This window comes from Granulicella rosea, assembly GCF_900188085.1.
Classification (GTDB): Bacteria; Acidobacteriota; Terriglobia; order Terriglobales; family Acidobacteriaceae; genus Edaphobacter; species Edaphobacter rosea.
Genome location: NZ_FZOU01000001.1, coordinates 1,140,090 through 1,255,432, shown reverse-complemented (window position 1 = coordinate 1,255,432; position 115,343 = coordinate 1,140,090). Strand labels below are relative to the sequence as shown.

Annotated in this window: 95 protein-coding genes (2 of these 95 cut by a window edge); 30 read left to right on the top strand and 65 right to left on the bottom strand. The window is 63.2% G+C overall.

What is annotated here, in order from left to right; genetic code table 11:
• The 3 genes in view from CHB87_RS05295 to CHB87_RS05285 are tightly spaced (at most 31 nt apart) and all read left to right on the top strand, a layout consistent with a single transcriptional unit that may run on beyond the window.
• Nucleotides 1-274: the 3' portion of a BlaI/MecI/CopY family transcriptional regulator gene (locus CHB87_RS05295; RefSeq protein ID WP_089407301.1), read on the top strand. 128 nt of this gene lie to the left of the window's left edge; 274 of the gene's 402 nt are visible here — the last part of the coding sequence; its start codon lies off the left edge, out of view; it ends in the stop codon at nucleotides 272-274.
• Nucleotides 271-1,569, top strand: coding sequence for a M56 family metallopeptidase (locus tag CHB87_RS05290; protein WP_089407300.1), 1,299 nt, complete (start codon nucleotides 271-273; stop codon nucleotides 1,567-1,569). Before CHB87_RS05295 ends, CHB87_RS05290 begins: the two co-directional genes overlap by 4 nt.
• 31 nt (nucleotides 1,570-1,600) lie before the next feature.
• Nucleotides 1,601-3,121: a Do family serine endopeptidase gene (locus tag CHB87_RS05285; protein WP_089407299.1), complete on the top strand. Its 1,521-nt coding sequence runs from the start codon at nucleotides 1,601-1,603 to the stop codon at nucleotides 3,119-3,121.
• Nucleotides 3,122-3,209: 88 nt separating this feature from the next.
• On the opposite strand, the gene CHB87_RS05280 is transcribed toward CHB87_RS05285, so the two are convergent.
• The gene (locus CHB87_RS05280) at nucleotides 3,210-6,332 is read right to left on the bottom strand and encodes an Ig-like domain repeat protein (protein WP_176441600.1); all 3,123 of its coding nucleotides are present in this window, start codon (nucleotides 6,330-6,332) and stop codon (nucleotides 3,210-3,212) included.
• Nucleotides 6,333-6,725: 393 nt separating this feature from the next.
• On the opposite strand from CHB87_RS05280, the gene CHB87_RS05275 reads away from it, so the two are divergent.
• From CHB87_RS05275 to metG, 3 genes are all read left to right on the top strand, one after another.
• Nucleotides 6,726-8,075, top strand: coding sequence for an MFS transporter (locus tag CHB87_RS05275; RefSeq protein WP_089407297.1), 1,350 nt, complete (start codon nucleotides 6,726-6,728; stop codon nucleotides 8,073-8,075).
• Between the two features lie 211 nt (nucleotides 8,076-8,286).
• The gene (locus tag CHB87_RS05270) at nucleotides 8,287-9,117 is read left to right on the top strand and encodes a FadR/GntR family transcriptional regulator (RefSeq protein ID WP_245817825.1); all 831 of its coding nucleotides are present in this window, start codon (nucleotides 8,287-8,289) and stop codon (nucleotides 9,115-9,117) included.
• A gap of 157 nt (nucleotides 9,118-9,274) precedes the next feature.
• Nucleotides 9,275-11,443, top strand: coding sequence for a methionine--tRNA ligase (gene metG, locus CHB87_RS05265; protein ID WP_089407295.1), 2,169 nt, complete (start codon nucleotides 9,275-9,277; stop codon nucleotides 11,441-11,443).
• Between the two features lie 55 nt (nucleotides 11,444-11,498).
• Here metG and CHB87_RS05260 read toward each other — a convergent pair whose 3' ends face one another.
• Nucleotides 11,499-11,945: a cupin domain-containing protein gene (locus tag CHB87_RS05260; RefSeq protein WP_089407294.1), complete on the bottom strand. Its 447-nt coding sequence runs from the start codon at nucleotides 11,943-11,945 to the stop codon at nucleotides 11,499-11,501.
• A gap of 8 nt (nucleotides 11,946-11,953) precedes the next feature.
• Nucleotides 11,954-12,310: a cupin domain-containing protein gene (locus tag CHB87_RS05255; protein ID WP_245817824.1), complete on the bottom strand. Its 357-nt coding sequence runs from the start codon at nucleotides 12,308-12,310 to the stop codon at nucleotides 11,954-11,956.
• A gap of 67 nt (nucleotides 12,311-12,377) precedes the next feature.
• Here CHB87_RS05255 and CHB87_RS05250 point away from each other — a divergent pair, with 67 nt between their 5' ends.
• The 3 genes from CHB87_RS05250 to CHB87_RS05235 all read left to right on the top strand — a co-directional run bounded on the left by CHB87_RS05250 (nucleotide 12,378) and on the right by CHB87_RS05235 (nucleotide 14,919).
• A complete protein-coding gene (locus CHB87_RS05250) occupies nucleotides 12,378-13,220 on the top strand; it encodes a TatD family hydrolase (protein ID WP_089407293.1) in 843 nt (280 codons plus the stop codon).
• A gap of 31 nt (nucleotides 13,221-13,251) precedes the next feature.
• Nucleotides 13,252-13,752, top strand: coding sequence for a YajQ family cyclic di-GMP-binding protein (locus CHB87_RS05245; protein ID WP_089407292.1), 501 nt, complete (start codon nucleotides 13,252-13,254; stop codon nucleotides 13,750-13,752).
• 162 nt (nucleotides 13,753-13,914) lie between these two features.
• Nucleotides 13,915-14,919 (top strand): polyprenyl synthetase family protein, encoded by a 1,005-nt coding sequence (locus CHB87_RS05235; protein ID WP_089407290.1) that lies wholly within the window; start codon nucleotides 13,915-13,917, stop codon nucleotides 14,917-14,919.
• Nucleotides 14,920-14,947: 28 nt separating this feature from the next.
• Here the strand turns inward: CHB87_RS05235 and CHB87_RS05230 are convergent, their stop codons facing one another.
• The gene (locus tag CHB87_RS05230; protein WP_089407289.1) at nucleotides 14,948-16,351 is read right to left on the bottom strand and encodes an ArnT family glycosyltransferase; all 1,404 of its coding nucleotides are present in this window, start codon (nucleotides 16,349-16,351) and stop codon (nucleotides 14,948-14,950) included.
• 197 nt (nucleotides 16,352-16,548) lie between these two features.
• On the opposite strand from CHB87_RS05230, the gene CHB87_RS05225 reads away from it, so the two are divergent.
• Nucleotides 16,549-20,118, top strand: a complete 3,570-nt coding sequence (locus tag CHB87_RS05225; protein WP_089407288.1) for a trifunctional glycoside hydrolase family 18/polysaccharide deacetylase/glycosyltransferase family 2 protein — start codon at nucleotides 16,549-16,551, stop codon at nucleotides 20,116-20,118.
• A 141-nt stretch (nucleotides 20,119-20,259) separates the two neighbouring features.
• Here CHB87_RS05225 and CHB87_RS05220 read toward each other — a convergent pair whose 3' ends face one another.
• Nucleotides 20,260-20,916 carry a response regulator transcription factor gene (locus CHB87_RS05220; RefSeq protein ID WP_089407287.1) on the bottom strand — a complete coding sequence of 219 codons (657 nt, stop codon included), beginning with the start codon at nucleotides 20,914-20,916 and terminating at the stop codon, nucleotides 20,260-20,262.
• A gap of 220 nt (nucleotides 20,917-21,136) precedes the next feature.
• Between CHB87_RS05220 and CHB87_RS05215 the strand changes: the two genes are divergently transcribed.
• The 3 genes from CHB87_RS05215 to CHB87_RS05205 are packed head-to-tail and all read left to right on the top strand — an operon-like array spanning nucleotide 21,137 to nucleotide 24,732.
• On the top strand, nucleotides 21,137-22,783 hold the full coding sequence (locus CHB87_RS05215; protein ID WP_089407286.1) for a response regulator: 1,647 nt from the start codon (nucleotides 21,137-21,139) through the stop codon (nucleotides 22,781-22,783).
• A 20-nt stretch (nucleotides 22,784-22,803) separates the two neighbouring features.
• Entirely contained in the window at nucleotides 22,804-24,279 is a 1,476-nt protein-coding gene (locus CHB87_RS05210; RefSeq protein WP_089407285.1) for an ATP-binding protein, read from the top strand.
• Nucleotides 24,280-24,300: 21 nt separating this feature from the next.
• Nucleotides 24,301-24,732: a VOC family protein gene (locus tag CHB87_RS05205; protein ID WP_089407284.1), complete on the top strand. Its 432-nt coding sequence runs from the start codon at nucleotides 24,301-24,303 to the stop codon at nucleotides 24,730-24,732.
• 5 nt (nucleotides 24,733-24,737) lie between these two features.
• Here CHB87_RS05205 and CHB87_RS05200 read toward each other — a convergent pair whose 3' ends face one another.
• Nucleotides 24,738-26,093 carry a glycoside hydrolase family 28 protein gene (locus tag CHB87_RS05200; protein ID WP_245817823.1) on the bottom strand — a complete coding sequence of 452 codons (1,356 nt, stop codon included), beginning with the start codon at nucleotides 26,091-26,093 and terminating at the stop codon, nucleotides 24,738-24,740.
• 91 nt (nucleotides 26,094-26,184) lie between these two features.
• Nucleotides 26,185-29,886, bottom strand: a complete 3,702-nt coding sequence (locus CHB87_RS05195; protein ID WP_176441599.1) for a TonB-dependent receptor — start codon at nucleotides 29,884-29,886, stop codon at nucleotides 26,185-26,187.
• A 645-nt stretch (nucleotides 29,887-30,531) separates the two neighbouring features.
• Between CHB87_RS05195 and CHB87_RS05185 the strand changes: the two genes are divergently transcribed.
• Nucleotides 30,532-34,851 (top strand): NHL domain-containing protein, encoded by a 4,320-nt coding sequence (locus CHB87_RS05185; protein ID WP_089407280.1) that lies wholly within the window; start codon nucleotides 30,532-30,534, stop codon nucleotides 34,849-34,851.
• A gap of 78 nt (nucleotides 34,852-34,929) precedes the next feature.
• On the opposite strand, the gene CHB87_RS05180 is transcribed toward CHB87_RS05185, so the two are convergent.
• From CHB87_RS05180 to CHB87_RS05160, 5 genes are all read right to left on the bottom strand, one after another.
• Nucleotides 34,930-36,168, bottom strand: a complete 1,239-nt coding sequence (locus tag CHB87_RS05180) for a nitrate/nitrite transporter (protein ID WP_089407279.1) — start codon at nucleotides 36,166-36,168, stop codon at nucleotides 34,930-34,932.
• Between the two features lie 124 nt (nucleotides 36,169-36,292).
• Complete coding sequence (locus CHB87_RS05175) at nucleotides 36,293-38,473, bottom strand: molybdopterin oxidoreductase family protein (RefSeq protein WP_089407278.1); 2,181 nt, start codon at nucleotides 38,471-38,473, stop codon at nucleotides 36,293-36,295.
• Nucleotides 38,470-40,107: a DmsC/YnfH family molybdoenzyme membrane anchor subunit gene (locus tag CHB87_RS05170; RefSeq protein ID WP_089407277.1), complete on the bottom strand. Its 1,638-nt coding sequence runs from the start codon at nucleotides 40,105-40,107 to the stop codon at nucleotides 38,470-38,472. Before CHB87_RS05170 ends, CHB87_RS05175 begins: the two co-directional genes overlap by 4 nt.
• 26 nt (nucleotides 40,108-40,133) lie before the next feature.
• Nucleotides 40,134-41,918: a sulfite reductase subunit alpha gene (locus CHB87_RS05165; RefSeq protein WP_089407276.1), complete on the bottom strand. Its 1,785-nt coding sequence runs from the start codon at nucleotides 41,916-41,918 to the stop codon at nucleotides 40,134-40,136.
• 2 nt (nucleotides 41,919-41,920) lie between these two features.
• Nucleotides 41,921-43,687, bottom strand: a complete 1,767-nt coding sequence (locus tag CHB87_RS05160; RefSeq protein WP_089407275.1) for a NirA family protein — start codon at nucleotides 43,685-43,687, stop codon at nucleotides 41,921-41,923.
• A 587-nt stretch (nucleotides 43,688-44,274) separates the two neighbouring features.
• Here CHB87_RS05160 and CHB87_RS05155 point away from each other — a divergent pair.
• Complete coding sequence (locus CHB87_RS05155) at nucleotides 44,275-45,123, top strand: hypothetical protein (RefSeq protein WP_089407274.1); 849 nt, start codon at nucleotides 44,275-44,277, stop codon at nucleotides 45,121-45,123.
• 236 nt (nucleotides 45,124-45,359) lie between these two features.
• On the top strand, nucleotides 45,360-46,967 hold the full coding sequence (locus CHB87_RS05150; protein ID WP_245817822.1) for a uroporphyrinogen-III synthase: 1,608 nt from the start codon (nucleotides 45,360-45,362) through the stop codon (nucleotides 46,965-46,967).
• A gap of 4 nt (nucleotides 46,968-46,971) precedes the next feature.
• Here the strand turns inward: CHB87_RS05150 and CHB87_RS05145 are convergent, their stop codons facing one another.
• The 26 genes from CHB87_RS05145 to CHB87_RS05025 form a co-directional block, all read right to left on the bottom strand.
• The gene (locus CHB87_RS05145) at nucleotides 46,972-48,552 is read right to left on the bottom strand and encodes an AsmA family protein (protein ID WP_245817821.1); all 1,581 of its coding nucleotides are present in this window, start codon (nucleotides 48,550-48,552) and stop codon (nucleotides 46,972-46,974) included.
• 217 nt (nucleotides 48,553-48,769) lie between these two features.
• Nucleotides 48,770-49,783 carry a hypothetical protein gene (locus CHB87_RS05140; protein WP_142988226.1) on the bottom strand — a complete coding sequence of 338 codons (1,014 nt, stop codon included), beginning with the start codon at nucleotides 49,781-49,783 and terminating at the stop codon, nucleotides 48,770-48,772.
• Nucleotides 49,771-50,130 (bottom strand): FliM/FliN family flagellar motor switch protein, encoded by a 360-nt coding sequence (locus CHB87_RS05135; RefSeq protein WP_245817820.1) that lies wholly within the window; start codon nucleotides 50,128-50,130, stop codon nucleotides 49,771-49,773. Before CHB87_RS05135 ends, CHB87_RS05140 begins: the two co-directional genes overlap by 13 nt.
• A gap of 41 nt (nucleotides 50,131-50,171) precedes the next feature.
• Entirely contained in the window at nucleotides 50,172-51,101 is a 930-nt protein-coding gene (locus CHB87_RS05130; RefSeq protein WP_245817819.1) for a sigma-70 family RNA polymerase sigma factor, read from the bottom strand.
• A 63-nt stretch (nucleotides 51,102-51,164) separates the two neighbouring features.
• The gene (flhA, locus tag CHB87_RS05125) at nucleotides 51,165-53,261 is read right to left on the bottom strand and encodes a flagellar biosynthesis protein FlhA (protein WP_089407270.1); all 2,097 of its coding nucleotides are present in this window, start codon (nucleotides 53,259-53,261) and stop codon (nucleotides 51,165-51,167) included.
• Nucleotides 53,262-53,272: 11 nt separating this feature from the next.
• On the bottom strand, nucleotides 53,273-54,421 hold the full coding sequence (locus CHB87_RS05120) for an EscU/YscU/HrcU family type III secretion system export apparatus switch protein (RefSeq protein ID WP_089407269.1): 1,149 nt from the start codon (nucleotides 54,419-54,421) through the stop codon (nucleotides 53,273-53,275).
• Nucleotides 54,418-55,197: a flagellar biosynthetic protein FliR gene (locus tag CHB87_RS05115; RefSeq protein ID WP_089407268.1), complete on the bottom strand. Its 780-nt coding sequence runs from the start codon at nucleotides 55,195-55,197 to the stop codon at nucleotides 54,418-54,420. Before CHB87_RS05115 ends, CHB87_RS05120 begins: the two co-directional genes overlap by 4 nt.
• Nucleotides 55,194-55,463, bottom strand: a complete 270-nt coding sequence (locus CHB87_RS05110) for a flagellar biosynthetic protein FliQ (protein WP_089407267.1) — start codon at nucleotides 55,461-55,463, stop codon at nucleotides 55,194-55,196. The genes CHB87_RS05115 and CHB87_RS05110 overlap by 4 nt, the downstream gene beginning before the upstream one ends.
• An 83-nt stretch (nucleotides 55,464-55,546) precedes the next feature.
• Complete coding sequence (gene fliP / locus CHB87_RS05105) at nucleotides 55,547-56,410, bottom strand: flagellar type III secretion system pore protein FliP (RefSeq protein WP_245817817.1); 864 nt, start codon at nucleotides 56,408-56,410, stop codon at nucleotides 55,547-55,549.
• On the bottom strand, nucleotides 56,401-56,730 hold the full coding sequence (locus CHB87_RS05100) for a flagellar biosynthetic protein FliO (protein WP_176441598.1): 330 nt from the start codon (nucleotides 56,728-56,730) through the stop codon (nucleotides 56,401-56,403). Before CHB87_RS05100 ends, fliP begins: the two co-directional genes overlap by 10 nt.
• A gap of 25 nt (nucleotides 56,731-56,755) precedes the next feature.
• A complete protein-coding gene (locus tag CHB87_RS22170; RefSeq protein WP_176441597.1) occupies nucleotides 56,756-56,926 on the bottom strand; it encodes a hypothetical protein in 171 nt (56 codons plus the stop codon).
• A gap of 17 nt (nucleotides 56,927-56,943) precedes the next feature.
• Nucleotides 56,944-57,453: a flagellar basal body-associated FliL family protein gene (locus CHB87_RS05095; protein WP_176441596.1), complete on the bottom strand. Its 510-nt coding sequence runs from the start codon at nucleotides 57,451-57,453 to the stop codon at nucleotides 56,944-56,946.
• A gap of 195 nt (nucleotides 57,454-57,648) precedes the next feature.
• The gene (locus CHB87_RS05090) at nucleotides 57,649-58,878 is read right to left on the bottom strand and encodes a flagellar hook protein FlgE (protein ID WP_089407264.1); all 1,230 of its coding nucleotides are present in this window, start codon (nucleotides 58,876-58,878) and stop codon (nucleotides 57,649-57,651) included.
• Nucleotides 58,879-58,932: 54 nt separating this feature from the next.
• Nucleotides 58,933-59,280: a flagellar hook assembly protein FlgD gene (locus CHB87_RS05085; RefSeq protein ID WP_245817816.1), complete on the bottom strand. Its 348-nt coding sequence runs from the start codon at nucleotides 59,278-59,280 to the stop codon at nucleotides 58,933-58,935.
• 117 nt (nucleotides 59,281-59,397) lie between these two features.
• Nucleotides 59,398-60,873: a hypothetical protein gene (locus CHB87_RS05080; RefSeq protein WP_142988225.1), complete on the bottom strand. Its 1,476-nt coding sequence runs from the start codon at nucleotides 60,871-60,873 to the stop codon at nucleotides 59,398-59,400.
• 142 nt (nucleotides 60,874-61,015) lie between these two features.
• Nucleotides 61,016-61,468 (bottom strand): hypothetical protein, encoded by a 453-nt coding sequence (locus CHB87_RS05075; protein ID WP_089407262.1) that lies wholly within the window; start codon nucleotides 61,466-61,468, stop codon nucleotides 61,016-61,018.
• A 2-nt stretch (nucleotides 61,469-61,470) separates the two neighbouring features.
• Nucleotides 61,471-62,796, bottom strand: coding sequence for a FliI/YscN family ATPase (locus CHB87_RS05070; protein ID WP_245817815.1), 1,326 nt, complete (start codon nucleotides 62,794-62,796; stop codon nucleotides 61,471-61,473).
• Between the two features lie 63 nt (nucleotides 62,797-62,859).
• Entirely contained in the window at nucleotides 62,860-63,591 is a 732-nt protein-coding gene (locus CHB87_RS05065; protein WP_089407260.1) for a FliH/SctL family protein, read from the bottom strand.
• Complete coding sequence (gene fliG, locus CHB87_RS05060; protein ID WP_245817814.1) at nucleotides 63,575-64,651, bottom strand: flagellar motor switch protein FliG; 1,077 nt, start codon at nucleotides 64,649-64,651, stop codon at nucleotides 63,575-63,577. The genes CHB87_RS05065 and fliG overlap by 17 nt, the downstream gene beginning before the upstream one ends.
• Nucleotides 64,652-64,653: 2 nt before the next feature.
• Nucleotides 64,654-66,513, bottom strand: coding sequence for a flagellar basal-body MS-ring/collar protein FliF (gene fliF, locus CHB87_RS05055; protein WP_089407259.1), 1,860 nt, complete (start codon nucleotides 66,511-66,513; stop codon nucleotides 64,654-64,656).
• Between the two features lie 41 nt (nucleotides 66,514-66,554).
• Nucleotides 66,555-66,866, bottom strand: coding sequence for a flagellar hook-basal body complex protein FliE (gene fliE, locus CHB87_RS05050; protein ID WP_089407258.1), 312 nt, complete (start codon nucleotides 66,864-66,866; stop codon nucleotides 66,555-66,557).
• A gap of 72 nt (nucleotides 66,867-66,938) precedes the next feature.
• Nucleotides 66,939-67,388 (bottom strand): flagellar basal body rod protein FlgC, encoded by a 450-nt coding sequence (flgC, locus tag CHB87_RS05045; protein WP_089407257.1) that lies wholly within the window; start codon nucleotides 67,386-67,388, stop codon nucleotides 66,939-66,941.
• 15 nt (nucleotides 67,389-67,403) lie between these two features.
• Nucleotides 67,404-67,760, bottom strand: a complete 357-nt coding sequence (locus CHB87_RS05040; RefSeq protein WP_089407256.1) for a flagellar basal body rod protein FlgB — start codon at nucleotides 67,758-67,760, stop codon at nucleotides 67,404-67,406.
• Between the two features lie 143 nt (nucleotides 67,761-67,903).
• Nucleotides 67,904-69,112 carry a sigma-54 dependent transcriptional regulator gene (locus tag CHB87_RS05035; protein ID WP_245817813.1) on the bottom strand — a complete coding sequence of 403 codons (1,209 nt, stop codon included), beginning with the start codon at nucleotides 69,110-69,112 and terminating at the stop codon, nucleotides 67,904-67,906.
• Nucleotides 69,109-69,348: a HAMP domain-containing histidine kinase gene (locus CHB87_RS05030; RefSeq protein WP_142988224.1), complete on the bottom strand. Its 240-nt coding sequence runs from the start codon at nucleotides 69,346-69,348 to the stop codon at nucleotides 69,109-69,111. The genes CHB87_RS05035 and CHB87_RS05030 overlap by 4 nt, the downstream gene beginning before the upstream one ends.
• 10 nt (nucleotides 69,349-69,358) lie before the next feature.
• On the bottom strand, nucleotides 69,359-70,102 hold the full coding sequence (locus CHB87_RS05025; RefSeq protein ID WP_089407254.1) for a response regulator transcription factor: 744 nt from the start codon (nucleotides 70,100-70,102) through the stop codon (nucleotides 69,359-69,361).
• A 278-nt stretch (nucleotides 70,103-70,380) separates the two neighbouring features.
• Here CHB87_RS05025 and lexA point away from each other — a divergent pair, with 278 nt between their 5' ends.
• Nucleotides 70,381-70,992, top strand: coding sequence for a transcriptional repressor LexA (lexA, locus tag CHB87_RS05020; RefSeq protein ID WP_089407253.1), 612 nt, complete (start codon nucleotides 70,381-70,383; stop codon nucleotides 70,990-70,992).
• Between the two features lie 86 nt (nucleotides 70,993-71,078).
• Here lexA and CHB87_RS05015 read toward each other — a convergent pair whose 3' ends face one another.
• The 7 genes from CHB87_RS05015 to CHB87_RS04985 form a co-directional block, all read right to left on the bottom strand.
• Nucleotides 71,079-71,861, bottom strand: coding sequence for an ABC transporter ATP-binding protein (locus tag CHB87_RS05015; RefSeq protein ID WP_089407252.1), 783 nt, complete (start codon nucleotides 71,859-71,861; stop codon nucleotides 71,079-71,081).
• Between the two features lie 2 nt (nucleotides 71,862-71,863).
• Entirely contained in the window at nucleotides 71,864-72,784 is a 921-nt protein-coding gene (gene ftcD, locus CHB87_RS05010; RefSeq protein ID WP_089407251.1) for a glutamate formimidoyltransferase, read from the bottom strand.
• A gap of 15 nt (nucleotides 72,785-72,799) precedes the next feature.
• Nucleotides 72,800-73,507, bottom strand: a complete 708-nt coding sequence (locus tag CHB87_RS05005) for an acyloxyacyl hydrolase (RefSeq protein ID WP_245817812.1) — start codon at nucleotides 73,505-73,507, stop codon at nucleotides 72,800-72,802.
• A 108-nt stretch (nucleotides 73,508-73,615) separates the two neighbouring features.
• Nucleotides 73,616-74,353 (bottom strand): YebC/PmpR family DNA-binding transcriptional regulator, encoded by a 738-nt coding sequence (locus tag CHB87_RS05000; RefSeq protein ID WP_089407250.1) that lies wholly within the window; start codon nucleotides 74,351-74,353, stop codon nucleotides 73,616-73,618.
• A 221-nt stretch (nucleotides 74,354-74,574) separates the two neighbouring features.
• The gene (gene lysA / locus CHB87_RS04995) at nucleotides 74,575-75,855 is read right to left on the bottom strand and encodes a diaminopimelate decarboxylase (RefSeq protein WP_089407520.1); all 1,281 of its coding nucleotides are present in this window, start codon (nucleotides 75,853-75,855) and stop codon (nucleotides 74,575-74,577) included.
• 14 nt (nucleotides 75,856-75,869) lie between these two features.
• Nucleotides 75,870-76,184 (bottom strand): PspC domain-containing protein, encoded by a 315-nt coding sequence (locus tag CHB87_RS04990; protein ID WP_089407249.1) that lies wholly within the window; start codon nucleotides 76,182-76,184, stop codon nucleotides 75,870-75,872.
• A 99-nt stretch (nucleotides 76,185-76,283) separates the two neighbouring features.
• Entirely contained in the window at nucleotides 76,284-77,504 is a 1,221-nt protein-coding gene (locus tag CHB87_RS04985) for a tetratricopeptide repeat protein (protein ID WP_245817811.1), read from the bottom strand.
• 108 nt (nucleotides 77,505-77,612) lie between these two features.
• Here CHB87_RS04985 and CHB87_RS04980 point away from each other — a divergent pair, with 108 nt between their 5' ends.
• Nucleotides 77,613-78,029 carry a hypothetical protein gene (locus CHB87_RS04980; RefSeq protein ID WP_089407248.1) on the top strand — a complete coding sequence of 139 codons (417 nt, stop codon included), beginning with the start codon at nucleotides 77,613-77,615 and terminating at the stop codon, nucleotides 78,027-78,029.
• Nucleotides 78,030-78,154: 125 nt separating this feature from the next.
• Here the strand turns inward: CHB87_RS04980 and CHB87_RS04975 are convergent, their stop codons facing one another.
• Entirely contained in the window at nucleotides 78,155-79,000 is an 846-nt protein-coding gene (locus CHB87_RS04975; protein ID WP_089407247.1) for an outer membrane protein assembly factor BamD, read from the bottom strand.
• Nucleotides 79,001-79,128: 128 nt separating this feature from the next.
• On the opposite strand from CHB87_RS04975, the gene CHB87_RS04970 reads away from it, so the two are divergent.
• The 7 genes from CHB87_RS04970 to CHB87_RS04940 all read left to right on the top strand — a co-directional run bounded on the left by CHB87_RS04970 (nucleotide 79,129) and on the right by CHB87_RS04940 (nucleotide 85,203).
• The gene (locus CHB87_RS04970) at nucleotides 79,129-79,593 is read left to right on the top strand and encodes an SET domain-containing protein (protein WP_089407246.1); all 465 of its coding nucleotides are present in this window, start codon (nucleotides 79,129-79,131) and stop codon (nucleotides 79,591-79,593) included.
• The gene (locus CHB87_RS04965) at nucleotides 79,590-80,147 is read left to right on the top strand and encodes a YcxB family protein (RefSeq protein ID WP_089407245.1); all 558 of its coding nucleotides are present in this window, start codon (nucleotides 79,590-79,592) and stop codon (nucleotides 80,145-80,147) included. Before CHB87_RS04970 ends, CHB87_RS04965 begins: the two co-directional genes overlap by 4 nt.
• Nucleotides 80,148-80,209: 62 nt before the next feature.
• The gene (dnaX, locus tag CHB87_RS04960) at nucleotides 80,210-82,318 is read left to right on the top strand and encodes a DNA polymerase III subunit gamma/tau (protein WP_089407244.1); all 2,109 of its coding nucleotides are present in this window, start codon (nucleotides 80,210-80,212) and stop codon (nucleotides 82,316-82,318) included.
• Between the two features lies 1 nt (nucleotide 82,319).
• Nucleotides 82,320-82,643 (top strand): YbaB/EbfC family nucleoid-associated protein, encoded by a 324-nt coding sequence (locus CHB87_RS04955; protein ID WP_089407243.1) that lies wholly within the window; start codon nucleotides 82,320-82,322, stop codon nucleotides 82,641-82,643.
• 2 nt (nucleotides 82,644-82,645) lie between these two features.
• Nucleotides 82,646-83,248: a recombination mediator RecR gene (gene recR / locus CHB87_RS04950; RefSeq protein ID WP_089407242.1), complete on the top strand. Its 603-nt coding sequence runs from the start codon at nucleotides 82,646-82,648 to the stop codon at nucleotides 83,246-83,248.
• Between the two features lie 16 nt (nucleotides 83,249-83,264).
• Nucleotides 83,265-84,266, top strand: a complete 1,002-nt coding sequence (locus CHB87_RS04945) for a metallophosphoesterase (protein ID WP_089407241.1) — start codon at nucleotides 83,265-83,267, stop codon at nucleotides 84,264-84,266.
• A gap of 112 nt (nucleotides 84,267-84,378) precedes the next feature.
• Entirely contained in the window at nucleotides 84,379-85,203 is an 825-nt protein-coding gene (locus CHB87_RS04940) for an enoyl-CoA hydratase/isomerase family protein (RefSeq protein ID WP_089407240.1), read from the top strand.
• Nucleotides 85,204-85,218: 15 nt separating this feature from the next.
• Here the strand turns inward: CHB87_RS04940 and gpmI are convergent, their stop codons facing one another.
• From gpmI to eno, 3 genes are all read right to left on the bottom strand, one after another.
• On the bottom strand, nucleotides 85,219-86,829 hold the full coding sequence (gene gpmI, locus CHB87_RS04935) for a 2,3-bisphosphoglycerate-independent phosphoglycerate mutase (RefSeq protein ID WP_089407239.1): 1,611 nt from the start codon (nucleotides 86,827-86,829) through the stop codon (nucleotides 85,219-85,221).
• Nucleotides 86,830-86,861: 32 nt separating this feature from the next.
• Entirely contained in the window at nucleotides 86,862-87,938 is a 1,077-nt protein-coding gene (locus CHB87_RS04930) for a hypothetical protein (RefSeq protein WP_142988223.1), read from the bottom strand.
• 217 nt (nucleotides 87,939-88,155) lie between these two features.
• On the bottom strand, nucleotides 88,156-89,448 hold the full coding sequence (eno, locus tag CHB87_RS04925) for a phosphopyruvate hydratase (protein ID WP_089407237.1): 1,293 nt from the start codon (nucleotides 89,446-89,448) through the stop codon (nucleotides 88,156-88,158).
• 391 nt (nucleotides 89,449-89,839) lie between these two features.
• Here eno and CHB87_RS04920 point away from each other — a divergent pair, with 391 nt between their 5' ends.
• Nucleotides 89,840-90,742 carry a hypothetical protein gene (locus CHB87_RS04920; RefSeq protein WP_089407236.1) on the top strand — a complete coding sequence of 301 codons (903 nt, stop codon included), beginning with the start codon at nucleotides 89,840-89,842 and terminating at the stop codon, nucleotides 90,740-90,742.
• A gap of 170 nt (nucleotides 90,743-90,912) precedes the next feature.
• On the opposite strand, the gene CHB87_RS04915 is transcribed toward CHB87_RS04920, so the two are convergent.
• The 4 genes from CHB87_RS04915 to CHB87_RS04900 all read right to left on the bottom strand — a co-directional run bounded on the left by CHB87_RS04915 (nucleotide 90,913) and on the right by CHB87_RS04900 (nucleotide 96,805).
• The gene (locus tag CHB87_RS04915; RefSeq protein ID WP_089407235.1) at nucleotides 90,913-91,944 is read right to left on the bottom strand and encodes a threonine aldolase family protein; all 1,032 of its coding nucleotides are present in this window, start codon (nucleotides 91,942-91,944) and stop codon (nucleotides 90,913-90,915) included.
• A 120-nt stretch (nucleotides 91,945-92,064) separates the two neighbouring features.
• Nucleotides 92,065-94,545, bottom strand: a complete 2,481-nt coding sequence (locus CHB87_RS04910; protein WP_089407234.1) for a serine/threonine-protein kinase — start codon at nucleotides 94,543-94,545, stop codon at nucleotides 92,065-92,067.
• 80 nt (nucleotides 94,546-94,625) lie between these two features.
• The gene (locus CHB87_RS04905) at nucleotides 94,626-94,874 is read right to left on the bottom strand and encodes a hypothetical protein (protein ID WP_089407233.1); all 249 of its coding nucleotides are present in this window, start codon (nucleotides 94,872-94,874) and stop codon (nucleotides 94,626-94,628) included.
• Nucleotides 94,875-95,005: 131 nt separating this feature from the next.
• Nucleotides 95,006-96,805 carry a sodium:solute symporter family protein gene (locus CHB87_RS04900; protein ID WP_176441595.1) on the bottom strand — a complete coding sequence of 600 codons (1,800 nt, stop codon included), beginning with the start codon at nucleotides 96,803-96,805 and terminating at the stop codon, nucleotides 95,006-95,008.
• 240 nt (nucleotides 96,806-97,045) lie between these two features.
• Here CHB87_RS04900 and CHB87_RS04895 point away from each other — a divergent pair, with 240 nt between their 5' ends.
• From CHB87_RS04895 to CHB87_RS04880, 4 genes are all read left to right on the top strand, one after another.
• Nucleotides 97,046-97,447 (top strand): response regulator, encoded by a 402-nt coding sequence (locus CHB87_RS04895; protein WP_089407232.1) that lies wholly within the window; start codon nucleotides 97,046-97,048, stop codon nucleotides 97,445-97,447.
• Nucleotides 97,448-97,617: 170 nt separating this feature from the next.
• Nucleotides 97,618-99,711, top strand: coding sequence for a heme lyase CcmF/NrfE family subunit (locus tag CHB87_RS04890; RefSeq protein WP_245817810.1), 2,094 nt, complete (start codon nucleotides 97,618-97,620; stop codon nucleotides 99,709-99,711).
• Between the two features lie 19 nt (nucleotides 99,712-99,730).
• A complete protein-coding gene (locus tag CHB87_RS04885; RefSeq protein WP_089407231.1) occupies nucleotides 99,731-100,279 on the top strand; it encodes a cytochrome c-type biogenesis protein in 549 nt (182 codons plus the stop codon).
• The gene (locus tag CHB87_RS04880) at nucleotides 100,276-100,569 is read left to right on the top strand and encodes a hypothetical protein (RefSeq protein ID WP_089407230.1); all 294 of its coding nucleotides are present in this window, start codon (nucleotides 100,276-100,278) and stop codon (nucleotides 100,567-100,569) included. Before CHB87_RS04885 ends, CHB87_RS04880 begins: the two co-directional genes overlap by 4 nt.
• 128 nt (nucleotides 100,570-100,697) lie before the next feature.
• Here the strand turns inward: CHB87_RS04880 and priA are convergent, their stop codons facing one another.
• The 12 genes from priA to CHB87_RS04820 form a co-directional block, all read right to left on the bottom strand.
• Nucleotides 100,698-103,199, bottom strand: coding sequence for a replication restart helicase PriA (gene priA, locus CHB87_RS04875; RefSeq protein ID WP_089407229.1), 2,502 nt, complete (start codon nucleotides 103,197-103,199; stop codon nucleotides 100,698-100,700).
• Nucleotides 103,200-103,348: 149 nt separating this feature from the next.
• Nucleotides 103,349-104,257 carry a uracil-DNA glycosylase gene (locus CHB87_RS04870; protein WP_245817809.1) on the bottom strand — a complete coding sequence of 303 codons (909 nt, stop codon included), beginning with the start codon at nucleotides 104,255-104,257 and terminating at the stop codon, nucleotides 103,349-103,351.
• Nucleotides 104,258-104,290: 33 nt separating this feature from the next.
• The gene (gene rpoZ, locus CHB87_RS04865; protein ID WP_089407228.1) at nucleotides 104,291-104,488 is read right to left on the bottom strand and encodes a DNA-directed RNA polymerase subunit omega; all 198 of its coding nucleotides are present in this window, start codon (nucleotides 104,486-104,488) and stop codon (nucleotides 104,291-104,293) included.
• A 140-nt stretch (nucleotides 104,489-104,628) separates the two neighbouring features.
• Nucleotides 104,629-105,282 (bottom strand): guanylate kinase, encoded by a 654-nt coding sequence (gmk, locus tag CHB87_RS04860; protein WP_089407227.1) that lies wholly within the window; start codon nucleotides 105,280-105,282, stop codon nucleotides 104,629-104,631.
• A 140-nt stretch (nucleotides 105,283-105,422) separates the two neighbouring features.
• A complete protein-coding gene (locus CHB87_RS04855; RefSeq protein WP_245817808.1) occupies nucleotides 105,423-106,355 on the bottom strand; it encodes a YicC/YloC family endoribonuclease in 933 nt (310 codons plus the stop codon).
• Entirely contained in the window at nucleotides 106,352-108,214 is a 1,863-nt protein-coding gene (locus CHB87_RS04850) for an ABC transporter ATP-binding protein (protein WP_089407225.1), read from the bottom strand. The genes CHB87_RS04855 and CHB87_RS04850 overlap by 4 nt, the downstream gene beginning before the upstream one ends.
• 104 nt (nucleotides 108,215-108,318) lie before the next feature.
• Nucleotides 108,319-110,013 (bottom strand): M20/M25/M40 family metallo-hydrolase, encoded by a 1,695-nt coding sequence (locus tag CHB87_RS04845; RefSeq protein WP_089407224.1) that lies wholly within the window; start codon nucleotides 110,011-110,013, stop codon nucleotides 108,319-108,321.
• Nucleotides 110,014-110,057: 44 nt separating this feature from the next.
• Nucleotides 110,058-111,833, bottom strand: a complete 1,776-nt coding sequence (locus tag CHB87_RS04840; protein WP_089407223.1) for a M20/M25/M40 family metallo-hydrolase — start codon at nucleotides 111,831-111,833, stop codon at nucleotides 110,058-110,060.
• 242 nt (nucleotides 111,834-112,075) lie between these two features.
• Nucleotides 112,076-113,041: an RNase adapter RapZ gene (gene rapZ, locus CHB87_RS04835; protein ID WP_089407515.1), complete on the bottom strand. Its 966-nt coding sequence runs from the start codon at nucleotides 113,039-113,041 to the stop codon at nucleotides 112,076-112,078.
• Between the two features lie 55 nt (nucleotides 113,042-113,096).
• Complete coding sequence (locus CHB87_RS04830; protein ID WP_089407222.1) at nucleotides 113,097-114,413, bottom strand: sensor domain-containing diguanylate cyclase; 1,317 nt, start codon at nucleotides 114,411-114,413, stop codon at nucleotides 113,097-113,099.
• A 114-nt stretch (nucleotides 114,414-114,527) separates the two neighbouring features.
• Nucleotides 114,528-115,157, bottom strand: coding sequence for a ribosome hibernation-promoting factor, HPF/YfiA family (hpf, locus tag CHB87_RS04825; protein ID WP_089407221.1), 630 nt, complete (start codon nucleotides 115,155-115,157; stop codon nucleotides 114,528-114,530).
• A gap of 119 nt (nucleotides 115,158-115,276) precedes the next feature.
• A protein-coding gene (locus CHB87_RS04820) for an RNA polymerase factor sigma-54 (RefSeq protein WP_089407220.1) crosses the window boundary here: on the bottom strand, nucleotides 115,277-115,343 show its 3' portion. 1,604 nt of this gene lie beyond the right edge of the window; 67 of the gene's 1,671 nt are visible here — the last part of the coding sequence; its start codon lies beyond the right edge, outside the window; it ends in the stop codon at nucleotides 115,277-115,279.

Genomic DNA, 115,343 nt, shown 5'->3' with positions numbered 1-115,343 from the left:
TACCTCGGTCTTGACGACCATCCGCATCCTTGAAAAGAAAGGCTATGTGCAGCACCGGCAGGTTGGCCGCGCGTTCCTCTACCTGCCCACGGTCGCCGAGCATGAGGCTAGCCGCTCGGAGGTGCGCCATGTGCTGCAGCGTTTCTTCGGCAACTCGCGCGAACGCCTGCTCCTGACTCTGATCGGCGACGAAGAGATCACCGCCGAGGAATTGGAACGCCTGCGTCAGGCCATCGCCAAGGCGCCGGCCGACCCTGCGGAGGCTGCCGAATGAACCTCTTCAGCCATACTCTCGCCAACGCCTTCGTCGCCTCGACCTGGCAGACCGCGCTGCTGACTGTCGCGCTCGGACTCGCCCTGCGGTTGACCCCTCGCGCCAGCGCCGCCACCCGCTACGCGCTATGGACCGCCGCCCTCGCAATCTTCGCGCTTTTGCCGTTCTTGCCCGCGACGCAACACGCAACGGCGAGCGCGCACAGCCCGGCTCTGCACCTCGCGCCGTGGTGGAGCACGGCCATCGCCAGCCTCTGGATCGCTCTCTCCGCATTGCGGCTCGTCCAGTTTGCGGTCGGCGCGGCGCACCTGCGCAGGATCGCCCGCAGCGCCACACCGGTTGCGGATTGGCCCGCCTGCACCGCAGCCGGAACCGCGCGCACGGCTGTTCTTTGCACCTCCAGCGACGTCGCGCGCCCCAGCGTTCTGGGATTCTTCTCGCCGCGCATCCTTATCCCAACCTCGCTCTTCGCCCGCATCAGCCGCGACGAGCTGGACCAGATCGTCCTGCACGAGATGCAGCATCTGCGCCGCCGCGACGACTGGGTGAACCTGCTGCAGAAGCTCGGACTGGTCTTCTTCCCTTTGAATCCGGCCCTGCTTTGGGTGGAGCGGCGCCTCTGCCTCGAGCGCGAACTGGCCTGCGACGACGGCGTTCTGCGCGTCACGAACGCGCCCCGCGCTTACGCCTCCACGCTGGTCAATCTCGCCGAACAGGGACTTGTCCGGAGCCGGTTCTCACTCGCGCTCGGCGCATGGGAGCGGCGGTCCGAGCTTGCCACCCGCGTCCACGCCATTCTGCGCGCGACGACTGCCGGCGGACGCCGCCCGTCGGCCGCACTGGCGACCGGTCTATTCGCCGTCCTGATCGGCGGAGCCGGCGTTCTGTCGCGCGCGCCCCAGCTCGTCAGCTTCGCCGAGCCTGTCGCAGCGACCACCGCAGCGGTGGAACTGCCCTCGGCCGGATACCAGCCGGTGCGCTTCGACACCGCCGCCGAACCCCACGCAACCGTGCTGAAGGCTGTGATGCCGGAGCCGCTCGCAGCTAGAAAAATAACTGCGCGCATCCGCAAAAACGATTTTCAGCCTGCCGGGCACGCAGTTCACCGCATCGCCGCGAGACGGTCGATCCCGCAGCCGCGCCTGACGCTCACCTCGCTCGACCAGACGCCGGACGAGCAGCTTCCGAGCGCCCAGCCCGAGCCGCGCGTGGTCTTCACCGTCATCCAGACGACAAGTTTTCGCTCCTATGCAGCCGTGCCTACTCCGGGCGGCTGGCTGATCATCCAACTTTAGTCCCACAAACCAACACCAATGAGGTCTCACCATGTCTCGTGAAACTAATTCATTAGTATCTAACGCAACCAAGACCATTGCCTCCACCGGCATCTTCGCCACCCTCGTCCTCGGCGGCGCCATCCTCTTCCACGGTAACTCGGTCCACGCGGCCAGCGGCGCGCTCGACGACCAGAGCATCTCTTCCCTCACCGCGCTCGACCAGGCGGTTGAGAACGTCGCCGCCCGCGTCACGCCGGCCGTCGTCAACGTCGCCGTCACCTCGCGCGGGTCGGACGAAGAGGCCCAGCAGCAGATGCCGCAGCTCCCGCCCGGCTTCTCGCAGTTCTTCGGCCCGATGATGCCCCAGGGCGGCCAGCGTCAGCAGCCGAAGGTCGAGCACGGCATCGGCTCCGGCATCATCATCTCGCCCGACGGCTACATCGTGACCAATAACCACGTGATCGAGGGCGCGACACAGATCAAGGTCACCCTGAACGACCGCCGCATTCTCACCGGTAAGCTGATCGGCGCGGACAAGCTCACCGACCTCGCCGTCATCAAGGTCGACGCGAAGAACCTGCCCAGCATTCCGTGGGGCGACTCCACGCAGTTGAAGCCCGGCCAGACCGTGCTCGCCTTCGGCAGCCCGTTCGGCTACTTCCAGTTCTCGGTTACGCGCGGCATCGTCAGCGCCGTCAACCGTCCGAATCCGTACTCCGACGACGCACGCAAGCCCGGCGGATTCATCCAGACCGACGCGGCCATCAACCCCGGCAACTCTGGCGGCGCGCTGGTCAACGCGCACGGCGAACTGATCGGCATCAACACCTTCATCATCTCGAACAGCGGCTCGTTCGCCGGCGCGGGCTTCGCCATTCCGGCGCAGGTCGCCAAGGCGACGACCGACCAGATCATCAAGACCGGCGCGGTCCATCACGGCTACCTCGGCGTCAGCCTGAACGATGTGACGCCGGACAATGCGCAGTTCTTCAACCTGTCGGACGCCACCGGCGCGATCGCCGCGCAGGTCACGCCGGACGCACCCGCGGCTCGCGCCGGCCTGAAGAGCGGCGACGTCATTCGCACCCTCAACGGCCGCACGATGGTCAACGGCAGCGCGCTGCAGCTCGCCGTCAGCCAGACGATTCCGGGCTCGAAGCTGACGCTCGGCATTCTGCGCGACGGCAAGCCCGAGACGCTGAACGTCACCGTCGGCGAGTATAAAAAGGACGCCGATGAGGTCGCCGGCAACGACGCCAGCCCCGAGCAGAAGCCCGGCAAACTCGGCCTCGCCGTCGCCAACCTGACGCCGGATGTGCGTCAGCAGCTCCAACTGCCGGAGAAGGTGCAGGGCGTGGCCATCGAGAACGTCCGTCCCGAGAGCCCGGCCGAGGACGCCGGTCTGGCCCAGGGCGACGTCATTCTGGAGGTCAACCGCAAGCCGACAGGCTCCGCACAGGACTTCGTCAGCCAGGTCCGCTCCGTTCCCGCCGGTAAGGACCTGCTGCTGCTGGTCTGGTCGCGCGGTAACGCCAGCTACCGCCTGGTCCACCCCAGCCAGAACGGCTGATGCTCGCCTCCAAACAACGCCGCCCTCCATCGATCGGAGGGCGGCTTTGTCTTGCCTGTCATTCCCGAAGGGAATCCGCTGTCGTCGTTCAGTTCGTCACCGTCACCGCAACGGAAGCGGTGGTGGAAGACCCAGCCGCCACCGCCGTCAACGTAACATTCTGCGTGCCGGCGGGAGGCAGATTGACCGTCGACCCTGAGGAGCTCGACGCGCCGCCGCAGCCACTCAGCCCGCCGGCCAATCCTCCAAGCACGAGCAGCAACGCAAGCAGACGCAGCCCGCGCCGGCGTCCAGCCAACGCCAGCAGTCCCAGAGGCGCAAGCAGGGCGTACCACGCGCGGGTGGGCTGCGAAACAGCGGCGACGGAGGAGGCGATCTGGATCGTGGCGACGGTCTGAACCGAGGCCGTGCCGCTCACCGTCTGCGTGGACGATCCGAGGACGCAGGTCACATAGCTGACCGGCGAAGCACAGGTAAAGGACACCGCACCGGTGAATCCACCGGCAGGGGACGCGGTGAAGGTCACCGTCGTGGACCCGCCCGCCGCGAGCGAGGTCGTGGCCGGGCTGGCCGACAGGACGATCGGCGCGACCACGGTCAGGGTTCCGGAGGCGCTCGCCGATGCCAGATACGCGCCATTGGCGGCGTAGGACGCAGTGACCTGCTGGGCGCCGGCGGCTGTCTCGGTCAAGGTCAGCGTCGCCACGCCGCTGGCGTTCAGCGTCCCCATGCCGAGCGTGCCTGCGGCGTTCGCGAAGGTGACCGTACCCGCCGGCACGCCGCTCGCCGCAGCGACCGTTGCGGTCAAGACCGCGGGCCCGCCGACGTAGGTTGTCGCAGGCGCGATCGTAAGCGCGGTGGTGGTCGCCGCCGTCACCGAGACCGTGACTGCAGTGCTCGTGGCGGTGGCGTAGTTTGCATCGCCACCGTAGTTGGCGGTGTAACTATGACTGCCAACGGTCGCCGGTTTAATGGTGAGGGTCGCCAGTCCGCTCGTGCTCACCGTGCCTGTCCCGGCGTTCGTGCTTCCGTCATAAAACGTGACGGTTCCGGTCGGCGTCGAACCCGACGAGACCCCGGTCAACTGCGCGCTCAGCACGGTGGACGATCCATAGCTGACCGACGTAGGCGCGGCAGTCAGGGCGACGCCAGCCGTCGCGGTCGTGACGGTGAAGCTCTTCGCTGTGCTGGTGGAGACCAGGTCGTTCGTATCGCCCAGGTAGCTGGCCGTGATGCTGTGGCTGCCGCCGCCGAAGACCTGTGTCGTGCTGGCCGAACCGGAGGCCAGCGTCGCGGTCGCCACGACGGTCGAGCCGTCGAGAAACTGCACCTGCCCGGTCGGAACGTTCGTGCCCGATACCGGTGCGACGTTCGCCGTCAGGATGGTGCTGCCGCCGTATACGCCACCGGCGCCGGTCGCCGTCAGCGTGGTGGTTGTAGCGACGGCCGGGGCCGGACTGACCGTAACGACGACGGAGCCGAAGCTCAGCGCGGCGTAGTTCGTATCGCCCGGATACTGAGCCGTGTAGGTGTGGGTTCCGGCGGTGACCCCCGTCAGGGTCAGGCTGGCGAGTGTTCCATTCGCGCCGAGCGTTCCCGTTCCCACGATGTTCGAACCTTCGAGGAAGTTGACCGGCTGGCTCAGCGCCGCGGCGCCGGTGTAGTTGCCCACCGTTCCGTTGAAGGTCGTCTGCGACATGGAGGGTTGCACCATGGCGTTCAGCGTGACCGTTGCGGGAGCCGTGGCCGACACGGTCTGCAGGCTCGTCGCCGTCGCGGTCGAAAGATACAGCTCGCCGACCACGTACGGAAAGACGGTCGTCGGGCAGGAGAACGCGCCACCGGTCGCGGTCGAGGTCGCCGTTCCCGTGTAGGTCACGCCCGTTCCCGGCAGCGACTGCAGAAACGCCGGATAGACATTCCCCGCGAGCGTGATGTTCACGTACTCGGACGTGGGGGTCACATTCGTCGCCAGCAGCGAGTCGAAGACTACATTGTTCATCGTCAGCGTCATCGGGTAGTTTGCGTCATGTCCTTGAATCTGCACCAGATACGCATACGATCCGGACGTGGGCGTCAGGAAGTGGACATTCTGCATGACGATATTCTTGAACTGCGGAATGAGCGTGCCGGCGTTGGTGTTGTAGAACGGCGTGAACTGCAGGATGTGCCGCATGTCCTTGAGGCACATATTTTGATAGGTCACGTTCTGCACCAGGCCGCCGCGGTCCTGCGACGACTTCAGACGGATGCCGGTGGCGTTACCGTCCGCGCCGGTGCCGGCCATGTTCACGTGGTCGACCAGCATGTTCGTCAGCCCGCCCTGCGTGTAGCTGCCCACCGACACGCCGTGCCCGCTATAGGTCGTCACATTCTGGATCGTGATGCCCGAGGCCGCGGAGCTGGCGCCGACGGCGATATTGTCGTCGCCATCCGAGATCGAGCTGTTGGTGATCGTGATGTTCGCGCCATCCGGATCGATGCCGTCCGTATTGTGCGCGGTGAACGGCGCCTGAATCTTGACGCCCCATGCGGTGAAACCCGTCCCGGACCAGCCGACGTGGAACATCGGCGAGTTGCGCAGCGTGATCTTGTATAGAACCATGCTGTTCGCGTTCGACGGCTTCATGAGGATGAAGTTGTCCTGCGACTGCCCCGCCGTATTCGCCTGATCGGCGTTCGTCCACCAGCTCACGCCGGAGTCGACGCCATTCTTGAGCATCGTCGAGCCGCCGCGTCCGTCGATCACGCCATACCCGTAGATGCCTGAGCCGGTCTCATTCTTGACGAAGTTCAGCAGGTTGTTGCAGCCGTTGCCGGAGGCGCCGTAGCTTCCACACAGCTCGGTCGAGGTCGTCTGGTAGTCCGCCGGGTTGCGCGAGGCAAAGACCGTCACGCCGCCGTCGACGATCAGCGAGACGCCGCTCGGAATCGTCAGCGGCTGGATCAGAAACGCGTAGTTCGTGCCCGAGGACGCCAGCTCCACGGCCTTGCCCGAGCCGCAGGCCGTCAGCGCCGCCTGAATCCGCGACGTGTCGAAGGCCGTCTCCGACGCCGGCTGTCCGGCCACGATGGCCATCTGCGAGCTCAGCACCGTACACACCGCCGGCAGCACCGGTTCGGTCACCGTACGCGTATCCTGCGCCAACCCGTACGCCGAACCCATCACCGTCATCGCCGCCAGCCATATCCGAACCCAACCTGCCCGCATTGCCCACATCTCCCTGTATCTGCAAAACCACTTCAAATGGATGGACCAGTCGTTCCCCAAGATTCGGTCCTGCGGACCGCCCCGTTAGAGCTCTGTCGCCGAATCACCCGACAATTTCACGGCTTCTCAGGAGCGATCATCTGGAACCCGGCCATTGTTCGCGGTCCATTTCACACCTGTCAAGCAAAACCGGCGACGAATCTCAGAATTGGTCCGATCACTCCCCTTCCTGCCCTCGCCTGCAACCTTCGTTCTCGGGTCGCGCTTGACAGTTCATGGCTGCGAACAGCTATCCTCTCTAGCAGTAGCTACTTCTTGAAAAAATTTCTGAACCAGAACCATCCAACGCGCACAATGGTCAGACCATCGTTGCAGCGGGAGCCCGTTACCTTTATGTCGACCAACACCGCCAGCGCCCCTGGCTCCGGTTTCACCACCGATAGCTCTGCCTCGAACGTGCGCTGGATCGTCTGCGGTCTGCTCTTCCTCGCCACGACCATCAACTACATGGACCGCAACGTCTTCGGCTATGTCGAGCCGCTGCTGCACGACGTGGCGTTCATGGGCTGGAATCACGCCGCCGACAAGTTCCACCAGCCGGTCTTCGACGATAACTTCGGCACCGTGATCATGTTCTTCCAGATCGCGTACGGCGTGGGCTTCATCGTCGCCGGCCGCGTTATCGACAAGCTCGGGACCAAGGTCGGCTACGCGCTCGCGATCCTCATCTGGGGTCTCGCGTCGATGAGCCACTCGGTAGTGACCTCCGTGGCGGGCTTCTGTGTCGCGCGCATCTTCCTCGGACTGGGCGAATCCGGCAACTTCCCGGCCGCGCTCAAAGCTGTCAGCGAGTGGTTCCCCACCCGCGAGCGCGCCAAGGCTGTCGGCTTGTTCAACTCCGGCTCGAACGCCTCCGCGCTGGTCGCGCCGCCGCTGGTCGCCTTCGTCTCGGCAAAGTGGGGCTGGCAGGCGGCGTTCATCGCCACCGGCTCGATGGGCATGGCGTGGCTCGTCCTATGGACGCTGTTCCCGTACAACCGCCTGCGCGGCGCCTCCACCCAGACCCAGGCCAACCTCGCGGCAGACTTTGCCGAGGCGGCAGAGAGCGGCGGCGCAATCCCGCTTTCGGCTCTCCTGCAACGGCCCGGCCTCTATGCCTTTGCCCTCGGTAAGGCTCTGACGGATGGCGTGTGGTGGTTCTATCTCTTCTATCTGCCTCAGTTCCTCAACCGGAACTATAACCTCACGCTCAAACAGGCCTACCCCTACCTGCTGACCGTCTACGTCATCTCGTCGGTCGGCTCCATCGCCGGCGGCTCGCTTTCTGGCAGCCTGATGGCTAACGGGCGGTCGGTGAACGCGGGACGCAAGATCGCCATGCTGGTGATGGCGCTCTGCGTGATGCCGGTCATCTTCGTACCGCACATGAGCACCATCTTCGCGACGAACGCATGGCCCGCGACGTTGCTGATCGCGCTCGCCGCAGCCGCGCACCAGGGCTGGTCGGCGAACCTCTTTTCGACGCCGGGCGACATGTTCCCCTCGACCGCGGTCTCGACCGTGGTCGGCGTCGGCGGAGCGGCCGGCGCGGTGGGCGGAGCGGCCTTTACCTGGATCGTCAAGCGCAACCTCTCGCTGCATCAGTTGCTGGTCTTCTCGATGGCCGCCGGCGCATACGTGGTGGCGCTGGCGGTCTTCCAACTGCTGGTTCCACACATCGGCGTCTCGCGCAAGGCGGCGTAGAGAATCGGCGGATCGCTTCGAAGACGCTCACGATTGGCTGTACCAAATGCCGGTCGTGAGCGTTTTTTCGGTTGTCCACTTATCGGCTCCATGGCGCAGCGGCGAAAACGCGGCAAATAGACAACGCTGTAACGGCGTTCCAGGCGGCTTCGCCAACCATTGCGCCTACGTGGTAATCTTCCTCAAATCCCATCGGAGCAGCCGACCCCACGTGAAGATCGAGAACACTGAAACATCCGCCGGACATAGCCAGTTGACGATGCAGGTGGTCGACCACGTGCGTGGTCTCGTCGCCAGCGGAGAGCTGCGTCCCGGCGACCGGCTTCCGCCCGAGCGCGAGCTCGCCAAGAAGTTGAAGATCAGCCGCTCCTCGCTCCGGGCTGGCATCGGATTTCTCGCCGCCATGGGCGTGCTGAAGAGCCGCCACGGCGCGGGCACCTTCGTCGCCAACGGACCGCCGGCGCTCGATTCGAGCTCTCTGTCGGTGCTCGGCGCGCTGCACGGCTTCATGCCCTGGCAGATGTTCGAGGCGCGCCTGGTGCTCGAGGCCAACATCGCGTCGCTCGCCGCCGAACGCGCCACGGGCGAGCACATCGCCGAGCTGGCCGAAGAGGTTGCCGAGATGTACGCCTCGCTGACCGACCCGCAGGAGTACCTCATCCACGACGTGCGCTTCCACCGCACGATCGCCCGCGCGGCCGGCAACCCCATCCTCGGCGCGCTGATGGAGACCATCACGGCGAACCTCTACGACACCCGGCGCATGACGGTCGACCATTCGGTCGATCTGAAGGAGTCGGCCGAGATGCACCGCGAGATCTACCGCGCGATTCGGTCGAAGAACCCCGCCGGAGCGCGACAGGCGATGGAGCGTCACCTGAACCTCGCCCGCATGGCGCAGGCCAGCGAAGACGACACCCCGGAGATCGTCGAGGCCGCAACCGCCGCCGCCGGAGTCGTACCGCTGCCGCACTCGGCCGCTGCGGCAGCTCAGGCCGCGCATCCGGATAGCTCTGTCGGCACGGCGGTCGACGAATCCTAGCTTTGCAGGGATACAGCTCGCTCAGGATGGATCGGGCCACCCAAAATGCCCGTCATCCTGAGCGAAGCGAAGGACCCCCGTATTTCGCTTTTGCTTGTTTTGGCCTATTGCGACAAGGCGGCGCGCCCTCCCGCCCTGCTAAACTGGGCTAGCCAGCATGTCGAAACCCAAGTTCTACCTCACCACTCCGATCTACTACGTCAACGCGCGTCCGCACATCGGCCACGCCTACACGACCATCGTCGCCGACGTCATCGCGCGCCGCCACCGCCTGGTGGGTGACGACACGTACTTCCTGACCGGCACGGACGAGCACGGCCAGAAGATCGAACGTTCCGCGCTTGCGGCAGGAGTACCGCCGCAGCAGTTTACGGACCAGGTCTCCGAGCAGTTCCGCTCGCTCTGGCAGCGGATGGGCCTGACCTACGACCAGTACATCCGCACGACCGACGAAAAACACAAACGCGGCGCGCAGAAGCTCTTCGCCACGCTGTACGAGCGCGGCCACATCTACCTCGACAGCTACACCGGCGCCTACTGCGTCTCGGACGAGGCCTTCGTCGACCTGCCCGTAGGCACGCCCTGCCCCGACTGCGGGCGGCTGCTCGAACAGGTGACGGAGGAGAACTTCTTCTTCAAGCTCTCCGCCTTCCAGCAGCCGGTCATTGACCTGATCGAATCGAACCAGCTCGTCATCACGCCGGACGCCGCGCGCAACGAGGTTCTCAGCTTCCTGCGCGGCGGCCTGAAGGACCTGAGCGTCTCGCGCAGCAGCTTCTCCTGGGGTATTCCGGTGCCCGAGCCCGCGGCCAGCGCCAGCAAGGAAAAGCACGTCATCTACGTCTGGCTGGACGCGCTGACGAACTACATGAGCGCCGTAGGCTACGGCTCGGACACGCCCGAAGATGTCGCGATGTTCGAACGCTATTGGCCCGCCGACCTCCACCTCGTCGGCAAGGAGATCACGCGCTTCCACTGCGTTTATTGGCCTGCGTTCCTGATGGCCGCAGGGTTACCCACGCCGAAGCAGATTACTGCCAACGGCTGGCTGCTCTTCGACAACAGCAAGATGTCCAAGAGCAAGGGCAATGTCGTCCGCACCGAGACGATCCTCGACGCCTTCGGCAGTCTTAAACCTGATCTACCCAAGGCCGAGCAGGACCTCTTTGCATCGGACGTGCTGCGCTATCACCTGCTCCGCGAGATTCCGTACGGGCAGGATGGCAGCTTCAGCTTTGAGGCGATGATTACGCGATACAACGCTGATCTGGCGAATGGGTATGGGAATCTGGTCAGCCGCACGCTCGCGATGATTCAAAAATATCTCGATAGCACCATCCCAGATGTGCCGGAGAGAGATAATTCGGAATCGATAAATCTTGCCCATGCAGATTTACACCAACTCGTACAAAACGCACTTATTACTACTGTGAGTATTGATGGGCTTCACGAGGCAATCGAGTTCGAGAGGTTGACGGCATACATTTTCAGATTCATCGGGTCAGCCGATGGGTTTATTACTAAGCGCGCTCCTTGGAAAATGGCCTCTGACGGAAATTCTACGGACTTGGAGAGCACTCTCTACGCAGCTGCTGAATCTATCCGCATCATTACCGCTCTCCTCTACCCCGTTCTTCCTTACGCCACCGCCACAGTCTGGGCCCAGCTAGGCCTGGGCGACATCGAAGCCGCCGCCAAATCTGGCGAACTCAAGAACCTGCAATGGGGAGGCCTAAAGCCCGGCACCAAGCTAGGCCCGCTCTCCCCCATCTTCCCCCGAGCCGACAAAGGACTCATCCAGATCATGACCGACGTTGAATACCAGCACGCACCCAAGTCCTTGAACGAGACCCCCATGGGCGACGGCCCTGCGCCCGACGCTGCTCCGCGCACCGCATCGCTCGCCGAGCCGAACCCCGGAGCCCTCGTCGCCGGATCGGCAGCCGTTACCACCGAGCGCGAGGCCGTGCCGTCGACGGTTGCCGAGAACACCAGCCCGCAGATCACCATCGACGACTTCGCCAAGATCGACCTGCGCGTCGCGCAGATCCTCGTCGCCGAGCGCATCCCCAAGGCCGACAAGCTGCTGCGCCTGGAGGTCGATCTGGGCTACGAGAAGCGGCAGATCCTCTCCGGCATCGCCGAGTACTACACGCCGGAGGAGCTGGTCGGGCGGCGCATCGTCGTCATCACCAACCTGGCCCCGCGCAAGATGCGTGGGCTCGAGTCGCACGGGATGCTGCTTGCCGCGAGCGAAGGCGATCACGGGAAACCGGCGCTCGCAACCTGTGGGGATGAGATCGCGCTGGGTTCACGGCTCAAATAGTACGTGCCCCACGATCGGCGTCGCGCGCGTTCCGCCGATCGTGGGGGGCCGGGCTTTATTTCTCCTGCACCCCAATGGCGACGACGAAGTAGTTTGCGGGGGTCTGGCCCACGTTCTTCAGGCCATGCATGTGGTTCGACCCGGCGAAGGCCACGCCGCCCGGCCCCAGCGGTAGCACCTTGTCCTCGGCGTAAAACTCAAGCTGCCCCTCGCGGATGAGCATCATCTCGGAGTGGCGATGTTTGTGCGCGGGGTGCGGCATCTGTCCGGGCGGCAGCATGGTCTCATGGACCTCCAGAAACTCGCCCGTCGGCAGCGTTCCAGAGAGCACCGCGCGGCTCGCTCCGCCCGTTGCGTTGGTCTTCACGGGCAGCTTGCCGAAGTCGAAGACCGTGGTCTGCGACAGCTTGCCATCCGGCCCCACCTGCGCCTCGGCCAACCCGCCCAGCGCCGCAAACGCCGCGGCCATCGCCAGCATATCCCGCCTGTTCATCTCCTGCATTTGCCCTCCTAAGGCTTTACATCCCCGCCGATCGCCAGCACGAAGTATCGTGCCGGCGTCGGTCCTGTGTTGCGCATCTGGTGCAGCGTCCCCAGCGCGACGAAGAGCACGCCGCCCGGTCCGGCCATCTCGGTGACGCCGTCGTGCGTCAGCTCGACCGTCCCCTGCTGGATCATGATGACCTCGGAGTGCGCGATGCGGTGCGCCGGGTTCGGCGGCGCGCCCGGCGGCAGCATGGATTCGTGCAGCGCGATCGCCTCGCCCGTCGCCGTGACGCCGTGTAGCACATCGCGTCCCTCGCCGCCGGTGGCCGTCCGCTTCACCGGCAAGCTCTCGAACGGGTAGACCTTCGTAGCATCCAACACGAGCTTATCGTCGAGACTCACGCCCGGAATTGTACCCCGCGCCGCCAACCGCTGTAATCTGGAGCAGATGCTCCTTACCGATTCTCACGCTCACCTCGACTTCTACGAAGACATTCCCACGGTAGTGGCGAACGCGAAGGCGGCGGGCGTCGGGACGATCCTCGCCATCGGCATCGGCGACGGGCCAGAGACGATGCACCGCGCGCTCGAGATCGCCGACGCGACCGAAGGCGTCTTCGCGAGCGTGGGCGTTCATCCGCAGGAGGCCCATCAGGCCACGCCCGAGCATCTGGCGAAGCTGGCCGAACTCGCGAGCCAGCCGAAGTGCATCGCCATCGGCGAGATCGGGCTGGACTACTACCACTTCGACAATCCGGACATTCCGACCCAGCAGGCAGCCTTCGTCGCGCAGATGAAGATCGCGGCGGCGGCGGGCAAGCCGATCCTGATCCACTGCCGAACGAGCGAGTTGGCGAAGCCCGAGGCGAAAGAGAAATACGGCTCGGCCGACGCATGGGAGGATTTGCTGGCGCTGATCGCCGAGCACTGGACGCCGGCCGGGCTGCCAGGCGTGATGCACTGCTTCTCCGGCAATGCCGAACAGGCGGAGCGATCGCTCGCGGCGAACTTCTACCTGTCCTTTGCCGGAAACCTGACCTATCCGAAGTCGACGGTCATTCAACAGGTCGCGGCGACGGCCCCGGCGGACCGCATCCTGGTCGAGACGGACGCGCCCTTCCTGACGCCGATCCCGCTGCGCGGCCAGCAGAATGAGCCGGCCAACGTCGCGCATACCGCGGCCTTCCTCGCGGGTCTGCGCGGCATCTCACCGGCAGAGATTGCCATACGGACGACAAAGAACTTCCAGCGGCTTTTCCCCAGCACCGCGGGCGCTCCAACCCTGTCATAATGGACTTCGACGCAACACAAAGGAAACGAACATGGCAGCCGATAACAGCTTCGACGTAGTGAGCAAGGTAGAGATTCAAGAGGTAAAGAACGCCCTCGACCAGGCCGGCAAAGAGGTCAACGCACGCTTCGACCTGAAGAACACCAAGTCCAAGATGGAGCTTGAGGGCGACGAGACGATCCAACTGGCAAGCCAGGACGAGTACACCCTGAAGGCGGTGATCGAGATTCTTTCGCAGAAGCTGGTCAAGCGCGGCGTCTCGCTGAAGAACCTGGAGTACGAGAAGATCGAGCCGGCCTCGAACTCCTCCGTCCGCCAGAAGATCAAGCTGAAGCAGGGCATCGCGTCCGAGGCGGCGAAGAAGATCGTGGCGGTCGTCAAAGACTCCAAGCTGAAGGCCAACGCCAGCATTCAGGGCGATACGGTGCGCATCGTCTCGAAGGATCGCGACATTCTGCAGCAGGTGATGGCCAAGCTGCGCGGCGGCGACTTCGGGGTGGAGATTCAGTTCACCAACTTCCGCTCGAACTAGCTCCTCTTTGGTTTGTCCTTCCTTTTGGTTGTCATTCCCGAAGGAAATTCGATTTTGCTCCTGTTTTTCGCCCCACTTCCGTAAGCCTGCTTTTTTTCGGTGGCACGGTTTTCGACAGCCTCCTGCTGCACCCAAGTTGCAACACTGGTACTCTCAATAAGAGTGAGCACGATCTCCATCGCGACCGCAAAAGAGGTCTTCGACCTGTTACGCGACGACCTCGCCGCCATCGAGCGCGAGTTTACCCGCCAGTCGGCCTCGCCGGTTGAGGTGATCACCGATATTGCGAGCTACCTGATCGCGGGCGGCGGCAAGCGCATCCGTCCGTTGCTGCTGCTGCTATCGGCCAAGGCGCTGGGGTGCGAGAGTCACTCGCGCATCCGGCTGGGCGCGGTGGTCGAGATGCTGCACACCGCGACGCTGGTCCACGACGACATCATCGACGAGGCGGACAGCCGCCGCGGACGGCCTTCCTCGAACACGAAGTGGGGCAACTCGAAGTGCGTGCTCGCGGGCGACTGGCTCTACATGCAGTCGTTTCAGACAGCGCTTGAAGAGCGGAACTTCCGCGTGCTCGACCTGCTCATCTCGTTGACGCAGCAGATGGTCGAGGGTGAACTGCTTCAGATTCAGAAGCTCGGTCACCTCATCAACGAGGAGGAGTACTTCGACCTGATCTACCGGAAGACCGCATGCCTGTTTCAGGTGTCTATGCAGCTTGGCGCGGTCGTCTCCTCGCAAGCGGGTGAGAACGGCGAGTATGCCTTCGACTCGCAGCTTGGCGAGTACGGTCGCAACCTCGGGCTGGCGTTCCAGATCGTCGACGACGTGCTGGATCTGACCGCGACCGAAGAGGTGCTGGGCAAGCCGGTTGCGAGCGATCTGCGCGAAGGCAAGGCGACGCTCGCCGTCATCCACGCGCTCGAACGCGGCACGGGGGCTGAACGCGAACAGATTCGCACGGTGCTGGCCGATCGCAGCTTCCAGCGCGTCTCGCATCCGCAGATCCTCGAGATTCTGCACAGGCACGGCTCGATCGACTACGCCATGGATACGGCCTGCGCCTACGCCGAGGCGGCGCGCCAGTCGATCGCGGAGCTTCCGGCCTCGGACGCTCGCCGCGCCCTGATGTGGGTTCCCGGCTTCGTCACCAGTCGCGACCGCTAAGGCGACTTCCCTTTTCAGCCGCAAAGACCTACTTCTCTTCCGCCGTCCGGTCGCGCCACAGCGCCGCCGCGAATACCAGCAGCACGGGGTAGAACTCCAGCGTGTAGCGCGGCTCGGAGTTGTCGAGCGTCAGCAGCAGTGCGCAGCGGAGCAGGATGGTCGCGAGCATCGACCAGGCTAACGCCTGCATGCCATCCCAGCGGCGTCTCCAGCGGTAGAAACCGGCGCCGGCCAGCGCGAGGTAGACGAGGTTGATAAAGCCCCAGCCTGCGGCGAGCGCGGTCTTGCGCGGCCAACTCCGGTACTTCCACCACTCCAGCGGAATCTCGAGCAGCTCCGTGCGTGGGCGCACCACCATGTTCAGCACGCGCGCGACCGGCAAGGCCAGGTAATAACGGAGTGGGTCCACGTGGATGCGGTCGGTGGCGATGGCGTCGAAGCGGGCGTCGAAGGCCTTGCTCTGGGTCGAGGTGCGGTTGTAGTCCTCGAGCAGCGCGGCGGTCTGTTCGTACTGCTCGTTCGAGTCGAAGGCTCGGTCGGGCAGGTCGGCGATGTTGATCGGACCGCCGTCGTAGTTCCAGTAGACCTGCTCGGTGGAGGCGAAGTCGACCGCCCACGTGCGATACCAGCGCTGGAAGCCCAGCGGCACCGCCTCGCCGGGATCGGTCGCGAACCGCGGCGCCAGCGGTTGAAAGAGGTGGAAGGTGCGTTCGTTACGGATCGCCCAGGGCGCGAGCGGCAGCAGCGTCAGAAACGAGGCCGCCAGCACCGGCAGGCCGCGCCGCACTGAGAAACCTGGCGCGAAGGCGATCCAGAGCATCGCCGGGACGACCGCCGCCGCGAGCATTCCCTGCTCCGGCCGCAGCAGGATCGCGTAGGCCAGCGCGGCCGCAATGGCAACCATCCAGCGGTTCAATCCGGCGCCGGCAGCCTGCCAGCGTTCGAGCGCGTAGAAGGCGGCCGCGATGCAGGCGAGCGAGAGCGTCTCCGTAAGCGGCACGGCGACGTACACGGCGGTGAACGGGCAGATGCAGGCGAGCCAGAGCGCGGCCAGACCGGCGCGTTCGCCAAAGAGCCGGCGTGCCAAGGCGGCGACGATCAGGCATGTCCCAAGGTCGATAAAGACCTGAACCAGCATCACCGCGACGTAGCGGTCGATACCGAAGAGTTTGAAGCAGAGAGCCATGAAGAGCGGGTAGCCAGGCAGCCGGATGAGCGTCGGACGCGGCGCGGCGGCCACGCCATTCACCATCCGGGTGAAGCCATAGACGCCATGTTGCAGTAGATTCTTGGCGATGTCGCCGTAGATGAGTGCGTCGCCCGCCACACGCGCGGCGTGGAAGACGAACCATATCCGCAGCAGCAATCCCACCGCCAGCGGCAGCGCGATCACCCACCACACACGCGCGCGTCGGGAAGCAGTTTCGGTCATCTCTCTTGAGATGATACTTGGTCCGGCGGCGCAATCCAGCCCCAGCCGCTTTTCAACGACCGGCGGCGCCCCGCAACGTCATCAGCCTATGTGAGGCGATTGGGACCGGTTATCCGCGTTGACTCCAGCCGGACGACTCCATACGATGCCTGTTAGGACTACTTGGCATCTCACCTGTCAGGCGGCCGACCCTTCGAATGAACAAACAAGTCTTTTACGATCCGCAACGCAAACGCTGGAAGCGGCTTCGTCGCATCTTCGATGTACTCGCCATGGCCGGGCTGATCGTGGGCACGGTGTTCATTATCGGCCTGCTGCGCATGAAGCCGCTGCCGGACCTGCCGCTGGTCGGCCAGAAGCGCAACTATCATGCGCTCGCGACCCCGCTGACCATTAAACCGGTACTGAAGCCGGGTCAGAAGCCCGCGCTCTCAGCGCATCGCAAGACACAGTTGAAGCCCTCGCAGGTGACGCTCAACTCGGGCGAAGGTCTGCGCGCGGCTTACTACGTGGAGTGGGACCCGGCGAGCTACTCCTCGCTGAAGCAGCACATCAAGCAGATCGACCTGCTCTTTCCCGAGTGGCTGCATGTCACGAAGGCCGACGGCAGCCTGACCTCTTATACGATCGATAATCGCGCGTTTCAGGTGGTCGACAACACCGTTCATCCCGTCGATGTCGAGAATAAGGTGGCGCGCGCCATCGCCGCGGCGCATGTGGACACGGAAATCTTTCCTCTGGTCAATAACTACGACCCGATCAAGGCGACCTACACGGACACCATCGGCGCGTTCCTGCAGGATGACGAGGCCCGCGCGCGTTTCGTGCAGCAGGTTGCCCGGTTCCTGGGCGCAAACCCGTCCTATCGCGGCCTGACGCTCGACCTGGAGGAGATTCCGGTCGAGGCGCAGCCCGGCTACCAGGCGCTGATCGGCGCGCTTTACAGCTACTTCCAGGCGCACAAGCTCAAGCTCTACATCAACACTCCGGTCGCCGACCCGGATTACAACCTCGCCTACATGGCGCAAAACTCCGACGGCCTCGTCATCATGAACTACGACGAGCACCAGAGCCTGAGCGCACCCGGCCCCATCGCAAGCCAGGACTGGTTCATCGACAACCTGCAGGCCGTGCTAAAGGTCGTCCCCAAGGAAAAGATCATCTGCTCCATCGGCAGCTATGGCTACGACTGGACGATGAGCATTCCGGCGCTGCCGAAGGCAATCACCACGACGCATCGCGGCGGCAAGCCGGCGCCAGTCCCGGCGCCCGAGCCGAGCACGGTCATCACCGCGCAGAACGTCACCACGCAGGACGCCTGGCAGGCCGCGTCGGACGCCGGCGCCGAGATTCAGCTCGATCCCGACTCGATGAACGCGCACTTCGCCTATGACGACGACAACCAGCACGTTCGGCACCAGGTCTGGTTTCTGGACGCCGTCACGGCGGTTAACGAGATGCGCGCGGCGCGCTCGCTTGGTCTGCAGACCATCGCGATGTGGCGTCTCGGCTCTGAGGACGATTCCCTGTGGAAGATCTGGGACTCGCCTACACACTCCGATCCAGCGAAGGTGCTGGCCGAGGTCGAACCGGGCTACGACGTCGATACCGAAGGCGACGGCGATGTGCTGCGCGTCATCCAGAAGCCGCAGTCCGGCAAGCGTACGCTGACCATGGACGACGACGACGCCGTCCCGATCTACTACAAGATGGTGACCAGCGAGAAGATGGTCACCTACCCGCGCGTCTACACGGTGCAGCAGTACGGCTATAGCCCGAAGAAGGTCGCCATCACCTTCGACGACGGGCCGGACGCCGTTTGGACACCGAAGATCCTCGACATTCTGAAGAAATACAATGTCAAGGGCACCTTCTTCATGATCGGCGAAGAGGCGCAGGACAACGTCGGCGTGATGCAGCGGGTCTATCGTGAAGGCCACGAGATCGGCAACCATACCTTCACCCACCCGGACATCAGCGAAATCTCGAACACTCAGGTGGACCTGCAACTGAACCTCACCGAGCGGCTCTTCGCGTCGAAGCTAGGCGTGCAGCCGCTGTATTTCCGGCCGCCCTACTCGATCGACCAGGAGCCGGACACGAACGACCAGGCCGCGCCGGTGGACCGCATCCAGGGACTCGGCTACGTCATCATCGGCAACAAGATCGACACCAACGACTGGGACGAGCACCCGAAGAAGTCGCCGAAGGAGATTACCGACGCGGTCTTCCAGCAGATCGCCGACATGGAGGCGCATCCGGATCGCCGCGGCTCCATCATCCTGATGCACGACGGCGGCGGCGACCGCCAGCCCACGCTGAACGCTCTGCCCGTGCTCATCAATGCGCTGCGGGCAAAGGGATACGAGATCGTGCCGGTGTCGGAGCTCGTCGGCAAGACGCGCGACGAGGTGATGCCGCCGCTGACGGTGCGTCAGCGCTGGCTCGCGATCGCGGACTCCATCGCGTTCTTCTTCTTCGGCTTCTTCAACCACGCCGTCATTTACATCTTCTACATCGGCGACATCCTGATGAGCGGACGCCTGATCATCATTGGGCTCTTCGCCACCATCGACCGCATCCGCAAGCGCAAGAACTTCGCGGGGCCGGACTACAACCCGCGCGTCGCCGTGCTGGTGCCGGCGTACAACGAGGAGCTCGTCATCGCGCGGACGATCCGTTCGGTGATGATGTCGAACTACAAGAATATCCGCGTGATCGTGATCGACGACGGCTCGTCCGACAAGACGTACCAGACGGCCATCGACGCGTACCCGGCGGAGATCGCCTCCGGCCGCCTGACCGTGCTGACCAAGCCAAACGGCGGCAAGGCCGACGCGCTCAACTTCGCCCTCGAACACATGGACGAGGAGATATACGTCGGCATCGACGCCGACGGCGTGATCGCGCACGACGCCATCACGCGGCTGGTTCCCCACTTCGCGAACCCGCAGATCGGCGCCGTTGCGGGTAACGCCAAGGTCGGCAACCGCGTGAACCTGTGGACGCGCTGGCAGGCGCTCGAGTACATCACGAGCCAGAACTTCGAACGGCGCGCGCTGGATCTCTTCGACGTTGTGATGGTCGTGCCGGGCGCTATCGGCGCATGGCGGACCAAGCCCGTGCGCGAGGGCGGCGGCTACCACTCGAATACCGTCGCCGAGGACGCCGACCTGACGATGAACCTGCTCGAACAGGGCTACTCGGTCATCTACGAGGACCAGGCGCTTGCCTTCACCGAGGCGCCGGTCAACGCCGATGGCCTGATGCGCCAGCGCTTCCGCTGGTCGTTCGGCATTCTGCAGGCGATCTTCAAACATCGCGGCGCGATCGCAAAACACCGCGCCATGGGCCTCTTCGCGCTGCCGAATATCCTGATCTTCCAGATCATGCTGCCGCTGGTCTCGCCGTTCATCGACCTGATGTTCGTCTTCGGCGTGATCCACTACTTCATCGACAAACACTTCCACCCGGAGGCGGCGTCGGCGGACAGCCTGTACAAGCTGCTCAGCTTCTTCTTCGCGTTTCTTGCCATCGACTTCGCCGCCTCGGCGCTTGCATTCGCGCTCGAACGCAAGCACCCGGCGAGCAAGGGCGACTACTGGCTGCTCTTCCACATCTGGATTCAGCGCTTCACCTACCGCCAGGTGTTTTCGGTGGTGCTCTTCAAGACGCTGAAGCGCGCCATCGACGGCAAGCCCTTCAACTGGGACAAGCTGGAGCGGACGGCGCAGATGTCGAAGGCTACGGAGAAGATGATCGGGTAACTGAACCGCCGAAAAGTAAAGGGCAAAGACTGTGGTTGCAGTCTTTGCCCTTTTGCCTTTGCAGCCGCTTTCCGTGTCTGTCATCCTCGCAGAGGAGTTGCTTCCACGTCTGGGCTTTCCATTCCCTTCTGCTTCAAGTAGTTACGCCGTCTTCATCTGGATCAGCGTGCCGGCCTTGGCGGCGGCCTCGGCGAGGATGCGGTGATGGAGCGTGAAGAGCGCCAGCTCCAGGCGGTCGGAGACGCCGGTCTTGTCGTAGATGCTGCGCAGGTAGTTCTTGATCACCTGCTCCTTCGTGCTGAGCTGATTGGCGATGTCCTTGTTCTTGCAACCCTGGACGATCAGTGCGACGATCTGCATCTCCTTCGGCGTCAGGCGGTCGCGGACGCGGGCGCCGACATGATCCTGCGCGGCCATCTCGTTCACGTTCGACCGCTGCAGCGAACGCTGGCCGCGGGCGACCTTGCGCACGCAGTCGACCAGATCCTGGCCGCTGACGGCGCGTGTGACCAGACCGTGCAGACCGGCGGCCATGGCCGGCGAGATCTCTTCCTTGTTCTCTGCGATCATGATGGCGCGGCTGCCGGCGGATGCGATGGTCTTCAGCAGGGCGTCTTTGTCGCCGGTCAGGCCGGAGCCGAAGAGGACGAGGGAGCCGCGGAAGGTTTCGACCGTCGACGGCAGGCGGCCGCCATCCTCACACTGGGCGATGATGCGCATGTCGTCTTCAAGGGCGAGCACGCGGGCTGCGCCTGCGCGAAAGATGGCCTGGTCGTCTGCGAGAATGATTCGGTTCATAGTAGTCGGTCTCCTGCGTCATGGGCTTGTTTCGCCGCCGCAATCCGTTCATCGGCGACCTTGCCCCGGTACGCAAGGGTGTCTGCAATCCGTACATCACGTTTGGAGCGTAGCACCTTCGTGGTAGAGGATTTTGTTGCACCTTTCGCACAGCGTTTGAATCAAAAATGCCGGGCCGCTGTGTAAACACAGACCTGCTCGAAGGGCTTATTCTGGAGTCATGGCGAAACCAATTCTACTGGCGGTCGACGACGACATCAGCGTGCTTGAGGCCGTTGTTCAGGATCTGCGCCGCAAATACGGCCAAACCTACCGCATCGTACGCGCAGCCTCCGGCGCCGCCGCGCTGGATATCTGCCGGCAACTGAAGGAGCGCAACGAGACGGTTGCCCTCTTCCTGTCGGACCAGCGCATGCCCGGAATGACGGGCGTCGACTTTCTGCAGCAGGCGATCGCGCTCTATCCCGACGCGAAGCGCGTCCTGCTGACCGCCTACGCCGACACCGAGGCGGCTATCCGCGCCATCAACTCGGCGAAGATCCACTACTACCTGAACAAGCCCTGGGATCCGCCCGAGGAGAAACTCTACCCTGTCCTCGACGACCTGCTGCAGGCCTGGAACTCCGGCTACAAGGCGCCGTACGACGGTATCCAGGTCGTCAGCGTACGCTGGGCCGCGGGCGATCACGACGTGCGTAACTTCCTGTCGCGCAACCGGATACCGTTCAAATGGCTGAACCCGGAGCAGACGCCCGAAGCGCTCGAGGTGCTGAAGACCAAGGGCGTCGACGACGCCAAACTGCCGGTCGTGCTCTTCGGCGACGGCACCGCGCTCGTTCAGCCGACCACCAGCGAGCTGGCCGATAAGGTCGGTCTGCGCACGCAGGCCATGCAGGAGTACTACGACGTGGTCGTGGTCGGCGCGGGCCCCGCGGGCCTCGCCGCCGGGGTCTACGGCGCCTCCGAGGGCCTGAAGACGCTGCTGGTGGACGCCTTCGCGCCCGGCGGACAGGCCGGCTCCAGCTCGCGCATCGAAAACTACCTCGGCTTCCCCGAAGGCCTCAGCGGCGACGAGCTCGCCAAGCGCTCCGTTTTGCAGGCGCAGCGGCTGGGCGTCGAGTTTCTGATGCAGCGTGTGGAGTCCATCCGCTCCGAAAACGGTTACCACATCGTCCGCATGTCCGACGGCCGCGAGGTCACAAGCAAGGTCTGCCTGCTCTCGACCGGCGTCGACTACTGCAAGCTCTGCATTCCGGGCGAGGAGGAGTTCACTGGCAAGGGCCTGTTCTATGGCGCGGCCCTGACCGAGGCGAACTCCTGCGCGAATGAGGATATCTACGTCGTCGGCGGCGCGAACTCCGCCGGACAGGCTGCGATGCACTTCGCGAAGCATGCGCGCAGCGTCCACATGCTGGTGCGCGGCGAATCGCTCGAGCGCAGCATGTCGAAATACCTGATCGACCAGATTGCCGGCACGCCGAACATCGTCGTCGAGACCTTCACCGAGGTCACCAAGCTGGACGGCCGCGAACACCTGGAGTGCATCACCCTGTCGACGCCGCGCGGCGTCGAGGTGCGGCAGTCGTCCTCCATCTTCATCTTTATCGGCGCGGCGCCGAAGACAGAATGGATGCCTGCGGGCGTCGTGCGTGACGGCAAGGGGTTCATCCTGGCCGGAGCGGACCTGAAGGCCAAGGCTCCGGGCGTGTGGAAGCTCGAACGCGAGCCGTACCTGCTGGAGACAAGCGTGCCCGGCATCTTCGTCGCGGGCGATGTGCGCTTCGGTTCGGTCAAACGCTGCGCCTCGGCGGTCGGCGAAGGTTCCATCGCAATTCAGTTCGTGCATCAGTATTTAGCCACGCTATGAGGCAGTCGGATGAAGATTTTATGAGCGTACTCAATCCCAGCAACGTCGCCGTCGAAACGGCGCCTCACCACACCCTGAGCGCAGAGGTCGTCAACCAGTTGCGCAAGGTGCCCATCCTCTCCGCGCTCAGGGACGATGAGCTGCACTGCCTCGACGAGACCGAGGAGCTGCGCATCGAGGCTGGCGAACTGCTCGCAAAACAGGGCGAGACCGCGCGCTTTTTCTGGATTCTCCTGAGCGGCTCGCTGCGTATCTCGCAACTGATGCCGGACGGTCGAGAGATTCCCATGGCCGTGGTGACCGAGGGCAATGCCTTTGGCGAACTCCCGCTGCTTTCCAACATCCCCAACATCTCGAATGTGCGCGCGCTTGAACCCTGCCACCTGATGCAATTGAACGAGGAGCAGTTCTGGGGTCTGATGACGTTCTGCCCGCAGGTCCGGCGCGCCATCCTGGGCAACATGACGCTGCGCATGCAGAAGATGCAGAACGTGACGCTGCAGCAGGAGAAGATGGCCGCGCTCGGCATCATGGCCGCGGGACTGATGCACGAGCTGAACAATCCCGGCGCCGCCGCACGTCGCGCCGCGCAGCAGTTGCGGGAGAACCTGAATCGTATGCACGAGCTTGCCGCCCGTTTTACCAAGGCGGATATGTCGCGCGAGCAGAAGGAATGCATGATGGGGCTGCAGACGGCCGCGCTTGCCGTGAAGCAGCCCATCCGGATGAACTCACTCGAACAAAGCGACGCGGAAGAGCGGCTCGCCGAGTGGATGGAAGCAGCGCAGGTGGAAGATGCGTGGAAGCTGGCGCCGACGTTGATCGCCGTCGGCATGAACGAGCACGAGCTGGACTGCGCCCGGCAGAGCTTTCCCGGCGAGATCTTCTCCGACGCCTTGAGCTGGCTCGAAGCGCTGGTTTCAAGCCAGCAGCTCGTCGGCACCATCGAGGAGAGCATCGGCCGTGTCACCGATCTCGTAAAGGCAGTCAAATCATACGCCTACGAGGGCAAGGGGCAGCGCCAGACGATCGATATCAACGACAGCATTCACGCCACGATGGTCATTCTGGCGCACAAGATGCGCGAGAAGGAGATCGTACTTGAAAAGGACTTTGGCGCGGGACTGCCCCCGCTCCAGAGCGAGTGCTCGGGCCTGAACCAGATCTGGACAAACCTGCTCGACAACGCCATCGACGCTGTGGGGGCGCATGGCCACATCGCCGTTCGAACCTGGTCCGAGGTCTTCAACGACTCGACCGGCAAGCCGAGCCTGGACCTTTGCATCAGCGTGAAGGATAACGGCAGCGGCATTCCACTGGAGAGCCAGCCGCACATCTTCGACCCGTTCTACACGACCAAGGCCGTTGGCGTGGGCACGGGTCTGGGGCTTGGAATCGTCTACCGCATCGTAGAGCAGTATGGCGGCGTCATCCGCTTCACCTCGGAGCCAGGCAACACGGAGTTTGTGGTGCGTCTGCCCAGCGATCGCGCATAGTTCGATTCGGTATGATGGGGTATGTCCGCCACCCCGCAGATCACGCCGTTCCACCTTGCCTTCCCGGTCGACGACCTGGCAGCCGCGCGCCATTTTTACGGTGAGGTGCTGGGCTGTCCGGAGGGCCGCAGCTCCGCCCAGTGGATCGACTTCGATCTATTCGGACACCAGATCGTCACGCACCTGCGTCCGCGGGCCGCGGCGATCGTACACCACAATCCTGTCGATGGGCATGACGTGCCGATCCCGCACTTCGGGGTCGTTTTGACGATGGAGCAGTGGCAATCGCTGGCCGATCGCCTGCAAGCCGCAAATACAGCCTTCGTGATCGAGCCCTATATCCGCTTCAAGGGTGAGGTCGGCGAACAGGCGACGATGTTCTTCCTCGACCCAGCCGGCAATGCGCTCGAGTTCAAGGCGTTCGCCGACATGAGCCTCATCTTCGCCAAGTAGCCCCGCTAGTCCGTTGGAAACGGCACGAACTTGTCCGCGCAGGAAGGCAGACTGCCGCCGCCGGGTTTTCCGCCCGAGCGTGAATCCTCGCCTGTCATCTGGAAGTTCACCGGCCCCGGCCCGAGGATAATATCGGCATGCCTGGCGCCGAACTTATAGCTCGTTGGATTGTCCAAGATCAACACGCCGTCGAAGGTAATCGTAATCCGGTGCGTGTGGTCGTAGCCCAGCAGCGAGATGGTGCGACCGCCCGTGATGCGGACGTTGTGCAGGAGAATATTCTGGTAGACGGGCAGCGCATTCTGCTCCTTGCCGGGCAGAAAGTAACTTGTATCCAGTTGAATTGGATTCTTCGAGTTACGGATGCAGATATCGTCGTAGCGAATATCCTCGACTAACCCGCCGCGGGTAGGATTCGACTTGATGCGAATCCCGGCGGTCGTGCCGTCGAGCGATAAGTCCTTTACAAGGATCTTACTAACTCCAGCATTGGTCTCGCTGCCGATCGACATGCCGTGACCGTAATAAAAGTGGTTATGCACGATCGTCATATTCGTCGCGGGACCGTTGCCGCCTTTGATGGCGATGTTGTCGTCGCCGTCTCGGATGTAGGTCTGAGTGATCGTAATATTCTTCGAGCCGCCGGGGTCGATGCCGTCTGTGTTCGACGCATTCTCGGGCGTGTCGATCTTGACGCCCCACACGGTGAAGCCGTCACCGTGCGAGTACGACACGTGGAAGTTCGGCGAGTTCTTCAGCGTGATGCGGTAGAGCGTAAAGTCGTCGGACTTTTCAGTCTGGATCATACGCGGAACCTGCTGATTGCCGCCCTCGTCCTTCTTGTCGTGACCGAGTCCCCACCAACTCTCGCTCTTGCCCAGCATCTTCGCGCCGCCGCGACCATCGATGACGCCATCGCCCATGATGCCCGACCCCGACGCCTGATTCGCCGTAATCAGCGGCTTGCAGCCCTTCTTCGAATCGCTGGTAATGATGCCGCAACTCCCGCTCTCCAGCTCGTAGACTTTCGGGTCGCGCGAGCCGAAGAGCGTCGCACCTTTGTCGATGAGCAGGGTGACGCCGGGACGCAGTTCCAGCGGGCCGGTCAAAAACGCGTTCTTGCCATCACCGGATGCAAGCTCCACGGCCTCGTGCGGCTTACACCCATCCATCGCCTTCTGGATGCGGTCCGTATCGAGCTTCGACTCGTCCGCGTCTTCGAGCGGCGCCTTCAGCCGCGCGTCCAACTTCACGCATACGTTGGGGATCCTGGGTTCGGAGACCGTGCGGGTATCCTGCGCCGGCAAGGCGCCGCCCGAACAAAGGAGTAACACAGCCGACACTTGAAGCGCGGTCTTCATATCTGTCCTCACCGATAACTTCCAATATAAAAGAAAGAGCGCAGAGCATGAACCCATGCTTTGCGCTCTTCCATTTCAGCTTACCTTCAACTTAGTAAAAGACCGTAAGTGCGAACTGCATCTTGCGTCCGTTGGTGGAGGTATTCGCATTGTTTCCGTAAGTCGACCGCACCACTCCGAAGGGAGAGGTCGTGCTGTACGATCCTCCCGCCGCAGGACAAGACTCGAGCACACGTCCGCCACCCGTGGGCGTTGTGTAAGTCGTCGTCGTGGTGCAGGAGAACTGCGAGGATGGGTTGGCCAGGTTCGGCGTATTGAAGACATTGAAGGCCTCGGCGCGGAAGTTCAGCCGCATGCCCTCGCGAATCCGAGCCAGCGGAAAGTCCCGGCCCAGCGTCATGTTGGTCATGATGTAGCCCGGCCCGACGAAGGAGTTGCGGCCCTGGTTGCTGAATGTGCCGATGCTGGGATAGGTGAAGGCGTCGCGATTGAAGTACTGGGCCACCTTGGCGGAGCGATGCCGGTTGGAGGGCAGGTTCGGATTGACGCCCGGAAGAATTTGCGCGCGCTGATTCGACTCGCCATCGAGCGCCGAATCGTTGTTGATGGTCACACTGTAGGGCTTGCCGGTGTGGGCGAGATACTGTCCGCTGTAGATCCAGTTATTCAGCAGAGCGCGCACCGGCGCGTATCCCTGGGTGATCTTGGGGAAGCGCTGCACCCAGCCCAGCGTGAAGTTGTGCGTTGCATTGCTGTCCGAAGGCCCCTTGTCGGACGCGAGGTTGAAGACGTTTGGAACAGAGTTCGAGGTGGTCTGCGCGTTGGTCTGGATGTCGATCGAACGCGAGTAGGTGTAGGAACTGAGGATGGTCAGCAGCTTGCCGCCACGCTGCGTGTACTGCACCTGCAGCGCGTTGTAGTTGGCCGTTCCGACGCTCAGGATATCGACGATTCCCTGCCCGCCATAGTTGAACGGAGCGTAGCGAACGCGTGCCTGCGTGGAGCTGGCGCTCGAGGAGGCGGTGCCGTTGGGGTTGACCGGCTGACCATTCGCGCCGAGATACAGCGGCGAGCAATAAAGGTTCGGGTTGGACTGATAGTATCCGCCACTGCAATCCGAGATCGAGGGATTGAGGTCGAGCGGCACCGTCAGCTTGCGCGCGAACTTGCCGACGTAGTTGGCTTCGAAGACGCCGCCGCGCGGGACGTGATACTGAAAGCCGAAGTTCGCAGCCAGCACATACGGAGTACGGAAGTTCGGATCCGGGAAGAAGATCGAGTAGGGAGCGACGAAGACGGGGTTCTTGGGATCGAAGGCTGCGGGCAGCGTGAGCACTCCGCCGTTGGCGCCATAGGTCGCCAGCGGAACCGAAGCTCCACCTGGAGGCAGAATCTTGTGCAGCTTGAAGTTGTACGGCTCGCCGACGCCGATGACGTTGGCGTTGACCGCGTCGAAGAAGATGCCGAAGCCGCCGCGAACCAGCAGCTTGCCGGAGCCGGTCGTGTCATACGCGAAACCCACGCGCGGGGCGAAGCCGTTGAAGTCGGTCGGGACGAGCGATGGCAGAACGCCCTTGTCGCCGGGGAAGCCAAGGCCGCCGGGCGCCTGCGGGAAGACGGTCGACTGCAGGCCGGGTTTGAAGGTTGCGGACTGGCCGTGCGGTTCGAACCACTGGAACGGCAGCTCATACCGGATGCCGAGGTTCAACGTCATCTTGGAGGTGAGGCGCCAGTCGTCCTGGAGGTAGAAGAAGTCGTTGTGCTGAATTCCGCCCTGGATGAGCCGGTTCTGCGCATCGACCGTGTTGACGAGGCCGATCAGACCGTCGGCCACGCTGAGTCCGGTAAAGGTCGAGCTGAAGCCGAGCAGACCGGGGTAGTCCTGCCGGTTCAGATACTGCAAGCGGAGGAAGTTATAGCCAAGTTTGAAGGTGTGCGCGCCCCGCGAATAGGTCAGGCTCTCCGACATTTCCACGTTTTCGTTGATCGCATCCTGATAGCCCTGGTTCGAGGCGCCGAGCGCGAAGCCGTTCGAAAAGTTGAAGGCCGGCAGCGTCGGCTGACCGGTCTCGACGAAGTTTCCGCAGAACATCGAACCGGGCACGCAGGTGTTGAGTGTGCGCGTGTCCTGCGGATACTGCGTGCTTTCGAACCGCTTGTAGCCGACCCGCAGTTCGTTCACTATCGTTGGCGAAACGACCCATACCCAGCCGACGTTGCCGAAGTTGCTATACGCCTGCTTATTCAGAATCGCGTATCCGGCGACGCCCTGCGAGGCACTGCTCACGCCCTGCGGCCCCAGAGCGTTCGAGTGGATGAAGTTGTAGCGGATGTCGAATCGGTGCTGGGGGGCGGGGTTGTAATCCAGGCGCGCGAGGATGTTCTTATCGCCGGTGGGCGCGGGTGAGGTCGTCACAGCCGAGCCGTTGGAGCCCGGAACCGGAACGAAGGTCTTGAAGATCGCCGACATGACCGGGTTCAGACACTCGTTCGGCACTTCGGCCAGCGGCAGGTATGTGGGTTGCACCTTGCCCGTACCGGCGTACGGATTGTTGGAGGCGAAATTCGCCGCCTGCGTCAGAAGGTTGAGGCACGGGGATGAGCCGGTTCCGCCTGCCTGCGCATAGGCCGCATTGATCATATTGATCGCGTCGGATGGCTGTGCCTGAGAACCGCTGGTGCCGGCCACTTCAAGCGGGTTGATGAACTTGCCGCCCACGAGCACGCCATTGCTCACGACAGCCGTATCCGTAAAGAAGCTGGCGCAGCCCGCCGCGTGTCCGGGGAAGGCGCCGGCCGAGCTGCAAGGGCGCGGTGTGACGCCATCCGACAGCAGACCGCGTTCGGCATAACCGGGCGTGAGTGCGGATGCGGTGGTCTGCAGTCTGCCGACCAGGTCCTGGAACGCGCCGAAGAAGTACAGCTTGTCCTTGAGGATCGGGCCACCTACCGTGAATCCCCACTGGTGGATGTTGTCCTTGGGATTGATATCCGTGATGTAGTCCGACGCGTTGAACATCTGGTTCTGCATGTAGTCCCACACCGCGCCATGGAACGTGTTCGTGCCGCTCTTGGTGATGACGTTGAAGACCGAACCGGCGTTGCGTCCATACTGCGCCTTGTAGTTGTTGAGCTGGACGCTGACCTCTTGCAGGGCGTTCGGCGAGGGGTAGTTGATACCCGTGTTGTAGAACAGGTTGTTCCACATCAGACCGTCGAAGAGCATGAGGTTCTGCGTGTTGCGCGAGCCGGATGCGCTGTAGGTCGGCCCCTTGGTGTCGCCGGTGAAGGTCGAAGGCGCATTCACGTCGACGACGCCGGGGAGCAGCGCGGAGAGCGCCACCACGTTGTGTCCGTCGATCGGCAGATCCTCAATCATCTTCTGGTCGATCAGGGTGCCGAGGGTCGCCGACTTGGCGTCGATGGCCGAGCCCGACTCGTCGACCACCGTGACCGTGTCAGTCGCCGCGCCGGACGACATCTTCACAAGTTCCTTGATGTTCTGGTCGGCGTCGAGCTTCAGGTCCGTGATGACCTCAGTCTGGAAGGTCGGCGCGGAGACGGTCAGGATGTAGTCGCCGATGGGCAGCGACGGAAGCTGGAACTCGCCCGAGGCGCTGGTGGTCGTCGTGCGGGTGACGCCGTGCACGCTGTCGGTGATCGTGATGGTGGCGTTGCGGACGATCGCGCCGGACTTGTCCTGCACCGATCCGAAGACGCTGCCGGTGTTTTGAGCATGGGCCGTGCCAGCCAGGGTCATAGCCCCGGCGAGCAGCGCGAGTGAGACGCGCATGTTGCAGCGAAGATTGCTTTTAGACGCGGATACAGCGCGCTGCTTCGCGAGAAGCCTGTTGCTTTTCATGCCCTACTCCACTCATGTTGAGGAATCAATGGTCAGACCACATCCAACCGCGAAAAAGTATGCTGACTTGGACATACGGCTGTCAAGTCGGGATCCTGAATGGTTGCACCTCATAGCGCCGATTTCGGGATTGTCATGCCAATTCCCGCACTGGCAGTTAGCGGTACCTGACATTTTCCGATTTCACCGGCAGGTTCTGAGGCGATTGGTCGACCACTTTGCGGCCGCGACTGAGCATATCACCAGACAACCTGGTCAGCCCGGATTTCTTCGACTGAAAATAGTACACCGAGACGATCATTGACAGCCGTATAGCGAGAACGATACATTTTTCGGCGGTCAGGTATTTCTCCACAACATGTCGCAAGTGGTCTTACCACGGTAGCCGCGGATGCGTTCCGGAGCCGATGCGTTTCAAAATCGACGCGCTTCAGAGTCTGTCATGCAGCACCCGGTTTCGGCCGGACCGGCGAAGTCCCCGCCCCTGTGGGCAAAACGAGTTCGAACTTCCCTTGGAGTAGAGCCATGAAGGTAGCAGGAAACACCCTTAGCAGAGCAACGAAGTTCGCGTGTGCCATGGTCGTATCAGCATGCTTTGCCCCACTGGGCGCCCAGACGACCGCGCCCTATCTGCTGCCCTATACGATCAACACCATCGCCGGTGGCGGCACTGCGCCGGCGGCAAAGGCTTCCTGCCCAGCCGGCAACGGCACGACGGCGCTTGCCGTGGACACCTTTGGCGACGGCTGCCTCGCCAGTTCGAGCTCGGTTGTCGACAACACCGACCTGCATGACGTCGGCGTCGACGGCCAGGGCAACATCTACTACATCGACAACGGCAGCACCGGCGTCATCCGCAGAATCGACGCCCGCACCGGACTCGTCACGGTCTACGCCGGAAGCTACGGCTCCAGCACCACCTCCTGCACCACGCAGGTGGATAAGTACGGCGACGGTTGCCTTGCGAACGACAACAACACTGTCCCGGCCACAAGCGGCAACCTGCCCGGCGGCAACGCCAACGGCGGCTACACGCTGGGCCTGGTGAAGGGACGCGGCATCAGCGTCACCAAGAATGGCGACGTTTATTTTGCGGACTACTCCGGCAACCTGATCCACAAGATCAGCGCCAGCACCGGCATCATGTCCATCCTCGTCGGCGTCGTCTCCGGCACCTCGGCTAAGTCCGCCTCGGCCACCTCCGGCTATGCAGGCGACGGCGGCCCAAGCACCGCGGCCAAGGAGTTCGCGGCGCGCGGCGTCGCGGCCGACGCCAGCGGCAACGTCTACATCGCGGACTCCAGCAACAATGTTGTCCGCATGGTCTCGGGGTCGACCGGCATCATCACCACCTACGCGGGCATCAACCCCGGCACCGGCAGCGCCGCCGCTTCGGGCTTCTCGGGCGACGGCGGCCCGGCCACCTCGGCCGTCTTCGCCACGCCCGAGGACGTCGAGGTCGACGCCAACGGCAATGTCTTCGTCGGCGACTTCGGCAACAATCGCGTCCGCGTGATCTACCAGGGCGGCGCAACTGTCGCCAAGCTGATCGCGCTTACGAATGGCGGCGCGGTCGCGCAGGCGGGCTACATCTATACCGTCGTCGGCAGCTCGTCGACCACGGCCTACGTCGCCGGGACGCAGGTGCTCGCAACCTCCAGCGCCATTGGCAACCCGCGCAAACTGACGCTCGATGCACGCGGCAACATCTACGTCGCCGACAATAGCTATAACGTCATCTGGTTCGTCGACGCGACGACGGGCTACATGCGTCCGATCGCCGGTCTGTACAACGTGCCCAGCAGCGCGACCGCCGTCGGCGTCTGCTCGACCAAGTCCAACACGATCGGCGACGGCTGCCCGGCCACGCAGGCCACGCTGCTCTCGAACTCTGCCATGGGCGTCGCGGTCGATGGTCTGGGCAACGTGCTCATCAGCGACTCCGGCGACGCGCGTCTGCGCAAGGTCTTCACCAACCAGAGCTTCGGTTCTGTAGCGGCCGGCGCTTCGCTCGCCCAGACGCTGCAGGTCCACTTTGGCGCGGGCGATAACGCCGCCGCAGCCAACGCCTTCACCATCACAGGCAATACCGACTTCACGGTGACGAGCAGCACCTGCACCACCAACACGGATACGACGACCGACTGCCTCGTCGTCGTCACCTACAAGCCGACCGCTCCGGGAGCGGAGAAGGCTCTGCTGACCGCGACTTCCCTGCTCGGTCAGTCCGCGGCCTTCGGCGTCAGCGGCGTCGGCACGGTCGCAGCGCTTGCGATCGATCCCGGCACGACCGCGAGCCTCTCCACCACATTGAAGACCCCGTTCGCCATCGCGCAAGACTCCGCCGGCAACACCTACATCGCCGATACAGGCAACAACCGCGTCGTACGCTACAGCATCTCCGGCACGGCGACCGTCATCGCGGGCACGGGCACGGCGGGCTACGGCGGCGACGGCGCGGTCGCAACCCTGGCAACACTCTCCGCTCCGAAGGGCGTAGCGGTCGCACGCAGCGGCGCGATCTTCATCGCCGACACCGGCAACAACGTCATCCGCCGCATCGATCCGGTCACCGGCTTCATCTCGACTTATGGCGGCACGACCGGCGCGGTCTGCACCGCGGCGACAGACACCTTCGGCGACGGCTGCCTGGGCACGGCGGCGAAGTTCTCCTCGCCCACCGGCGTCGCCGCCGATAACGACGGCAACATCTACATCGCCGACACCGGCGACAACCTCATCCGCGAGCTGAGCGTCAGCGGTTATGCCTCGCTGATCGCCGGCGGCGGCACGGTCTGCACGGCCAACCTGCTCGGCACGACCAAGACGCCGGACTCGCTCGGCAACAACTGCTTCGGCCCAGCCTCGACCTTCAACGGACCGACCGGCATCGCGGTTGATGCGGGCAAGAACCTCTACATCGCCGACACCGGCAACAACGAGATCCGCGAGATCGTGGCCGCCACCGGTTACGTGACGCTGATCGGCGGTAACGGCCAGGCCGGCTTCAGCGGCGACGGCGGCACGGCGACCGGCGCCAAGGTCAACGGTCCAACCGGTATCACCGTCGACGCCGCGGGCGACGTCTACATCGCGGATGCGGGCAACAGCGCCATTCGCTTCATCAACGCCTCCGGCAACATGAGCACCGTCGTCGGCACGCTGAACAACGCAGGCACGGGCACGCTGCCGGGCCTTGCCACGGCTGTGCTGCTGTCGTCGCCTGCCGGCGTCGTCTCGAACGGCGCGGGCACGCTGACGGTGCTCGACTCCGGCAACAACCGCGCCTTCAACGTCGCGCGCGGCTCGCTGGCCTACACCTTCGCACGCACCGTGCCGGGGACCACCAGCGCAACGCTCGCCATTCAGGAGACCTCCACCGGCGCGGCTTCGGTGCTCCTGAGCCCAACCACCACGACCTCAATCTTCACCTCCACCGGCTCCACGGGTTCGTTCACGCTGGGCGGATCGACGTCGGGCACTTGCTCGGCCGATCAAACGCTCGCCCCGGCCAGCACCTGCACGCTCACAGCGCAGTTTGCACCGACCGCACTCGGAGCCGTCTCCGCGACTTACACCGAATCGGCGACTACCCCTGCCCTGAGCCCGGCGCCGACCTTCTCGCTCTCCGGCACTGGCGCAACCCTGACCAAGACCACCTCCACCACGACGGTCACCGTACCCGCAACCGGCAACCCGCAGTACGCGGTCTCCTTCACGCTGCAGACGACCGTCGTGCCTGCATCCTGCAATACCGCTGCGCCGTCCTGCATCCCGACGGGTACGGTCGCGTACTACGTCAACGGCACCCAGGTCGGCGTGGCTTCGACCGTCTCTGCAACGGGCGTCGCAACGGCAGTCATCGGTGGCCAGAGCGTCGGCACGATCTCGGTCGTCGCGGTGTATAGCGGCGACGGATACTATGCCGCAAGCACCGCCGCGACCCTGCCCGTCATCATCTCGCAGGGCACGAGCGTCACGACCGTGACCGCAACCCCGAGCCCTGTTTACCAGTTCGCATCGCTGGTCCTCAAGGCCACGGTGAAGTCCGCATCGACGAGCGACATCCCGACGGGCAAGGTTGGCTTCTATGCCGGCACGACCCTTCTCGGCACCGCAACCCTCGCCAACGGAGTCGCGTCGATCAGCGACGCCACCAACAGCTTCGGTCTCGCCGCAGGCACCTACCAGTTGCAGGCGCAGTACCAGGGCGACCAGAACTATGCGACCTCCACCTCCACCATCACGCTGGTCATCACGGCCGACGTGGCGAGCTTCAGCCTGGCGTATAACGGCGTCGGCGGAGTGGGCAGCTCCTCGGCGCAGGCCGGCGCTGCGGCTGTGGGTACGGCACAGGGCTCGACCTCGGTCGAAGAGCTGGTCGTCACTCCAACCAACACCCTGAGCGGCGCCATGACCTTCGCCTGCAGCGGCATGCCGGTGAACTCGGTCTGCACGTTCAGCCCGACCAGCCTCACCTTTACCCCGACCGCCCTGACCCCTGCTTACCAGTTGGTTCAGGTCACCCTCTGGACGGACATCGCGCCCGGCACCAACCCCGCACAGACCACCGGCATGAACGTTCGTCCCGCGCGGAGCAGCAAGGCTGCCCTGGCCACCGTGCTTGGCTGGCCCATGCTGATGCTGAGCCTGGCCGGCATGTTCGGCTTCCGCAAGCGCATGCGTCATAGCAACCTGTTCACTGCAGTCGCGTTGTTCGGTCTGTTGGCCGGCAGCTCGGTGGTGATGACCGGCTGCTTCAACGCGAAGGCTGGCGCGAACCTCACACCCACCGGCGTCTACAACGTCACGATCACGGCGACCGGGCCGCAGAGCACATCGGCCAACATCCCCGTGACCTTCACCGTTTCGAAGGGCATCGCGGGACAGGAGTAAGCTCAACCGAACGACAAAAGGGGCAGCCTTCGGGCTGCCCCTTTGTTTTTCTTTCTTACGTTCCATACACTCATGGAGTCAGGCGGCAAGCTCCAGAGTCTCCTCCTCCGCCGGAGCCAGAGCGCGCCCGCCCTTGCCCACCCACGTCTTCGTCCACGACCGAGACACGACGCGCAGCACCAGCAGCACCGCGATGGCCAATGCGGCATACGCGATCCAACCCGCGCGATAGCTGCCCGTATGCTGCTTCGAATAGCCCAGCACATTCGGCAGAATCGAGCCGCCCAGCGCGCCAATCTCGCCGATCATGCCGCCCGCAATCGCGGTCGTCAACGGCCAGCGCAACGGCACCAGTTGAAACGTCGCCCCGTTACCCGCGCCCAGCGCCGCGAAGCATAGCATGAAGAGCAACGTTGTTACAAGCAGCGAAGGCGTCGCCATGAGGCCGAAGAGTCCGGCAATCGCGACAAGAAAAACTACCGAAAGCGTCGTGATGCCGCCCACGCGATCCGCAAAGTATCCGCCGATCACACGCGTCGCGCTGCCGGTCAACGTCGCCAGCACCGTGTAGCTTCCGGCCTGCACCTTGGACATGTGAAACTGGCTGAAGTAGAACGACGGCAGGAACGTGGAGAGTCCAATGAAGCCGCCAAACGTAATGACGTAGATCAGGTTGAAGTACCAGCCATCCGCCTCCACCAGGCAGCGCAGATGATCCTTCAGGCTCTGGTGCTCGATATCCGGCGGCTCCTTGGCGAAGACGATCATGACGCCGAGCGGAAGCAGCATCATCGCCGCGGCAAAGCCATACACATGCTGCCAGCCAAAGTGCATCGCCAGCCGCGGAGCGAAGAGCGCAGCCAGCGCCGTACCGCTGTTCCCCGCCCCCGCGATGCCCATCGCAAGCCCTTTGTACTGCTTTGGAAACCAACCCGATCCAAGCGACAACGCCACGCCGAAGCTCGCGCCCGCGATACCCAGCAAGACTCCCATCGCCAGTACGTTATTGAATGTGTGGACGAAGAAAAAACCATACATGAGCGCGATGACGATAGCCGACATCTCGACGATCGCCGCGCTCCTGCGTCCGATGTACTGCGAGAGCACACCCAGCGGAAAGCGCATCAGCGCGCCCGCGAAGGTGGGCACCGAGACCATGAGCCCAATCTGCTGTGGCGACAAGTGAAACTGCTCGCTGATGAACGGCCCCATCGCGCCGTTGAGCACCCAGATCGCGAAGCTGAAATCGAAATAAAGAAACGCCGCCAGCAGCGTCGGCGGATGACCGGATTTCATAAACATCTTATAGTTCGCCATGGTCTTCTCCTGTGCAGAAAAAATTTGTAATCGATTGAGTTACATCATTGCGCCGCCCAGGTTGAACGTCACGGTTCAACAAATCGACTGATCTTGCAACTCCGGCGGCGTGGACGGAGCTGGCTCAGATCAGCGTCTGGGAAAATTTTTCAACGCGCACCGCGCATTGTTTGAAATTCGGCTCGCGCGAGATCGGATCGAAGGCGCCGAGCGTGACCAGATTTGAGTTGGTCTCGGAGAAATGGAAGGGCATGAAGACCTGCCCTGGAGCAACGATGCCCGTGATGCGAAGCTCCAGGTTGTTCACCGCGCTGCGGCGCGAGACGACCGTGACGCGATCGTGCGCCTTCAACTTTAACTGCGCCGCATCCACCGGGTTCATCTCAAGCCACGCCTGCGGAACCATCGTGTCGAGCATCTCGATGTTCGCGGTCTTCGTGCGCGTATGCCAGTGCTCGACCGTACGGCCCGTGTTGAGCACGAAGTTGTATTCTCCATCCGGCTGCTCGGCGAACGGAAGGCACGGCACGCAGTGCAGCTTCGCGCGGCCGGTCGCCGTGGGGAAAACTCCGTCGGCATAAAGCCGTTCGCCGCCCCACTGTGCGCCGCCCTCGTCTTCAAGCTGTTGCCAGGTGAAGCCGCTGTAGTCGCACATGCGACCGGCGGAGACGCGCTGCCACTCGCGAAACGCGTCGGCCGTCGTCGTCCAACCGGGATAAAGTTCATCGCGCACGCCAAGCCGCTCGGCGATGGCGAGGAAGATGTCGAAATCCGGACGCGCCTCGCCGGGCGGCGTGACGATGGCGTTCACCTTGCTCACGCGACGCTCGGAGTTCGTGTACGTGCCTTCCTTCTCGCCCCAGATCGCCGCCGGCAGGACAAGATGCGCGTAGTCGCTCGTCGGTGTGGGATGAAAGCCATCCTGCACCACCAGGAACTCCACGCTGCGCAGCGCTTGGTCGAGGACGGAGAAATTTGGGAACGACACGACGGGGTTGGTGGCGACGAACCACAATGCTTTAATCTTGCCCGCCACCGCTCCCTCGATGATGTCCGGATAGGCCATGCCGCGTGCGCTCGGTATCCGATCGACATCGATCCCCCACAGCCTCGCTAGCTCTTCGCGGTGCTCGGCGTTCTCGTATTTGCGATAGCCTGGCAGCGATGAGGTGAAGCCAGTCTCGCGCGTGCCCATCGCGTTGCATTGCCCGGTGATCGAAAACGGCGCCGCGCCGCCGCGTCCGATATGGCCCGTGATGAGCGCGAGATTGTTGATCGCCGCGACGGTCATCGCGCCTTGTGTCGAGTGGTTGACGCCCATCGTCCAGCCAATGAACGCGGCCTTTGCGTTGCCATAGAGATGAGCGACCTCCACGATGCGCGCCTCGCTCAGGCCTGTGACAGCGGCGACGTGCTTCGGCGTGAACTGCTCGACGAAGGTCGCAAACTCCGCATAGTCGTCCGTATGCGCAGCGATGTAATCATGGCTCACAAGTCCATCGCGTATCAGGACGTGAGCGATGCCATTGATGAGTGCGATGTCGCTGCGCGGCTTGACCGGGAGATGAATGTCCGCCATCATCGCGGTCTTGGTCACACGTGGATCGACGACGATGAGCTTCATCTCCCCCTTGCGATTCGTGCGATCCAGACGATGGCAGAGAATCGGATGATTGTCCGCAATGTTCGCGCCGATCAGCAGAATGACATCGGCAGCCTGCATGTCTGCATACGATCCCGGAGGACCGTCGCTGCCGAACGAAAGCTTATAGCCGCTGACCGCGCTTGCCATACAGAGTGTCGTGTTGCCATCGTTGTTGCGCGTGCCGAAGCCCAGTTGCACGAGCTTGCCCAGCGTGTACGTGTCCTCGGTGAGCAACTGACCCGTGCCCACAACGCCAAGAGCCTCGCGTCCATACTTCGCCTGGATGCCGGTAAATTTCTCCACCATGACATCGAGCGCCTCGTCCCATGAGACCGGCACTAGCTTGCCATCCTTGCGCAGCAACGGCTGCGTGGCGCGGCCGGGCGCGTCGAGGACGTGATGCTCGCTCAACCCCTTGGGACAGAGCTTGCCGAGGTTAACGGGATGATCGGGATTGCCACGCGCCGCAACCGCCTTGCCATCCTTCACGCCGACCAACATGCCGCACCCAACGGAGCAATAGCCGCAAGTTGTCTTCACCCACTTCTCCGCGACACGCGCGGTCGCGATGTGTCCGAATCGCGGATCCTTCGTGAAGGTATAGTCTTCCTGGCGCGTGTCGATGCCGAGCGCACGCTTGATGCTTGTCAGCATACTCATGCATGTCCTCCGCGTGTGAAGGTCAGCGCCATGTTCAACGGAACGACGGAGACGAAGAAGAGATAACGCGCCAGCAGCACGCAGAGAAACGCGGCGAGGCATGAGAGCGTGACCGAGCTAACCAGGGCGAGGGCGCATGACCCGAGCGCAAAGACGAAGGATGCGATCAGGAAAGCACGCAGAGGCGACCGGTTCAGCAGCATGATCGAAGCGCGGCCTTCAAACAGAGGCGACCGAGACAGACGCACCAGGCGCACCACGTGATTCAGCATCCAGAGAAGACCCGCCACGACCACAGGCCAGAACGGATAGACGGCCCCAGCGTGGGCCAGGGGCCATCCCTGCAGCATCGGCAGAGTGGCCATCCAATTTGTAACCATCTGCAGTACAAACGCAAACGTCCCTCCGATAAGCAGACCGCTCAACAGGAAGTCGAATGGCGTGTGCACCATGTTCCACGAAGGTCGCGCGGGAATGAGGTAGATGAAGGCGCTGGCGATCGTTCCTGCGCAACCGAAGCCAACGGTGATCCAAGCAAGACACGTCAGCGCCAGAGCGGCGTGTGGCCAGGTCTGTAGCGTGCGCAGGAACGGCGAGGTGTAGAGCGTTGCAGGCAAGACCATCGCCCACGCGAAGGCAGTGCAGATCGCCAGCGAGCCAAAGAAGTGTCCGAAGAACAGAACCTCACGGCTAAGCCACGAACGCCGCCACATCTTCACCGCACGCCATGCATAGGCAGGACGTCCCAGGTGGAAGACAGAGATGTTCAACGCAATAGCCGTGATGCCGAGCAGCATCGTCAGGAACAACGGCGTCAACCCATGCGCTATCAGTGCGAAGAACAGGCCGCCCGTAACTGCCTGTATAAGCGTCGTCATGAAGACCAGCGAGAGGTGCGCGTGTTCCGGCCTGATATGTCCCGCGTCGACGCGCTCGAGCTTCGTGGCAGACTCCGGCAAAGTCAGGCGCGTCGTCGAAAGAGTGTGCATGGCGGCCGGCAACCCAGGTGACTCGGCCGCTGTAAAGTTCTTGCGCCATGCGGTCTTATTGACGATCTCGATCTCGATCGCCGCCTCTGGACATGCGTTGACGCAAGCCGGTTCCAGGCCGGCAGTCAGCCGGCCGTGGCACATGTCGCATTTACCCACGACGCCGCGCTCAGCGTTGAACTGCGGCACCTGATACGTGCAGTTCCATACGCAATACTGGCAGCCGATGCATGCGTCCGCCGAGTGCAGCACGATGCCTGTGACCGGGTCCTTCGTATATGCCTCGACAGGGCATCCCTTCACGCACTCGGCGTCGAGGCAGTGATTGCAACCCATCGAGAGATAGTGCCGCAGCACATCGGGATAGACGCCGCCTTCGATCTCTCCGATGCGCCTCCAGCGGATGTCCGACGGATTACCATTCTGCTCGTTGCACGCCACCTCGCAGGAGCGGCAACCGATGCACTTCGTCACGTCGAAATGGAAGCGATACTGCTCGTCCTCCTCGAGTGCGCGCGCGGGAATCAGCGACGTGACCACCGTCGCTGACGTCTTGACGTCGAATGGCTTGCCGAGATCCGCAAGCGTCATGCGTACGATCGGGTCGCTGCCATCGGCTGCGCGTTCATGCAGGGGTAAAGACACTTCGGACCTTCTCTCTCGATGGAAGCTCAGTAAACGTCGCGGTGGTAACGCTGTTGTTCTTTGATGGCGTCGACATACTCGCGTGCGCCTTCAGCGTCGAGCCTGCCCTGTTGCTGCAGGATGGCATGCAGGGTAGCGTCGACATCTTTGGCCATGCGCGAGGCGTCGCCGCAGACGTAGATGCTCGCACCCTCTTCGAGCCATTGCCAGAACATGGGCGCCTGCTCGAGCATCCGGTCCTGCACATAGATCTTCCGCTCCTGATCGCGCGAGAAAGCGAGGTCGAGCCGCGTGAGGTGGCCATCCTTCCGCATCGCGGTCAGTTCGTCTTCGTACAGAAAGTCCGTGGCCGCACTGCGGTCGCCGAAGAAGAGCCAGTTCTTCCCCGTCGCGCCAACTGCCCTGCGTTCATGCAGGAAACCGCGAAAAGGCGCGATGCCCGTGCCAGGACCGATCATGATCACAGGCGCATCCTGCCGGCGCGGCAGACGAAAGCGTTTGTTGGGCTGGATGTAAACGGGCAGGCGATCGCCTGCGCTGGTGCGATCCGCAAACATCGTCGAACAGACGCCGCCTCGATCGCGATTGTGCGAGCGATAGCGCACCACCGCCACGGTGGCATGCACCTCAGCCGTATGCGCAGCGGGACTCGACGAGATGGAGTAGAGACGCGGCGTCAGCCGAGGCAGCATCGCGACCAGCTCCTGCGCGACATGCAGCACGCCGGGATACTCCGTAAGCAGATCGATCGGACCACGATCCCACAGGTACGCATCGAGTTCCGTCTGGCGCTCCGACTTCAACAGATCGAGCAGGCGCACGATGCGGCCTTCATTGGCGAAGAGTTCCACCATGCGCCGGTTGAGCCGCGAGATCTGCAGATGATGCGTCAACGCCTCGCGCAGCGGCATAAAGCCGGTGTGGCTTGTCTTCGTGGCGCCGATCTCGACATGCTCTTCACCACTCAACTTCATCGCATCGAGGATGTCGCTCACGAGACACGGGTCGTTCTGCGCGACGACGCCAAGTGCATCGCCCGCTTCGTAGAAGACCTCGGAGCCGGCGAGCGACCACGCGAGATGAAGCGTCTGCTTACTCGAATCGCCCTTGTTCAATGCATACTTTTCGACCAACGGCGCGAGGTATGGAGTTTCGCGCGTGTGGACCTGCGCGCGCTCCGGAACAGCATCGGTCTTGCTCGCAACGGGTGTCGCCGGCGCGGCGGCGACTCCACCGGCAAGAGCATCGAGACGCGCCAGCAGTTCGGACTTCCAGTGTGCAAAGGGCTCGTCCGTATCGACGTCGGAGTCCACGCGCTCGCGGATGGGCTTCGCGCCCAGCGACTGCAGCCGCGCATCGAGGTCGATGCCGAACTTGCAGAACTGTTCATAGTGTTTATCGCCAAGCGCAAGCACGGAGTAGTTCAGGCCTTCGAGACGAGGAGCGTCGTCCATGCAGAGCCGGCCGTAGAAGCTCTTCGCGCTGTCCGGCGGATCGCCCTCGCCATAGGTGCTTGCAACGATTACGGCATGCTCCTCAGCAGCCAGCGCTGCAGGCTCAAACGCTTCGAGCGAGGCAAGCGATGGAGCGTGCCCCTTGGCTTTCAACTCCTTCGCGACCTTGCGCGCGAGTCCTTCGGCAACGCCCGACTGCGAGGCATACAGCACGGCCACCTTCAACGAGGTGATCCCCGAAGCCGCAACAGGCGCGGGGGCGCCGGAGAGCAGACCGGCGAGAAAGCCATTGAGCCAGCCGCGCTGCTCGGGCGTGAATGGCGCTGACTCCGGAATGAACGGGACGGTAGTCGACATAGCTATTTGCCCTCCGCGAGACAGAGCGAGCGAAGCTCTGCGATATCGTGGCGACGTGTGAACTCAAGGAAGCTCTCATCGTCTGCGCGCGACATGGTGTAAGCGCCGAAGAGCCGCTCCATCACAGGAGGAAGGTCGGCAAATTTGATGGCGGGAATCAGTTCGCGGCCAAGCCCCCGATCCCGATCCGAGCCGCCGCCGATCAGCACCTGGTAGCCCTCCTCCCCACCGACCTTCACGCCCATCATGCCGATATCGCCGATGTAGTGCTGCGCGCAGGAGTGTGCGCAGCCGGTCACGTGCAGGTTCACTGGCTGTTCGATCGCGAAGCGCTCGTCGAGCATGCGAGCCAAAGCGACCGCGTGCGACTTCGTATCCGCAGCCGCGTATTTGCAACCTTTGTTGCCGGTGCAGGCGACGGTTCCGTTCAGCACGGTACCGGCCTCGAACTGCAGACCCGCATCGAGGAGGGCCTGCTTCGCTGCCTCCACGGACTCGCTCGCGATGTTGGGAAGAATGAGGTTCTGCCATACGGTCAGGCGCATCTCGCCGGAGCCGAAGCGATCGGCAATGGACGCAACGGCAAGCATCTGTGACGCCGGAAGCTGCCCCACCGGAACCGATACGCCGATGTAGTGCATCCCCGGCTGCGACTGCGGATGCACGCCGATGTGCGCCTTGCGGTCGATCTCCCGGCGTGGCTCGCAGTCCTGCGCGGCGAAGCGGATAAGCGGAAATGCAAGGCGCTTCTCCGTCTCTTCGAGGAACTTCTCCACACCCCATTTATCGACGAGATATTTCAGCCGCGCCTTCTTGCGGTCGGTGCGGTCGCCGTTTTCGCTGAAGACGCGGACCATCGCGGCAGCCACGCAGACCGTCTGATCCGCTCGCAGCAACAGGCCACAGTCCGTCGCGAACTGCCTGTGCCCGGTGATGCCGCACAGCAGCACGCGGAAGTAGATGCCCTCCGGAACGTCGTGACCGTCCTTCACCTCCACCGCGACGAAGCCGATATCGTTCGTATCCGCCACCACGCTGATGGCGCCGCCGTTATCGAAGGCGATATTGAACTTGCGTGGCAGACCGTACATGTCGCGCGAGTTGAGGATGTAGGCGTTCATGGCGTCGGCGAGCGGCGCGACGTCGATCAGCTCCAGCGGGTCGATGCCCGTGATGGGCGAGGCGGTAATGTTGCGAATGTTGTCCGCACCGGCGCCACGCGAGGTCATGCCCAGTTCGCGCAGCATGTTTAGCACGCGGACGATGTGGCGCGGTTGAAACTCGCGGATCTGCAGGTTGCTGCGCGTGGTGATGTCGACGCGCCCGGAGCCCCAGTCCGCGGCCATTGCGGCCAGTCCACGCATCTGGTGCGACGTCATGATGGCGCCCGGGACGCGCATCCGCAGCATGAACGAGTCCTGCGCAGGCGCCACGTAAAAGAGTCCATGAAACTTGAAGCGGAAGAGGTCGTCCGCGGCGGGCGCCTTGTCTTCGTTCGCATGCGCCAGCAGCTTGTCCCAGATGTCGAGCGCGTTCTCTTCGTACTTCCAACGCTCTTCCTTGCAAAGATCTTCGACCGGCGTGCCGAAGTAAACGGCTGCCTGATTCGCCACGCCGGATGCGGGATCGGCCGTCAGTTGGCCGGTCGCGGTCTGTCCGACGAAGGGCAGCAGCCCACGTTGGGCGAGTCCGGCGAAGAAGCCCTGAAGATACTCCTTCTGCTCGGCGGTAAAGTCTGCGGCGGCGTTTGAAAGCGTGGTGGAGTCCATGCGTATGTTCCTTGAAATGAAGGGTTACCCGGTAGATATGCAGGAGATTCATGCAACTGCGACGACAGCGAAGATGCTGCGTACAGATGCGCGGAGGCCAGATTCAAACCGTCAAAAGCGACGGCAAACTCATGGCTCTTCACGGAGCATGATGAACATCTTGGGAACCCGAAGGACACGGCACGGTGCCTGGGCGAAGGGACGCGAACGAAAATCTCAATATTTTCTTCGGCGACTCAGATACTACCTCCGTCGCCGTTCCGCCGCAAGCGATTTTTCTGCGGGCCATCGCCCGCATACGATTCGCACATGGATCCCGGCGGTGAAAGTTCCCGCTTGCGGAAGGTTGAACGCCATGTTACAAACACTCATCCGCACTTCATCAAGGTGACACCCTGACGTGTCCCTCTCCGGTCTCGCATCGGATACCTCCGCTCTACGCCTGAGCTGGCCCCCTTCATCTACCGTTGCGTCCGTCCCGGCAGTCACCCCTGCTCTTGCGATGTTGCGCGTTCCAGTCGAGTCCCGCCGCATCCGGCCGGGCCGTTCCGTCATGTCCTCTTTCCAGCACCACTTCGGAGCCTTCCATGAAGCGTCTTGTCCTTGTGTCTGTCCTCGCCGTCCAAACCTTCGCTGCCGTTCTGTGCAGCGCGCAGAATCTCTTCACGAAATGGGAAGACCGCGTTCGCAAGACCTCCGCCGAGCAGCCCGGCTGGGTAGTGCCAGTCATCACACCCGCCGCCATCGTCACCCAGCTCATCAAGCCGGAGTTCGCGCGCCAGATCACGACGACGCACGGCGAGACGGACATCTGGGGCGATAACAAAGGCCTTCAGCTCATCCCCTACTACAAGACCGAAGTCGACATCGTCATACCGCCCTACATCGAACACAACAATCCGGCGTACGGCAACGTCAAGAATCTCGATGGCGCGGGCGACTTCTCCATGGTGTTGAAGTATCGGCCCTTTACCAGCAATGAGCAGCATCACAATTACTCGGTCGCCGTACAGCTTGCGGCCTCGGGCGCGACCGGCAGCTACAAAAACGGCGTGCTGCGCAACACGTACACTCCGAACCTGATCGTGGGCAAGGGCTATAAGCGGTTCGATGTGCAGTCGGCGCTGGGCGGCAACCTGCCCATCGGCAACATTCACACCATCGGACGCACCATCGCCTGGAACACCGTGGCGCAGTATCGCATCTGGAAGCTGTGGCCCGAGGTCGAGCTGAACTCCACCTGGTTTCACCTGGGGCCGAACGACGGCAAGAACCAGACCTTCGTCACGCCCGGTCTGATGGTCAGCAAGTTCAAACTGCGCAAGAATCCGAAGGATCGGCTTTCGGTCAACTTCGGCGCCGGCATGCAGATCGCCACATCGCCGTTTCACGCTTACAACCACGCAATCGTTGTGACCACACGTTTCGTCTTCTGATTTCGGTCGATGAAATACGGCTCACCGATTCTCTTTGCGCTTCGTGCGTTCAGCCGCTAGACTCGTGAACAACAGGTCAATTTCAATCGCCTGCGGACGGCGCTTCCGGGCTGAATGCTTCGGAAGCGCGGTTCGCCGACGCGGAAATGGACCCAAACTCAAACGGCCGGAGCACGCACTTGGCGCATGCAAGTTTCAACGGGCTGAGAGTGCTTTCCCTCGAATCCCGCCGCGCAATGGAGGTGGCAAAACTCATCCGCACCTATGGCGGAGAGCCCTTTGTCGTGCCTTCCATGCGCGAGGCGCCGCTCGAATCGAACAAGGATGCGCTGGACTTTGCCGACGGCCTGATGGCCGGCAACTTCGACCTCGTCATCTTCTTCACCGGAGTCGGCGTGCGCGCGCTGCTCGATATCGTCGCCACCCGCTACGATCGCGAGAGCTTTCTGAACGCGCTTCGCCAGGTGAAGGTCGCAGCCCGCGGACCTAAGCCAGTCGCCGCGTTGCGCGATGTACAGGTGCCGGTCGTCTGCTCAGCCGCCGAACCCGCCACCTGGCGCGAGATGATGCGTGCGCTTGAAGACCGCTTCGGCGACTCGCTGGGCGGCATGCGTGTCGCCGTGCAGGAGTACGGCGCGTCCAACCCGGAGTTCCTCGCCGAACTGACCGTACGCTGCGAATCGCTGACCAAGGTGCCCGTCTACCAGTGGGCGCTGCCCGAAGACGTGCGTCCGCTGCGCGAGTGCGTGCTGGGCATCGCCAGCCGCAATGTCGACATCCTGCTCTTCATGACCGCGGTACAGGTCATTCACCTCTTTAAGGTTGCGGAGGAGATGGGCTGCGTCGACGGCCTGCGCGCGGGCCTGGCCGGCGTGGTTGTCGTCTCCATCGGCCCCACGACCACCGAGGAGTTGAAGCTTTATGGCATCGAGCCGGACTTCGAACCTTCGCGGCCAAAGATGGGCTTCATTGTCAATGAGGCGGCGCAGTACGCGGGTAAACTGCTGGAGCAGAAGCGCTCCGGCTCGCCGCAGCCGGTGGTGAAGACCACGGGTAAGTCCGCGCCGGCCACGCCCGTTCGCAAGGTGGCGCCGTCGACCCCCACCATGGCCGGCTTTCGCGACGGCCTCAGCTCGATCGACTTCCTGCATGAGATCAGCAGCCGCATCGCCGCGGCCGACTCCTTCCACGTCGTACTGGGCAGCATCGTCGAGTTCGTCAGCGCGATGGTGCCCTGCGACTCGTGCTTCGTCTACGTGCTCGACCAGGACAAGCTCGTGCTGCGCGCCTCGAAGAACCCGCACGCCGATCTGGTCGATCATCTCGGCGTACAGCTTGGGCAAGGCATCACGGGCTGGGTCGCGGAACATCGCGAGCCAGTCGCCATCTCTGCCCAGGCCTCGAAGGATCCACGCTTCGTCATCTTTCGCAATATACCGGAGGACGACTTCGAGGCCATTCTCTGTACGCCGATCGTCTGTGCGAACAAGGTCGTCGGTGTGATCAACCTGCAGCATCGCGTCTCTTACGAGCACTCCGCCAGCGAGGTTCGACTGGTCTCGATGCTCGGCTTTCTGGTCGGCGCGGAGATTGAACGCACGCGGCTCGAGACCGAAAACGTCCAGCTTGCCGAACGGCTTGAAACCCGCAAGGCGGTCGATCGCGCCAAGGGCATTCTGCAGCGCGACCTTGGCCTGACCGAAGACGAAGCCTATCGGCGGATGCAGCGCGAAAGCCGCACGCGGCGCCGCTCCATGCGAGAGATCGCCGACGCCATCCTGCTCGGCGACGATCTGAAACGCTCTTCGGCAGAGCCTGAGCCGAAGCTCGCGCGCACGCTGTAATCCTTTACTTCGCCTTGTTCTTATCCGCCGCAGCGTTGATCTTCGACTCATCTTTGTAGTGAAGATCGAGACCAAACTTCGGCTCCGACTTCGTTCCGCTGATGTGCACCGGAATCTGCGAGCCGCCGTTCTCGCCCTTGAAGAACGGATCGACCGCCTTCAGAAGAAAAGACTTCCAGCCCGAAGCCACCATCTTCGAGATCTTCGCCTGCGTGAACACCTGCCCGTGAAAGTCGAACTGCTCGCCATCGAGCGAGTAGACGCCATCGAGATTCGCGTGCGCGCCCGGCAATGTATAGACCAGCTTCGAAACGTTGAAACGGCTGTTGTTCAGCGTGAAGGCGCCGTCCATCTGGGACGTCACATCCTGCGCGCCAGGCTTGGCGTCCCGCGGATCGCCCTGCGCGCGCAGACTCAGCATGTCGATTTTGTCTTCGAACTTTGGATTGGTGAAGTGAATGCCGCGCAGCCGGAAGTTTCCCTGCAGCGTCAGCTTCTCCATCACACGCTGCTTGCCGGGCGGAATGTGCAGCTTCGTCCGTGTGCTGAAGACGCCCGTCACAACAGGAGGATTCGTCTTGACCGCAAGCTGCAGGAAGTCCTGGATGCGGCCTGCAGGCACCTGCACATCGAGCTGAATATCGTGCCCCTGCCCCTTGATATTGACAATCGCGCCCTGCGTCGTGAAGCTCGTGCCGCCCAGCTTCGCGGTCACCTGCTGCAGATACGTATCGCCTGTCGTGCCATCGACCAGTGCGTTGAACTTCGTCGTAAGCGGCATGGGATGATTGGCGCTGTCGAGCGAGAAGTTCGGCGTGCTGGTCTCGCCATCGACCGCAATGTGATTGACCATGCCATGGAAGGTTCCGGTCGACGAGGTCATCCCGCCGATACCCCGAATCGTATTCAGGTCGGCCTTATCGAAGGTATAGCGGCCGGTAAGGTTAGAGTCGCCGGGACTCTCCGTCACCCACGGGCCGAAACCGCCCCAGGCATGGATGTCGCCGCGAGGAATCGCATTCACCAGCACCGCGTCGTAGGCCCAGGGCTGATCGGGACCCACGTGGCGCAGCTCGATATGCTTAAGCTGGAAGACCTTTGGCTCCTTATTCGGTTTCAGCGTCTCGACGATCAGTTGCGAATCTTCGCAGAGAATCTCATCGACGGCGATCTTGATCTTGCCGCGCTTGCGATTCCCGTCCTGATGCTCCACGGGACGGCGCATCTCGCGTGGAGGAATGTCGATGACGAGGCCGCCGACGTAGACGCTTCCGACACGCGTCGGATGCTCGAAGAGCCCATGAAGATTGGTGCGAAAGCGGAAGCTTCCAACCGTGAAGAGCGGGTGCGTCCAGCCTGCCGCAACGACGTCGTTCGGCGGGTAGATGCGCAGCCCGCCGCCCGAGACCTCGAGCCCCTTCAGCACCGAGACGTCGAAGGTATCCAGTTCGACCTTCGCGTCGAAGCGCGTGCTCAACGTCTCAAGAATGCGGCCCTTCAGGATCGGCGCCGCGCGCTGAAAGACCACCTCCACCGCGACCAGCAGCCCTACCACAAGCAGCAGAACGACGATCCCGGCCCACATCCAGAACCTGCGTCTACCGGACCGGCGAGGCTCCTGTTCCTTCGTTGAGGTCTGTTGCGGCTCTTCCAGCATGCGTACCCTTCGCGATCGTTCGGCGAGGGCATGCAAGATGGATCGGCCCACACCTGAAGACGTCTCAAAATTAGAACTCTTTCATTCCAGAGGTTCTAAGTTTTAGACTCAACCGGCGCGCGGAAGGATGCACTCTCCGGCAGGCTCAAACAGCCCGCGGTCCGCCGATGGTGAAGAGGTAATCCTGCACATCTTCGACGCCGGTCGGCAGATGGCCCACGCTGCTGATCGCGCCGCTCTCCAGCCATACGCGCAGCCAATAATACTGATGTACTCGCACCAGCCGCGAGGCCAGCGGCTGCGCCAGCTCCACCAGCCGCGACACCTTGGCGACCAGGGCGTCCGCGTCCGGCACCGTGTCCGTGGTCACGGGGACGCCGGCCGTATCCATCAACTGCGCCTTGACATCCGCAAAGTGGCTGCGCCGCAGCAGGCCAGTCTCCACCTTCACGCCGCTCATGCGCTCGACGCCGAGCGCCATGCCCGCGTCCATCGTATCTTCAAAGGCCATGTAGAGGATGCTCGACCCGGCAAGCCGCAGAGGCAGCATGCCGAACTCGCTCGTCAGCCGCTTTGGCATGATGAGCGCCATGCTCTCCGGCGTGAAACCCTCCGCGCTCAGCACCGGGCAGTTCCACTGGACGCCCAGCCCACGCGTTACGCGATCCTCATCCAGACCGTTCTCCACCAGCCAGTCGCCGATGCGCCCCTCGCCCTGCCGGCGCTGCTGTTCAAGCGCGGTCTGCAACTGAGGATGCGTGATCCAGCCCTGCGCCAGCAGCACCAGCCCCAGCGGCACGCGATGCCGGTGCGGCAACACCTCGTCGACGCCGCTCGCCTCCGCCAGCTCTCGCCGCACCGCCGCCCGCACCATCGTCGACATGCAACGACTGCTGCAACCCCACTCGTCCTCAAAGATCGGACGCCGGCGATTCTTCCACGGCAACGTCCAACTGGAGCAACTCTCCGCGCCACACACGCGGCTGCCTTCCTCGATCGCCGGCTGCACGCCCGGCCGGGTCGACAGGGGCGGCGTCGACCGGCCTGTGTTCGACCGTCGAAAGGTGTCCACGCCATACTTCGCGGCATCCCGCGTCGTTACGGCCTGCTGCACGCGAGCGACGCCAAAGCCACTCGTCCATCGATCTAAGAAAGGCATCTCACACTCTCCAGCCGCAGTTGCGGCGCTGCTACCTCTGTGATTCGCAAGGCGAAGTTGCCGCCGATCACCACCACCTCGCCGCGTGCGACGATGCGGTTGCCCACCACCAGATCCACCGGCTCCGACACATGCCGGTTCAATTCCACCAGATCGTTCGGCCCAAGCTGCAGCACATCGCGCAGCGGGAGTTCGCGTGAACCGAACTGCATCGTCGCCTCCAGCTCCAGATCTTGGAGCAGGCCCATCTCCTGCGCGGCAGACCCATTCGATGCCTGCTCGCCGAACGTATGGCCGCCGCTCGCTGCGCTCTCTCCCGTGGCTGCGTTCACGCCCTCTTGGTCCATCCCTGTCCCCTCTTCTTTCGTCGTGGTTCGGCGTTGCGCAACTAACGCGAAGCGCGCATGGTCTTCTTCGCAGGCGCATTGTTCGGACGCAGGCCGGCAAGCGCCGCGCGCAGACGCACCACGGCCGACGAATGAATCTGCGACACGCGGGACTCCACCACGCCCAGCGTCAGGCCAATCTCTTTCATGGTGAGCTCCTCGTAGTAGTAGAGCGTCAGCACCATGCGCTCCTTCTCCGGCAGGTCTTCGATGGCGTCCGCAAGCCGCTGCTTCATCTCGCCCTTCAGACAGCGAAAGAGCGGGTCTTCATCCGGCGAGCCGGGGATATATGCGAGCTCCTCATCGCCCGAGTCCTCCGACCGCTCCATGTGCAGGCTGCCGATCTCAAGCCCCTTCAGATCGCCCAGCAGCGTCTGATAGTCGGCAAGCGAAAGCTCCATCTCGCGTGCGACCTCCTGCTCCGCCGGCGCGCGGCCGAGGCGTTGCGTCACCGCGCGGATCGCCTCTTCGACGGCGCGTCCCTTGCGGCGCAGCTCCCGCGGGCTCCAGTCCAGCGTGCGCAGCGAATCCAGGATCGCGCCGCGGATGCGGAACTGCGCATAGCTTTTGAACTGCACCTTCTTGCCATGATCGAACTTCGAGAAGGCATCGATCAATCCAACGACGCCGGCCGAGATCAGGTCGTCGAGATCGACGTGCTGCGGCAGCCGCTCATGGATGCGGCGCGCAAGATAGCGCACCGTCGGCAGGTGCTCCGTGATCATCTGATCCCGGTCCGGCATCGACTGCATTCCCGAGCCGGAGACGCCTGCCGCCGGTCCGTTGCCATCGCCATAACCCGGCACCGAGGGCAACTTGCACAGATCGTCGTTCATCATCTTGTCCAACGGCAAACCTTCAAGGATCATCGAGTCCTCCTCCATGCCACGCAGCATCTGGACCGGCATCGGCATCGCGCTATTCAAGCTCATCGTTTCGTCTCTCCCCTGTTTCCAGTTCTGTCCTTGAAGCATGGTTCCAACCCCCAACGCGTCCTACCCGACCACGCCGACGCTGCGGATGCGGATCTCCGGTGGAATCTCCACCGGAGCCAGCACGGTCACCTTCGGCAGGAACGGCTCGAGCCAGCGCCTTACGTGATACCTTGCCGGACTTGAACAGAGAAGCACGGGAAGCGCCATGCTGGACCCACCGCCGGTTAGCCGTTTCACAGACTCCACGAGCCGCCGCAGATACTCGCCCTGCCCCACAGGCTGCGCCGCGCCGCTGCCCAGCAGTAGCGGCGCCTGAGGATCGAACGCCGTCACCAGCTCCGCCTCCAGCGCCTGGTCGATCAACAACACACGCAGGCCCCCCTCGGCATCGAGCAGCGAATGCACCAGACCGCGGCCCAGCGACTGCCGCACCGTCTCGACCAGGTGAACGATGCTCTTCGACTGCGCGGCGGACTCCACCAGCACCTCAAGGATCGCGCCCAGGTCGCGGATCGAGACCTGCTCCCGCAACAACTGCTGCAGCACACGCTGCACCTCGCCCAGCGTCATCAGCTTGGGCACAAGCTCTTCCACCAGCTTCGGATGGCTCTCGTTCATCGTGTCGAGCAGGCGCTTCACCTCCTGCCTGCCCAGCAACTCGTGCGCGTGTCTACGGATGAGTTCGCCCAAATGCGTGCCGATCACGGTCGTCTGATCGACTACCGAGTAGCCCGCGGCCAGCGCCTGCTCCTCCGTCCCCTGCTGGATCCAGCGCGCGGTTACGCCGAAGGCGGGCTCGCGCGTCTCAAGACCGGGGATAGGCCGCGCCTTGGGGTCCGCATTCACGGCCAGCATGCAGTTGGCCTCCGTCTGCCAGCGAGCGATCTCCACCCCGCGCAGACTCACGCAGTACTCGCGCGGCTTCAAGCGCAGGTTGTCCGTGATATGCACCGGCGGCACGATGAAGCCAAGCTCCGTCGCAAGATGCCGCCGCAGCGCGCGCACACGATTGAGCATCTGCCCGCCCTGCTTCTCATCGACGAGCGGGATCAGTTGGAAGCCGATCTCGAGCGTCAACTCATCCATCTTCAACAGGCTCGCAAGATTCTCCGAGCCCTTGGTCAGGTCAGCCGCGGCGCCCTTCGCGGTCGCGCCTTCGACAGCCTCCGCCGACTCTGGCCGCATCGCCGGCAGACGCTTCGCCATCAGCGCCACCGCGCACGCCATCAACACGAACGAGATCTTCGGCAGACCCGGAATCAACGCCAGTCCAAGCAGCACGCCGGAGGCAATCCAAAGCGTGTTGCGTCCCTTCAGCAACTGCGTCCCAAGCTCTTCATCGAGCTGTCCCGCCGACGACGCGCGCGTAAGAATCATGCCGCCCGCAATCGACACCAGCAGGCTGGGGATCAGCGTGACCAGACCATCGCCAACGGTCAGGATCGTGTACGTCTTGACCGCAGTCATCAGGTCCACGCCCTGCTGCAACGTGCCGATCACGATGCCCGCAACGATATTGATCGCGGTGATGAGGATCGTCGCCATCGCATCGCGCTGATTGAACTTCGCGGCGCCATCCATCGAGCCATAAAACTCCGCCTCGCGTGCGATCCCCTCACGCCGCTTGCGCGCGCCCTGCTCATCGATCAGGCCGGCGTTCATATCCGCATCGATCGCCATCTGCTTACCCGGCAACGCATCGAGCGTGAAGCGCGCCGTGACCTCCGCCGTACGCACCGCGCCATGCGCGACCACCAGGAACTGGATCGCAATCAATGCAAGAAAGAGCACGAAGCCCACAACATAATTGCCGCCGACGACAAACTGCCCGAAGGCCTCGATGACGGAGCCCGCCGCATGTGTGCCTTCATGCCCATGCAGCAGGATGCGGCGACTCGATGCAATGTTGAGGCTCAGACGATAGAGCGTCAACAACAACAGCAGTGTCGGGAAGACGCTGAAATCCACCGCGCGTCGCACCTGAATCGCCGTAAGAAAGACGATCACCGAAGCTGTGATCGAGCCCGCCAGCAGCACGTCGAGGATCACGCCCGGGATCGGAATCAGCATGACGAAGACCATGCTGATCGCAACCAGCGGCAGCAACACCGGCTGCAGCTTCATCCAGGAAAACCCACTCGGTTTCTTCGCATCCATCGCCGTTGCACTCACATCCCACCCCCAAAGCCGTTCATAGCTGCGCCTTCCATCACGATCGGACGCTTGCGTTGCGCGGCTTCCGCCGCCGCATGCCGCTTCTGCTCACGCACCTTCTCTTCCACCTTCTGCCGGTAGAGATAGGCCAGAATGCCCGCGACCGCCGAGTAGAGTTCAAACGGAATCGTCTGCCCCGGTTCGACCGATCGATACAAACTCCGCGCCAGTGGCGGGTTCTCGATCAATGGCACACCCGCCCAGCGAGCCTCTTCACGAATCTCGGCCGCCTGCAGATCGCGCCCCTTGGCCAGCACCGTCGGCGCCTGCATGGTGTCGAAGCTGAACTCAAGCGCGACCGCGTAGTGCGTCGGATTCGTGATGACGACGCTTGCGCGCGACATGTCCGCCTTCACCTTGCGCCGCCGCATCGCGATCTGGATCTGCCGCACCCGCTGCTTGATCTGAGGGTTGGCCATCTGCTCCTTCACCTCGTCGCGCAGCTCCTGCTTCGACATCTTCAGCCGCTTGTTCCATGAGATCCACTCGACCGCGTAATCCAGTCCGCTCCACACCAGCGTGACCCACGCCGCATCGAGCGCAAGATGATATGCAGTGACCAGCGCCGATGGCAATCTCACAAGACTCATCACCGGAAGCGGCAGCATCAGCGACTTCAATGCGCTCCAGCCCAGCGCCACCATCACCGCCGCGGGCACAAGCGACTTCAACACGCGCGTCGCGCTGCGCAGGCTGAAGAGATTCTTGATGTTCTCCACCGGGTTCAACTTTGAAAACTTGAAGCCCACCGCAGCCGGATGAATCTCCACCCCGCCGCCCTGGGCAATGCCAACCGCCAGCGCGCCGGCAAAGCTCGCGGCCATCACGAGGAAGACAGGCATCAGCATCGGATTCAACATGCGGCCGACCGCGGCAATCCAACGCTGCTCGCCGTCGCCGCCGTCGGCCATGCCCGCCGTCAGGCTCTGCGCGTACACGATCGCCCAGTTCGTCACGAACCTGCTCGCAATCGCCCCGAGCGTGAGCACCCCAGCCAGCATCGCCACGGCAGAGAGAAGCTCGCGACTGCGCACGCTATCGCCTTTTTCACGCGCCTTCTTCTTGCGTTGCGGTGTCGCCGCTTCTGTCGCCTTCTCGCTCATGACTTCACCAGCAGATGCTCGGCCGCGTCCAGCAACGCCGTGAAGTGGCGCTCGATCCACCACGGCCAAACCGCGAGCGACGCCACAAGTACCGCGTACGAGGTCATGGTCTTCAACGGAATACTCATCACCATCGCAGGCAGTTGCGGCGCCAGTCTACTTACCATGCTCACCGTCATCTCCACCGCCAGCGCGGCGGCAAGCACCGGCGCGGCAAGCTGCAGCCCCGCGAGAAAGATGCCTCCCGCCATCTCGGCAAGCGAGGCGGCCGTCGTCGCCTGCAATGCGGCATCGCCTACAGGCACGGCGCGGAAGCTGCGCACCACCGCGCTCAACAGCGTCCGGTCAAGACCTGCCGCAATCATGATCAACGTGCTCAGCAGATTGAAGAACTGGCTCATCAGCGCAGTCTCCACGTGGCTGTTGGGATCGAGCAGATTGACCAGCGAGAAGCTGAACGACATGCCCAGCAACGCGCCGGCGAAGTCCAGCGCCTCAGTCAGTAGCGTCAGGCTGAAGCCGAAGACGAGACCGACCGCAAGCTCGCCAAGGATGGCGCTCATATCGAGCGTTACGCGTGCTCCCGGCAGCAACGCAACCGCCGGCGCCAGCAGGCAGGCCAACGCAACCACGAAGCCGGCCTTGACCCTCGGCGAGATCGACTGAGAGCTGAAGATCGGCGCGAACGCCACGACGCCGCTCAGCCGTATCATCACCAGCAGGCCTGCGGATAGATAGTGAGGCCAGTCCCTGGCCGCGTCCCGCACGCCGATCATCCGATGTACCGGTGAAAGTCGGAGAAGAGATGAATGGTGTAGTTCACCAGCCGGTGAATCATCCAGGGGAGCGTCACCATGGTCACGATAAAGACGGTCATCAGGCGAGGCACCGCCGTCAGCGTCTGCTCCTGCACCGAGGTCAGCGTCTGCAGCAGACTTACCGTGAGACTGATCAACGCGGCCGCCAGCAGCAACGGCGACGAGAGTAACATCGCCTCGATCATCAACTGTCGCATGATCTGTACCGTCTGGTCCGCGCCCATTACGTCTCCCTTTGCGTTGCACTGCTCACTACCAATAACCGCAATAGCCAGCCTGTCAGATACGTCATCTTCCAATCCCCTTATCAAAAACTCTTGAGCAGTTTGTCCGCCAGCAAGTTCCAGCCATCGACCATCACGAAGAGCAAGATCTTCACCGGCGTCGAGATCACCACCGGCGGCAACTGCAGCATGCCGATCGAGGTCGTCACGCTTGCCACGACAAGGTCAACCAGGAGGAACGGGAGAAAGAGCACCGCGCCGATCTGAAAGCCCGCCTTCAACTCGCTGAGAATATAAGCCGGCACCACTACCTGCACGGGCAGGTCATCCGCCGAAGCAGGCCGTGCCGTCATGCCGGCCGACGCGAATACCGCGAGATCTTTCTCACGTGCATAGCGCAGCATATAGTGCTTCACGGGCGCGATGCCTTTTTCTATAGCCGCCTCACCTGTGATCGTTCCCTGCCGATAAGGGGTAAGAGCAGATTGCTCGACTTGTAACAGTACCGGTTGCATAAGAAACCATGTCATCATCAGCGCGAGCCCCATCAGCACCTGGTTGCTCGGCGCCGTCTGCGTGCCAAGCGCCTGGCGTAAGAAGTGGAAGACCACCAGCAGCCTTACCAGGGGAGTCATGGCGAGCAGGAGCGCAGGCAGCAGGGTCATCAGCGTAAGCCCAAGCACGATCGCCCAGGGGGTTCCGCCGCCCTTACTCAGGTCGTCTGCGATGCTCTCCGGCTTCGGCGCCTTTTGCAACTCTTCCGACTTGGCCTTTGCCTCCGCGCGCCGGGCTCTTGCCGCGACCATCTTGCGTGCGTTTGCTTCGATGACCGCGGTGTCGGCGCGTTGCCCAGGCTCCGCCAAAGCATGCATCTGCGGAGCGGCGCCTGCAAGCAGCAGGAACATCAGTATCCATCCGATCGTCAGTGAAACACGACTCAGGCCCATGGATCCGCCATCGTCTTCGCGCTCTTGCTCGTTGCGGTGTGTGCATCGTCGGACAGGTGAATCATCGAGTCGACAGAGTCTGGTCCGATGCCGATCAACAGGCGCTCTTCACCGCAACTCACCAGCACAAGCTGCCTGCGGCCACCGAGGGAGAGGGTCTCGACCAACTTCAACTGACGCGTTGGCGCAGCGGTCCGGCTGCGCCATCCGCCTGCGGCCAGCCCGGCAAACGCAGCGATCAACCAGCCTGCCAGACCGCCTGGCGCGACCTTCCGCGCTTGCTCTGCTCCGTTCTCCACCATCGGTTTCACCAGTTGCATATCGTCCCTCGGCATCGCCTGTTCGTTACATCAACCGCAGTTGCACGGGCATCGGTTCGAACGGCAGCCAGAGTTGCGTGGGCACGCCCGCCGCGCCATGCATCTGCACCATGCCGAATCCATCGACCTCAAACATGCCGGAGAGTGGAACCCCGCTCTCATGCTCCATCGCTCGTATCGTTCTCGAATCTTCCATGACCTCACTCCTCCCCATCACTGCTGCACCAGAAACTCGGTGAAGAAGATGTCCTTCACCTTCACCTCGGGCACACGCTTCGTGATTGCCGCGATCAGTTGCTGCTTGAGCTTTTCCTTGCCATCGACCTCCAACAACTGCTGGGCCGTGGTGCGGCCGATCACGTCGAGCGCCACATCGCGCACGGCGGCCTCGCTCTCATTTACCGGCTTGCCTTTATCGGGCTTCTCTTCCTTGGCCTTCGCGCCCTTCACCGGCTCGTCGTCCAGTACGCGCAGCGAAAGCGACAGCCGCAGATATGCTGTCCCGCCCTCATCCGCAAGGTTCACCAATAGCGGTTCAAAGGCGACTGAGTGCGTCTTCGGCGGTGGCGGCGCTTCGACGACCGCAGCCTTCGGCGCCTTATCGGCAGCCAGCGCGGACCCCAGACGTCCCGTGTGCGCCAGCCAGTAAACGCCGCCGCCCGCAAGCGACAGCGTGAGCACAGCCGTGATCACCGCGGCCAGGGCAAGAGAAAGAAACGGCACACCGGCGGAGCGAGTCGCCTCCGGAGACAAGACCTGTTCATCGCGAATTTCAGCAGAGGAAGCCATGCCTGGATGAGAGCAAGCAACATGCCACACCCACCCCCACACTCATTAGCCCGAACTTACAACCCAAACAAAAAAATGGCCGGCCCGGCATACAACACCGGACCGGCCACGCGACAGCGCAAAGAATGATTAGCGAATCATGTTGATGGCCTGCTCGGTCACCGAGTCGAAGGTCGTGACGGTCTTTGAGTTCGCCTCGAACGCACGCTGTGCGACGATGAGATCCGAGAACTCGGCGGAGATATCCACGTTCGACTGCTCGAGCGCCTGGCCTTCGATCGTGCCACGACCTCCGACGTTCGCGAGGCCGATGTTCATGGCCCCCGATGCCGCGGTCACCGTGTAGTCGTTGGCGCCCGAGCGTACAAGGCCGTCGGTGTTCGTGACCGAGGCCATCGCAAGCTGCGCGATCGGCTGCGTCTTGCCGTTGCTATAGGTCGCGGAGATCAGTCCGTTGCCATCGACGGTGTAACTCTGGAAGGCCCCGGCGGTGTAGCCATCCTGCGTCGTGGTGGAGGTGTTGGAGGTTCCCGCCGTCTGCGTAATCTGGCCCACGCCCGCGGAGTTGTACAGGTTGAAGCTGAAGGTTAGATCCTTTGCGCCGTCGGTCATGCCAGGGAAGGTCACGCCCGTGATGTTGGCCGCAGGTGACACCAGATTGCCAGAGGCATCGAAGGTCAACGTGCCCGTGTTGTTGATCGGCGTCCCCGACGCAGTGCCCGCCGTCAGTTCGGCGTCGTAGCTCCAGGTGGAGTCGCTGGTCTTGGTGAAGACCACGTTCACCTGGTGGCTTGCGCCGAGCGAGTCGTAGACCGTGACGGGACTGGTAAAGGCGGTTCCAACCGCGGCGGTCGAGTCCAGTGTCGACTGGAATTGAATGTACGATGTGCCCTGCGCGGCGGCCGTCGCGCCGACCGGTAAGGTAATCGGCTTGATGCCCGAGCTCTGATCCACCGCTCCGCCTACCACGCCGTACCCCATGACGCTTTCGCCCGAAGAGGTGATGAGGTTTCCAGTGGAGTCTACCTGGAAGTCGCCGGCGCGGGTCAGGTTCTGAAAGTTGCCCTGCTGCACCACGAAGAAGCCGCTGCCGCTGATGGCGACATCGTTTTCATCGCCAGTCGTCGTGAGACTTCCCTGGCTGAAGTCGCTCGAGGTGCTGTTGACGCGCGTGCCGACGCCGACCTGGAGACGATCGCCTGAGCCGGTAGTGCCGACGTTCTGGTAGAAGAGATCTTCAAAGGTCGTCGTCTGACCTTTGAACGCGGTCGTGTTCAGGTTGGCGAGGTTGTTGCCGATCGTATCCAGCGCGACCGTGTCTGCCTGCAGACCCGTAAGCGCAATCGAAAAATTAGGCATGCTGTTCTCCTTGGCGATGTTGGTTCGTGATTGACGATGAGAGGTTTGCGGCGCTTACAGCGCGCTCGTCGATGGCGTTACTGCAATGGCGGAGGAACTGCTGCTGCCGCTCGCGCCAGTGGCCGCGCCGAGTTCCTGGTTGATCGAAATCAACTGCTGCAGGCTGTTCACGCCCACCAGTTGCTGGATGTATGCGTTGGGATCGGTCGGCTGAGTGGGATCCTGGTTCTTCATCTCCGTCACCAGCAACGTGAGAAAGTCGTCGGAGGTGATATCGCCGGCGGTGCTTGTGCTGGTCGTTGAGGTGCTGGTGTCCATGGGCTTCGCAGCGCTGGCGGTTGGGATCATGCTGTTCGCGACGCTCTGCGCGGAGTTGTGCAATGTATTGCTGGTTAGTTCCATCGATATTCTCCCTTGCTGCTCATTCGTCCGAGTCCGGTTGTGTACCCTGCCGTTGCGATTGCACCGCGCCATCGCTCAGCGCGCTGCGACCGAAGTTGAAAGTCGAGAAAAGACACGTCATGCGAGAACGCTGAGCCAGCCGCCGCTCCTGTTCGCATAAGCGGCCACTGGCAGTGCGGCGCCTGAAGATAAAGCGGCGTCGGAAACACTCAAGCCACTCTGTGCGTCATCACCAACCTGCGCGTCCACTCCACCTGTGTTCCATGCCGAACCCGGCGCCGCGCCGCCCTGACTGCCTGCCTGCGCTCCCTGGCTCCCGGAATCCGTATTCGCCATATTCGAAGCTCCGGGGTTTGCACCGGAGCCCGAGCTGGCAGGCGTATGCTCCACCACCAGCGAAGTCACGCCGACCCGCTCGCTCGCCAGATAGGCCGACATCGAAGGCAGATCCTTATGCAGCGCGTCGTAAGCCGTCTCCGAGGCGGCTCGCACCGAGGCAGACACGTCGCCATCGGTCGACATCTCCGCGCGTACGCGAAGCCAGCCATGCGTGCCCGACGACAACCCAACCTCCAGCACATTCGGCGTCGCCACCAGCGTCGTATGATCCGCGCCGCTCACCGATGTCGAATCCGTCGATGAGATCCCCGTATGCGGCGACGAGCTCTGATCAGCAGCAGACGGCAGCAGCGTCTGCGTCTGCGCTACCGCATGGAACACGGGCACAACGCCCACCGCCCCTGCCCCGGCGGAGCCCACGGCGCTCGTCACCAGGTCGACCGCAACCGCCCCATGCGTCGAAGCCAGCGCGGCTGGATCGCTATGGGCAGCAACCGGTGAGGCCGCGGCATCCGGAGCGGACGAAGCGGAAGCGCTTGCGGCATCGGCCACGCCTGCCGTATCGCCACTCGCCGCATGGAGAACAGCGTCGCGGATGCTCTTGGTTGCCGTCCCACTGGACTTCGCCGAAGCCGCGCCATCTACGCCTGCCTGCGATGAACCCTTCGCCCCGGATACAACTGCCGCTCCCGTATCCTGGCCGGGCGATAGCTTGAGTATCTGGGACACATCCATCGGAGCCTGCGGCGTCATCGCAGGCGTAGCCGTCACAGGAACCTCCTGTCCCTGCGCATCGATCGTCATTGGCTTACGCATGTCGTTCTTCGCGGGACCGGTCTCGCTGCTCTTATGCGAGATCGATGCGATGGGCGACTTTACACCCTGCTTCCCATCACTTTCCGTCTGCAGCAGAACTGGCGCCGCGACAGGCACGATGGGAGTCGCGACCATCCCCGCGCCTGGTCCCACAAGCACCTGCCCGCCGATCGTCGGAGATGACGCCGCGTTATCGTTGCCGCTCGCATTCTTATCGACGAATGCTCCTGCCCCTGAGCCATTCGAAGGATCGGCGGGCGCCTTGCTCGACTGGTCGGCGGACTGGCCGTTCGAGTAGGTATTGGAAGGCGCATCCGATTGCGCATCGGAGCTTTGCTGCAATACGTCGGCAAAGGAGCTCTGAGTGCCATCGTTCTGAGCCGCATTGGCGCCTTGCCCCTGGCTCGCCGCTGCGGCCTGAGCATTCACAGACCGCATTGGGAGCACGGCATCCGCAACCGGCGCCGCTCCGATCAAACCCGCATCCATCATCGTGTCACCTCATGTCGATAGAGCGTGTTGCACATGAAACGCCAAACGATACGAAAGCACATTAGCCGACGTTTAGATGTGTGCGGAATCAGCGATCCTGCGTCTTCTTCCAAAGACTGCGCGCAAGGTGACGATCGTCGAGGGCAGCCTGCGTACGCCTTCGCTCTTCTGCCTGCTCCTGCTTGCTGGCTTGCCTGGCAACGGACTGCATCTGCTCCATGCGCATGCGGCTCGCCCGGTAGGCATCCGCGGCGGTCTCTCGCAACGCCGCACGCGCACGCCGTAGCTCTTCCGCGCGCGCCTGCCGAATGCGCGTCAGCTCAAGCTCCGACTCCGCGATCGCCCAGCCCTGACGGTCGCCTGCGGCAATCGCCGCGCGCCCGCTCTCGACCTCGCGCCGCCCGGCCTCCCGCTGCAGATGGACATAGCTCGCCGCCTCGTTCACCTGCGCGGACGCGGTGCGCAGATCCAGCGAACGCAGCCGCTCGATCATGCCGTACAGCTCGGCGAGCCGCTCCAGCCCACGCACACGCGATCCCATCGCTACAGCGCCATCGCCCGCAGGCGTTCGATACTCTGCTCCATCGTCACGCGCTCGTGGCTTGTCTGCGCAAGATATCCATTCAACATCGGCATCGCCTTCATCGCGCGGTCCAGCTCCGCGTCCGTGCCCGGCTTGTACGCGCCGATGCGCACCAGGTCCTCCGACTTAGCCAGCGCCGAGAGCAGCCGGCGAGCCACGGCCGCCTGCTCGCAGTGCGCCGGCTTCGTCACCGAAGGCATCAGCCGGCTCAATGAATCCAGTACATCGACCGGCGGATAACGCCCCGCCGAAGCAAGCGCTCGCGACAGCACGATGTGTCCGTCCAGCAGAGAACGCACCGCGTCGACCACAGGGTCCTGCTGGTCGTCGCCCTCCATCAACACCGAGTAGAAGGCAGTGATGCTTCCATGCTGAAAGTTGCCCGCACGCTCCACGAGCTTCGCCAGCCGCGAGAAGACGCTCGGTGTATATCCTTTGCTCGCCGGCGGCTCGCCGGCCGCGAGACCGATCTCGCGGGCGGCCATCGCATAGCGCGTCAAGGAGTCCAGCACCAGCAGTACGTGCTTGCCGCGCGCCGCATAGAACTCCGCGATGGAGGTCGCCGACATCGCCGCACGCAGCCGCAGCAACGGACTCTGATCCGACGTCGACACCAGGACCACCGACCGCTTCAAGCCCTCGACGCCAAGCGCATCCTCGACAAACTCACGCACCTCGCGGCCACGTTCGCCCACCAGCCCGACCACCGTAATGTCCGCGGCCGTGTTGCGTGTCATCATGCCGATCAGCGTGCTCTTGCCCACGCCCGATCCGCCGAAGATACCCACACGCTGTCCGCGCCCAACCGTCAACAAACCATCGATCACGCGGATGCCCGTCTGCAACGGCTCGCGTATCGGCTCGCGTTCCATCGGCTTCGGCATCGAGCCTTCGAGCGGCCACATCTCCCGCACACGCGGCGCCGGACCGCCGTCGAGCGGCAGCCCGATCGCGTTCAGCACACGCCCCTGCATCTGTTCGCCAACGCCGATGCCCGGAGGCGAACCCAGCGCCAGCAGACCATCGCCGTAGCGGATGCCCTGGGTCTCTTCGAGTGGCATCGCAAGCACATGTCGCCCACGAAAGCCGATCACCTCCGCGCGATGCCGGCCACCCTCGCCATCCTGAATCTCGCAGCACTCTCCGACCGAACAAAGTGGACCTTCCGCCTCCACCGTCTGCCCATTGGCCTGGATCACGCGGCCCCGCCAGCGCCACGCCGGCCGCGTCGTCAACCGGGTAAAATATGCACCCAATCCTGGACTCCCCATCGCCTCACTCGTCATGCATCTCCTTTCGCGACAGGCGCCCCGCAATTTGTAACAACATCGGATACATTTTTTAGCTGCCTAATTCGGACGGCGTTGCAGCAGATCGAAGAAGCCCTGCTCGATCTCCTCCAGCTGGACCGCGACGCCAAGCTCGACGCGACCCACCACCGTCTCCAGCACCACCTCGCCAGGCATCAGACGCTCGTCGCCCTGCACCTCGATGATCGGCTCGCTGCCCGGCGGAAACACGCCGCGCCACATCGCCTCATCCGCGGGAACCACGCGCAGCGATACCGCGCTCGTGTCCTCGACCTTTGCGATCGCCACACGCACCGCACCCGCCAGCAGCAGCGGGTCCATCATGGACTCCCGGTGCAGCACGCGGGCCGCAATCGCAAGCGCCAGCTTCACCACCTGCTCTTCAGCGTCGGCGAAGTAGCGCTGCCGGTCTCGGATGAAGTCCGCGCACACCGTGGCCACGCGCTCACGTTCGGCTGCAAGCCGGGCCTCGACCTCGCGCTCCATCTCGCGACGAGCCTCGACCCGCGCCTCCGCTCTTGCCGCATCGATCATCGTCCGCGTCTGTGCGGCGCGCTCTTGTTGGCGCAACGCTTCTTCGTGCGCGGCCTGCGCGGCGCTCGCCGCCTCCGCCGCAGCAGCAGCCTGCGATGGCCTTGCCTGCGCCGCCGCCTCCAGGCGCGGCAGCTCCATCGACAGAAACTCCATCAGCGATACATTCGGCTTCCCGCCGGCCAGATCGACCGGCATCTCCGGAAACAGGCGCACACCGGAATCAGATTTCGAGATCATTGTCGGTCTCCATCTTCAGTACGATCTTGCCCTCTTCTTCAAGCTTCCGCGCCAACGCCAGCAGCTCCTGCTGCGCGGCGCCCACATCCTTCGCACGCACCGGCCCCATCACCTCGATGTCCTCCTTCAACATCTCCACCGCACGCGAACTCATCGCCATAAAGAGATGCGCCTTCAAATTCTCCTTCGCGCCCTTCAGGCATGTGGCAAGCACCTTCTTATCCACTGCGCCAACGAGTTCCCGTACGCTGGCCTGTGGAATCGTCAGCAAATCTTCGAAGGTAAACATCAACGTGCGGATCTCGATCGCGACCTGCGGCTCGGTCTCTTCGATCTCTTCGAGGATGGCTTTGCTTGCCACCGAGTTCAATCCATTCAATAGCTCGGCGACGGCCTTGTAGCCCGCATAAGACTTCTTGTCGACGATGCCGCCCAGCGCCTCCATTCTTCGATGCAGCACCAGAGCCACCTTCTGCGCCATCTCGGGCGAGAACTGCCGCATCTCCGCAAGCCTTCGCACAGCGTCGACGCGCATCGAGCTGTTCAACTGCATCAAGACCGTCGATCCTCGCTTTGAGTCCAGGTGCGCCAGCACCAGCGCAGCCGTCTGCGGATGTTCATGCTCCAGAAATTTGCTCAACTGCTGCGGCTCCATCTTCTGCAACATCGCAAGGTCGCCCTGCGAGCGGTCTCGTACACGCTTGACCTGCGCCAGCATCTCCTCCGCACGGCCCGGCCCAAAGGCCTCCGTCAACAGCTTCAATGCATGATCCGGTCCGCCGCGCACCACGAACTGTTCGGTCTCGAGCAAGCCATAGAACTCCGTCAATACCTGCGTCATCTGCGCGCCCGGCACATTGCCCAGATGTGTGATCTCATCGACCACCATCTGCACCTCGGTCTCCGACAGGCTCTTGAACAACGTCGTGGCAAGCTCTTCGCCGAGCGCGATCATCAGGATCGCCGCCTTGCGCAAACCTGGCATGTCCGCCGCCTCGAAGCCCGCTGACGCAGGCAACAGGTGCTGCGCGGAGTTCCCCTCCATCTGCATCGTCGTCATCGTTATACCTCCCGCGCAGGCGCGCTATCGCTCGAACCGATCCAGCTCTGCAAGAGCCGCGTGCTTGCCTCTGGCTCCTGCCGTATATGCTGCGAGACATGGTCGAAGATGGCGTCGCGCGACTTCGGCCTCAGCCGCACCGGCTCCTCTCGATGTTCTATCGCCATGTTGCCCGCGCCCTGTCCCACGCTGTTGCCCCATGCCTCTCCACCATCCGCGGACCCGCTGCTCGCTTCGAGACTGCCAGCGGTATGGGAGCCCGCAAGCTTCACGCCACCCATCTCGACCGACATCTCCGTCTGCTCCATCCCCGCGCTCAACGATGAGCCGCTGCCCAGGCTCGGTGTCTCCTTCAAGGTCGCAACCATCTGGCCTGCCACAGGCTTCAACACCACCATCACTAACAGCAGGCCCAGCGCACCGATCATCGCAGTATGCAACAAACTCGGTTGCACAAACCCCTTTGCGCCTTCGAGTACGCGCGTCATCGCGGCGGCCTTTGGCTCGGGCGTGTTCGAGTCGAACGAGACGTTCTGCATCACGACCTGGTCGCCACGCTTCAGGTCGTAGCCAACGGCAGCCTGCGCAAGGTCTTCAAGACGCCGCATCTCTTCCGGACTCCGGGGCTTCCATGTCGTCTTCTGCACCTTGCCGACCATCTCCATCACCTGACGATCGTTGACCACCACAGCCGCCGTCAGCCTCCTCACACGCCCCGCGCCGGCCTCGGTGTGAATCACATGGCGCGATACTGCATATGTGCCGTTCTCTTCCTTCACATTCTGCGTGGCCCCACCGGCCTGCGGATACACCGGCAACGGCGCCTTTGCAAGCAGCGGTGGAACACCAGGCGCCGCAGCCGTTGCACTCCCCTGCACCGCCCCCGCAGGCGCGGCGGCAGGCGCGTTGCTCGCCGTGCCCGGAACGCCCGATGCGGCCGCGTGCGAGCCGCCATTGCTCGTATGCTCGCTCTTTCGCACGGTAAGCGCCACGGAGTTATTCGGATCATAGACCTCGTCGGTGCGCTCCTCCGTACCCGGTTCATAGGCCACACTCACCGTTGCGCGTACATTGCCCGCACCAGCCAACGGCTCAAGCATCGCGACGAGCTTCGACTCCAGAGCCTCTTCCGCGGCCGCTGCACTCACCGCACTGTTGTGGGGCTGCAAGTTCAGGCGGCCATTCGCATCCACCAGCGTCACCTGGTCCATCGATAAGTTCTCCACCGCTCCGGCCACCAGGCTGCGAATCGAATCCGCCTGCTCCTGCGGCAGCGATGCGCGCTTCAGCTTCAGCACCACCGAAGCCTTTGCCTGCTTCTCCTGCGCGCTGTAGAGCGTCGCCTGCGGGACCACAAGATGCACGCGCGCGGACCGCACCACATCGAGCGACTCGATCGTATGCTCCAGCTCGCCCTCAAGCGCACGCTGATAGTTGACCCGCTCATCGAACTCCGAGCCCACCCAGTTCGGCTTGTCGAAGAGTTCAAAGCCAAGGCGCCCCGTCTGCGGCATGCCCTTCGCCGCTACCTCCATCCGCGCCTTTTCAAGCGAGTCCGCAGGCACCTGCACCCCACCGCCATCGGGCGTCAGCTCGAACGGTATGCCGGCCGCGGCCAACTCCTGCGAGACCACCTGCACATCCTTACTCTCAAGACCGGAGAAGAGCACGCGCCAGTCCGGGCGCCCCGCATACCAGACCATCGCCGCGATGACCGCTGCGACCATCGCCGCGGCGACCACCCACATATTGCGACGCGGCGCAGGCGTCTCTACCCAACGGCTCTGCAGCTTCGCAGCCCCCGCCGTGACCTTCTGCGCCAGCCCGCCATTCAAGACCACCGTCCGACCCGATTCCGCCATCGTTCAACCCCGGAGAAGATTCTTGCTACACTCAAGCTCGACTAAAACTGCATGCCCATCATCTGCTGGTATGCGCCCACGGCCTTGTTTCTTACCTGCAGCGCAAGCTCGAACGCCATGCTCGCCTTCTGTGTCGCGATCATCGCATCGTGAACCTCGACGCCCGTGCCACCGAGCAGACCGGTGACCGCCTCCGATGCCTTGTTTTGCAGGTCGTTGGTTTCGTCGACCATCGACTTCAACACCCCACCAAAGGGTGCGCCGGTCTGCATCGCGCCACCGTTTGCGTCGCCGCCGTCCTGACCGCTCAAAACACCCAGACCCGCGTTCACCAACTGTCCTGTGACCAACATGAATTGCCTCCTGATACGTATGGAATAACTCGTTGAACTTATCCGGCATTTCGCCGAAGTAAGAGGTGTGACTTACTTCAGCAGATCGAGCGAACTGGCAATCATGCTCTTCTCCGCCTGGATCGCCGAAGCGTTCGCGCCATAGCTGCGCGTCGCGCCCATCAGGTCGACCATCTCAGTCAGCGGGTTGATATCGGGATAGGCCACATAGCCATCCGCGCCCGCATCGGGATGCGTCGGATCGTAGCGTCGCAACGGGTCCGCTCCATCCTGCAGCACGCTTGAGACCGCAACCCCACCCGGTGTCCCATCGGACCCAACCATGCTCGAACCCTGGCTCAACAGCGACGCGCCAAAGCTGCCCTCCTGCGCTTCGAAGACAACATGGTGCCTTTGATACGGGCCGCCATCCTCGGTGCGAGTCGTCTCGGCGTTCGCCATGTTCGACGCCACCACCTCCGCCCGCACACGCTCCGCCTTCAATGCCGATGCGCTGATATCCATCACGCCAAATAGATTCATTCCCTGTCCCCCTGCTTACTTCGCATCCACGCGGATGGCCGACATGATCTGGCTGAACTCACCCTTCAGCAACATGGACGCCGCGCGAAACTGTAATTGTGACTTCGCCAGTTGCATACTCTCCCGGTCCATCGAAACCGTATTGCCATCCGGCCGCGCCACCAACCCGTCGACTTCGCTCACCTCAGGGTCTTCCATCGTCGATCCGGAGGTCTGCATCGCGTTGGCAAACTCTTTTTCAAAGTCGAAGCCCTGCGTCTTGAAGCCCGGTGTATCGATGTTCGCCAGGTTGCCCGCGGTCAGCTTCATCTGATCGGCCGTCAGGTCGAGGTACTTTCCCAGCACGTCGCTCATCGCCGTTCCTATCTGCATAGAAATCTCTCCTGTACGGCTAACGTTAGAGCACATGGCGACCCATTCTGCATGGGCTTCGCATGAGACGCCTCCAATCTCCTGCGCGAAAAAAATGGCCACCACGGCAGACGCCGCGGTGGCCGAGGCCCAACAGGGAGTTTTCAGGCGGCCATATGCGCGCCGAATCGAATCTCATCCACCCCGATCTCCGGCCGATCTTCAACCAGGATCGACGCACGTTCCAGCACGTGCATCAGCTCACGCACATTGCCCGGCCAGCGATACCCGCCGAGCTTCGCCAGCGCCCCAGCGGAGATACGCTTACGCGGCATCTCGCGTCCCATGCGCTCGAGAAAGAAGTCCACCAGCAGACCAAGGTCGCTCATGCGCTCGCGCAGAGCCGGCACCTCCAGTGGAAACACCGCAAGCCGATGATAGAGGTCCAACCGAAACAGGCGTTCCCCCGCCCTCTGCTCCAGCGGCTGATGCGTCGCCGCGATCACGCGCACATCGACTCTCATCGTTTCGTTGTCGCCCACTCGCTGCAACTCGCCGCACTCCAGGAAGCGCAGCATCTTTGCCTGCAGCGCCAGCGGCATCTCGCCGATCTCATCGAGGAACAACGTGCCGCCATTGGCCGCCTCAATGCGGCCCGTCCGCGACTGCACCGCGCCGGTGAACGCGCCGCGCGTATGACCGAAGAGCTCCGCCTCCAGCAACGCCTCCGGAATCGCCGCGCAGTTCAGCACCGCGAACGGCTTGCCGGAGCGCCCGCTCAGACGATGCACTGCCTTCGCCACAACCTCTTTGCCCGTGCCCGTCTCGCCTTCGATCAGCACCGTCGCCGATCTCGGCGCAACCAGACGGATCATCCGCGCCAGCTCTCGCATCGACGCGCACTGTCCGATCATCTCCGGCAGCGCCTGTTCTGTGACCGAAACAGGCGCATACACCGGCTCCTCGACCTCGCGTACCGGCTCCGCGGCCGCCGCCGGCAGCGCCGGGCCGCCATCCTGGGCCTCCCGTAGAGCATGCAACAGTTCGTTCCGCCGTGGACTCCTCGCTCCACTCCCCGCCAACGACCCATCCATACGCAGCAGATCCATCGCCGGATACATCTCCCGCATGTGCCCCGTAAACTCGCCCGCCTCCAGGTCCGGCAGCCAGTTGTCAACGATCAACGCCTCCGGCCGCAAGCGCTCTACCTGCGCCATCGCATCGGCGCCGCCGGTCGCCTCGCCCACCGTCCAGCGCAGCATCGTCAGACTCTCGCTCAACCGCTGGCGCAGGCCCGCATCCGGACTCGCCAGAATGACCGACCGGACCGCAACCTGCGGCTCCGCCCCTCGCTGCCCAGAAATACCGCTCACGAACGCCTCTCCTTCTGTTGCCGCTCCAACACCCTGCTCAACAGGGTCTGCATGGTGTGGACGCGATTGTTCATTCGTTCGCACTCGTGCAAGGCCTCTTCGATCGCCGCGCGCATCGTGTCCAGCCGCCCGTGCATCATGCCGATCTCCAAACGGCACTGCAGCGCGGTCAGTGGCTGGCAGAGATCATGCAGCTTGTCGCACAACTCCGCCAGCCACTCTTCTTCGACTGCCACACTCATCTCCTCATGCATGCGCCCGAGCCCCCAGACCAAAGACCCCACCCACGCGCGATACAGGCTTTCTTCCACTCCCCACGCCGAGCATGTAGCCTTCGCCCCGGACCGTCTCGATCACCGGCGCGTCGTCCGCCGGATCGCCCGCGCTCAGCTTCTTGCGCAGGTAGTTCACATACACATCCACCACGTTCGTGCCCGCATCCGGCGACATCTGCCATACCTCCTTCAGCAGCTCGCCCCGCGTGCAGCATCGCCCGCGCGCCTGCATCAGGAACTCCAGCAGCGCGAACTCCTTGCCCGTCAGGTCGATCGGACGACCGTGCCGCGTCACCTTCCGCTCCATCCGGTTCAGCTCCACGTCGCCATGACGCAGCGTCGGATCGGCAAACTGCTCCCGCCGCCGCAACAGCACCCGGCAACGCGCGGTCAATTCGTGAAAGCTGAACGGCTTCAGCAGGCAATCGTCCGCGCCCATATTCAGGCAGCGCACACGCTCCTCCACCGCGCTCCGCCCCGTCAGCACCAGCACGGACGTCTGTGTCAACCGCCCCTGCATCGCCTCCAGCACCTCCATGCCGTCGCGCTTTGGCAGACTCAGGTCCAGCACAATCAGGTCCGGAGATTGCTCCAATGCCTGCTCCAGCCCAGCCTCGCCGTCCGTAACCAGGCCCACCTCGTGGCCCTCCAGCTTCAGCCCCTTTTGCAGAAACAACCCCAATGCCGCATCGTCTTCAATGATTAAAACCCTCATAGCTGTCGTACCCCCGGTGGTTTCTTAAAACTTTCTCTGGGAAGGAATGGGTGCAACAATACAGCCAACGCCAGTCAGTTACTATCGAACCGGCTTGTGATTACTTTGCTTTGCTGGCGATAGCACCCGCAAGGGTGCATATGAGTTTCTTCCAAGGATCGATCCCAAATCAGGAACATTACCTTCGTTCCCAAAAATGGTCCGCAACTTTCCACAACTCTGGAAAAGAATCTATAAAGTTATCGCACGTTCGCTTTTTATTCGCTACAATCGCTGTCATGGCTATCACACGTCGGCAAAAAGAAGTGATCGACTTCCTTTCGGGCTTCACCCAGAAAAACGGCTACTCCCCCTCCTACGAGGAGATCGCCACCGGTCTGGGTCTCAACTCACTCGCCACGGTGCATAAGCACATCACCAACCTGCAAAATAAGGGCCTGCTGCAGCGCGCGCACAACCGCAGCCGCTCCATCGACGTGCTGCCCGCGACGCCGGTCGCCAGCAAGAAGAACTACGAGCGCCTGCCGCTGCTTGGGCGCATCGCCGCCGGCCGCCCGGTCGAGGCCATCGAGACCGCGGAGTCCATCTCGCTCGGCGACATCATCGGCAGCCGCGAGGTCTTCGCGCTCGAAGTGCGCGGAGACTCCATGCGCGACGAACACATCGTCTCCGGCGACTACGTGCTGGTCGAACGCACGCGCACCGCGCGCGAGGGCGAGATCATCGTCGCTCTCATCGACGGCGCCGACGCCACCCTCAAGCGCTTTTACCGCGAAGGCGCCATGATCCGCCTCCAGCCCTCAAATGCCGAGATGGCGCCCATCTATGCACCCGCCGGCAGTGTCAGCATTCAGGGCAAGGTTCTGGGAGTCCTACGCAAGTACGCCTGAGTTTCCGCCCCGTTGTTTTCTGTTCTCTTTGCTTGTCATTCCCGCAGGGAATCTGCTTTCGCTCTTCGCTTGAACAAGCGGCAACATTACCAGGCCTGATAAAATCCGCCAGACTCCGCCAGCCGCACCGGCGTCCCAAACAACTCGCCCAGCCGCTCAGCCGTCAACAGCTCCGGCTTGCCGCCATCGGCGATCACGCGCCCATCCCGCATCATCAGCACACGTTCGATCTCGGGGATGATATCCGCAATGTTATGCGTGATCAGCACCAGCGTCGTGCCCGCCTGCGCCAGCTCCCGCATCAGGTTGCGCAGCTCCCGCTGGGCAGCGAGATCGAGCGCATTCGAGGGCTCATCGAGCAGCAGCGTTCCGGCCGAAGCTGCCAGTGCACGACCAATCAGAATCCGCCTCACCTGCCCGGCCGACATCTCGCCAACCGGTTTATGCCGCAGTCTGGCGCCGTCGATCTGGATCAGCACCTTCTCCGCGCGCTCGCGCATCTCTTCGGTCACGGTCAGATTCGGCCAAAGGGTCGAGCTTGAAAAGAAACCGGTCAGAATCGCATCGAAGCCGGTCGCCTGCAGGAACGGCCGTCCCGGCAACTCCGCCGAAACCACGCCCAGCTGCTTCTTCAGCTCCGTCAGATCCCACCGTTTCCGCCCGAAGATCCTCACCTCGGTCTCCGGCTGCGCCAGCGGATACAGCTCGCAGGTCATCGTCTTCAGCAGCGTCGACTTGCCGCAGCCATTCGGCCCCAGCAGGGCAATATGCTCGCCCCGATGAATCGTGAGGTTCACATCGTGCAGCACCGGCGTCTCGCCGCGCACCACATTCACGTGGTTCAGATGGAGGAACGGTTCGGCAGCCATGCTCAGATCCCAGGCCAGTCGATGGGGTGATGCAGCTTGCGCTCCAGAATCTTGGCCTCCGGATCGAAGCCCGGAATCTGGTCGGCCCACGCCGAGTCCGCGCCCAGCGCGTCCTGCGGAATCAGTCCGATCAGCTCCCCTTCGCCCAGCGAAACTCCATGCTGACGCGCCAGATCCTCGACCGCCTTGTGAACGCGGTGCATCGGCGTCAGCGTGAAGTCCGTAATATTCATCGTCACCTGTGGCCGTCCGTTCGCCAGCACACCCAGCGCCTTCACGCCCTGCATACCGCCCGACGAGGCGCGAATATCCCGCGCAACCGCGCGCGCGACGGAGATATCGCCCGATGCCAGGTAGATGTTGTACGCGATCAGGAACGTCCGCGCCCCGACCGCGCTCGCGCCCGCCGTCGCATGCAGCTCCGGGCCGCCGACATCAGGCCGGCGCGATGCATCCTTCAAAGACGCCTCGCGCAGGCCTTCAAATTGACCTCGCCGCACATCCTCAAGCTGCACCCGGTCCGGCCGGGCTGCGGCGGCGCCGTAAAAATACACGGGAACCCCGTACCGCCGCCAGATCTGCAGACCCGCCTGCCGCGCCAGCATGGCCGCCTCGGCCAGCGAAACGCCATGCACCGGCACAAACGGAATCACGTCCGCCGCGCCGATCCGCGGATGAACTCCGGTCTGCTCCGTCAGGTCGATCAGCTTCGCCGCCATGCCGGCGGCATTGATCGCCGCCTCCATCACCGGCCCTGGGGCGCCGGCGATCGTCACGACCGACCGGTTGTGGTCCGCGTCGCGCGACCAGTCCAGCAGCCGCACGCCGTCGACGCACATCGACGCAACGATCTGCCGTACCTTGGACTCGTCCGCGCCTTCAGAAAAATTCGGGACACACTCGATGATGGAATCTGGGTTCATGAACTCGATCGGGTGTTACTTCCACCAGCTATAGCCTAACGAAAACTGCACGCTCGCATTCACGCCCGGATTTCGGTCGCCCAGCGATGCGCTCGAAATATGAACGCCGTTCGCACTGAAGTCCACCGAGTGCTTCGGGTTCACGAAGTAGTGCAGACCGATGCCGCCCTGCGGCGTGAAGTTCCAAACACTTGCCTCGCCATTGGGTCCGTTGGTCTGCAGGTTCACTGCGGTCGATCCGTACGCCGGATACTTATGGTTCGTCCAGAGCAGCCCGCCCGCAGCCTGTCCCCACGGAACGAACTTACCATGCCGCGCGAAGTTCCAGCGCAGAATGATCGGCGTAACGCTCGCCCCGGTAAATGTGCCGCCGATCGTGTACGGCTGCGAGCAGGTAATCACGGCGGACCCTGTCGCCTGTGTGCAACTCACCTTCTGAAACTTCGGCGTAAAGGACTGCCAGTACGGCAGCACCTGAACGCCATATTCGAAGTTACCCCGGAAGATGCCCTTGCCGAAGTTATTGGTCAGCACACGGCCGCCCTGGAAGCCGGCCATGATGAAGTGAAAGCCGTTACGGTCGTCCGTCAGGCCGTTGCCGCCCTGCAGAATCACGCCGTAGCTATGCGGCTGATGCGTGCTGGCCGCGTCCAGCGGATTCGTATATTTGACCTCGCCGGCAGACTGGGCAAAAACCGATGCAGCCGGAAGAGCAAAAATCAAAACGAGCGAGCCAAGAACCTTACTCAGGATGGGCAAATGAAACTCCGTTCAAGGTTGCAACACAACAGCATTTAGTCCCATCCCAACGAGACATCCAAGGAAACGAGCTTATTCCGCAGGCGCCGAGTCGAAGTCGAAGTTGGAGTACACGTTCTGCGTGTCGTCCAGATCTTCGATCGTCTCCAACAGACGCACCATCTGTCCGGCCTGTGCGCCTTCGAGCTTCGTGTATGTCGAGGCGATCTTCGTCACCTCGGCATGCTGCGTCTCGATCTTCGCCTTCTTCAGCGCCTCGGTCACAGCCTCGAAGTCCTTCGGATCGCACAGAATCTCCCACGAATCGCCCTCGTCGTTCAGGTCCTCCGCGCCGGACTCCAGCACGATCTCCATCAGTTGATCCTCGTTCGCCGCATCCTTGTCGATCGAGATGACGCCCTTCTTCGTGAACATCCACGACACCGCGCCATCCGCGCCCAGGTTGCCGCCGTTCTTCGAGAAGGCATGGCGCACCTCGCTCACCGCGCGGTTCTTGTTGTCCGTCAGCACCTCGATGATGATTGCGACGCCGCCCGGACCGTAGCCCTCGTAGGTAATCTCGTCGTACGACAGACCTTCCAGCTCACCCGTGCCGCGCTGGATCGCGCGCTTGATGTTGTCGGCGGGCATATTCTCGGCCTTGGCCGCCAGAATCGCCGTGCGCAGACGCGGGTTGCCGTCCGGATCGCCGCCGCCACTCTTCGCCGCGATGGTGATTTCCTTGATCAGACGCGTGAAGATCTTGCCACGCTTGGCGTCGGTTGCGCCCTTCTTATGCTTGATTGTTGCCCATTTTGAGTGGCCGGACATGGTAAAACCTCAAAACCCTGAATCGAATCGGTTCGAACGGGGTGAATTTTGCGCGGAAACCGGACAAAATCCGGACCTGCGCGACCTTCGGATTTTAGCAGGAATGGTGCATCAAGGCACGGCCAACGCACAATCGCATTCCGGTGGAAGCATGGGGCTTCAGCCCCATGAATAAAGTCATGCGAAAGGCAGGGCTTTAGCCCTCGGCCTTCCGCCTCGACTCATAGCGACTCCGGCCCAAACAGATCCTTCAACGTCTCCCGCCGCCGGATCACCCGCGCCTCATCGCCATCCACCAGCACCTCCGCGGGACGCGGACGCGTGTTGTAGTTCGACGTCAAGCTCATTCCATAGGCGCCGGCGTCGAGAATCGCCAGCAGATCGCCCGGTTTGGACGCAGGCATCTCGCGGTCGCGCGCGAAAAAGTCCCCCGATTCGCACACAGGACCCACGATATCCACCGGCGCGCTCGCCCCGGCAGCCTGCTTCACCGGCAAAATCTGGTGATGTGCCTGATAAAGCGACGGTCGGATCAGGTCGTTCATGCCCGCATCGGTGATGACGAAGGTCTTGTCGCCGTTCTTCTTGACATTCAACACCCGCGTCACCAGCGCGCCCGCCTGCGCGACGAGAAACCGCCCCGGCTCCAACAGCAGATGCAGCCCCAGACCCTCGGTCGCCTTCAGCACGGCCTCCGCATAGGCCGCAACCTGCGCCTCCGGGTCGAACGGCGCGTCCGTATACTCGATGCCCAGCCCGCCACCCGCGTCGATATGCGTCAGGTGGATCCCGTCCTCGCGCAGCTCCATGACCAGCCCAACCACGCGGTCCATCGCCTTGCCAAACGGGTCGACCGCGCGAATCTGCGAGCCGATATGTACGCTAACGCCGGCAGCTTTTAGAAACTTATACTTACGAGCCTTGCGATAGATCCCCCGCGCCGCGTTGATGTCGATTCCGAATTTATGCGCGCTCAACCCAGTGGAGATATACGGGTGCGTATCCGCGAAGACATCCGGGTTCACCCGCAGCGAGTACCGCGCCTCGATCCCCAGCGCCTCTGCACGTTCGGCCAGCAGGGCCAGTTCGCCCTCCGACTCCACATTGAAGAGCAGAATCCCGGCCCCGATCGCGGCATCGATCTCCGCGACCTGCTTGCCCACGCCGGCAAAGACCACCCGGTCGAGAGACTTCTTCGACGCTTTGCGCACCCGCTCCAGCTCGCCGCCGGAGACGATGTCGAAGCCCGCGCCCTGCTCGCCCAGCAGCTTGATCAGCGCGAGCGACGAATTCGCCTTCACCGCATAGCAGATCGTGTGCGGAACCGCCGCAAACGCCTGCTGAAACATCGCCAGCCGCGCCAGCACATGCTGCTGCGAGTACACATAGAGCGGCGTGCCGTGGCTTTCGGCCAGCGCAGCCAGCGATACGCCGTCACACTGCAAAACACGTTTGCGGTAAGCAAAAGGGCGCGGATTTACATCGTTTCCAGCAGTTGCCATCTTCTTCGTAAGGCTCAAGCAGTCGTTCCCCGTCCCGCGCCGGAGCTGATCGCATATTGCGACTCCGGCAGAATGATCCACGCTCCAAGATAAACCAGCAGCACGATGCCGCTCGTCAAAACCGTCAGAACCAGCGTCAGCACGCGAACCAGCGCGAGGTCCCAGCCGAAGTAAATCGCAAAGCCGGAGCAGACGCCGGCGATCAGGCGCGGCGAACGCGGCCGTACGATGCGGGCCTGCGGGGTGTAGCCGACGCGCGCGTTCGCGCCGCAGTAAGAGCAGAAACGAGCCGAAGAATCGACCTCTTTACCGCAGTGTGGGCAGAACATAGGGGGTGCCTCCGAAGATACTAGTGTGCCATAGACGTCGACGCCGTATCTTCACATCAGTACGACGAAGGCGCCATTTCAGTTCCCTTGAAATGAATGCTAAACGCCCGTATACGGCGTCTTCAGATAGCGCCTCGCCGCCTCGGCCTGCGACTGGTCTCCGCCGCCCGCAGCGGCAAGCTGATACTGCGTTATGGCGTTCGGACGATCGTGCAGCAGGTCGAACATCTCTCCCGCGTTCAGCCGCGCGCGACGCTTCAGCCAGTCGCTGGCCGTCGGCTGGTCCGCCGCTTCGAGATAGTGCTTCGCCGCCTCGACCCGCAGATTCTGCCCGCGCTCAGTCTCCGCGAGGCCGAACCACGCCATCTGCAGCCGTGCGTCGATGAAGTAGCCCGGTTTGCGCCCGTCGGCGAGCACCGCCTTGTAGATCGCAATCGCGCCCGGCCCGTCTCCCTTGTCCTTGGTCAGATTCGCCTCCTCCAAACGGAAGAGGTAGGAGTGAGGAAACTGCGTCGCAAGCCCGCGCTGCACCTCCAGCGCCTCCGGGTAGCGCGCATCGTGACGCAGAAAAAGAGAAAGCGTCGTGCGCGACTCCACCGCCGTCACCACTCCATGCGCCGCCGACTCCCGCAGCGCCTTCAGCCCCTTTTCCTTGTTCCCGCCCACGCCGAACATCCCCACCATCATACGGATGAAGCGCGGCAGGCTCGCCACCGCAAACTGCTGAATCCCCACCGCCATCTGCGCGTCCGCGTACTGCGGATCGATCTTCAACGCCGCCTCGGAGTCGTTGCGCGCCGCCAGCCCCTGATGCGCCGCCGTCACCCAGCTATGGTCCACCAGCGTGATGAACGCAGCATGCATTCCCTTGCCAAAGCCACGTGCGAAGTACGCATTCTTATCCTGTGGGTTGGCCTTGATCCGCTGCTCGCACATCGTCTCGACCGTGTTCGTCAACGACTCGATCCGGCTGCGCTCCTGGTCCGAAACATGCACATCGTTCCGCTTCGTCGTCAGAAAAGAGTCGTGGGCGTAGTAGGTTGTATCCAGCAGATCCTGGTGGTAAAGCTCGCGGAAGATGTGCGCCATCAGAAGATAGTCGTAAGCAATCGGCTCCTGCGGATGCGCCTTCAACACCGCATCGAACCGCGCGATCGCGCCGTCGTAGTCCATGTTGTAGAAGTGCTCGTACCCGTCGCGCACGACCGGATCGAAGTTCAAAGGATCGGTGTGCAGCCCCGGATCGGCTGCGACCGCCGGAGCGCAAAGCGCCAGCCCAAGCGCCGCCGCTCGATAAACCGTTTGGAGTGCTTTGCTCAAATCCCGCTCCTCAATCTGCCATCCCATCTTAGTTGTATCTCGGGTAAGGTATATTCTTCGTGACTCGGAACGGACCGCAGTAAGGTAGAAGGAAAGGGATCCCATTCGATGACACGCCTCGAACTGCTGCGTCTCCTGATCGGCCAGGCTCGCGTCAACGGATTCGAGTTCCGTAAGTGGTACGTCGCCAAACTGGGCCTGCCGTGGCAGAGCGTGCCGCACGCCACCGAGATGCTCGCGGCCGAGCGCCGCTACTACGCCCTGCTCTTCTCGCACGACTTCGCCAAACACTTCTGGAAGGCCGGCGAAAAGATGACCTTCCTCGTCCCCGGCCAGAGCTTCCAGCGCCGCAACGTCGACGGAACCATCGTCACCATCCACCGCAAAGGCTACACCCGGCGCAGCATCCGCGACGACGCCTGGCGCTACCACCTGAAGGAACTTGCGCTCTCCGAGCAACCCCTTCGCTACATGCGCCGATACCTGAAGATCGAAGACGAAGTAGACGAAGACGGGCCAGCGTAAGACGCATACAAAAGCCTGCCATCCTAAGCGACAAAGCCTGTCATCCTGAGCGAAGCGAAGGACCCGCTTCTGTACTTGCCCTTGTTTCTCGTTGTCATCCTCGAAGAGGATCAAAGGAACCGCGCCTAGTTCAACTCCGACAAAGCCTGACGCACAGCCTTCACATGCTGACCATCCGGCTCCAGCTTCAGATAATCGTTGTACGCAGCCTTCGCCTCGTCCTTCATGTTGAGTTTGCGAGCAGTCTGGGCCAGCGCCCAATGCGCCTCCGGATCGTCGGGAACGCTCTTCACCGCATCCTGCGCCCGCAGATACGCCGCCCGGATATTGCCCGTGCTCATGTAGTACTTCGAAATCTGCAGATCCTCCGTCTCGCGGTCGGACATGCTCTGCACCTTCGGCAGCTTGCGCCGGGAGTTCTTCGTCGAACCCTCGCTGCCCAGATCCTTCAACTTCGGTCCATCGTCCGCATCCGGGTTTGGAGCGTCGGGATTCGCCGCATCCGGGTCGACGCTGGAGCTCGAGCTGCTTGAAGAGCTCGAACTGCCGCTATCGGCCGGCGCCGAAGAGGATGGCGGAACATCTTTGTCCGAAGGCAGCGGAAACTCCTTCGCGGCATCGGTGGGCGTCTGAACCTGCTTGGCGCCCGCAGCCGGCGCAGGCGTATCGCCGGGAAACGGAAACTCTTCGTTCGCTGGCTTGACGCCGGCCGGGCTGGCATTGGCCGGCTGCCCTTCGCCCTTCTTCTCATCACCGGGGAACGGAAAATCCTGACTCGCATCCGGCGTCTTCACGGTGGGCACGGGCGTCGGCTGCGTCGTAATGCACGGAGCCTTCTTCGTCGGCACACAGGGAGCGGTAGTCAACGGCGGCGGCGGCGGTTGATACTGGGCTCCGGCAGTCGTCGCACCCAGCAACCCGGCCGCCAGCGCAGCCCCACGCAACATCGAATTGGCGGTTACCTTCAGCATCGCAGCCACACACCTCATTTTACCGGTACACGCCAGTCTGGGAAACAGACGCTCCTCTACAGACGAATCCGCCGCCAAAAAGGTGGTACCCTTTGGCGCAGAACCCCGTTCGGAGCCGCCCTAAGAAAATGCCCAGCCCAAGCCTCGTCATCCGCTCGTCCGCCATCCACGCCGCCGGCTGTTACACCACGCGCGCCATCCGCAAAGGCGCCCGCGTCTGCGAATACGAAGGCCCACGCATGACCAAAGCCGTCGCCGACGCACGCTACGCCGACCGCTACGTCACCTACCTCTTCGGCTACGGCGAGGAAGACATGGTCATCGACGGCTTCGGCACGCCCATGTTCATCAACCACTGCTGCGACCCCAACTGCGAGACCGAAGAGCAGGACGGCCACATCTACATTAAGGCCCTGCGCAAGATCGAAGCCGGCGAAGAACTCACCTTCGAGTACAACCTCTGGGACTCCGACGAAGAGACCCAGGACTGCTACTGCGGGGCGAAGAACTGCCGGGGAACGATGTTCTCGCCGGGAGAGATCGAGAAGCGCGCCAAGGCGGCGGCGCGCAAAGCAAGGCGCGAGAACGCATGATCGAAGCCAGCTTCACCATCCGCGAAGACGAGTATCTCGAAGCCCAGAAGGCCTACATGCATGCGGTGAATCCGCAGGCGCGCTGGATCAGGTTTGGCTTGGCAGGAGTTCTCACCCTCTCGATCGGCATCGTGCTGCTCACGCAGCGTACGGGACTGGCAACGCTTTGGACGCCGCACAATCTTCCCGGAGCAGTCTTCGTCCTGACGATCGTGACCATCACGCTCTTGTCGCCCAAGCTACAACGGCGCGCGTTCAAAAAACGTTATCAGGTGGAACGAGCAGGCATGACCGATGTCCGCACAGAACTTAACGAAGAGGGCATCAGTGCAGAGGTCCCGGCCTACGGGCGCGCAGAGTTGCTCTGGAGCGCCCACACCGGCTATCTCCAGACCCCGCAACTCATCCTGCTGCTCAAGGGTTATACCTTCCGCCCGATTCCTCTACGCGCCTTCGCACACCCGAACGAGGTGGAGGAGCTCGTGAAGCGCCACCTGCCTGTCTACACGCGAGGGTTGGCGCGCGCAGAGGCCCGCTCGACCGATCGAGCCTGAACCGCTAATCCTGACCGGCAATCCTCAGCCCGACAGCCATCCAAGCATTAGAATAGCCAAAGATGGCCTACCAGGTTCTAGCAAGAAAGTACCGCCCGCAGCGCTTCGCCGATGTCGCCGGACAGGATCACGTCACCGTGACCCTGATGAACGCGCTCACCCAGCAGCGCATCGCCCACGGCTACATCTTCTCCGGCCATCGCGGCATCGGCAAGACGACCATCGCGCGCATCCTCGCCTGCGCGCTGAACTGCCGCAACCCCATCGGCTCGGAGAAGCGGCCTACGGCGGAGCCTTGCGAGGTCTGCGAGTCCTGCCTCGAGATCCGCGCCGGCAACGCCACCGACGTCATCGAGATCGACGCCGCCACCAACCGCGGCATTGACGAGATTCGCGAGCTCCGCGACGCCGCACGCTACCGGCCAAGCCGCGACAAATACAAGATCTACATCCTCGACGAGGCCCACCAGATCACCGACGCGGCCTTCAACGCGCTCCTGAAGACGCTCGAAGAACCACCCGACCACATCGTCTTCATGATGGCGACGACCCAGCCCGAGGACATCCCACAGACCGTCCGCTCTCGCTGCCAGCACTTCAACTTCCACGCCGTCAAGCTGGTCGACATCCTCGGCGAGCTGCGCGGCATCGCCCAGCACGAGGGCGTCGACGCCGACGAGGCCGCGCTGAATCTTCTGGCCGAGGCCGGCGACGGATCCATGCGCGACGCTCTCTCGGTCATGGACCAGGCCATCGCCTCCGCGCCGGTCGAAAACGGCCGCGCACGCCTTGACGCCAGCCAGATTCGCGAGCTGATGGGCACGGTCGCCAACGGCACCTTCGAGCGCATTCTGATTGCGATCAACGAGAACCGGTCGGCCGAGGTCATGACCATCGCGAACGAGCTGATGGACGCCGGCAACTCGCCCGCGCAGCTTGCACGCCAGGCCGTCCGCTATCTGCGCAGTTGCGTCATCGCCAAGATCACCGGCCTGAAGGCCGACGCCGAGGGCGAGTTCATCGGCAGCGAGCTGCTGCAGATCTCGGCCGACGAGCAGCGCCGCGCCGCCCGCACCGCTGCTCTCTTCTCCGAAGAGGAGCTGACGCGCTTCCTCCAGACCATGCTTCGCACCTTCGACGAGCTGGGCTACCGGCAGGAGCAGCGCTTCCACTTCGAGCTTGGCCTGCTCAAGCTCGTCCACCTGCGCCGCCTGCTGCCGGTCGAAGAGGTTCTCAGCTCCCTCTCCGGCGCCGCCGCCCCACGCAGTGCGGCCCCTGCGCCACAGCCCCGGTCCGCGGCCCCGGCGCCGGCAGCCGCTCCGTCGAAGCCGGCCTTTTCGCCCTTCGATCAGGATAAGTCCCGCCGTTACAGCGGTGTAGAGGCAGGTCACAACCCGGCTCCCGTCGTCTCCGCTCCCCCAGTGGTAAGCGCCCCACCGGTCGCGGCAGCAGCGCCAGTGGCAACACCCCCGCCGCCGCCCGCGCCGCTCGTCATCCCTTCCCTCGCGGCGGTAGCCACGGATCCGATTCCCGTGCCAGCTCCCATCCCCGTTCCGGAGCCGGTTCCGGTAACCGCACCCGTCGCGCCGATCGAACTGGCTCCCGCGGAACCAGCCCCCGTCGAACCCCCGCTCGTGGAGTTGGCCGCCGAAGAACCAGCGCCACTCGCCCCTGTCGATCCGCCGCAAAGCCCTGTCATCCTGAGCGAAGCCGAAGGACCTGCGTCCCTCCTCCCGGTCCCGGAACCCGTAGCTGAAACCCCAGAACCCGAGGCCGCAGCCACCTCGCCAGAGCTCGCTCCGCTCCAGGCCAAAGCGGTCGACGCCCTCGCCAAGGCCTCCGGCCAGACCTCCGCCGCGGACGCCATCGCCGAATCCGTCTGGAAGGTCGACGCCGGCACGCTTACGATCCAGACCCAGTGCTCGAAGACGATGCTGCCCATGATCGTCAACCCCGACGCCGAAAAGCTCGTCAGGGCCGCCGTACGCGACGCGGGCATCACCAAGGTCGTCATTCTGCCCGGCGTCCCGAACGCCGCCCCGAAGAAGCCGCGCGCGGCCCGCGCCGGCTCGCCCGAGGCCAAGGCCAAACAGCATCCTATGATCCAGCAGGCGCAGCGGCTCTTCGACGCCGAGATTCGCAACGTCATCGACCTGAGTGAGGGCAACTAGCATGGACTTCTCCGACCTGGGCAAGCTCAAAGACCTGATGGGCAACGCCAAGCTGATGCAGGAGCAGATGGAACACCGCCTCTCCGAGACCGTCGTCGAGGCCACCAGCGGCGGCGGCATCGTCACCGTGCGGATGAACGGCCGCAAAGAGGTTCTGCGCCTGCGCATCTCGCCCACAGCGATGGGCAGCACCGGCAGCGACCTCGAACTGCTCGAAGACCTCATCACCGCCGCCGTGAACGAAGCCGGCCGCCGCGCCGACGAGGCCATGAAGTCCAGCATGCAGGGCATGATGGGCGGCCTCGACCTGCCCGGACTCACCTAACGATGGCGACCCGCTACGCCGAACCGATGTCCCGCCTGATCGAAGAGCTGCGCAAGCTGCCCGGCATCGGCACGCGCACCGCGCAGCGGCTGGCCTTCCACGTCCTGCGCTCGTCCTCCGAAGACGCGGAGAAGCTCGCCGCCGCCATCCGCGAGATCAAGCTGCACCTCCGCCTCTGCTCCATCTGCAACAACATCACCGACGTCGACCCCTGCGCCTACTGCACCAGCCCCAGTCGCAACCACCGGTTGATCTGCGTGGTCGAGGAGCCGACCAACATCGCTTCGGTCGAGAAGACCCGCAGCTACTCCGGCGTCTACCATGTGCTGCACGGCACGCTCTCGCCCATCGGCGGCGTCGGCCCGGAGCAGCTACGCACCGCCAACCTGCTCAACCGCCTCACCGAGGTCGACGAGGTCATCCTCGCCACCAGCCCCACCACCGAAGGCGAAGCCACCGCTGGCTACCTCGCGCACGAGATGCGCCGCATCGCCCCGGCGATCAAGATCACCCGCATCGCCACCGGCGTCCCCGCGGGTTCGGACATCGAGTATGCCGACGAGGTGACGATGACCCGCGCCATGGAAGGCCGCCGCGAGTTCTAGCCCGACAGGAGAGTCCATGACCCACCCGATCCAGCGCCGCGACTTCCTGCGTCAGAGCTTCGCCTTCAGCGCCCTCGCCGCAGGCCTCGGCGCGCGCGGCGTCCTGGCGCAGGCGCCGAACCCCGGCGCAAAGCACATCCTAATGGTTGGCGACTGGGGCAAGGACGGCGACCACAGCGCGCAGACCGAGGTGGCAGCCGCGATGGCCCGTTACGCGCACGATCATAGCCTCAAAACAGAGGCGCTCTTCATGCTGGGCGATAGCTGGTACGGCCCGCTGCTCGGCGGCGAAAACAGCCCGCGCTGGCAGACGCAGTTCGAGGAGATGTACCCCCGGCGCGTCTTCGATTGCCCCGCCTACTCGATCATGGGCAACCACGACTATCAGCGGATGCCCTTCAGCAAGGTAGAGGCGGAGCTGCTCTATGCCCGCAAACCCGGCACGCGCTGGACCCAGCCCGCGCTCTGGTACAGCTTCGACTTCCCGAAAGAGAACCCGCTGATGAGGGTCATCGCGCTCGACAGCAACATGCCCAACGGGCGTATGAGCTTCGGCGTGGACTTCACCCTGACCGACGCCCAGCGCCAACAGCAGCTTGCATGGTTCAGGTCGGAGTTGTCCAGATCGACATCCGCGCCCTTCACCGTCGTCCTGGGGCACCACCCGGTCTTCTCAAACGGCCCGCACGGCGACCACCCGATACTGAAGCAGGACTGGGAGCCGCTACTTCGCCAGCATAAGGTCCACCTCTACCTCGCCGGACACGACCACGACCTGCAGCACCTGGAGTTCGCGGGCCACCCGACCTCCTTCGTCTCCTCAGGAGCGGGCGGCGCGGACCTCTACACCCTGAAGATCGGCGAAAAAGAGCGCGGTCCGTACGCCGAGAAGGTCTACGGCTTCAGCCACCTCGAGGTCACCCCCGAGAAGCTGACTCTCCGGCACGTGGACGCGCAGGGACGCATCGTTCACGGCTTTTCAAAACTTGTGGACGGAGTCGTGACGCTCGGCGCGTAAGGTGTCCCCCATTCGATATGGTTCTCCTGAGCCGGATCCGGCCCCCTCGAAAGAGCGGGTTGATCCGGCGTCCCTGCTTCTCTATCTTGTACCTGAACGATAGAGGAGTTGGATGACATCGACCCATGGAACCCTGAAGCTTCGCCCAGACGGCAAGGTGCTGTTCGTAGAGATCGACGCTCCACCGCTCAATATGCTGGGACCTGAACTTGTGGGCGATCTTGTCGAACTCATCCAGGTACTCGACCAGGGCGCCCCCTACAGTGTGGTCGTCTTCTCGAGCGCCAACCCGAATTTTTTCATCGCGCATGTGGATACGACGAAGATCAAGGAGTACCGGGCGGCAGCAGCCGCTCTCACGGGAGAGCCATCCATCGCATTGCTCTTCCGGCGCCTGAGCAAAACGAAGGCGGTCACCATCGCGCAGATCGAAGGCAGGGTCCGCGGAGCCGGCAGCGAGTTCATCATGGCGTGCGACCTGAGGTTCGGAGCCCGTGAGACCGCGATCTTCAACCAAAATGAGGGCGGCATGGGAGTCCTGCCAGGAGGTGGCGCAACTCAATACCTCTCCCGCTTGATGGGTAGAGGACGCGCCCTGGAAGTTCTGCTGACCGCGGACGACTACAGCGCCGATGTGGCCGAGCTTTATGGCTGGATCAATCGCGCGATCCCGCAAGCCGGGATCGCCGATTTCATCTCGAAGTTGGCGCATCGCATCGCCAGATTCCCCGCGCGAGGTTTACAGGAGATCAAGGCGAGGATGAACGAACTGACTCTGGCGCCGGACGACGCCTTCCGCCACGACTCTGACGCTTTCCTGCAGGGCCTGCAGGATCCCAGCGCTCAGGCCGCCGTCAAGCACGCAGTCGAAAAAGGATTCGGAACCTCGGAGCAGGCGGAGCTTACGCTGGGCGCTCTGCTCGGGGAGTTCGAATAATCGCCTGAACGGCGATTATTCGAGCCCCGGAATCACCCGCAGATCGCCACCCGTCATCTGCCCCGGCTGGGTCACGCCCAGCAGGCTCAACAGAGTCGGCGAAATATCCCGCAGGCTGCCGCCATCGCGCACGCCGATCTTGCGGCCCTGATCCGTCACCAGCAGGAACGGCACCGGGTTCGTCGTGTGCGAGGTGTGCGGACCGCCGCCGATGGGGTCGACCAGCATCTCCGCGTTGCCGTGGTCGGCGGTCACCAGCAGCGATCCGCCGCGTTGCTTCACCGCGTTGTAGATCCGGCCGAGCTGCGTATCCACCGTCTCGACTGCCTTGATCGTCGGCTCCATCATGCCCGAGTGCCCGACCATGTCGGCGTTCGCGAAGTTGACGATGACGACGTCGAAGGCCGTGTCGTTCACCGCGCGGACCACCGCATCGGCGATACCCGCGGCCGACATCTCCGGCGCCAGATCGTACGTCGCCACCTTCTGCGACTGGACCAGCTCGCGATCTTCGCCGGCAAACGGCTTCTCGATGCCGCCGTTGAAGAAGTACGTCACATGCGCATACTTCTCCGTCTCCGCGACACGCAGGTTGCGCAGGTTGGCCTGCGCCATCACGTTCGCCAGCAGGTTGTCCATCGACTCCGGCGGAATGAAGTACGGCAGCCCATAGGTCTTGTCGTACTGGGTCATGCAGATGTAGTGCAGGCGCTGCGGCAGCGTCCGCGGCGGAATCGCCTCGTCCAGCTCCGCGGCCTTGGGCAGCGCGCGGCCCCCATCCTTCAAATCGGACGCGCGGGTCAGCACCCGCGTGATCTGCCGCACGCGGTCGGCGCGGTAGTTGAAACAGATGCAGACGTCCTCGTCGCGGATCGACCCAACCGGCTTGCCCGCCGCGTCGAGACACGTAAACGGCGGGATGAACTCGTCGTTCACACCGTTGTGATAACACTCCCGCACGCGCGCCAGCGGATCGGCGTAGGCCCCGCCCTCAGGCGCGCCGGTTACCATCGCGTCGAAGGCCTGCTTCTCCTTCTCCCAGCGCAGGTCGCGATCCATCGCGAAGTAGCGTCCAGAGACCGACGCCAGGCGTCCCGCGCCGATCTCCTGCATCTCGCTCAAAAGCTGTTCCAGATAGCCCAGGCCGGAGGTCGGCAGCGTGTCCCGGCCATCGGTGAACGCATGCACGTAGACGTTCACGATCCCCTGCTGCTTCGCCATCTTCAGCAGAGCATACAGGTGCCGCGAGTGCGAATGTACGCCGCCATCCGAGACCAGCCCGAGCAGATGCAGCGCGCGCCCCTTCTGCTGCGCCAGCTTCATCGCATGCATCAGCGTCGGGTCGGAGTACAGGCTGCCGTCCATGATCGCCGTATCGATGCGCGTCATATCCATCCTGACGATGCGTCCCGCGCCGAGGTTCAGGTGGCCCACCTCGGAGTTGCCCATCTGCCCATCCGGCAGACCGACGAAGTGCTCGCTCGCGCGCAGCAGCGTGTTCGGATACTCGGCCAGCAGCTTGTCATAGGTCGGCTTGCGCGCCTGCGCAATGGCGTTGGCGAAGGTCTCGGCCCGGTAACCCCAGCCGTCGAGAATGGTCAGAACTACAGGTCCCTGCTTTGGCATAAATCTCCACCCGATCTAAATCCGTTGCAATCTCAATGATGCCCCATCTGGTCGCGCGCAATCCAGCAGATGGCGTCCTCGCAGCCCAGGAACATGCGGCGAGTCTTCACATCCGCGGACAGGGTTCCCGCATTGAGCGCGATATGAAGGCGCGCGCTCGTCGCCAACCCCGGAATATTGGGTTGCGCAAAGACGGGAGTCACCAGGTTCAAACTTCCGATGGCCGCGAAGAGCGCAAAGCCCAGCCACCGCCGCTCTTGGAAGATCGTCGCCCCCGCCAGCAGCAAGAAGAAGAAGATTCCCGGAATCAGATAGCTCACTTCGATCGGGAACTTCAAAAACAGAGCCACGTTGCTGAGGAAAAATCCGGCCGAGATCGCCATGAGCTTCGCATGCTCCGAGTCCGGTTCGCGCCTCTGCCGCCAGGGATACACCGCCGCGGCATACGCCGAAACCACCATGGCGAGCGGTCCGATCGCGTACATACCCTTATACAGAAAGCGACCGAGGTAGCCCTTCCAGGTCCACAACGACGCCGGGCCGGTCATCGGCGCCATGAAGGCCAGCGTGTTATGCGCAAGGCGATACGACAACACGTAGACGGAACAGCCCAGCACCGCTGCGGCTATTCCAGAGATAGCTGTCTTCACCGCGCCCGCACTCAACCCACGCCGCCGGTAGATCTCGTAGCCGATCGCCGCCGCGTATCCTCCCGCGACCAACACGGCGTTCGCGCCGCGAAAGCTGATCGCCAGCCCACCCAGCAGCGCCGCCTGCACCGGCCGGTCGTCGAATAATCCCTCCGCCGCCAGCACCAGGCAGAGCAGCGACCACATATAGTCCATCGTCGACGTCGCGGCAATGACGACTACTGGAGTAACCACGAAACACGCCGCCATCAAGACTGGATGCCCAACGCGCAGCCGCTGCGCGATCCGCAGAAAACGCCAGAGCGCCACGCAGCTCACCGCAAGCGAACCAAGGTTGCTGAGCAAAGAGCCGCCCAGCGACGACAACGCATACACCACGGCCTCATACGTCCAGTAGCCGGGATTGCGAGAGGTCGCGAGCACATGCATCCGCCACGTCTGCGCACCGAACTGCAACACGCCATATGTGTCGTTATCGCTTCCATAGCCAAGAAAACAAAGCGGCAGAAGGCACAGTACGGCGACGGGAATTAACCAGGGATAACGGCTATTTCGCTGTGCGGGGGCGTGCTCCATCAGCAAAGACTACCACAGCAAAATTGTTGCCCCGCGACCGGGTATACGGAGAAAAGGGACCGTCGCAAAGACGGTCCCCATGCCCCACGAAACACCCACGCTACAGGCTGCAGTTGATCGACTCGATGCCCAGGAACTCCGCCGACTGGCCGAGCTCTTCCTCGATGCGCAGCAGCTGGTTGTACTTCGCAATCCGGTCCGTACGCGACGCCGAGCCGGTCTTGATCTGGCCCGCGCCCGTGCCGACCGCGAGGTCCGCGATGAAGGTGTCTTCCGTCTCGCCCGAACGATGCGAGATGATCGAAGTGAATCCGAAGCGGCGGCCCAGCTCGATCGCCTCCAGCGTCTCGGAGATTGTGCCGATCTGGTTCACCTTGATCAGGATCGAGTTGCCGGCCTTCTTCTCGATGCCCTGCTGTAGGCGCAGCGTGTTGGTCACGAAGAGGTCGTCGCCCACCAACTGCACCTTGCCGCCGATCTGCTCGGTCAGGTACTGCCAGCCTTCCCAGTCGTCCTCGGCCAGACCGTCCTCGATCGAGACGATCGGGTACTGACGCGTCCACGAAGCCCAGTAGTCCGCCATCTGCTGGCTCGTGTACTCGCTCTTGTCCGACTTCTTGAAGACATACTTCTGCTTCGCCTTGTCGTAGAATTCGCTCGACGCGGGATCGAGCGCGATGACGATGTCCTCGCCCGGCGTCAGACCGACCTTCTCCACCGCCTCGAGAATCAGCTCGATGGCCTCGGAGTTCGACTTCAGCGACGGCGCGAATCCGCCCTCATCGCCGACCGCCGTGTTGTAGCCCTTCTTCTTCAGCACGCTCTTCAGGGTGTGAAAGACCTCCGTGCCCTGGCGCAGCGCGTCCGAAAACGTCTCCGCGCCGACCGGCATGATCATGAACTCCTGGAAGTCGACGTTCGAGTCCGCGTGCGCTCCGCCGTTCAGAATGTTCATCATCGGCGTCGGCAGCAGGCAGGCGTTCACGCCGCCCAGGTAGCGGTAGAGCGGCATCTTCAGCGCCTTCGACGCAGCGCGCGCGGCAGCCATCGAGACCGCGAGGATCGCGTTCGCGCCCAGCCGCGACTTGTTCTCCGTACCGTCCAGCGCGATCATCGTCGCGTCCAGCATGCGCTGGTTCGAGGCGTCCATGCCGACCAGCTCGGGCGCAATCGCCGACTCGACGTTCTCGACCGCCTGCAGCACGCCCTTGCCCAGGTAATAGTCCTGGTCGCCATCGCGCAGCTCGACCGCCTCATGCTCGCCGGTGCTCGCGCCGCTCGGAACCGCCGCCCGGCCCATGGAGCCATCGGCCAGCAGAACGTCGGCTTCAACAGTAGGATTGCCGCGCGAATCCAGAATCTCGCGCGCGTGGATGGATACGATGTCGGTCATGGGAGTCCTTTGATCTTTCAGTAGAGAGGAAGGTGTGTGGCTGGCCACAATGCGGTGCTGCAGACGCTCGTTCAACTTGGGACGGCGGTCAACGGCGATAGGCCGGGCTGTGGAGTCGCCTCCGGCCGGCGCAATCATCTGGACAAGCTCTATCTCGGTTCGTTTCACTATGCGGATTCTAACAACTTCAACCACCGATTCAAAAATGTCACTGGTCCGACCATACATTTCTTGTGCTTCGCGGAGATTGCGGTGTCATTGCGGCACGATGAAGAGCCGCCCGTATTGCCTGCCTCGATTCCCTCCCATCTATTTCGCTGGCCCCGTTCCATGGCCCGTTTTAGGCTCCAACCTGAGAGTTAGGATTGTCCGCTCTCCCGGAGAAGACCCCATGAAGACCACCCAGACGAATCTCGCGGCCGCCGCGCTGCTCGCCTTCGCCACCTCGGCCGCGTTCGGCCAGACCTCCGGCGTCAGCCATCCCGACGAGACGGTCATCCAGCAGCAGCCGATTCAGGACGCACCGGCAGCCACGGCGCCGGTCGCCGCCACGCCGGCGACAACGGCTCCGGCGGAGACGGTCTACCTGCCGTACAACCCCGGCAAGCCCGCGCCCGTCCTTAGCGCCGCCGCCGCATCCACCGAACTCGCGCCCGCGAACGACGTCACGCTCAACCGCCGCTCCACCGCCGCGCTGCCCGATCCCGACGCCGGCATCGTCACCCGTGTCGCTGGCCCGTCCAACGAGCTGCCTCCCGGAACGCTGCTCAAGGTCCGCATGGTGGAAGGACTTTCCACCAAAGCCACCACCCCCGGCAGCCGCTTCGACGCCACGCTGGCCGAAGCCGTCCTCCGCGACGGACAGGTGATGCTCCCGGTCGGAACCATCCTCTCCGGCCGCGTCACCGAGGTACACGGCGGACGCCGCATCAAAGGCGCCGCATCCATCCTGCTGCAGCCGCAGATCCTCACCCTGCCCGACGGCACGCACTACACCATCCACGGCCAGGTGATCGACACCAACCTCTACCGCTCCACCAAGGTCGACCGCGAAGGCAAGATCGTCCGCCGCGATCACCCGAAGGAGACCGCAACCGTGCTCGCCCTGACCACCGGCAGCGCAGCCGCGGCAGGCGCGGTCTTCGGCGGCGGAGCAGGCGCGCTGATCGGCGCAGGCGTTGGTGCAGGCCTCAGCACCGCATGGTGGCTGAAGCAGGACCGCCAGACCTCCCTGCCACCCGAGACCGGTCTGACCATCTCGCTCACCGCGCCGCTCGCCTTCCCGACGAAGTAGGGTTTCGGGACGCGGCACAAACGCTCGTCATCCTGAGCTACGCGAAGAACCCCCGTGTTGGCTTTTGCACTTGCCTTTGCTCTCGTTCGAGAGAGAACAAAAGCAACGACAAAAGACCAAGACAGGGGTTCTTCACTGCGTTCAGAATGGCGGGCGTTTGTGCCGCCAGCCTATACGCAATCCTTCAAATCCCGCACCAGCTTGTCCACCCGCGCCAGCTCCGTATCCCACGCGAACATGAACCGCGCCGCACCGCCGATAAAGGTGTAAAACAACCAGCCCTTCGCCCGCAGCCGGTCGAGAATCGCATCCGAAGCGGCGAGGAAAACGGCATTCGCCTCCACCGGCCCGACCAGCTTCACGCCGGCGATCCCAGCCACCTGACCCGCGAAGTACGTCGCGCAGTCATTCGCATGGCGTGCGTTCTTCAGCCACGCGCCCGAACCCAGCATCCCCACCCACGGCGCGGCAAGAAACCGCATCTTCGACGCCAGTTGCCCCGCCTGCTTGCAGCGGTAGTCGAAGTCCACCGCCATCTTGCGGTCGAAGAAGACGACCGATTCGCCGACCGCCATGCCGTTCTTCGTGCCGCCGAAGCAAAGCACATCGACCCCGGCCTTCCACGTCATCTCCGCCGGGGTGCAGCCCAGTGCGGCGACGGCGTTCGCGAAGCGCGCGCCGTCCATGTGCAGCGAAAGGCCATGCTCCTTGCAAGTCTCGGACAGCGCCCTCACTTCGGCGGGAGTATAGACGCGGCCAGTCTCGGTCGACTGCGTCATCGTGACGACCTTCGGCTTCGGATAGTGGATATCCATCCGCTTGGTCGCGAGTTCACGGATCGCGGCCGAGCTGAGCTTGCCGTCCTCCGACCGCGCCACCAGCAGCTTGGAGCCGTTCGAGAAGAACTCCGGCGCGCCGCACTCATCCGTCTCCACATGCGCCGAATCGCAGCAGATGATGCCCTGATAAGACTGGCAAAGCGAGGCCAGCGCCAGCGAGTTCGCCGCCGTGCCGTTGAAGACGAAAAACACCTCGCAATCCTTCTCGAAAAGCTCGCGGAAGGCGTCCGCCGCATGCTGCGTCCAAGGGTCGTTGCCGTAAGCCGGCGCATGGCCGTGGTTCGACTCTTCGATGGCCGCCATCGCCTCAGGACAGATACCCGAATAGTTGTCGCTCGCAAACTGCTGTTCTAAAGGAACCATTTCCACCGTATCTTCTTGTTCTTGTTCTCTTGTTTGTCATTCCCGCAGGGAATCTGCTGTTGCTTGTCGTACTTGCTTTTCCTGTTTGTCATCCTCGTAGAGGATCTGCTGTTGTCCCTCTTAATCCCGCACCTGCGCCAGCAAACGCTTCCAGTTCTTCTGATTCCGCCGGTAGCTCTTCTTCAGATCCTCAAGAATTCGCTCAAAATCGGCATGCCCATTCAACCGCCGCCAGGCAGGATTCTTCGAGAACCAGGGATAGTTCTCATTGCCAAGATAGATCGCACGCCGCAGCCAGTGCAGCGCCTCGGACTCATCGCCTTCGAGCGCAAAGTACGTCGCCAGCCGGTAGGCCATCTCGCTATCCGCCTCGGCGGCGGAGAGCGTCTCGTCGATGATGAAGCTCGCCGCCTTCTGCCGCTCGCCCAACTGCACATAGCAGAGAGCGATCGTCGGAAAGACGATGCGCAGGCTGGACTCGTGGCTGATCACGTCTTCGAGCGTCTCAACCGCCTTCGCCGGGTCGCCCATCCGCATCTGCTGATAGCCCAGCGAGATGCGCAGCAGCGGCTGCCGAGGCTCGAGCGTCAGCCCCTTTTCCAGCTCGTCCGCTGCGAGTTCCAGTTGATTCTGATACTGATACACCCGCGCGCGATTGTTATAGATCAACGCCGCATTCGACGGATTCAGCCGCAGCGAGATGTTGAACTGGTCCAGCGCCTCCTCGTACATGCCGTCGATACGCAGTGTCTGTCCCGCGACCAGATGGACGTTCCAGTCGTTCGCCGCCGTCTGTAGCAGGTGCTCGATGCCGTGGCGTGCCGACTCCTTCTCACCGCGCGACAGCAACATATACACGCGATACAGATTCGACTCCACCGACCCAGGATCGAGGCTCAGCGCCTTGTCGAAAGCGCGGCGCGCTTCGAGCACATGCATCTGCCCGCCCAGCCCATGCCGCGCATACTGCAGGTGCGTAATGCCCAGTCCCGACCAGCCCGGCGCATAGTTTGCGTCCTGTTTGGTCACCGACTCGAACAGCTCCCGCGCCCGGTTCAGGTCGTCCCGCGAACCCGTCCGCGACATGAACGACGACAGCACCGCGCGCGCCTGTAGATAGTCCTCCGAGTTCACCTCGGTCAGCGAAGCCGTGCGCGCGCCCTCCGTCGGCTGCAACCCGCCGAAGCCCTGCAGCGTGCTGAAGACCTCGTTGCAGATCTCCGACTGCACCGCCACCAGGTCGAACGACGCCACATTGATCGAACCGCCCGCCTTCACGCTCTGCCCGTTGACGTCCAGTAGCTGCCAGTTCAGGTCGAAGCCTTTGTCCGAGCGCAGAAAATTGCCCGTCAGCACGAAGTTCACCATCAGCTTCTTGCCGATGCTCAGCGGATCGAGCTGCTGCGTCGCAACGGTCGCAAGCGCCGACGAAGGCCGCACCACCAGCGACGGCATCCGCGCCAGCCGCGCGGCGATGGCGTCGGCCAGCGCATAGCCATAGAGCGGCGAAGGCGCATCCGGTCCCTGCCCGCCGAAGTTGATGAACGGCAGTGCGACGATGGTGTTCAGCTTGCTCGCCGCTGGCGAAGAAGACTCGCGAAAACGCTCCGCCAGCATGGAGAGAATGCCCGTCGTCCGCTTCTCTTCCTCCGGAGTATCGAGCGCCAGCCGGCCCTGCGAGGGCATCATCGTAATGGTGCCCTCGCCCGGCATCCCCACCGAGTCCATCTGGTGCGCCATCATGATCGTCTTGAGCGCCTCGCGCACATCGGCGGCCGAGGCAAAGCGCGCCGAGGGCTGCTTCTCGAGGCAGCGGAAGATGACCGACTCCAGCTCCACCGGCAGATGCGGCACGATCTCGCGAATCGGCGTCGGCTCCGCGTACTGAATGGCGCGGATCGATTGAAACTCCTGCGCGTCCGGCCGGTGAAACGGATGCCGCCCGGTCGCAAGCTCATACAGAATCAACCCCAGCGCGAAGATATCCGACTGCACGCTCGATTGCCCGGTGACGAACTGCTCCGGCGCCATGTACGCGATCGTGCCGCCCCGCGCCGTGTACGTCGCGCCCGCCGGCGCCACACGCGGCGCCGCCGGACCGGCGGGATCGAACTCCGCCTCCTCGACGTTGTTGAGCCGCCGAGCCAGGCCGAAGTCCAGAATCTTGATCAGCCCGCCCTCCGTCAGCATGACGTTGGCGGGCTTCAGGTCGCGATGGAAGATGCCGAGGTAATGCGCAGCCGCCAGTCCGTCCGCGATCTGGATTCCGGCCGAGAGCACCAGTTGCAGATTTGCCGGACCAGCCGTGATCAGCTTGTCGAGCGCCTGCCCCGGGATGTACTGCATGACGATGTAGGCTTCGTCGTCCGCCTCGCCCACATCGTAAATCGCGCAGACGTTGGGATGATCGATGGCCGAGGCCAGGCGCGCCTCGCGCAGTTGCGTCATTCGCATCTGCTCAAGCGTCAGCGAACCGCGTTTGAGCAGCTTGAGGACGACAGGCCGCTGCAGCAGCGTATCGTTCGCAAGAAACACGACCCCGCTGCCACCCGTCCCGATCTTGCGTACAAACTCGTAGTGCTCAATGATGCGGCGCTTCATACATCCATTATCGCAAGAGTAACCCTGTGGAGTATGAAGGTGGACCTATTTGCAGCGGTTCGCGATTCGAAATGGGTCGTTCAGTGCCCCTTGCCCCGCTCCCACGGACGCGGCGTCACCGGGTCGTCCTGCCACTTCTGCCGCCGGCCCACAATGAACATGATCATGCCGAAGATGAACATCACCAGCCCCCAGCCCAGGTTCAGGTTGACGCCCATCGACTTCTCATACAGCGCCACATTGCCGCGCGTAAAGATGCCGTACAGGCTCATGATGCCGCCCGTAATCAGGAAGATCAGCCCCAGCGGTACGCGAATATCCAGTCCCATCTCAATCCCCCCTATGCCGCCGTCTTCTTCCAGCCCCGCCCCAAAAGCCTGTCATCCTGAGCGCAGCGAAGGACCTGCGTCTGCACTTCTTTTTTGTCATTCCCGAAGGGAATCTGCTTCTGTCTCTGTCTCTAAGCGAACACCAGATTCAAAACCACCAGCATCCCCAGCACCGCGAACGCCAGCGTCGAAGGCTTCTCGTACCACTCCAGGTGCGTCTCCACCGGCTTCGGCGTCAGCGAGTAAACCAGTCCCACCAGCTCCGACTCCGGCCGCGGCGCCGTCACCATCGAGACCGCCATCGTCACCAGCAGGTTGACCGTGAACGCAAAGATCGCCGTCCAGAAGTTCTGCGCCATGTCGCTCGGGTACGTGTGGACGAGGTGAATCCATGCGCCGTGAATGCCCGGCTGCGCGTCCGCCGGAAGGGTCAGCCCATGATGGACAAGAGCCGCGCCCGTACCGGCCAGCAGGCCCGTAAACGCTCCGTGCCCGGTCGTCCGCTTCCAGAACATGCCCAGCAGGAACGTCGCGAACAGCGGCGCGTTCACCAGCGAGAAGATCAACTGCAGCGCGTCCATGATGTTGTTGAAGCTGGTCGCCGCATACGCCGCCGCGACCGACAGGATCACGCCGCCGATCGTCGCCATCCGGCCCATCCAGAGGTAGTGCTGGTCCGAGCCCTTTTTGTTGATGTACGCCTGATAGATGTCGTAGGTCCAGACCGTATTGAAGGCCGTGACGTTGCCCGCCATGCCGGACATGAAGCTCGCCAGCAGCGCCGTCAGCCCCAGGCCGAGGATGCCCGTCGGGAAGAAGTGCAGCAGCATCACCGGGATCGCGAGATCGTAGTTATAGACCGGGTTGCCGTTCGTATCGAGCACCGGCTTGCCGCTCAGGGCGTCCATCTTCTGTGGAATGATACCGTGCGGATGCGCCTCGTCGAGCGGAACAGCCGAGCCGGGGTTGGCATGCGAGACCACAGCCGCACCCGCGCCAGGCATATGCGAGGTCACCGAGACGGCGATCAGGCCGGGCAGAATGACGAGAAACGGGAAAAACATCTTCGGAATCGCCGCGATCAGCGGCACGCGGCGCGCCGAGACCTCGGAGTCCGCCGCCATGGCGCGCTGAATGACCAGAAAGTCCGTGCACCAGTAGCCGAACGAGAGCACAAACCCGAGCCCCATCGCCAGGCCGACCCACTCCACGCCCAGCGAGTTGGTGGATGCATGCGCCATGCCCTGCCACGAACGCGTCATCGTCGTCGGCAGCGTGTGCTTGATGCCGTCCCACCCGCCCACGTTCTTCAGCCCGATCCACACCAGCGGAGCAAAACCCGCCACGATCAGGAAGAACTGCAGCACCTCGTTATAGATAGCCGACGTCAGGCCGCCAAGGAAGATGTACCCCAGCACGATGACCGCCGACAGAATGACCGAGACGTGGAAGATGTACTGATCCGGAATGATGCCGTGAAAGAGTCCCAGCGCCTGAATCAGCAGCGCCATCGCGTACATCGAAATGCCCGAGCTGAAGACGGTCATGATGGCGAAGGAGAACGCATTCACCGCGCGCGTCTTCTCGTCGAAGCGCATGCGCAGGTACTCCGGCACCGAGCGCGCCTTCGATCCATAGTAGAACGGCATCATGAAGATGCCCACGAAGACCATCGCCGGGATCGCGCCGATCCAGTAAAAATGGCTGGTGATGATGCCGTACTTGGCGCCCGACGCGCCCATGCCGATCACCTCCTGCGCGCCGAGGTTGGCGGAGATGAACGCCAGTCCGCACACCCAGGCCGGGATCGACCGGCCGGCCAGAAAAAAGTCGTTCGACGTGCGCATGTATCGCTTCAGCGCGAAGCCGATGCCCAGCACAAAGATGAAATAGACCAGCATGATCAGCCAGTCGATATAGGTCAGGTTCACGTCAATTCCTCTGGAAACCCGCTGTCCGGATTGTGAGCTTCTGCCGGAACTGTACTTGGTTTCATCACGCGAGTCCAGAGTTTCAAATCGGCCCCTCCCTGGACAGTCGCCAGACAGCCGCCAGCCGATAAAGTTTTTTTATCCGGGCGAATGACCAAAGACCGAAATATGGCATCCTAGGGTCTATAAGCCTGAAAAAGCCTGCGCCTCTGGCGCGTCTGGGCGCGGGAGATTGAATCATTGGAAGCTGAAAAGAACGAAACCTCTGGCCGCGTCGAGCATGCCATTCTGCTGATCGACGACAACGCCGTTCAGGCTGCCACACGGCAGACTATCCTGAAGCGCGCCGGCTACTTCGTCATCGCCGCATTGAATCCCATGCGCGCCCTCGAGCAGTTTCGCGCGGATGAATTCCCCGCTCCGATCGAGCTTGTCATTACCGATCACCTCATGCCCGGGATGACCGGCGCAGAGTTTGTCCGCGAGCTGCGCAAGACACACTCCGGCATCCCGGTCCTCGTCATCAGCGGCCTCGAGGAGGCGGAGCAGGAATACGCCGGCATGAACGTCCTCTTCCGCATGAAACCTCTGCTGCCGGACAATCTCTTGGCGAGCGTTCATCGGTTGATCATGAAGTCCTGAAATAAAAAGGCTTAGCGCCGATGCCACGGTTTGAAGCGCGACCTTGAACGATCTGAGAGAGAGTAACGTGGAATCGGTGAAATTTGGCGCTGATTCTTGTTGCTTGAGTTCGTTTAGCGACGTTTCTTTGGCACATCCGTCCTCCCCTTGAGAGAATAGGACGAGGCCAAATGAATACGCACCCGATGCCGGAGTTCGGCAGCTTCTCCCTCATGCTCGCGCTTGCGCTGAGCGTTTATACCTTTGTCGTCGGCGCGATCTCCCTCTTTCGGTCACATCGCGAGATCGCCCGCGGCGCACAGATCGGCTCCCCCGCGCTCGCGCTTTCGAGCCGCCTGCAGGAGAGCGCGCGCCGGGCCGGCATCGCCAGCTTCGTCGCCGTGCTGGCGGCCGCATTCGCCCTCATCTGGGCCGCGATGACCAACGACTACTCCGTCTCCTACATCCTGCACCACACCAACCGCGAGCTGACGACGGCCTACAAGTTCGCCGCGCTCTGGTCCGGACAGGAGGGTTCGCTCCTGCTCTGGGCTTTCCTGCTCTCGGCCTACGGCTTCGTCCTGCGGGTGCGCCACAAGGTCGACGTCCGGCTCTCGGCCTATGCGTCGACCATTCTCGCCAGCGCGCAGGTCTTCTTCCTGCTGCTGATCACCGAGGCCAGCCACCCCTTCGCCATTCAGCCCGGCCCGGTCGCGGAGAACGGCTTCGGCCTCAATCCCCTCCTCCAGTACCCCGAAATGATCATCCACCCGCCGATGCTCTACCTCGGCTACGTGGGCTTCACCGTTCCTTTCGCCTTTGCGCTCGGCGCACTGATGATGCGCTACCCAGGCGAAAAGTGGATTCACATCACCCGCCGCTGGACGATGGTCACCTGGATGTTCCTCACCTGCGGCATCATGCTGGGCGCGCACTGGGCGTACTCGGTGCTGGGATGGGGCGGCTACTGGGGTTGGGACCCGGTCGAAAACGCCAGCTTGATGCCGTGGCTCACCGGCACCGCCTTCCTCCACTCCGTCATGATGCAGGAAAAACGCGGCATGATGAAGAGCTGGAACGTGTGGCTCATCTTCTCCACCTTCCTGCTGACTCTGCTCGGAACGCTGCTCACCCGCGCCGGCCTCGTCAGCTCCGTCCACGCCTTCGCCCAGTCCAGCATCGGCACCTGGTTCTACGGCTTCATGCTGGTCGTGCTCTCGGTCTGCGTCTTCACCTTCTTCCTCCAGAAGGACCACCTGAAGTCCGAGAATCGCCTCGAGTCCGTCGTCAGCCGCGAAGCCAGCTTTCTTTTCAACAACATGATCCTGCTGGCGGCCTGCTTCGTCGTACTCTGGGGCACGCTCTTCCCCATCCTCAGCGAGTACGTCGACGGCACCAAAACCACGGTTGGCGCGCCGTTCTACAACCGCGTCAACATCCCCATCGGCCTGTTTCTGCTGATGCTGACCGGAGTCGGCCCCCTCCTGGCCTGGCGTTCCACCTCGCTGCGCGCGATCCGCCGCAACTTCGTCCTGCCCGGCATCGCGGTCGTCGCGTCAGCCGTCGTCCTCATCATCGCGGGCGTCCGGCCGTGGTCGGCTGGCGACGACTGGCAGTCCGTCTTCTTCTCGCTGATGGCCTTCTCGGGCGGCGCGGGCGTCATCACCGCCATCTTCGCGGAGTTCCTGCGCGGAGCATCCGTAGTCCGTACCCAGACCGGCCGCAACCTCGCCGCTTCGGCGCTGACACTGGTCCAGCGCAACACGCGCCGGTATGGCGGATACCTCGTCCACTTCGGCATCGTCGTCATGTTCATCGGCATCGCCGGCGGCGCCTTCAACCGCTCGCACGAGCAGGAGATGGGCTTCGGCGACTCCATGCAGATGGGCCCTTATAAGGTCGTCTGCCAGTCCTACACCCAGGACTCGAACCCCGTCTACGAGACCGACTTCGCGCTGCTCGACGTCTACCGCAACGGAAAAAAGGTCACCCAGCTCGCACCCGAGAAGCGCTTCTACCTCGCCAGCTCTACCCCGATGACCGTCGTCGCGCTGCACTCAACCGCCATCTCCGACCTCTACGTCATCTTCGAGGGCCGCAACCCGGACTCCGATAAGCCGATCATCAAGGTCTTCCTCAACCCGCTGATGATCTGGATCTGGATCGGCGTCGTCATCGTCGTCCTCGGCACCATGGTCGCGCTCATTCCCGCAGCCGGAGCCCGCAAGCGCGAGACCTCACCCGCCACCCTGCCCGAATCGCTCACCGAGGTCCACCATGCTTAAGCTCTTCTTTGGTGGAAGCATGGGGATTAAGCCCCATGAAACAACCACGCCGCAAAAGGGCTTTAGCCCTGGGCTTTCGTTGAAGCGCTGCACCCACCTCTTGACCATCGCCCTGCTGGCCGTCGTCATGCTCGGCGCGAACGACCCCGAGGCCCGCTTCAACAAGGTCGGCCACGAGATGATGTGCGTCTGCGGCTGCGGCCAGGTGCTGCTGGAGTGCAACCACGTCGGCTGCCCGGACTCCGCGCGCATGATCGGCGAACTCCACACCCAGATCGACTCAAACACCCCAAGCTCCGCCATCCTGAACTGGTTCGCCGGCAAGTATGGCGCCACCGTCCTTGCCGCGCCCATCCGTGGCGGATTCGATAACGTCGCCTGGATCATGCCGTTTGCCGTCTTCGGCTTCGGCACCCTCGGCACCGCCTTCCTCGTGCAGATGTGGAGCAAGAAGCGCCGCCTGGCCGCCGCGGGCGTCGCCACCGTCGACTCCAACAACTGGGAGAAGATCTCCCCCGAAGCCCGCGCCCTGCGCGAAAAAATCCGCAAGGAGACCGAATACCAGTGAGCCTCCTCGCTAGCATCTCCCTTTCGCTGATCCTCTTCGCCTACATCTTCTGGCCGGAGCGCAACCCCTTCGTCCAGGCCGACAAGACCCGCGTCGACTACCTGCGCGAACGCAAGGACTCGATCTACGAAAACCTGCGCGACCTGAACTTCGAATACCTCGCCGGCAAATACCCCGAACAGGACTACGCCGAACAGCGCGCCAGCCTCGAAGACGAAGCCGCCAGCGTCATGGCCGAGATGGAAGCGCTGGAATCAAGAGGCATCTTCGCAGGTCGCGCCCGCCGATAATTAGCCACAGATGGCTGTCATCCTGAGCGAAGCGAAGGACCTGCTTTGCTCAAATCGCCGACACCGCCCGGGTGCCCCATCCATCGCAGCCTCACCGCGATGGGTGGGACGTACACCGCCCGAACCGGCTACATCAAATGAACCGCATCCACATCCACCACTAAGTTCCTTCTCGGAATCTCCACCGACTCCGCGTGCCGCATCATCGCCCGCAGCGCATCCCCCAGCACCTGCCGCCGCTCGGCCTTCAGCACGAAGTGGAACCGATAAATCCGCTTCAGCCGCGTGATCGGCGCCGCAGCCGGCCCAAGCACCTTGATCCCCACCAGCCCGGTCTTCTGGAACCACCGCCCCAGCGTAGCCGCCCACCCGGCCGCCTCCTCCAGCCTGTCGCTCTGGACGATCACATTCGCCAGCACCGCGAACGGTGGATAGTGCATCCACCGGCGATACTGCATCTCCTTCGCGACGAACCCCGGATAGTTGTGCTCCGCCGCGAACTTCACCGCGTAGTGGTCCGGATGATATGTCTGCACCAGCACCTTCCCCGGCAGCTCCCCGCGCCCCGCCCGGCCCGAGACCTGGGTTAGCAACTGAAACACCCGCTCCGCCGCGCGAAAGTCCGGCAGCCCCAGCGCAAAGTCCGCCCCCACCACACCGACCAGCGTGACGCCGTGGATGTCGTGCCCCTTGGCGATCATCTGCGTCCCGACCAGCAGGTTGATCTCGCCCGCATGCAGTCGCGTCAGCAGCCGTTCCATATCGCTGCGCCCACGTACCGTATCGCGATCCATCCGGCCGATCCGCGCGCCGGGAAAGATCTCCTGCAGCCGCTCCTCGCCCTGCTGCGACCCGACACCCATAAAGTAGAGGTGCTCGCTCTGGCACTTCGGACAGGTCGTCGGCACCGTCCGGCGGAAGCCGCAGTAGTGACACTCCAACCGCTGCCCGGGCTGCGCCATTCCGTCGCCCGTCTCGGCCACCGGCTTGTGGTAAGTCATTGAAATCGCGCAGTTCTCGCACTCGATCTTCTCCCCGCAGCTCCGGCACATGACCACAAACGAGTAGCCGCGCCGGTTCAGCAGGACGATCGCCTGCTCCCCGCGGTCGAGCGTGGCCTGCGTCTCGACGATCAGCCGCCGGCTGAAGATCTCCTCCTTGCCCACCTGCTGGAACTCCGCGCGCATGTCGACCAGCTCCACCGCAGGCAGGGGCCGGTTCGCCACGCGCTTGTGCATCTCGATCAGGTGATACCGCCCGCGTTCGGCGTTCGCCCAGCTCTCGAGCGAAGGCGTCGCCGACCCCAGCACCACTGTGGCCTCGTTCAGCTTCGCGCGCATCACCGCGACGTCGCGGCCGTGGTAGCGCGGCGTCTCCTCCTGTTTGTAGCTCGAGTCGTGCTCCTCGTCGACGATCACCAGCCCCAGCCGCACCATCGGGGCAAAGACCGCCGACCGCGTCCCAACGACGATCCGCGCCTCGCCCCGCCGGATGCGATGCCACTGCTCCGCCCTTTCGTCGGGGGTCAACTGCGAGTGCAGCAACGCGACCTCACCCGCGAACGCCGCATGCATCTGCCCCGCCATCGCCGGGGTCAACCCGATCTCCGGCACCAGCAAGAGCGCGGACCTGCCCGCATCGAGCGCGCGCTGCATCGCCGCAAAGTACACCGCCGTCTTGCCCGAGCCGGTGACGCCGAAGAGCAGATGCGGCCGGAAGCCACCCTTCTCCATCGCGGCGGCAATCGTCCCGACGGCCTCCATCTGCTCCTCGTTCAACGCATGCTCGTGCGCGTGCTTCTTCCCGCCCGAGGCGAGGCCGCCGAGGTGAAAATCCTCCGCCTCCTCCGAAACCGCGACCAGCCCACGCTTCACCAGCGTCCCCAGCGTCGACTCCGGAACCCCGGCCTCGCGCAGGGTCACCTGAAGGTCCCGCACCGGCAGCCGTCCGCCCACCGCCGCCAGCTCCGCCATCACGGCCAGTTGGTTGTCGTTCAGCTTCGGTAAACGCGCACCCGCCTCGGGCTCGACCAGCGCCGCCACCCGATACGTCCGGCGCGCGTCCCGCTCCTCGGCCAGCGCCTCGCGGGTCAACCACTTCTTCCGCACCATGCCTTCGAGCAGCGCCTTGTTCGCCTGCGTCGCGGATCGCAGCGCGCCCATCTTCGCCGGCTCCCCGCTCTCCAGATAGTTCAGCACCGCGTACTCGCGATTCTGCTCCTCCGGGGTCAGCTTCGACCGCCGCGATGAGCCCTTCGCCGCCCCGTCGTACAGCACCCGCCGCCCCGCCTCGGCGATGCGGTAGAGAAACTGCCGCTTCACCTCAGCCGCCAGCGGCAGCATCCCACGCAACACCTCGCCCAGCGGCGCGCAGTAGTAATGCGCAATCCAGGCGGCCAGCTTCATCAACTCACCCGGCAGCACGGGGGCCAGGTCCAGCACCTGCTGCACGGGCTTTGCATCAAACTCCGCCGGAGCCAGATCGTGCAGCTTGACCACCACGCCCATCAACCGCTGCCCGGCAAACGGAACCAGCACCCGCGCACCCACCGCCGGAACCTGCCCGTTCACCGCATAGGTAAAGGTCTGGTCCAGCGGTACAGGCAGGGCGACATCGCAAAAGGCAGGCACACCTTAACCCTACCGGAAATCCTTGGGTTGAATGCACCGCCCTTTGTCTATCATTCCCGAAGGGAATCCGCTTCTGCCTTCGTTTGCCTGACCATGGAAGACTGGGTGCCCCATCCATCGCGCCTGTGCGATGGATGGGACGTAAACCGCTAACCCCGCTTCGGCCCGGTCAACCCAAGCTCCGCCATCACCAACTGCAGGTCCTTCCAGGCCTCGCCCTTCTTCGCCGGATCCCTCAGCAGAAACGCCGGATGATACGTCACGATCGCCTTTGCCCCACGCACATCGCGCCAGCTTCCGCGCAGCGAGGCCAGCGACTGCCGCACCCCGAGCAGATACGTCGCGGCCGTCGCGCCCAGCGCCACGATCACCCGCGGCTGCACCACATCGATCTGCCGCAGCAGGAACGGCGAGCAGGTATTGGCCTCCACTGGCTCCGGCTGACGGTTCGCCGGCGGACGGCACTTCACGATGTTCGCGATATAGACCTCTTCGCGCTTCACGCCCATCGCCTGAATCATGTTGTTCAACAACTGGCCCGCCTTGCCGACGAACGGAATACCGCTCGCGTCCTCATCCGCGCCTGGCCCTTCGCCGACGAACATCAGTCGCGCGTTCGGGTCGCCGTCGGCGAAGACAATCTTATGCCGCCCGGCGTAGGCCAGCGGACACCGGGTGCAGTCGCCGATGTCGAGCCGGATGGCCTCGAGCGCGGCTGCCTTCTCCCCGGCGGGAACCGGAGCGGCAGGCAAAGGAGCGAGCACATTGAACGAGACGGGACGCGGGATGGTCGACTCCACAGGAGAAGCTGACGCCGCGATCGAAACAGGCTTGGCGATCGGCGGAGGCTCGACCGAAGCGACCCGCGCCGCAGGCGCCGCCGCAACCGCTCGAACTTCTACCGGACGCGCCGCCGGAGCTGCCGCTCGCACCCCCTTCGGCGGGTCCGCAATCGGCACAGGATCGCCATCGCGGTAGAAATCGTAGATGCCCATATCCCGAAAGTATTCGAGATACGAGAGCACCGGATGTTGCTTCAGGTCTGGATCGGCTGGCATCGCAAGCCTGAGTCTATCAAGCTCCGCGGAGGATTACGCCGCCGGCTCGACCAGCTTCGCATTCAGCACGAAGGTGACGTGTCCTTGCTTGATCTCGTCCTGCGCGACGCGGCAGGCCTTGGTCGACTTCGAGGCCACCAGTTGAGGAGCACCAGACTGCAACTGCCGGGCACGCCGCGCAGCACCTTTTACCAGGCTGTACTTATTGTGCAGAGCATCGATCGTCGTCATTCGAATGTCCCCCTACCGCAAACTTTACCCGAATCGGTAAATTTGTCCAGAAGATTCGCAACAATGTCGCGCATTATGGGCGATTCATGCACTCCAACGGGGATCTACAGCCGATATATATGGCTTTTTGCCGTACTCGATCAGCCGAAGCTCGCCAGCGCCGCCGCCAGCCGGGGCGATGCCGCGTCCGTCCGGCAGGCCGAGGCCAGCGCCTCGACCCCAGGCTCGCCGCGCTCGCACAGCACGACTGCCCGCATCTCAGCCACGGCCTGGTCGAGCACATCGTTCACCAGCGCGTACTTGTACTCGCGTATGCGCGAAAGCTCCTTGCGCGCCTCCAGCAGCCGCCGCTCGATCACCGACTCCACCGTCATGTGCTCGGCCTCGCTGCGGTTGCGCAGACGCATCTCCAACACCTGAGGGCTGGGCGGCAGGATGAAGATCGAGATCGCCGCCGGCAGCTTCTGCATCACCTGCATCGCACCCTGCACGTCGATGTCGAGCAACAGATCCTTGCCCTCGCTCCGCGCATGCTCGAGCGCCGCCAGCGCCGTGCCGTAGTAGTTGCCGAAGACCTCGGCCCACTCCAGAAACTCGCCCGCCGCAATCATCGCCTCGAACCTATCGCGGGTGGTGAAGTGGTACTCCTGCCCATCCTGCTCCGAGCCGCGCGGAGGCCGCGTCGTATAGGAGATCGAGAAATCCAGCCCCTCGACCAGCGTGCGCAACTGCGAGACCAGCGTCGACTTGCCCGACCCCGAGGGGGCCGAGATGATAAAAAGAATGCCTGCCATGTTGGGTTAAGTGTACCTGCTACGAACGATTGAGTTTTCGGCCCACCCCAAACTCTCGTCATCCTGAACGAAGTGAAGGATCCCTGTATCGGCGCTTGTCTTCTCTGGCGCTACGAAGGCTTTTGTTTGAAAGCTTTTCTTTACTCCAGATTCTGAACCTGCTCCCGCGCCCGCTCGAACTCCAGCTTCATCGCCAACCCAAGCTCCGTGATCCGCAACCCCGCCTCACCCGCCGCCCCGCCGGTCTTCGAAAGCAGCGTATTCGCCTCGCGGTTCAACTCCTGCAGCAGGAAATCCAGCGGCTTGCCGGTCTCGCCGCCGGCGTCCAGCAGCGCCGCAAACCGGGCGACGTGCGTCCGCAGGCGAACGAGCTCCTCCTCGACATCGCCCCGCTCAGCCAGCAACGCAGCCTCAGCCAAAAGCTTCTCCTCCGGAATCGCAGTCTCCACCAACAGCTCGGCCATCCGGGCCTTCAGCCGTTCGAACTGCCTCTGCGTCACCGACGCCCGCAGCTCCGAAGCCTCCTCCACCATCGCCGACACCCGCGCGAGCGACGCCTTCAACTCCGCCGCCAACGCGGCGCCCTCCGCCGCACGCACCGCCTGGTAGGCCTCGAACAGGCCGTCGAGCGTAGCCATCACCGCCGTCGACACCTCGGCGGGATTCCGCCGCCCCGGCGCCGCGTCGGCCGCGACCGTCATCACGCCGGGCATCCGCAGCAGCTCGTGCAGATTCGGATCGGCGGTGAGCCGATGCAGGTGCGACGCATGCTTGAACGCCGCGAGGTACGCCGCCAGCGTCGGCTCATCCAGCGAGAGCTGCACCGCAGGCTTGCCCTCGGGCCTGGCGTCGAACGAAAGAGTGAACTCGATATGGCCCCGGCGGACATGCGCCCGGATCGCCCGACGCAGCTCAGCCTCGAGCGCATCCAGCCCGCCCGGCAGGCGAAGCTGCAGATCGAAGTGGCGATGATTCACCGACTTCAGCGTCAGGCTGAAGCCGTCGCCGGTCTCCGGCACACAGCCCTGGACCGTTGCGTACCCGGTCATCGAAAGTACACTGTTCTCGCTCAAGACAATCCTTCCACCGCGTCAGGGTCGGCTCCCGCCGCCTCCGGGCCGTCGCTGGCAAACTGCAGATCGTACAGCCGCTTGTAGGTGCCGGAGTGCGCCAGCAACTCGTCGTGCGTGCCCTGCTCGACGATACGGCCACGGTCCAGAACCACGATACGCGTCGCGCGCCGCACCGTCGAGAGCCGGTGCGCGATCACGAAAACCGTCCTCCCCTGCATTAAGTTTTGCAGTGCAAGCTGCACAAACGATTCACTTTCCGCATCCAGCGCACTGGTCGCCTCGTCGAGGATCAAGATCGGCGCATTCTTCAAAATCGCGCGCGCGATCGCCAGCCGCTGACGCTCGCCCCCGCTCAGCCGCACGCCCTTTTCCCCGATCTTCGTGTTGTAGCCATCCGGCATGCGCAGGATGAAGTCATGCGCGAGCGCCATCTTCGCCGCCTCTTCCACGCGCTTCAACGGCACATCCGGCTGGCCGTAGGCGATGTTGTTCCGCACCGTGTCGTTGAAGAGGACCGTCTCCTGCGTCACCTTGCCGATCTGCTTGCGCAGGCTTTCGATGGTCACATCGCGCAGGTCGTGGCCGTCCAGCTTTACAGCGCCCTCGTTCACGTCGAAGAAGCGCGGAATCAGGTTGACCAGCGAGGACTTGCCCGCGCCGCTCGGCCCAACCAGAGCGATCATCTCTCCGCGCTTCACGATCAGGTTGATCTCGTGCAGCACCTGCACGGTCTCGCCGCCGTCCTCATAGCCGAATCCGACCTGGTCGAAGTGAATCTCGTCGCTAAAGCCTTTCAGATGAACGGCGCGCTTCTTTTCACGGACGTCGTCCTGCGCGTCCATGAAGCGGAAGATCTCCTCACTCGCACCCAGCGCCTGCTGGAAGGAGTTGTAGAAGCCGGCGAACTTGCGCACCGGATCGTACAGCGCGACGACCATCAACAGAAAGCTGACGAACTCGCCCATCGTCATATAGCCGCGCTGGATACGAATGCGTCCGAGGTAGAGCAGCAGCGCGATCACCACCGAGCCCAGCCAGTCCATCAGGGGCGAACTGATCGCCTGCACGCGGATGAAGCGCATGTTCGCGCTCAGCAGACGGTCAGCGGCGCGACGAAAGCGCTGCATCTCCCACAACTCCATCCCGAAGGCCTTGACGATGCCGTTGCCCGTGATGGTCTCGTGCAGAATGTTCTGAATCTCGGCGAGCTTATCCTGCCCCCTGCGGGTCGTCTGGCGAACGCTGCGTCCGATCCGGCGGGTCGAGCTGACCACCACCGGCACGAAGAGCAGCAGGATCCAGGCGAGCTTTCCACCCACCAGAACGACCGCCCCGACGGTGAAGACAAGGGTAAAGCTCTGCTGCAGGAAATCCCCCAAAACGCTTGATAATGCAGCCTGTACACGCTCAATGTCATTGATGAGCGTGGACAGGATGATCCCCGTCGGGTTCTTCTGAAAGAACGCGACAGACCGTCGCAGCACGGCGTTGTACAGGTCGTTGCGCAGGTCGGTGATCATGCCGAAGCCGGCCTTGTTCACCAGGTACGTGCCGCCATAGTCGCACAGGCTCTTGATCAGCGCGGAGCCGACGAGCGCCACCGCCACCACCGTCCACGCGTTATGGAAGTAGCTGGGGACGAACCGCTGCAGGTTCACGGTGCGGTCGGAGTGTGGGACGTGGAAGAGCAGCACCAGACCCGGCGGCGCATCCGGGTTCAACACCTTGTCGAAGATTGGCGAGATCAGCAGCAGCCGAAACGCGCTCAGCGCGCCCACCACCGCCATCATCAAGACCGAGAGCAACGAGTAGATCGCGTACGGGCGGGCGTACAGCATCAATCGCCAGAGACGCCTCATGCCCAGCCTCGATCTTTTCCACGTTCCGCCACAGCTTCATCATAGCGTGCGACGGCCCAGCCCAACCGGACGAACCGGAGTAGTTGGGCCGCGCAAGGTATTGGCTACTTCCCGCTCTTCAGCGGCGTCTTCGACGGCATCGCCGCGTAGTTGTAGAGCGACGCCGCGACGAACTTCTCCGCCCCGGCCATGCCGTAGACCTTCCCCGAGCCCTCGATGACGAAGTACTCGTTCGCCGCGTGCGCGCCGCCTCCGTAGCCAATGCCCGCGCCGCAGATCGGAATATTCAGCGGCACAATGTTCGGATCTCCCTGGAGGTGATCGGTAAACAGGTAGGCCGGCCAGGCACCCGCCATCGCGGAAGCGCTGCTGAGAACCGCCGAGGCCTCACTCGAGATCGGCTCGTGCGGAACGCTGAACTGATCCAGCGTAGCCGCCAGCGCATGGCCGATATCCGAGTCGGCCGAACCCTTCGACCACGGCTGATCACCGATAAGACGCAACTGTACATCTTTGTAACCATTTGCATCCAACTGCGCACGTATCGCTTTCAGAATATCGGCCGAGTGCATGTTCGGCATGTAGCGAATGCTGTGCTTCGAGGTGATCTTGTTCGGCAGGATCGCGCCCGACCCGCCGGCATACATATTGCCACCCCAGATGCCGTCCAGGTTGAAGGCCGTACCCGACCGCAGCGCCTTCATCGTCACATAGGGGTCGTCCGAGATGAACCGGGCCACACCCAGATTCTCCGCCGCGACCTTCAGATCCGCGTGGGCGGCGCCCGCCTTGATCTTGGCGTCTTCGGCAGGCGTCAGCGGGACAATGCCGTCCGTAAAGCCTTTGATCTTCGGCGAGTTACCGTCGTCCGACGTGATCGACGAAAGCATCTTGATGTGGCGCCACGCCGGGCTGTCGACCGCCCGCTTGAAGACGCCGTGAATGTCGGACTTCGTCGGCCCGCGACCCCACGCCGTGCCGCTGGTCGTCAGCTCGATGTACATCAGCCCCTCGGACCCGGACATCATAGACGCGCCGCCGGTCAGCCCCTGGAAGCCGAACATCAGCATGGCGTCCGCCGGCTTCAGCAGCTCCGGATGCGTTGTGACGAACTTCCGCAGGCCCATGGACATGCGCTCCTCATCGCCCTCCGCGACGAAGATCACGTTGACTGGCAGTTTGCCGTTCGCCGCCTTCATGGACATGAGGGCGTTCAGCTCCGTAATCTCAGGCCCCTTGGAGTTCGTCGCGCCGCGCCCGACCAGCACCTTCGGATACGGCAGGCCGATAGTCTTACCCTCAACCACTTTTCCTTCGAACGGCGGAGATACCCACAGGTCGGGCTGCGTGACAGGCATCGTGTCGTACATCCAGTAGATGAAGACCGTCTTCGGCGCGCCCTCGTCGCATTTCGCGTAGACGACCGGGTTGCCGGGCTGTCCCCACTCGGTCATGCCCATGTCGTAGACCTTGGTCTCCTGGCACCCCAGCTTATCGAACATGCCCTTCACCATCTCGGCGGTCTCGGGAATCCCCTCACCCGAGTTCGAGATGGACGGCTGCTTGATCCAGTTCTGGAAATTTTCCACATGCTCATCGATGTGCGCGTCGATGTAGTCGAAGACCTTCTTCATCTCGGGCGTCGTCTTCGCCGGATCAGGTCCGATGGTTGTGTCGCCATTCGGCCGAATTCCAAGGGTCGATTTCGCGACAGCCGTCGGAACCGGAGCGCTCTCCTTTTTGCAGCCGGAGAGCGCCAGGATCGGCAGGAGACACAGAGAGATCAGTATCGGACGCATCGTAAATCTCCTATTTTTTGTTCATGTTGCAAGTGATATTGAATCTACTGGACGGGCGTCTTGGGGCGGATCGGCACGGTCGTCGTCTTCGCATAGTTCAGTACCGTGGCCGCGACGTACTTCTCTGCCGTCGCCATGCCCGGCGTCCTCCCCTTGCCCTCGATGACGAAGTATTCATTCGCCGCATGCGCGCGGCCGCCGGCCGAGAAGCTACCGAAGGTCATGCCCATCGGCATCGACGCCGTGCCGATCTTCTCACCCACCTCGCCGTCGGTGAACAGATACGACGGCCAGTAGCCCCCGGCGACCGGGCGATCCATCACGGCGGGGTAGCCGGGCATCGGTCCATCGAACGCCGTCTTGGGAGCTTCCTTCGGCGCATCGGGCTTGGCCGCGTCCTTGGGCGCATCCTTCGACGAGGACGAGCCGAAGAACATCGCCATCGAGTCCAGCGCGTTCATTCCCATCAGCGCCATCGCCTGGTTATGCGCAGTGGTGATGTCGTTCTTCGGGCTCGAACCGCGCGACCACGGCACGTCGCCGATCAGCTTCACCTGTACGTCCGGGTAGCCGTTCGCGTCGAGCTGCGCACGCAGCTTCTTCACCAGGTCCGGCCCGTTCATCTTTGGCACGTAGCGGATGTTGTGCTTGGAGGTGATCTTGTTCGGCAGAATCGCGCCCGCGCCGCCGGCGTACATATTGCCGCCCCAGATGCCGTCGAGGTTGAAGCTCGTTCCGTACTGCAGCATCTTCAGCATGGTCGCGGGATCGTCCGAGGTGAAGCGCGCGACGCCGACCGCCTTGGCCGCGGCCTTCAGGTCCATCTTCGACCCGGCCAGCTTCAGCATGTCGAGCTGCTGCGGTGTGGGCTGCTCCATGTTGTCGAGGAAACCCTTGATAAGAGGCGTGTTGCCGTCTTTGGACGTCAGCGAGGCGAGCATCTGGATATGCCGCCACGCCGGGCTGTCGGCCGCGCGCTTCCAGATGCCGTGGATGTCCGATTCGGTCGGACCGCGTCCCCACGACGTGCCGCTGGTGGTCAGCTCCACGTAGACGCAGCCTTCGGACGGCCCGCCCGCGTAGAGCGCATCGGCATCCTTCAGCAGGTCGGAGTGCTGCTTCATGAACTGCCGCAGACCGACGGACATGCGCTCCTCGTCGCCTTCGGCGAGGAAGATGACGTTGACCGGCAGCTTGCCGCCCATCGACTCCTTTAGCGCGGTGAGCGCATTCAGCGTCACCATCTGGCTGCCCTTGGTGTTCACGGCGCCGCGCGCGATCATGACCTTGGTCGCTCCCGGAACACCCGCGACCTCGCCGGAGACGATGCGTCCCTCGAACGGCGGCGCGATCCACGCGTCCGGCTGGGTGACCGGCATCGTGTCGTACATCCAGTAGAAGGCCAGCGTCTTGGGCGCGCCGAAGTCGCATTTGGCGTAGACGACCGGGTTGCCGGGGCTGCCGTACTCGGTCATCCCCACATCGTAGACCTTGGTCGACTGGCAGCCGAACTTGTCGAACATGCCCTTCACCATCTCGGCCGACTCGGGAATGCCCTCGCCGGAGTTCGAGATGGATGGCTGCCTGACCCAGTTTTGCAGGTTTTCCACATGCTCGTCGATGTGCTCGTCGATGTATTCAAAGGTCTTCGTCAGCTCCGGCGACATCTTGCTCTGATCGAAGGTGATGGTCTCGTCGCCATGCGGACGAATGCCCAGCTTGGCCTTCGCGGCCGTCGCAGCGGTGGGGGCTGGCTTCTGCTTGCAGCCGGCGACGAGGAGGACAGGCATCAGGCAAAGACAGGTCAGCTTGGAACGCATGGCGTAGGCTCCTGAAGGCGCGGCTGGGTATTCCGTTGTGAAAAATCGAGTGCGGGTAAGTTGAATCTAGTGAGGAGTTTTTGCGACGTCAAGGCAGAGCGCGCATCTTGAATGCGGCCCATTCACACACACGTTGTTATCCTGCGCGGAGCGAAGGATCTGCGGTTTGAACTCGCGATAAAGGCGGTGCAAAACGCAGGTCCTTCGCTTCGCTCAGGATGACAGCATTCCGGGGTTGGAGACTACCGCGGCATATCCCGATGCGCCGTCTTCACCCGATACCCCTCGGCCTCCAGCCGCCGCTTCATCTCCTCGGCGATGAAGACCGACCGGTGCTGCCCGCCGGTACACCCGAACGCCACCGTCAGATAGCTCTTGCCCTCCTGTATATAGTGGGGCAGCAAAAACTTGAGCATGTCGGTCGTCTTTTCGAGGAATTCACCGGTTTGGGGAAACTGCTGGACGTAAGCCGCAACCTTGGGATGCTTGCCGGTCAGGTCGCGGAACTCGGGAACAAAGTGCGGGTTCGGCAGGAAGCGCACATCGAAGACGAGGTCGGCGTCGGCCGGCACGCCGTTCTTGAAGCCGAAGCTCATCGACGAGATCGTCAGATTCTTGCCGCTGCCCTCCTGCTGCTCGAACTGCGCGTTGATGTGCGCGCGCAGCTCGTGGACGTTGAACCGCGTCGTCTCGAGGATGATGTCGGCTACGTTGCGGATCGGGTCCAACCGCTTGCGTTCGGCCTTGATGGATTCGAGCACGGTCTCGCCACGGCCCATGGGGTGCGGGCGGCGCGTCTCCGAGAAGCGCCGGACCAGCGCGTCCTCGCTTGCCTCCAGGAAGACGACGCGGGTCGAAAGCACGCGGCGCACCTTCTTCAGGATGGCGGGAAAACGGTCGAGCCGGTTGCCCTCGCGCACGTCGACGACCAGCGCCGCGCGCTCGATCTCGCCCGATCCGCGCACGAGATCCGCGAAGGACGGGATCAGGTCCAGCGGCAGGTTGTCGACCGAGTAATAGCCGAGATCCTCGAACGCCTTCAGCGCGGAGGCCTTGCCCGAACCGGACATCCCGGTCAGGATGACCAGCTCGCGCTGGCTCTGGGGCTGGACCTCCGAGGTGGACTTGGCCGCGACCGTCTTCTTTGCGGCCTTCTTCGACACCGTCTTTGCAGGCTTGCTCTTGGCCGCGACTCGTTTGCGAATCATGGTCAGATCGTAGCATCGCATGGGCTCGCGTAGGAACCTCGCGTTGCGAAGCGGCTCAGGAGACCGTGTGAGCCGTAAAGATCGTGTGCCGCGCCTTGCCCGCCGTCTTCGCGTCGTACATGGCGCGGTCGGCGTCGCGCATCATCTCCTCGGCCGACCGATAGTGCAGATCGCCGACGATGATGCCGATGCTCGCCGTGACCTGCGCCTCCACCGCCCGGTCGCCGGCAAGCGAGGCCAGCGGAATCGGCATGCCGATCTCGCACTGAATCCGCTCCGCCACGGCGCCGACCGTGGCGATGCCGCCGGCGTCGTCGATCTCGTCGAGCAGCAGCGCAAACTCATCGCCGCCGAAGCGCGCGATCGTGTCCTGCGGACGCAGGCAGCGGCGAAGGCGCTCCGCGATCACCAGCAGCAGCGCGTCGCCCGAGGCATGGCCGTACGTGTCGTTCACCAGCTTGAAGCCGTCGAGATCGATGAAGAAGATGGAGAAGTTCCGGTCCGGGCGGCGGCGCATCCGCGACATCGTCAGCTCCAGCCGGTCGAGGAACAGCGCCCGGTTTGCCAGGCCGGTCAGTACATCGTGCAGCGCGGTGAAGCGCAGCCGCTCCTCCTGCCGCTTCTGCTCGCGGATGTCCCGGTAGGTAACGAGCAGGGCTCGCGTCTCGCCGCCCAGCCGCACCGGCGAAACCATCACCGAGACGTCGATCAGCTCCCCGGAGCTCGCCTGCCGGCTGCTCTCGATCGACGCACGCCCCTCGACGAGAAGCTGGTGTTCGATCACCTCGATCTCGTGGCGCAGCCCGTCGGGGATGAGGAGATCGGCCAGATCCTGACCGGCGCATCCGGCCGCCGAGTATCCGAAGAGTTCGACAAAATGGCGATTCACATACCGCACACGCGTGCCATTGACGATGACCGCAGCCTCAGGCGCCGCCTCCAGCAACTCCTTGAGCAGCCGGCCTTCGTTCTCTGCCGCATGGTCGCGCGCGGCGGGATCTTCCATGGCGAGAATTAGCCTGCAGCGTCGTCCATCGAGCGCCGCCGCCTTGACCGCGCAGTTCACCGGCAGGGGCGGCCCATTGCGACGCATCAGGGCTCCCTCGAAGCGTTCGCGCGCGCCGTCGGCGGGCAGCTCCACCGGCTCCGCAAAGAGGTCTTCCAGCGTGACAGGACGGGCTCCGCTCAGGCTCAGCATCCGCTTCGCCAGCGTGTTCCAGGCGACGATTTGGCCGTCACGTTCGGCGAAGGCCATGCAGGGCAGCAGATCGAACATCAGCCCGAAGCCGCTGATCTCGTCTGGAAGCTCATCGGAACGCACAAGATCGAATGCCGTTTCGTCTACGGCGATGGCTTGGCTCTGCTGCTCCATGCGGCGGTGTCCTCGTAGCGCCTATCGGCAGACCCCGCCGGGACATGAGCCTTGGACCGATAGCCGCTCTTCCCCTGGGAAGAGCGGCTATCGGTTGCTACGGATAAGAATGGGTCAGGCGCTCGCCGGAACCTCGATCAGCTCCATCCCGCCCTGCCGGGTGCGATGCAGAACCAGCGCAATTCCCGCCAGATCGCGGAAGACGAAGACGTCGCGGTCACGCAGATCGGACTCCTTGACCGCCTGCTCGATCGACATGGGACGGTCGGCCAGACCGTTGGTCGTCCGCGTCAGATGACGGTCGACGGTGGAGTGGACCGAAACCGGAACCGGCTTGCGGCCGACGGTGCGGTGCCCGTTCCTGGTCTCGGCCAGCGGCTTCAGAGAGGTGGTTCGGACGACGCGGACCGGCTCGGCCTCGGCCTGCTTCGCCTTTAGATCCGTCTTCGGGTGGCGGGTCGTGGTGCTCTTCTTCTGCTTGTGGCGGACGACCTGCTGCTCGATCTTGGCCAGCGCATCGTGCAGTGCGACGGACATCTCCGACGCCTCGCATGTCGCCACAAGAGCCTGGGATTTGCAGTTGGCCGTAATCTCGGCGATCTGCCGATACTTGTCCACGGTGAGGATGACGTGTGCGCTGACGATGCAACCGCCGAGCTTGCCAATCTGCGCAAGTCCCGCTTCGGCCTGTTTTTTCAACTTCACTGTAACGGTGGTGTGTCTTCCGGTGTACTCAACCGCCATATGTTCACCTCGTTCGTGACCGTCCCGCCAAAATGGCGGGAGTGGTGTCACTCTACACCTTTTGACGCTCCATTCACATCCCCCGCAACCCGGTTTCGCGATCTTTTCCCGAATCAAACCTACCGCACTCTCCGCTGGTGCGTGCTCGGAATCTGCATGTCCTCGCGATACTTCGCCACCGTCCGC

Excerpts from the sequence above, each read along its gene's own strand:
- CHB87_RS05290 (WP_089407300.1), top strand. The coding sequence starts at position 271 with ATGAACCTCTTCAGCCATACTCTCGCCAACGCCTTCGTCGCCTCGACC.
- CHB87_RS05285 (WP_089407299.1), top strand. The coding sequence starts at position 1,601 with ATGTCTCGTGAAACTAATTCATTAGTATCTAACGCAACCAAGACCATT.
- CHB87_RS05280 (WP_176441600.1), bottom strand. The coding sequence starts at position 6,332 with ATGCGGGCAGGTTGGGTTCGGATATGGCTGGCGGCGATGACGGTGATG.
- CHB87_RS05275 (WP_089407297.1), top strand. The coding sequence starts at position 6,726 with ATGTCGACCAACACCGCCAGCGCCCCTGGCTCCGGTTTCACCACCGAT.
- metG (WP_089407295.1), top strand. The coding sequence starts at position 9,275 with ATGTCGAAACCCAAGTTCTACCTCACCACTCCGATCTACTACGTCAAC.
- CHB87_RS05260 (WP_089407294.1), bottom strand. The coding sequence starts at position 11,945 with ATGCAGGAGATGAACAGGCGGGATATGCTGGCGATGGCCGCGGCGTTT.
- CHB87_RS05250 (WP_089407293.1), top strand. The coding sequence starts at position 12,378 with ATGCTCCTTACCGATTCTCACGCTCACCTCGACTTCTACGAAGACATT.
- CHB87_RS05245 (WP_089407292.1), top strand. The coding sequence starts at position 13,252 with ATGGCAGCCGATAACAGCTTCGACGTAGTGAGCAAGGTAGAGATTCAA.
- CHB87_RS05230 (WP_089407289.1), bottom strand. The coding sequence starts at position 16,351 with ATGACCGAAACTGCTTCCCGACGCGCGCGTGTGTGGTGGGTGATCGCG.
- CHB87_RS05225 (WP_089407288.1), top strand. The coding sequence starts at position 16,549 with ATGAACAAACAAGTCTTTTACGATCCGCAACGCAAACGCTGGAAGCGG.
- CHB87_RS05220 (WP_089407287.1), bottom strand. The coding sequence starts at position 20,916 with ATGAACCGAATCATTCTCGCAGACGACCAGGCCATCTTTCGCGCAGGC.
- CHB87_RS05215 (WP_089407286.1), top strand. The coding sequence starts at position 21,137 with ATGGCGAAACCAATTCTACTGGCGGTCGACGACGACATCAGCGTGCTT.
- CHB87_RS05210 (WP_089407285.1), top strand. The coding sequence starts at position 22,804 with ATGAGCGTACTCAATCCCAGCAACGTCGCCGTCGAAACGGCGCCTCAC.
- CHB87_RS05205 (WP_089407284.1), top strand. The coding sequence starts at position 24,301 with ATGTCCGCCACCCCGCAGATCACGCCGTTCCACCTTGCCTTCCCGGTC.
- CHB87_RS05200 (WP_245817823.1), bottom strand. The coding sequence starts at position 26,093 with ATGAAGACCGCGCTTCAAGTGTCGGCTGTGTTACTCCTTTGTTCGGGC.
- CHB87_RS05195 (WP_176441599.1), bottom strand. The coding sequence starts at position 29,886 with ATGCGCGTCTCACTCGCGCTGCTCGCCGGGGCTATGACCCTGGCTGGC.
- CHB87_RS05185 (WP_089407280.1), top strand. The coding sequence starts at position 30,532 with ATGGTCGTATCAGCATGCTTTGCCCCACTGGGCGCCCAGACGACCGCG.
- CHB87_RS05180 (WP_089407279.1), bottom strand. The coding sequence starts at position 36,168 with ATGGCGAACTATAAGATGTTTATGAAATCCGGTCATCCGCCGACGCTG.
- CHB87_RS05175 (WP_089407278.1), bottom strand. The coding sequence starts at position 38,473 with ATGAGTATGCTGACAAGCATCAAGCGTGCGCTCGGCATCGACACGCGC.
- CHB87_RS05165 (WP_089407276.1), bottom strand. The coding sequence starts at position 41,918 with ATGTCGACTACCGTCCCGTTCATTCCGGAGTCAGCGCCATTCACGCCC.
- CHB87_RS05160 (WP_089407275.1), bottom strand. The coding sequence starts at position 43,687 with ATGGACTCCACCACGCTTTCAAACGCCGCCGCAGACTTTACCGCCGAG.
- CHB87_RS05155 (WP_089407274.1), top strand. The coding sequence starts at position 44,275 with ATGAAGCGTCTTGTCCTTGTGTCTGTCCTCGCCGTCCAAACCTTCGCT.
- CHB87_RS05150 (WP_245817822.1), top strand. The coding sequence starts at position 45,360 with ATGGAGGTGGCAAAACTCATCCGCACCTATGGCGGAGAGCCCTTTGTC.
- CHB87_RS05145 (WP_245817821.1), bottom strand. The coding sequence starts at position 48,552 with ATGTGGGCCGGGATCGTCGTTCTGCTGCTTGTGGTAGGGCTGCTGGTC.
- CHB87_RS05140 (WP_142988226.1), bottom strand. The coding sequence starts at position 49,783 with ATGCCTTTCTTAGATCGATGGACGAGTGGCTTTGGCGTCGCTCGCGTG.
- CHB87_RS05135 (WP_245817820.1), bottom strand. The coding sequence starts at position 50,130 with ATGGACCAAGAGGGCGTGAACGCAGCCACGGGAGAGAGCGCAGCGAGC.
- CHB87_RS05130 (WP_245817819.1), bottom strand. The coding sequence starts at position 51,101 with ATGAGCTTGAATAGCGCGATGCCGATGCCGGTCCAGATGCTGCGTGGC.
- flhA (WP_089407270.1), bottom strand. The coding sequence starts at position 53,261 with ATGGATGCGAAGAAACCGAGTGGGTTTTCCTGGATGAAGCTGCAGCCG.
- CHB87_RS05120 (WP_089407269.1), bottom strand. The coding sequence starts at position 54,421 with ATGAGCGAGAAGGCGACAGAAGCGGCGACACCGCAACGCAAGAAGAAG.
- CHB87_RS05115 (WP_089407268.1), bottom strand. The coding sequence starts at position 55,197 with ATGATCGGCGTGCGGGACGCGGCCAGGGACTGGCCTCACTATCTATCC.
- CHB87_RS05110 (WP_089407267.1), bottom strand. The coding sequence starts at position 55,463 with ATGGGCGCGGACCAGACGGTACAGATCATGCGACAGTTGATGATCGAG.
- fliP (WP_245817817.1), bottom strand. The coding sequence starts at position 56,410 with ATGGGCCTGAGTCGTGTTTCACTGACGATCGGATGGATACTGATGTTC.
- CHB87_RS05100 (WP_176441598.1), bottom strand. The coding sequence starts at position 56,730 with ATGCAACTGGTGAAACCGATGGTGGAGAACGGAGCAGAGCAAGCGCGG.
- CHB87_RS22170 (WP_176441597.1), bottom strand. The coding sequence starts at position 56,926 with ATGGAAGATTCGAGAACGATACGAGCGATGGAGCATGAGAGCGGGGTT.
- CHB87_RS05090 (WP_089407264.1), bottom strand. The coding sequence starts at position 58,878 with ATGCCTAATTTTTCGATTGCGCTTACGGGTCTGCAGGCAGACACGGTC.
- CHB87_RS05085 (WP_245817816.1), bottom strand. The coding sequence starts at position 59,280 with ATGGAACTAACCAGCAATACATTGCACAACTCCGCGCAGAGCGTCGCG.
- CHB87_RS05080 (WP_142988225.1), bottom strand. The coding sequence starts at position 60,873 with ATGCGGTCTGTGAATGCTCAGGCCGCAGCGGCGAGCCAGGGGCAAGGC.
- CHB87_RS05075 (WP_089407262.1), bottom strand. The coding sequence starts at position 61,468 with ATGGGATCGCGTGTGCGTGGGCTGGAGCGGCTCGCCGAGCTGTACGGC.
- CHB87_RS05070 (WP_245817815.1), bottom strand. The coding sequence starts at position 62,796 with ATGACGAGTGAGGCGATGGGGAGTCCAGGATTGGGTGCATATTTTACC.
- CHB87_RS05065 (WP_089407260.1), bottom strand. The coding sequence starts at position 63,591 with ATGATCTCGAAATCTGATTCCGGTGTGCGCCTGTTTCCGGAGATGCCG.
- fliG (WP_245817814.1), bottom strand. The coding sequence starts at position 64,651 with ATGACGACGATGCAGATGGAGGGGAACTCCGCGCAGCACCTGTTGCCT.
- fliF (WP_089407259.1), bottom strand. The coding sequence starts at position 66,513 with ATGGCGGAATCGGGTCGGACGGTGGTCTTGAATGGCGGGCTGGCGCAG.
- fliE (WP_089407258.1), bottom strand. The coding sequence starts at position 66,866 with ATGTTGGTCACAGGACAGTTGGTGAACGCGGGTCTGGGTGTTTTGAGC.
- flgC (WP_089407257.1), bottom strand. The coding sequence starts at position 67,388 with ATGAATCTATTTGGCGTGATGGATATCAGCGCATCGGCATTGAAGGCG.
- CHB87_RS05040 (WP_089407256.1), bottom strand. The coding sequence starts at position 67,760 with ATGCAGATAGGAACGGCGATGAGCGACGTGCTGGGAAAGTACCTCGAC.
- CHB87_RS05025 (WP_089407254.1), bottom strand. The coding sequence starts at position 70,102 with ATGAGGGTTTTAATCATTGAAGACGATGCGGCATTGGGGTTGTTTCTG.
- lexA (WP_089407253.1), top strand. The coding sequence starts at position 70,381 with ATGGCTATCACACGTCGGCAAAAAGAAGTGATCGACTTCCTTTCGGGC.
- CHB87_RS05015 (WP_089407252.1), bottom strand. The coding sequence starts at position 71,861 with ATGGCTGCCGAACCGTTCCTCCATCTGAACCACGTGAATGTGGTGCGC.
- ftcD (WP_089407251.1), bottom strand. The coding sequence starts at position 72,784 with ATGAACCCAGATTCCATCATCGAGTGTGTCCCGAATTTTTCTGAAGGC.
- CHB87_RS05000 (WP_089407250.1), bottom strand. The coding sequence starts at position 74,353 with ATGTCCGGCCACTCAAAATGGGCAACAATCAAGCATAAGAAGGGCGCA.
- lysA (WP_089407520.1), bottom strand. The coding sequence starts at position 75,855 with ATGGCAACTGCTGGAAACGATGTAAATCCGCGCCCTTTTGCTTACCGC.
- CHB87_RS04990 (WP_089407249.1), bottom strand. The coding sequence starts at position 76,184 with ATGTTCTGCCCACACTGCGGTAAAGAGGTCGATTCTTCGGCTCGTTTC.
- CHB87_RS04980 (WP_089407248.1), top strand. The coding sequence starts at position 77,613 with ATGACACGCCTCGAACTGCTGCGTCTCCTGATCGGCCAGGCTCGCGTC.
- CHB87_RS04975 (WP_089407247.1), bottom strand. The coding sequence starts at position 79,000 with ATGCTGAAGGTAACCGCCAATTCGATGTTGCGTGGGGCTGCGCTGGCG.
- CHB87_RS04970 (WP_089407246.1), top strand. The coding sequence starts at position 79,129 with ATGCCCAGCCCAAGCCTCGTCATCCGCTCGTCCGCCATCCACGCCGCC.
- CHB87_RS04965 (WP_089407245.1), top strand. The coding sequence starts at position 79,590 with ATGATCGAAGCCAGCTTCACCATCCGCGAAGACGAGTATCTCGAAGCC.
- dnaX (WP_089407244.1), top strand. The coding sequence starts at position 80,210 with ATGGCCTACCAGGTTCTAGCAAGAAAGTACCGCCCGCAGCGCTTCGCC.
- CHB87_RS04955 (WP_089407243.1), top strand. The coding sequence starts at position 82,320 with ATGGACTTCTCCGACCTGGGCAAGCTCAAAGACCTGATGGGCAACGCC.
- recR (WP_089407242.1), top strand. The coding sequence starts at position 82,646 with ATGGCGACCCGCTACGCCGAACCGATGTCCCGCCTGATCGAAGAGCTG.
- CHB87_RS04945 (WP_089407241.1), top strand. The coding sequence starts at position 83,265 with ATGACCCACCCGATCCAGCGCCGCGACTTCCTGCGTCAGAGCTTCGCC.
- CHB87_RS04940 (WP_089407240.1), top strand. The coding sequence starts at position 84,379 with ATGACATCGACCCATGGAACCCTGAAGCTTCGCCCAGACGGCAAGGTG.
- gpmI (WP_089407239.1), bottom strand. The coding sequence starts at position 86,829 with ATGCCAAAGCAGGGACCTGTAGTTCTGACCATTCTCGACGGCTGGGGT.
- eno (WP_089407237.1), bottom strand. The coding sequence starts at position 89,448 with ATGACCGACATCGTATCCATCCACGCGCGCGAGATTCTGGATTCGCGC.
- CHB87_RS04920 (WP_089407236.1), top strand. The coding sequence starts at position 89,840 with ATGAAGACCACCCAGACGAATCTCGCGGCCGCCGCGCTGCTCGCCTTC.
- CHB87_RS04915 (WP_089407235.1), bottom strand. The coding sequence starts at position 91,944 with ATGGTTCCTTTAGAACAGCAGTTTGCGAGCGACAACTATTCGGGTATC.
- CHB87_RS04910 (WP_089407234.1), bottom strand. The coding sequence starts at position 94,545 with ATGAAGCGCCGCATCATTGAGCACTACGAGTTTGTACGCAAGATCGGG.
- CHB87_RS04905 (WP_089407233.1), bottom strand. The coding sequence starts at position 94,874 with ATGGGACTGGATATTCGCGTACCGCTGGGGCTGATCTTCCTGATTACG.
- CHB87_RS04890 (WP_245817810.1), top strand. The coding sequence starts at position 97,618 with ATGAATACGCACCCGATGCCGGAGTTCGGCAGCTTCTCCCTCATGCTC.
- CHB87_RS04885 (WP_089407231.1), top strand. The coding sequence starts at position 99,731 with ATGGGGATTAAGCCCCATGAAACAACCACGCCGCAAAAGGGCTTTAGC.
- CHB87_RS04870 (WP_245817809.1), bottom strand. The coding sequence starts at position 104,257 with ATGCCAGCCGATCCAGACCTGAAGCAACATCCGGTGCTCTCGTATCTC.
- rpoZ (WP_089407228.1), bottom strand. The coding sequence starts at position 104,488 with ATGACGACGATCGATGCTCTGCACAATAAGTACAGCCTGGTAAAAGGT.
- gmk (WP_089407227.1), bottom strand. The coding sequence starts at position 105,282 with ATGGCAGGCATTCTTTTTATCATCTCGGCCCCCTCGGGGTCGGGCAAG.
- CHB87_RS04850 (WP_089407225.1), bottom strand. The coding sequence starts at position 108,214 with ATGAGGCGTCTCTGGCGATTGATGCTGTACGCCCGCCCGTACGCGATC.
- CHB87_RS04845 (WP_089407224.1), bottom strand. The coding sequence starts at position 110,013 with ATGCGTCCGATACTGATCTCTCTGTGTCTCCTGCCGATCCTGGCGCTC.
- CHB87_RS04840 (WP_089407223.1), bottom strand. The coding sequence starts at position 111,833 with ATGCGTTCCAAGCTGACCTGTCTTTGCCTGATGCCTGTCCTCCTCGTC.
- rapZ (WP_089407515.1), bottom strand. The coding sequence starts at position 113,041 with ATGATTCGCAAACGAGTCGCGGCCAAGAGCAAGCCTGCAAAGACGGTG.
- CHB87_RS04830 (WP_089407222.1), bottom strand. The coding sequence starts at position 114,413 with ATGGAGCAGCAGAGCCAAGCCATCGCCGTAGACGAAACGGCATTCGAT.
- hpf (WP_089407221.1), bottom strand. The coding sequence starts at position 115,157 with ATGGCGGTTGAGTACACCGGAAGACACACCACCGTTACAGTGAAGTTG.